Source organism: Verrucomicrobium spinosum DSM 4136 = JCM 18804, from assembly GCF_000172155.1.
GTDB classification, from domain to species: domain Bacteria; phylum Verrucomicrobiota; class Verrucomicrobiia; order Verrucomicrobiales; family Verrucomicrobiaceae; genus Verrucomicrobium; species Verrucomicrobium spinosum.
On the sequence record NZ_ABIZ01000001.1, the window covers coordinates 7200080 to 7315422 of the forward strand.

General features: G+C 60.3%; 103 protein-coding genes, 1 tRNA gene and 1 pseudogene (2 of these 105 running past the window's edge). 50 read left to right on the forward strand and 55 right to left on the reverse strand.

Annotation, left to right across the window (positions count from 1 at the left end):
• Both VSP_RS29150 and VSP_RS42750 read right to left on the reverse strand, forming a co-directional pair.
• On the reverse strand, positions 1–360 hold the beginning of the coding sequence (locus VSP_RS29150; protein WP_157211126.1) for a PAS domain-containing hybrid sensor histidine kinase/response regulator. 1641 nt of this gene lie to the left of the window's left edge; 360 of the gene's 2001 nt are visible here — the first part of the coding sequence; it begins with the start codon at positions 358–360; its stop codon lies beyond the left edge, outside the window.
• Positions 315–686 carry a hypothetical protein gene (locus tag VSP_RS42750; protein WP_156345512.1) on the reverse strand — a complete coding sequence of 124 codons (372 nt, stop codon included), beginning with the start codon at positions 684–686 and terminating at the stop codon, positions 315–317. The genes VSP_RS29150 and VSP_RS42750 overlap by 46 nt, the downstream gene beginning before the upstream one ends.
• A gap of 153 nt (positions 687–839) precedes the next feature.
• Between VSP_RS42750 and VSP_RS29155 the strand changes: the two genes are divergently transcribed.
• Genes VSP_RS29155 through tsaD form a run of 5 tightly spaced genes read left to right on the forward strand, consistent with a single transcriptional unit; the run spans position 840 to position 6232 of the window.
• On the forward strand, positions 840–1706 hold the full coding sequence (locus VSP_RS29155; protein ID WP_009965173.1) for a YicC/YloC family endoribonuclease: 867 nt from the start codon (positions 840–842) through the stop codon (positions 1704–1706).
• 18 nt (positions 1707–1724) lie between these two features.
• The gene (locus tag VSP_RS40210; protein ID WP_009965174.1) at positions 1725–2963 is read left to right on the forward strand and encodes a DUF6807 domain-containing protein; all 1239 of its coding nucleotides are present in this window, start codon (positions 1725–1727) and stop codon (positions 2961–2963) included.
• A gap of 14 nt (positions 2964–2977) precedes the next feature.
• Positions 2978–3595 carry a guanylate kinase gene (gene gmk / locus VSP_RS29165; protein ID WP_009965175.1) on the forward strand — a complete coding sequence of 206 codons (618 nt, stop codon included), beginning with the start codon at positions 2978–2980 and terminating at the stop codon, positions 3593–3595.
• 36 nt (positions 3596–3631) lie between these two features.
• Positions 3632–5164 (forward strand): S41 family peptidase, encoded by a 1533-nt coding sequence (locus VSP_RS37935; protein WP_081452785.1) that lies wholly within the window; start codon positions 3632–3634, stop codon positions 5162–5164.
• 21 nt (positions 5165–5185) lie between these two features.
• On the forward strand, positions 5186–6232 hold the full coding sequence (tsaD, locus tag VSP_RS29175; protein ID WP_009965177.1) for a tRNA (adenosine(37)-N6)-threonylcarbamoyltransferase complex transferase subunit TsaD: 1047 nt from the start codon (positions 5186–5188) through the stop codon (positions 6230–6232).
• 743 nt (positions 6233–6975) lie between these two features.
• Here tsaD and VSP_RS29180 read toward each other — a convergent pair.
• The 11 genes from VSP_RS29180 to VSP_RS29225 form a co-directional block, all read right to left on the reverse strand.
• Positions 6976–7434 carry a hypothetical protein gene (locus VSP_RS29180; protein ID WP_009965179.1) on the reverse strand — a complete coding sequence of 153 codons (459 nt, stop codon included), beginning with the start codon at positions 7432–7434 and terminating at the stop codon, positions 6976–6978.
• Positions 7435–7518: 84 nt separating this feature from the next.
• Positions 7519–8724, reverse strand: coding sequence for a HoxN/HupN/NixA family nickel/cobalt transporter (locus VSP_RS29185; RefSeq protein WP_009965181.1), 1206 nt, complete (start codon positions 8722–8724; stop codon positions 7519–7521).
• A gap of 31 nt (positions 8725–8755) precedes the next feature.
• Positions 8756–9031: a metal/formaldehyde-sensitive transcriptional repressor gene (locus tag VSP_RS29190; RefSeq protein WP_009965182.1), complete on the reverse strand. Its 276-nt coding sequence runs from the start codon at positions 9029–9031 to the stop codon at positions 8756–8758.
• Between the two features lie 694 nt (positions 9032–9725).
• Positions 9726–10073, reverse strand: a complete 348-nt coding sequence (locus VSP_RS29195) for a hypothetical protein (protein ID WP_198141255.1) — start codon at positions 10071–10073, stop codon at positions 9726–9728.
• Between the two features lie 173 nt (positions 10074–10246).
• Complete coding sequence (locus tag VSP_RS43880) at positions 10247–10729, reverse strand: ribonuclease E inhibitor RraB (RefSeq protein ID WP_343123272.1); 483 nt, start codon at positions 10727–10729, stop codon at positions 10247–10249.
• On the reverse strand, positions 10671–11057 hold the full coding sequence (locus VSP_RS29205; protein ID WP_009965185.1) for a hypothetical protein: 387 nt from the start codon (positions 11055–11057) through the stop codon (positions 10671–10673). The genes VSP_RS43880 and VSP_RS29205 overlap by 59 nt, the downstream gene beginning before the upstream one ends.
• Before the next feature lie 196 nt (positions 11058–11253).
• Positions 11254–11664 carry a VOC family protein gene (locus VSP_RS29210; protein WP_009965186.1) on the reverse strand — a complete coding sequence of 137 codons (411 nt, stop codon included), beginning with the start codon at positions 11662–11664 and terminating at the stop codon, positions 11254–11256.
• A gap of 114 nt (positions 11665–11778) precedes the next feature.
• A complete protein-coding gene (locus VSP_RS41585; protein ID WP_009965188.1) occupies positions 11779–12192 on the reverse strand; it encodes a thiol-disulfide oxidoreductase DCC family protein in 414 nt (137 codons plus the stop codon).
• 31 nt (positions 12193–12223) lie between these two features.
• A complete protein-coding gene (locus VSP_RS29215; protein ID WP_009965189.1) occupies positions 12224–12742 on the reverse strand; it encodes a hypothetical protein in 519 nt (172 codons plus the stop codon).
• A gap of 133 nt (positions 12743–12875) precedes the next feature.
• Positions 12876–13376 carry a hypothetical protein gene (locus tag VSP_RS29220; RefSeq protein WP_029190858.1) on the reverse strand — a complete coding sequence of 167 codons (501 nt, stop codon included), beginning with the start codon at positions 13374–13376 and terminating at the stop codon, positions 12876–12878.
• A 132-nt stretch (positions 13377–13508) separates the two neighbouring features.
• The gene (locus VSP_RS29225; protein WP_009965191.1) at positions 13509–14141 is read right to left on the reverse strand and encodes a hypothetical protein; all 633 of its coding nucleotides are present in this window, start codon (positions 14139–14141) and stop codon (positions 13509–13511) included.
• Between the two features lie 388 nt (positions 14142–14529).
• Between VSP_RS29225 and VSP_RS29230 the strand changes: the two genes are divergently transcribed.
• Genes VSP_RS29230 through VSP_RS42755 form a run of 4 tightly spaced genes read left to right on the forward strand, consistent with a single transcriptional unit; the run spans position 14530 to position 17658 of the window.
• Positions 14530–16074, forward strand: a complete 1545-nt coding sequence (locus VSP_RS29230; protein WP_009965192.1) for a cryptochrome/photolyase family protein — start codon at positions 14530–14532, stop codon at positions 16072–16074.
• On the forward strand, positions 16071–16541 hold the full coding sequence (locus tag VSP_RS29235) for a TspO/MBR family protein (RefSeq protein WP_029190859.1): 471 nt from the start codon (positions 16071–16073) through the stop codon (positions 16539–16541). Before VSP_RS29230 ends, VSP_RS29235 begins: the two co-directional genes overlap by 4 nt.
• Positions 16538–17362 carry an oxidoreductase gene (locus tag VSP_RS29240; protein ID WP_009965194.1) on the forward strand — a complete coding sequence of 275 codons (825 nt, stop codon included), beginning with the start codon at positions 16538–16540 and terminating at the stop codon, positions 17360–17362. Before VSP_RS29235 ends, VSP_RS29240 begins: the two co-directional genes overlap by 4 nt.
• A complete protein-coding gene (locus VSP_RS42755; protein WP_156345209.1) occupies positions 17359–17658 on the forward strand; it encodes a hypothetical protein in 300 nt (99 codons plus the stop codon). Before VSP_RS29240 ends, VSP_RS42755 begins: the two co-directional genes overlap by 4 nt.
• Before the next feature lie 572 nt (positions 17659–18230).
• Here VSP_RS42755 and VSP_RS29245 read toward each other — a convergent pair.
• Positions 18231–18623, reverse strand: coding sequence for a hypothetical protein (locus tag VSP_RS29245; RefSeq protein WP_156345208.1), 393 nt, complete (start codon positions 18621–18623; stop codon positions 18231–18233).
• 288 nt (positions 18624–18911) lie between these two features.
• Between VSP_RS29245 and VSP_RS42760 the strand changes: the two are divergent.
• Positions 18912–19077, forward strand: a pseudogene (locus tag VSP_RS42760) (ISL3-like element ISVsp15 family transposase); the annotation flags it as partial.
• A 253-nt stretch (positions 19078–19330) separates the two neighbouring features.
• On the opposite strand, the gene VSP_RS40215 reads toward VSP_RS42760, so the two are convergent.
• Positions 19331–19675 carry a hypothetical protein gene (locus tag VSP_RS40215; protein ID WP_009965197.1) on the reverse strand — a complete coding sequence of 115 codons (345 nt, stop codon included), beginning with the start codon at positions 19673–19675 and terminating at the stop codon, positions 19331–19333.
• 636 nt (positions 19676–20311) lie between these two features.
• Positions 20312–20794 (reverse strand): hypothetical protein, encoded by a 483-nt coding sequence (locus VSP_RS29255; protein ID WP_009965198.1) that lies wholly within the window; start codon positions 20792–20794, stop codon positions 20312–20314.
• 222 nt (positions 20795–21016) lie between these two features.
• Here VSP_RS29255 and VSP_RS29260 point away from each other — a divergent pair, with 222 nt between their 5' ends.
• Positions 21017–21964: an integron integrase gene (locus VSP_RS29260; protein WP_044133706.1), complete on the forward strand. Its 948-nt coding sequence runs from the start codon at positions 21017–21019 to the stop codon at positions 21962–21964.
• Positions 21965–22188: 224 nt separating this feature from the next.
• Here the strand turns inward: VSP_RS29260 and VSP_RS37945 are convergent, their stop codons facing one another.
• Together VSP_RS37945 and VSP_RS29270 are read right to left on the reverse strand one after the other, a co-directional pair.
• The gene (locus VSP_RS37945) at positions 22189–23628 is read right to left on the reverse strand and encodes an ATP-binding protein (RefSeq protein WP_009965201.1); all 1440 of its coding nucleotides are present in this window, start codon (positions 23626–23628) and stop codon (positions 22189–22191) included.
• A gap of 43 nt (positions 23629–23671) precedes the next feature.
• The gene (locus tag VSP_RS29270) at positions 23672–24247 is read right to left on the reverse strand and encodes an anthranilate synthase component II (protein WP_009965203.1); all 576 of its coding nucleotides are present in this window, start codon (positions 24245–24247) and stop codon (positions 23672–23674) included.
• Positions 24248–24442: 195 nt separating this feature from the next.
• Between VSP_RS29270 and VSP_RS29275 the strand changes: the two genes are divergently transcribed.
• The 4 genes from VSP_RS29275 (at position 24443) to VSP_RS29290 (ending at position 28998) form a co-directional block, all read left to right on the forward strand.
• Positions 24443–24850: a hypothetical protein gene (locus tag VSP_RS29275; RefSeq protein WP_009965204.1), complete on the forward strand. Its 408-nt coding sequence runs from the start codon at positions 24443–24445 to the stop codon at positions 24848–24850.
• Positions 24851–25065: 215 nt separating this feature from the next.
• Positions 25066–25761 (forward strand): MotA/TolQ/ExbB proton channel family protein, encoded by a 696-nt coding sequence (locus VSP_RS29280; RefSeq protein WP_009965205.1) that lies wholly within the window; start codon positions 25066–25068, stop codon positions 25759–25761.
• Positions 25762–25805: 44 nt separating this feature from the next.
• Positions 25806–26207, forward strand: a complete 402-nt coding sequence (locus VSP_RS29285) for an ExbD/TolR family protein (RefSeq protein ID WP_009965206.1) — start codon at positions 25806–25808, stop codon at positions 26205–26207.
• A gap of 58 nt (positions 26208–26265) precedes the next feature.
• Positions 26266–28998, forward strand: coding sequence for a DEAD/DEAH box helicase (locus VSP_RS29290; RefSeq protein ID WP_157211128.1), 2733 nt, complete (start codon positions 26266–26268; stop codon positions 28996–28998).
• A gap of 567 nt (positions 28999–29565) precedes the next feature.
• On the opposite strand, the gene carB is transcribed toward VSP_RS29290, so the two are convergent.
• On the reverse strand, positions 29566–32835 hold the full coding sequence (gene carB / locus VSP_RS29295; protein WP_009965208.1) for a carbamoyl-phosphate synthase large subunit: 3270 nt from the start codon (positions 32833–32835) through the stop codon (positions 29566–29568).
• 291 nt (positions 32836–33126) lie between these two features.
• Here carB and VSP_RS29300 point away from each other — a divergent pair, with 291 nt between their 5' ends.
• From VSP_RS29300 to mnmM, 10 genes are all read left to right on the forward strand, one after another.
• A complete protein-coding gene (locus VSP_RS29300) occupies positions 33127–33387 on the forward strand; it encodes a hypothetical protein (RefSeq protein WP_009965210.1) in 261 nt (86 codons plus the stop codon).
• A gap of 120 nt (positions 33388–33507) precedes the next feature.
• Complete coding sequence (locus VSP_RS29305) at positions 33508–34302, forward strand: MlaE family ABC transporter permease (RefSeq protein ID WP_009965211.1); 795 nt, start codon at positions 33508–33510, stop codon at positions 34300–34302.
• A 20-nt stretch (positions 34303–34322) separates the two neighbouring features.
• Positions 34323–35090 (forward strand): ABC transporter ATP-binding protein, encoded by a 768-nt coding sequence (locus VSP_RS29310; protein ID WP_009965212.1) that lies wholly within the window; start codon positions 34323–34325, stop codon positions 35088–35090.
• 71 nt (positions 35091–35161) lie between these two features.
• Positions 35162–36226, forward strand: a complete 1065-nt coding sequence (locus tag VSP_RS29315; protein WP_009965214.1) for an MlaD family protein — start codon at positions 35162–35164, stop codon at positions 36224–36226.
• A 187-nt stretch (positions 36227–36413) separates the two neighbouring features.
• Positions 36414–37457, forward strand: coding sequence for a PIN/TRAM domain-containing protein (locus VSP_RS37950; protein WP_009965216.1), 1044 nt, complete (start codon positions 36414–36416; stop codon positions 37455–37457).
• 18 nt (positions 37458–37475) lie between these two features.
• Positions 37476–38339, forward strand: a complete 864-nt coding sequence (locus tag VSP_RS37955) for a DKNYY domain-containing protein (protein ID WP_081452787.1) — start codon at positions 37476–37478, stop codon at positions 38337–38339.
• Between the two features lie 74 nt (positions 38340–38413).
• Positions 38414–38986, forward strand: coding sequence for a redoxin family protein (locus tag VSP_RS29330; protein ID WP_009965218.1), 573 nt, complete (start codon positions 38414–38416; stop codon positions 38984–38986).
• Between the two features lie 503 nt (positions 38987–39489).
• Positions 39490–40761, forward strand: a complete 1272-nt coding sequence (locus VSP_RS29335) for an NAD(P)/FAD-dependent oxidoreductase (RefSeq protein ID WP_009965220.1) — start codon at positions 39490–39492, stop codon at positions 40759–40761.
• Positions 40762–40766: 5 nt separating this feature from the next.
• A complete protein-coding gene (locus VSP_RS37960) occupies positions 40767–41816 on the forward strand; it encodes an NAD(P)/FAD-dependent oxidoreductase (protein ID WP_009965221.1) in 1050 nt (349 codons plus the stop codon).
• 44 nt (positions 41817–41860) lie between these two features.
• On the forward strand, positions 41861–42481 hold the full coding sequence (mnmM, locus tag VSP_RS29345; protein ID WP_009965223.1) for a tRNA 5-(aminomethyl)-2-thiouridylate-methyltransferase MnmM: 621 nt from the start codon (positions 41861–41863) through the stop codon (positions 42479–42481).
• A 72-nt stretch (positions 42482–42553) separates the two neighbouring features.
• Here the strand turns inward: mnmM and VSP_RS37965 are convergent, their stop codons facing one another.
• From VSP_RS37965 to VSP_RS37970, 3 genes are all read right to left on the reverse strand, one after another.
• Complete coding sequence (locus VSP_RS37965) at positions 42554–43156, reverse strand: NUDIX hydrolase (RefSeq protein ID WP_009965225.1); 603 nt, start codon at positions 43154–43156, stop codon at positions 42554–42556.
• Between the two features lie 163 nt (positions 43157–43319).
• Complete coding sequence (locus VSP_RS29355; RefSeq protein WP_009965226.1) at positions 43320–43757, reverse strand: hypothetical protein; 438 nt, start codon at positions 43755–43757, stop codon at positions 43320–43322.
• 145 nt (positions 43758–43902) lie between these two features.
• Positions 43903–44766 carry an AraC family transcriptional regulator gene (locus VSP_RS37970; RefSeq protein ID WP_044133707.1) on the reverse strand — a complete coding sequence of 288 codons (864 nt, stop codon included), beginning with the start codon at positions 44764–44766 and terminating at the stop codon, positions 43903–43905.
• Between the two features lie 125 nt (positions 44767–44891).
• Here VSP_RS37970 and VSP_RS29365 point away from each other — a divergent pair, with 125 nt between their 5' ends.
• Complete coding sequence (locus VSP_RS29365; RefSeq protein WP_009965229.1) at positions 44892–46337, forward strand: hypothetical protein; 1446 nt, start codon at positions 44892–44894, stop codon at positions 46335–46337.
• A 171-nt stretch (positions 46338–46508) separates the two neighbouring features.
• On the opposite strand, the gene VSP_RS29370 is transcribed toward VSP_RS29365, so the two are convergent.
• Together VSP_RS29370 and VSP_RS29375 are read right to left on the reverse strand one after the other, a co-directional pair.
• Complete coding sequence (locus VSP_RS29370; protein ID WP_157211129.1) at positions 46509–47354, reverse strand: hypothetical protein; 846 nt, start codon at positions 47352–47354, stop codon at positions 46509–46511.
• A gap of 126 nt (positions 47355–47480) precedes the next feature.
• A complete protein-coding gene (locus VSP_RS29375; RefSeq protein ID WP_009965231.1) occupies positions 47481–47930 on the reverse strand; it encodes a hypothetical protein in 450 nt (149 codons plus the stop codon).
• Between the two features lie 259 nt (positions 47931–48189).
• On the opposite strand from VSP_RS29375, the gene VSP_RS29380 reads away from it, so the two are divergent.
• Together VSP_RS29380 and VSP_RS29385 are read left to right on the forward strand one after the other, a co-directional pair.
• Positions 48190–48606 (forward strand): thermonuclease family protein, encoded by a 417-nt coding sequence (locus VSP_RS29380; RefSeq protein WP_157211130.1) that lies wholly within the window; start codon positions 48190–48192, stop codon positions 48604–48606.
• 34 nt (positions 48607–48640) lie between these two features.
• Complete coding sequence (locus tag VSP_RS29385) at positions 48641–50293, forward strand: right-handed parallel beta-helix repeat-containing protein (RefSeq protein ID WP_009965233.1); 1653 nt, start codon at positions 48641–48643, stop codon at positions 50291–50293.
• A 5-nt stretch (positions 50294–50298) separates the two neighbouring features.
• On the opposite strand, the gene VSP_RS29390 is transcribed toward VSP_RS29385, so the two are convergent.
• The 3 genes from VSP_RS29390 to VSP_RS29400 form a co-directional block, all read right to left on the reverse strand.
• The gene (locus VSP_RS29390) at positions 50299–51315 is read right to left on the reverse strand and encodes a hypothetical protein (RefSeq protein ID WP_009965235.1); all 1017 of its coding nucleotides are present in this window, start codon (positions 51313–51315) and stop codon (positions 50299–50301) included.
• A gap of 84 nt (positions 51316–51399) precedes the next feature.
• A complete protein-coding gene (locus tag VSP_RS29395; RefSeq protein ID WP_009965236.1) occupies positions 51400–51690 on the reverse strand; it encodes a hypothetical protein in 291 nt (96 codons plus the stop codon).
• 66 nt (positions 51691–51756) lie between these two features.
• Positions 51757–52158 (reverse strand): hypothetical protein, encoded by a 402-nt coding sequence (locus VSP_RS29400; RefSeq protein ID WP_009965238.1) that lies wholly within the window; start codon positions 52156–52158, stop codon positions 51757–51759.
• Positions 52159–52297: 139 nt separating this feature from the next.
• Between VSP_RS29400 and VSP_RS29405 the strand changes: the two genes are divergently transcribed.
• From VSP_RS29405 to VSP_RS29415, 3 genes are all read left to right on the forward strand, one after another.
• On the forward strand, positions 52298–53110 hold the full coding sequence (locus VSP_RS29405) for a DUF2334 domain-containing protein (RefSeq protein ID WP_009965239.1): 813 nt from the start codon (positions 52298–52300) through the stop codon (positions 53108–53110).
• Positions 53111–53244: 134 nt separating this feature from the next.
• Positions 53245–54303, forward strand: a complete 1059-nt coding sequence (rsmH, locus tag VSP_RS29410) for a 16S rRNA (cytosine(1402)-N(4))-methyltransferase RsmH (RefSeq protein WP_009965240.1) — start codon at positions 53245–53247, stop codon at positions 54301–54303.
• A 92-nt stretch (positions 54304–54395) separates the two neighbouring features.
• A tRNA-Arg gene (locus VSP_RS29415) sits at positions 54396–54468 on the forward strand.
• 178 nt (positions 54469–54646) lie between these two features.
• Here the strand turns inward: VSP_RS29415 and xrtZ are convergent.
• From xrtZ to VSP_RS29450, 7 genes are all read right to left on the reverse strand, one after another.
• Positions 54647–56101 carry an exosortase Z gene (gene xrtZ / locus VSP_RS29420; protein ID WP_009965241.1) on the reverse strand — a complete coding sequence of 485 codons (1455 nt, stop codon included), beginning with the start codon at positions 56099–56101 and terminating at the stop codon, positions 54647–54649.
• A gap of 84 nt (positions 56102–56185) precedes the next feature.
• Complete coding sequence (locus tag VSP_RS29425; protein WP_009965242.1) at positions 56186–57013, reverse strand: Npun_F0296 family exosortase-dependent surface protein; 828 nt, start codon at positions 57011–57013, stop codon at positions 56186–56188.
• Between the two features lie 124 nt (positions 57014–57137).
• Positions 57138–59435, reverse strand: coding sequence for a PAS domain-containing hybrid sensor histidine kinase/response regulator (locus tag VSP_RS40220; RefSeq protein ID WP_009965243.1), 2298 nt, complete (start codon positions 59433–59435; stop codon positions 57138–57140).
• Between the two features lie 18 nt (positions 59436–59453).
• Positions 59454–60581: an FIST signal transduction protein gene (locus tag VSP_RS29435; RefSeq protein WP_198141256.1), complete on the reverse strand. Its 1128-nt coding sequence runs from the start codon at positions 60579–60581 to the stop codon at positions 59454–59456.
• 154 nt (positions 60582–60735) lie between these two features.
• Positions 60736–62169, reverse strand: coding sequence for an archaeosortase/exosortase family protein (locus VSP_RS29440; protein ID WP_009965245.1), 1434 nt, complete (start codon positions 62167–62169; stop codon positions 60736–60738).
• A gap of 5 nt (positions 62170–62174) precedes the next feature.
• Positions 62175–63080, reverse strand: coding sequence for a hypothetical protein (locus VSP_RS40225; protein WP_009965246.1), 906 nt, complete (start codon positions 63078–63080; stop codon positions 62175–62177).
• Positions 63077–63976: a glycosyltransferase family 2 protein gene (locus VSP_RS29450; protein ID WP_044133709.1), complete on the reverse strand. Its 900-nt coding sequence runs from the start codon at positions 63974–63976 to the stop codon at positions 63077–63079. The genes VSP_RS40225 and VSP_RS29450 overlap by 4 nt, the downstream gene beginning before the upstream one ends.
• 59 nt (positions 63977–64035) lie before the next feature.
• Here VSP_RS29450 and VSP_RS29455 point away from each other — a divergent pair, with 59 nt between their 5' ends.
• Positions 64036–65424 (forward strand): O-antigen ligase family protein, encoded by a 1389-nt coding sequence (locus VSP_RS29455; protein WP_009965248.1) that lies wholly within the window; start codon positions 64036–64038, stop codon positions 65422–65424.
• A gap of 23 nt (positions 65425–65447) precedes the next feature.
• Here the strand turns inward: VSP_RS29455 and VSP_RS29460 are convergent, their stop codons facing one another.
• From VSP_RS29460 to VSP_RS42765, 10 genes are all read right to left on the reverse strand, one after another.
• Positions 65448–66788, reverse strand: coding sequence for a glycosyltransferase family 4 protein (locus VSP_RS29460; protein WP_009965250.1), 1341 nt, complete (start codon positions 66786–66788; stop codon positions 65448–65450).
• Positions 66785–67819, reverse strand: a complete 1035-nt coding sequence (locus tag VSP_RS29465) for a polysaccharide biosynthesis/export family protein (protein WP_009965252.1) — start codon at positions 67817–67819, stop codon at positions 66785–66787. The genes VSP_RS29460 and VSP_RS29465 overlap by 4 nt, the downstream gene beginning before the upstream one ends.
• Before the next feature lie 83 nt (positions 67820–67902).
• Positions 67903–68613, reverse strand: a complete 711-nt coding sequence (locus tag VSP_RS37985; protein WP_232289522.1) for a response regulator — start codon at positions 68611–68613, stop codon at positions 67903–67905.
• Positions 68614–68673: 60 nt separating this feature from the next.
• Complete coding sequence (locus VSP_RS29475) at positions 68674–71706, reverse strand: polysaccharide biosynthesis/export family protein (protein WP_009965254.1); 3033 nt, start codon at positions 71704–71706, stop codon at positions 68674–68676.
• 14 nt (positions 71707–71720) lie between these two features.
• The gene (locus VSP_RS29480) at positions 71721–72566 is read right to left on the reverse strand and encodes an ExeA family protein (RefSeq protein WP_009965255.1); all 846 of its coding nucleotides are present in this window, start codon (positions 72564–72566) and stop codon (positions 71721–71723) included.
• Between the two features lie 64 nt (positions 72567–72630).
• Positions 72631–73818: a glycosyltransferase family 4 protein gene (locus VSP_RS29485; protein ID WP_009965256.1), complete on the reverse strand. Its 1188-nt coding sequence runs from the start codon at positions 73816–73818 to the stop codon at positions 72631–72633.
• Positions 73815–75791 carry a WecB/TagA/CpsF family glycosyltransferase gene (locus VSP_RS41590; protein ID WP_009965258.1) on the reverse strand — a complete coding sequence of 659 codons (1977 nt, stop codon included), beginning with the start codon at positions 75789–75791 and terminating at the stop codon, positions 73815–73817. The genes VSP_RS29485 and VSP_RS41590 overlap by 4 nt, the downstream gene beginning before the upstream one ends.
• Entirely contained in the window at positions 75788–76315 is a 528-nt protein-coding gene (locus tag VSP_RS29495; RefSeq protein ID WP_009965260.1) for a serine O-acetyltransferase, read from the reverse strand. The genes VSP_RS41590 and VSP_RS29495 overlap by 4 nt, the downstream gene beginning before the upstream one ends.
• Positions 76316–76332: 17 nt before the next feature.
• Positions 76333–77469: a hypothetical protein gene (locus tag VSP_RS29500; RefSeq protein ID WP_009965261.1), complete on the reverse strand. Its 1137-nt coding sequence runs from the start codon at positions 77467–77469 to the stop codon at positions 76333–76335.
• A gap of 5 nt (positions 77470–77474) precedes the next feature.
• Positions 77475–78734, reverse strand: a complete 1260-nt coding sequence (locus VSP_RS42765) for a glycosyltransferase family 4 protein (RefSeq protein ID WP_009965262.1) — start codon at positions 78732–78734, stop codon at positions 77475–77477.
• Between the two features lie 160 nt (positions 78735–78894).
• Between VSP_RS42765 and VSP_RS40235 the strand changes: the two genes are divergently transcribed.
• Positions 78895–80760, forward strand: coding sequence for a sensor histidine kinase (locus VSP_RS40235; RefSeq protein WP_009965263.1), 1866 nt, complete (start codon positions 78895–78897; stop codon positions 80758–80760).
• A 14-nt stretch (positions 80761–80774) separates the two neighbouring features.
• Here the strand turns inward: VSP_RS40235 and VSP_RS29515 are convergent, their stop codons facing one another.
• Genes VSP_RS29515 through VSP_RS29525 form a run of 3 tightly spaced genes read right to left on the reverse strand, consistent with a single transcriptional unit; the run spans position 80775 to position 84512 of the window.
• On the reverse strand, positions 80775–81653 hold the full coding sequence (locus tag VSP_RS29515; protein ID WP_009965264.1) for a glycosyltransferase family 2 protein: 879 nt from the start codon (positions 81651–81653) through the stop codon (positions 80775–80777).
• Positions 81650–83212 carry a lipopolysaccharide biosynthesis protein gene (locus VSP_RS29520; RefSeq protein WP_009965266.1) on the reverse strand — a complete coding sequence of 521 codons (1563 nt, stop codon included), beginning with the start codon at positions 83210–83212 and terminating at the stop codon, positions 81650–81652. The genes VSP_RS29515 and VSP_RS29520 overlap by 4 nt, the downstream gene beginning before the upstream one ends.
• 25 nt (positions 83213–83237) lie before the next feature.
• A complete protein-coding gene (locus tag VSP_RS29525; protein WP_232289523.1) occupies positions 83238–84512 on the reverse strand; it encodes a glycosyltransferase family 4 protein in 1275 nt (424 codons plus the stop codon).
• A 221-nt stretch (positions 84513–84733) separates the two neighbouring features.
• Here VSP_RS29525 and VSP_RS29530 point away from each other — a divergent pair, with 221 nt between their 5' ends.
• The 7 genes from VSP_RS29530 (at position 84734) to VSP_RS29560 (ending at position 94303) form a co-directional block, all read left to right on the forward strand.
• Positions 84734–88351 (forward strand): PAS domain S-box protein, encoded by a 3618-nt coding sequence (locus VSP_RS29530; protein ID WP_009965270.1) that lies wholly within the window; start codon positions 84734–84736, stop codon positions 88349–88351.
• On the forward strand, positions 88348–89553 hold the full coding sequence (locus tag VSP_RS29535; protein WP_009965271.1) for a glycosyltransferase: 1206 nt from the start codon (positions 88348–88350) through the stop codon (positions 89551–89553). The genes VSP_RS29530 and VSP_RS29535 overlap by 4 nt, the downstream gene beginning before the upstream one ends.
• Positions 89554–89620: 67 nt before the next feature.
• Positions 89621–90373, forward strand: coding sequence for a sugar transferase (locus VSP_RS29540; RefSeq protein WP_009965272.1), 753 nt, complete (start codon positions 89621–89623; stop codon positions 90371–90373).
• 22 nt (positions 90374–90395) lie between these two features.
• Positions 90396–91592 (forward strand): nucleotidyltransferase, encoded by a 1197-nt coding sequence (locus VSP_RS29545; RefSeq protein ID WP_009965273.1) that lies wholly within the window; start codon positions 90396–90398, stop codon positions 91590–91592.
• Complete coding sequence (locus VSP_RS41605) at positions 91589–92305, forward strand: response regulator (RefSeq protein ID WP_009965274.1); 717 nt, start codon at positions 91589–91591, stop codon at positions 92303–92305. Before VSP_RS29545 ends, VSP_RS41605 begins: the two co-directional genes overlap by 4 nt.
• Before the next feature lies 1 nt (position 92306).
• On the forward strand, positions 92307–93509 hold the full coding sequence (locus tag VSP_RS29555) for an alkaline phosphatase family protein (protein WP_009965275.1): 1203 nt from the start codon (positions 92307–92309) through the stop codon (positions 93507–93509).
• Positions 93510–93514: 5 nt separating this feature from the next.
• Positions 93515–94303 (forward strand): FkbM family methyltransferase, encoded by a 789-nt coding sequence (locus VSP_RS29560; protein ID WP_198141257.1) that lies wholly within the window; start codon positions 93515–93517, stop codon positions 94301–94303.
• Positions 94304–94402: 99 nt separating this feature from the next.
• Here VSP_RS29560 and VSP_RS40245 read toward each other — a convergent pair whose 3' ends face one another.
• The 4 genes from VSP_RS40245 to VSP_RS29580 form a co-directional block, all read right to left on the reverse strand.
• Complete coding sequence (locus VSP_RS40245) at positions 94403–96433, reverse strand: FAD-dependent monooxygenase (protein WP_009965278.1); 2031 nt, start codon at positions 96431–96433, stop codon at positions 94403–94405.
• Positions 96426–97631 (reverse strand): type III polyketide synthase, encoded by a 1206-nt coding sequence (locus VSP_RS38005; RefSeq protein ID WP_009965279.1) that lies wholly within the window; start codon positions 97629–97631, stop codon positions 96426–96428. Before VSP_RS38005 ends, VSP_RS40245 begins: the two co-directional genes overlap by 8 nt.
• Positions 97603–98193, reverse strand: a complete 591-nt coding sequence (locus tag VSP_RS29575; protein WP_009965280.1) for a YceI family protein — start codon at positions 98191–98193, stop codon at positions 97603–97605. Before VSP_RS29575 ends, VSP_RS38005 begins: the two co-directional genes overlap by 29 nt.
• A 717-nt stretch (positions 98194–98910) precedes the next feature.
• The gene (locus VSP_RS29580; protein WP_009965281.1) at positions 98911–99267 is read right to left on the reverse strand and encodes an ArsR/SmtB family transcription factor; all 357 of its coding nucleotides are present in this window, start codon (positions 99265–99267) and stop codon (positions 98911–98913) included.
• 66 nt (positions 99268–99333) lie between these two features.
• On the opposite strand from VSP_RS29580, the gene VSP_RS29585 reads away from it, so the two are divergent.
• Genes VSP_RS29585 through VSP_RS29595 form a run of 3 tightly spaced genes read left to right on the forward strand, consistent with a single transcriptional unit; the run spans position 99334 to position 102228 of the window.
• Complete coding sequence (locus VSP_RS29585; protein WP_053332435.1) at positions 99334–99897, forward strand: rhodanese-like domain-containing protein; 564 nt, start codon at positions 99334–99336, stop codon at positions 99895–99897.
• Between the two features lie 59 nt (positions 99898–99956).
• Positions 99957–101381 carry an MBL fold metallo-hydrolase gene (locus tag VSP_RS29590; RefSeq protein WP_009965284.1) on the forward strand — a complete coding sequence of 475 codons (1425 nt, stop codon included), beginning with the start codon at positions 99957–99959 and terminating at the stop codon, positions 101379–101381.
• A 52-nt stretch (positions 101382–101433) separates the two neighbouring features.
• On the forward strand, positions 101434–102228 hold the full coding sequence (locus VSP_RS29595; protein WP_009965286.1) for a sulfite exporter TauE/SafE family protein: 795 nt from the start codon (positions 101434–101436) through the stop codon (positions 102226–102228).
• Positions 102229–102410: 182 nt separating this feature from the next.
• Here VSP_RS29595 and VSP_RS29600 read toward each other — a convergent pair whose 3' ends face one another.
• On the reverse strand, positions 102411–103766 hold the full coding sequence (locus VSP_RS29600; protein WP_009965287.1) for a sigma-54-dependent transcriptional regulator: 1356 nt from the start codon (positions 103764–103766) through the stop codon (positions 102411–102413).
• Between the two features lie 168 nt (positions 103767–103934).
• On the opposite strand from VSP_RS29600, the gene VSP_RS38010 reads away from it, so the two are divergent.
• Together VSP_RS38010 and VSP_RS29610 are read left to right on the forward strand one after the other, a co-directional pair.
• Positions 103935–104702, forward strand: a complete 768-nt coding sequence (locus VSP_RS38010) for a methyltransferase domain-containing protein (RefSeq protein WP_156345187.1) — start codon at positions 103935–103937, stop codon at positions 104700–104702.
• On the forward strand, positions 104702–105097 hold the full coding sequence (locus VSP_RS29610) for a hypothetical protein (RefSeq protein WP_009965289.1): 396 nt from the start codon (positions 104702–104704) through the stop codon (positions 105095–105097). The genes VSP_RS38010 and VSP_RS29610 overlap by 1 nt, the downstream gene beginning before the upstream one ends.
• Positions 105098–105355: 258 nt before the next feature.
• On the opposite strand, the gene VSP_RS29615 is transcribed toward VSP_RS29610, so the two are convergent.
• Positions 105356–105805 (reverse strand): c-type cytochrome domain-containing protein, encoded by a 450-nt coding sequence (locus VSP_RS29615; protein WP_029190871.1) that lies wholly within the window; start codon positions 105803–105805, stop codon positions 105356–105358.
• 322 nt (positions 105806–106127) lie between these two features.
• On the opposite strand from VSP_RS29615, the gene VSP_RS29620 reads away from it, so the two are divergent.
• Positions 106128–106601: an Hsp20/alpha crystallin family protein gene (locus tag VSP_RS29620; RefSeq protein ID WP_009965293.1), complete on the forward strand. Its 474-nt coding sequence runs from the start codon at positions 106128–106130 to the stop codon at positions 106599–106601.
• A 305-nt stretch (positions 106602–106906) separates the two neighbouring features.
• Here VSP_RS29620 and VSP_RS29625 read toward each other — a convergent pair whose 3' ends face one another.
• Positions 106907–108841, reverse strand: a complete 1935-nt coding sequence (locus VSP_RS29625) for a heavy metal translocating P-type ATPase (RefSeq protein WP_009965294.1) — start codon at positions 108839–108841, stop codon at positions 106907–106909.
• A 392-nt stretch (positions 108842–109233) separates the two neighbouring features.
• On the opposite strand from VSP_RS29625, the gene VSP_RS29630 reads away from it, so the two are divergent.
• From VSP_RS29630 to VSP_RS29640, 3 genes are read left to right on the forward strand one after another with little or no spacing between them, the layout of a single operon-like run.
• Positions 109234–109518: a hypothetical protein gene (locus VSP_RS29630; protein WP_009965296.1), complete on the forward strand. Its 285-nt coding sequence runs from the start codon at positions 109234–109236 to the stop codon at positions 109516–109518.
• Between the two features lie 22 nt (positions 109519–109540).
• Positions 109541–110002, forward strand: a complete 462-nt coding sequence (locus tag VSP_RS29635) for a c-type cytochrome domain-containing protein (protein WP_009965298.1) — start codon at positions 109541–109543, stop codon at positions 110000–110002.
• A gap of 24 nt (positions 110003–110026) precedes the next feature.
• On the forward strand, positions 110027–112777 hold the full coding sequence (locus tag VSP_RS29640) for a bifunctional acetate--CoA ligase family protein/GNAT family N-acetyltransferase (RefSeq protein ID WP_009965300.1): 2751 nt from the start codon (positions 110027–110029) through the stop codon (positions 112775–112777).
• Positions 112778–112908: 131 nt separating this feature from the next.
• Here VSP_RS29640 and VSP_RS29645 read toward each other — a convergent pair whose 3' ends face one another.
• Positions 112909–114648: an ABC transporter ATP-binding protein/permease gene (locus VSP_RS29645; RefSeq protein WP_044135131.1), complete on the reverse strand. Its 1740-nt coding sequence runs from the start codon at positions 114646–114648 to the stop codon at positions 112909–112911.
• 267 nt (positions 114649–114915) lie between these two features.
• Between VSP_RS29645 and VSP_RS29650 the strand changes: the two genes are divergently transcribed.
• A protein-coding gene (locus VSP_RS29650) for a cation-translocating P-type ATPase (RefSeq protein ID WP_009965304.1) crosses the window boundary here: on the forward strand, positions 114916–115343 show its 5' portion. It continues 2260 nt past the right edge of the window; the window shows 428 of its 2688 coding nt (coding positions 1–428); it begins with the start codon at positions 114916–114918; its stop codon lies off the right edge, out of view.

The following is a 115343-nucleotide window of genomic DNA, read 5'->3' on the forward strand; positions in this document are numbered from 1 at the left end:
CCCACTGGTGAATGCCTCTGCGATGCGGGCTCGCACCGTGGACACATCATCCGGCACGATAAACTGCTCTGGCACCATCCGCTCAATCTCCTCAGAACTGTAGCCAGTGACATTCTCAAACTCTGCGTTCCACCGGAGCATGCGCCCGTCCTGGCCAAAGAGGTACACCGCACAGGGCAGGTTGAACATCAGGGCAGCCAGGGTCTGCTCGCTCTCACGCAGGGCTTCTTCGGCCTGCTTTTTCTCGGTGATGTCTTGAAACGCGCCGTGCACCCGGATGATTTGACCGTCACCATTGCGCACTGCCTGCCCCATCACTCGTACCCACACCAGCCGGTCTTTGGCAGTGCGGATCTGCATTTCCTCATCCCAGGTGTGCCGTGCTCCACGCACTCGGAGAAGACCTTCTGGATCTTGTCACGCCAGCCAGGTGCATAGTAGGCGAGCCCCTCCTCCACCGTGGGATACGTGCCGACTGGGACCTCATGAATCTCACAGACCTCTGCCGACCAAAGGCACCTGGATGGCGGTACCTCCACCACCCAGCCCCCCAGTCGCGCCATCCGGCTTGCCATTTGTAGCAGCGCCTCACTCTCCTGAAGTTGCTCCTCCGCAGCCGCATGGGCAGACCCTGCGGTAGGAGTATGGATTCGCCGCGCAGGGGAAGCCTCAGGTAAGCCGCTCATACTCGCCATTAATAATAATCGCAAATTTCACGCAAACCCGCAAGCCGGTTCACGCAAGCACCATAATGCCCCCAATTATAATGAGGGGCAAGCACCCCGCCATTCGCGCAGTTGCCTTTCCCCCGGCTGGCATTACATCGCGCGATGCACAGTATGACAGGATTTGGACGTGGCGAGGCCGTTGGCAACGGGGTGGTCTGGCGCGTGGAGGCGGGCTCCGTGAACCGCAAGCAGCTCGAGCTGGTGGTCCAGTTGCCACGCGAGCTCAATGAACTCGAGCCAGGGCTGCGCAACCAGCTTGCGGAGAAACTCTCCCGCGGGCGTGTGCAGGTGAGCATCAGCGGGGACAAGGGGACCGGCAGCGCCTCCTCATTGACGGTGAATACCGATCTGGCCAGACAGTATGCGGCCGCCTTGTTGGACCTCTCGAGCAAGCTCGGCGTCCAGGCCACCATCAGCAGTGCTGACATGACCCGCTGGCAAGGCGTCTTCAGCCTGGCAGACAGCGGATGGAATGTGGAAGAAGCCAAGCCTCTCATCGAGAAAGCGCTGGCCCAGGCCCTGATCGCCATGCTGGCCATGCGCCGCACGGAAGGCGACCACCTCAAGGCCGACATCAATGCCCGGCTGGACGCCCTGACGGCGATGCTGCAAGAAGCCGCCGCCCTGACCCCGCAGGTGGTCACCCGGTACCGTGATGTCCTCCGCCAGCGCCTCACGGATGCCGGCCTGCCCCTGCCGCTCGACGATGAGCGTCTCGTCAAGGAAGTGGCCCTCTTTGCCGACCGCTGCGACATCAGCGAGGAAATAACACGCGCCACAAGCCACATCGCCCAGTTCCGCTCCTACATGGACAGCGGAGAGCCCGTGGGACGCCCGCTTGACTTTCTCTCCCAGGAGCTGTTCCGCGAGCTCAACACCATGGGCAGCAAGGCCAACCACGCCACGCTGGCCCAGCTCGTGGTGAAGGCCAAGACGGAGCTCGAAAAGATCCGCGAACAGGTGCAGAACATCGAGTAGCCGCCCGTTCTTCCCATCATGAAGGTTTCCGCTCCCCTCCCACGCTGGACTTTCCCGCTGCTGATTGAGGCCGCCCTGATGGGGGGCCTGCACGCCGCCGGCCTGACCGCGACTGTCGAGGGAGGTGAACAGGGGCGGGAAGCCGGGCTGGCCAGCTTTGCCGCGCCAGCGGGGACCAAGGGCGTCTCTCAACTCATGACGCCGGATGGCAAGTCACTGCCCGTGCAGCCCAGCGCTGACGGAAAAACCTGGACGCTCATCACACCGGCGATTGCGCCGGGAGCCAAGCTGATCGTGAAAGCCAGAGAAGGAAATGCCTCTCCCCCTTCCGACGCCATCCATGTCGCCAAATTGGGAGGAGCCCTGCAGTTTCTGGCGGGGAAGCAGCCCTTCTTCACCTACCAAATGGAGGCGAGCAAAGTGCCCCCCTGCACCTCTGACGACTTCCGCCATGGCGCCTACCTGCATCCCGTGTACTCCCCCAGCGGGAGGCGCGTCACCGGGGACTACCGGCCAGATCACCCCCACCAGAGGGGCATTTTCATGGCCTGGACCAAGACCGAGTTCGAGGGGCGGCACCCGGACTTCTGGAACATGGGCAAGGGCAAGGACGGCAAGCTGACGGGTGAGGTCCGCTTTGGCCAGCTCGACACCGAGTGGAGCGGTCCGGTGCATGGTGGCTTTACCAGCACCCATCGCTGGCTGGATCACACCAGCGGCGCGGAAAAAGAGGTGCTGCGGGAGAACTGGAGCGTGACCAGCTACTCCGTGAAGATCGGCGGCGTATCGACGTACCTTCTGGATCTCGTCACCACCCAGACCTGCGCGGGGCAGGAACCCTTGAAACTGCCCAAATACCACTACGGCGGCCTGGGCGTGCGCGGCCCGGAGCCGTGGGACCCGGTGGACAAGGTGACCATGCTCACCTCCACTGGCGCGGATCGCACCAAAGGCGATGGCACCAAGGCCTCCTGGGTGTGGCTGGGCGGTGAGGTGGACGGCACGCTGACGGGCATCGCTGTCCTCATGCATCCAGACAATTTCCGGTTCCCCCAACCCTTGCGGCTGAATCCCAAGAACCCGCAACTGTGCATCGCCCCCTCCGCGGAGGGTGACTGGTCCATCGAGCCCGGCAAGCCTCTCGTCCTGCGCTACCGGTTTGTGATCCGCGATGGCAGACCGGACGCGGCTTTGCTGGACAGGCTGTTGCACGACTACGCAAATCCGGCCAAAGTGACGGTTGCCCCAACTGACTGACTCTGTCCCATTTCATGCCCGATCCCGCCCCTTTCCCGAAATCCCGCCTGGGAGTGCTTCTCATCGTCTCCGGCCCTTCTGGCTCCGGAAAAACCACTCTCTGCCGCCAGATCGCGGACCTGGGAGAGGCGGTGCACTCCGTCTCTGCCACCACCCGCAAACCCCGCCCGGGTGAGATGCATGGGAAAGACTATTTCTTCTTTTCCGAGGAGGAGTTCGAGGAGAAAATCGCCCGCGGCGAGTTCTTCGAGCACGCCCGGGTGCATGGCAATCTCTACGGCACCCTCAAGACCTATGTGAAGGAGAACCTGGAGCGCGGGGTGGATGTGGTGATGGACATCGATGTGCAGGGTGCCACGCTGGTGCGCGCCTGCGATGACGAACTGGTGCAACAGTGCCTGGCCGATGTTTTCATCCTGCCCGCCTCTGTCGATGCCCTGAAGGAGCGGCTCGCCGGCCGTGGTACCGAGGACGATGAGAGCCTGGAACTGCGCCTGCGCAACGCGCTGACCGAAATCGCCCACTGGCACAAGTACCGCTACGCCCTGGTGAGTGGCTCCCGCGAAGCCGACCTTGAGAAATTCCGCTCGCTGCTCCTCGCAGAGCGCATGCGAGTGGCCCGGCTCACCTAGACAATCGCTGATCGATCCGACCGAACTGATCCCGCCATGCCTTCGCCTTCCTCCTCCATGCGCCCCTTTTCCAACGTCTGGTTCAAGCTGCTCACCGGCGCGGCCCTGGTCACGCAGGGCCCGCTGCATTCCCAAGAGCCGGCCAAACCCGCCGCCCCCGCGCAGGAGGCGGCATTCGCCCAGTTCGAGCTGTTGACACGGGCCATGGAAATCATCCGCCAGAACTATGTGGATGAGAAGAAGGTGTCCTACGAGCAGCTCATCGAGGGTGCCCTGGACGGCATGCTCAAGAAGCTGGACCCCCACTGCGAGTACATGGGGAAGTCGCTCTTCGAGGAGATGCAGCAGGAGCAGCGCGACACCAGCGAAGGGGTGGGCATCACCATCGCCCTGCGTGAAGGCATGCTCACCATCATCACGGTGGATGAGCAGGGGCCCGCCGCGAAGGCCGGCGTCCTGCCCAATGACCAGATCATCCGCATCGGCGAGGTGCTGGCCGACAACATGAGCACCATGGAAGCCGTCCAACATCTGAAGGGCAAGGCCGGAGACGCGGTGCGCCTGACCGTGCGCCGCCCGGGCACAAAGCAGTTTCTGGATTTCAACCTCGTCCGCCAGGCCCTGCAGGAGAGCTCAGTGCGCGATGCGATGATGCTCCACGCCCGCCTTTCTTCTCCGTGGAAGATTGGCTACGCCCGCATCACCGAGTTCACCCAGGGAACCGTGAAGGATCTCTCCAATGAACTCGACCGACTGGAGAAGGAGGGCATGCAGGCTTTTGTTCTGGACCTCCGCAACAACCCGGGCGGCCTGATCGACTCCGCTGTAGGCGTCTGCGGCGAGTTCCTGCCCTCTGGCACGGTCGTGGTGACCACAGAAGGTCGTGTTGCGACCCAGAACCCACCGCCCTACCGCACGCCGCCACGCAATGGCAAGGCGCAGCGGAAGTACCCCATGTGCGTCCTCGTCAACCACGGCAGCGCCAGTGGCTCTGAACTTGTGGCCGGAGCCCTCCAGGATTTGAAGCGGGCGATCGTGGTGGGCACCACCAGCTTCGGCAAAGGGTCCGTGCAGACCGTGCTGCCCATGAAAAACGGTGCCGCCATGCGCCTCACCACGGCCAAGTACTACACCCCCAGCCATCGCACCATTCACGAGAATGGCGTGGAGCCCAACATCGTCTCTGCGCTGACCAGCGAGGAAGAGATGAAGATCATGCAGTGGCGCACCGCCAACACCCAGGGGGAAGGGCGGTCGCTGGATCTCGCCAAGCTCAATGACCGCCAGCTGGAGCGCGCCACGGATGTGCTCAAGGGCGTGATGACGTATGAGGAGTTCAAGAAAGGCGATGCCAAGCCGGCTGCAAAACCGCCCGTCGAAGCTCCGGCGGCCCCCACCAAGCCTCAGGAATCGCCGACACCGGCACCAGCGTCAGCGTCAACGCCTCCTGCGGCTCCTGCGCCAGCCCCTGCTCCGGCGGCTACCCCCGCGCCGTCTGGCACGACTCCACCGGCACCCTCCCCTACCCCTGCGCCAACTCCCGCGCCAGCCACCCCGGCTGCCCGTTGATCGTTTCCTTGTACCGCTTTCATGTCCGGATCCCGCCCGCCCTGCCTTCTTGCCCTGGAAACCTCTTGTGACGAGACCGCCGCGTCTGTGGTCACCACGGCTGGCGAAGTGCTGAGCAGCGAGGTCGCGTCCCAGATTGAGATCCACCGCGCCTATGGCGGCGTGGTGCCGGAGGTGGCTTCACGCAATCACATCCAGGTCATGCGCCTCGTGTGTGAGCAGGCCATGCAGAGTGCTGGCGTGGCCCTGCCGGAGATCACCGCCTTTGCCGCCACCAGCGGACCGGGCCTTGTGAGCTCGCTCCTTATTGGCAGCACCATGGCCAAGGCCCTTGCGCTTGCAGGGAAGAAGCCGTTCCTCGCCATCAATCATCTGGAGGGACACCTGCTCTCCCCCTTCATGACGAAGCCGGGTGAAGCCACAGGAGACACAGCAGCACCCATCCCTCCCCACCTGGCGTTGATCGTGAGCGGTGGTCACACCATGCTCATGAACGTGCGCGGAGTGGGGCAGTATGATCTGGTGGGGCGCACGCGCGACGACGCCGCTGGCGAGGCCTTTGACAAGGTGGCCAAGATGATCGGCCTGCCCTACCCCGGCGGCCCGGAGATTGACCGCCGCGCCCGCCACGGGCGGAGGGATGCCTACGAATTCCCCCGCAGCATGCTGGAAGCAGGAAACTACGAGTTCAGCTTCAGCGGGCTGAAGACCGCCGTGCTCTATCTCCTGCCCAAGATTGACCTGACGGATGAAGGCACCATGAACGATGTCTGCGCCTCCTTCCAGGAAGCCGTCATCGAGGTGCTGGTGAAGAAGACCGTGAACGCCGCCCGTCAGCATGGCCAGCGCATCATCGGCGTAAGTGGCGGTGTGAGCTGCAATCACCGGCTCCGCGAACGCTTCACGGAACGCTGCGCCAAGGCCGGCATCGAGCTCCGCCTCACCCCACCCACCTACAGCACCGACAACGCCGCCATGATCGGCTTCGCCGCCGTGCACCGTCACCTGACAGGCTATCAGAGCCCGTTGGAGATCGATGTCGATCCGAACTTGAGTTTGGTGGGCTGACCCGCTGCGCGGGAGACAGAAGACTGGAAGACGCCAGACACAAGACCTGAGCTGACGCACGAGATAGAGCACTCCACACAGCACTCAGCAAAAGGAGCGAGGGACATTCTTGTTCTGGTTCGCACCAAGCGTCCCATGACGTCGTCAATCATGAGCCTGCAATCAAGTCACGTGGATTGACCCCGCCCCATGTGCCCTGCCGCGCCCTCATGCCATCACGGCCCAAGGAGCGGTGTTTGTGCTTGCACAATCGCCGATGTGAAGCGGATCGCTTGACCGCCAACGCCGCTTCTCGGCCTGAGCTCGGTCTCGCAGCCACCCCCGGCCCTCCTCGCAACAGCTCGTTTCCTTGTACCACCAAGAGGCCGCACCACGACTGAACCGGCGGGACGCCGGTATCACTCACAGGCTGGAAGCCCATGTCACTTACGACTCGAATGGCGACGCCTCCGAGAATCTTTGAAGGTGCCCTCCCCTCTCCGCATCAACTCCCGCATGCCGCTCAAGCCAGCTCCAATCACTGTCGCCCCCCTTCACAACACGTCCCGGAGGGACGTCGGACATTAGCCGGTGGTGAAGGCCTGTAATCAGGCCGGGAACCACCGGATCCCGCACCCCAAAACCCATTGCGTCCCGGAGGGACGCCGGACCGGCCCTCCGAGACCCACGATGACTGTAATGCACGCGCGTCCCCAACAACGGTTCAGGCACAAACTCGCCCCCGCGCGCCGCCAGCACTCTCATCAACCTCTTTTGCTCTCATATAGCTTTACCAGGCTGAACTCTTTCGGGTCGTGGGCATTGCGAAAAATCGTAAACACCTGAATCGGACCCTTGGTAATGCCAATCTCAAAAGTCGTAGCCCTTGGATTCTTCAATACGTACTTCTCCATGCCCGTACCACACCAGTTCCAAGTCGTCGCCTCCCATTTTCCACCGCGTTTCTTTCTGAAGAATAGCTGCGGACGGCACTTGCTGTAGCCAAAATAATCAATGTCGATCCCGGTCCGGTTCTCCACCTGTAGCACCACGGTCGCAGACTTGTCATTCTGCGCGATTTTCTGAACCGTTATCACTGGAGCGGCCCTCAATTCTCTGTCGCAATCCTTGTGGGAGATCAATTCCTCCCAGCCGGGGCCTTTCACTCCCTTGACGCAACTGACAAGCGTGAACAGGGCGGCGATGACGCAAAGCGTTTTCATGGGATCATGCGGACGACGTGTTAGGCCAAGTTACACGGGCCATCACCGACAAGCAATGGTTGATCTTGCACCTGGAACCATGTCTCAACGCACCACCGCAGCACTCCCCAGCCTCTGCAACCCCTCCCAGCCATGCCAGGCCATGAACCCAGCAATGACCACCATCACGGCACAAGAGACATAGGGAGCCCGACGCATGAGCTCTCCGAAGCCCTTGAATCGCTTCTCCGCATGTCTCAGACTCCAGGCCGCCAGCACACCGGTGGCCACCATCGTGAGGGCCAGCCCCGTGCTGAAGGCTGCCACCATGGCGAACCCAAGGGTGAATTTCTTCAACTGCAGGCAGATCAGGAGCACGCTGAAGGCAGCAGGGCACGGCATCAAGCCACCCGTGATGCCGAACAGGGCGATCTGCGGGGTGGTCACCGTGCGCCCCTCGAACCGGCGGCGGATCTCATCAGCGTGTTCGCGCTCATGAGCATCCTGGTACTCCTCGTCTGACGCTGGAGGCTCATCCTCGCCCCCTTCTCGAAAGGCCACGCGATACGTATGACTGTGATCGCCATGGGACAGGCTCATTTCCACCTCGAACTCGTGCGGTTCTCGGATGTGCTGCTCGGACTCCAGCCAGTCGCCTTGCTGACGCAACGCGAAAGACTCCCTGACCCCACCTTCGCGGATGGTCGCAAGCGCCACTTGCGACGCTGCCGGCAACCTGGCTCCAGAAGGCACCCGCATCCGGAACACAGGCGGCACGCCATCCTCATGGATCTCGATGCCATAGCGACCATGCCCCGTGTTGATCCACTTCACCTCCCCATGGCCATGATCGTGCACATGGGCATGGGCATGAGTTGAGTGATCCCCATGATGATGATGGTGGTGGTGGTGGTGGTGACCGTGATCATGCCCATGCCCATGCCCGTGCCCATGGTGATGGTGATGATGCGAGTGGGCGTACGCCTCACGCACCTCCCGCCGGGTCCGGAAGAACATCCACACCGCCATGGCCAACACCAGCACTGCCGAGGCGATCTGCAGGTAAGGCTCGATCGCCTCCGCACTCCACTGACTGCCGAAGTAGAGCGCCCCTGCTGCCAGAGCCCAGATGATCAGGCTGTGAGAGATGGCGGCGGACACGCCCAGCAGCACCGCCTGGGCGATGGTGCCACGGATGGCAATGATGAAGGCCGCCATCATCGTCTTGGAATGGCCAGGCTCCAGACCATGAAGCGCGCCCAGAAGAATGGCCGTGGGGATGTAGAGCCAGGAGATGTGTTCAGGGTTCATGGAACAATCAGAAAGGGGTTAATCAGCGAAATCAGCGCAGGTACTTGCGGAGCACATCGATGAGCTCCTCACCCGCCTCGATGGGCGAATGGCCGTCATGGGCGTCATCCATGACATGATGGCGGATGTGCCCCTCCAGGACCTCCAGCATCAGGCTGTTGATGGCACCCCGGAAGGCCGCCAGCGTGTGCAAGACGTCACTGCAATCCTTCTCCTCGTCGATGGAGCGGTAGAGCCCTTCGAGCTGCCCCTGAAGGCGTCGGATGCGGGCCAGGAGGTGCGGCTTGTTCTGCGTGGTGTGTCCCATCTTGGGGAAATAGATACCCTAGGGGGGTATGGTATACAAGATTTTTAGACAGTGACCTCGGAAGGCCCGGACACCGACGACGAAACACCGGGGCGAATCAGCTTCCAGCGAACTGGCCTACTCCACCGGTACCCAGACGACATTCTCCGACTTGGAAGCAATGAGCACGGGAATGCCCCCGTCCCGGAGAGACGATGGACCGTAGCCGACGGTGCCAACCGCCGGACTACGCCCCCACACGCAATTCGCGTCCCGGAGGGACGCCGGAACGGACAGGAGATCACCTTGTGCAGCCTAAAGGGACCCTCGATAAGCGGCAGATGTACGTGTGCTACCGCCGAGGTGGAGCAGAGGGATCGACCACCCAACACTCATCACCGTTTTCATGTACTGAAACTCTGACGCCAAGGGCGTCAAACAAAACAGCCCGGAGTAAGGCGAGGCACGAGCCGCCACCCCGGGTACGCGGACATTTGCACCAGAACTCCGAAGTGAGTTCTACAAACCGTGGCAGCACCCCTGAGGCGACAATCCCCGAACTCGCCACCGCAACACTCACGCTGGGCTGGTTACAGCACACGGTCCGGCCAATGGGGTGAGCAACTCAACGGTGTGACCATCCAAGTCTTTGACCACTGCACGTCGCCCCCATTCAGAGTCGGCAGGCGAGCTGACAATAAGTGCGAAACGACCTTCAATCGTTTTCTGTGGCATACGGCTCCACCGCAATCGTAGTCTTACGTAGGACATTGAAACCAAAAATTTCGATGACGGAAACTTTCCTTTGACCGCAACGGTATGCCATAAAAATACTTTCACCGGGCCCTGCAAATTCTTCAGCCCATTTTCTCGCGAGGACTTCCTCTCCCCCTTCTGATAGTTCCGTCTGGAGGACGGCCATTTTGTCCCCAGCCTCCCCTGAGTGACAGAGCGACGGCAAAAAGCACTCGTAGCCGGTCTCGCATACCGAATCTTTGACGATCGAAACGTATTCCTCGAAATTCATCAGCGCTTTGTCAGGTTGGGATTTCGTAGGAGGCACAGGGAAGAGTAGCTCCGGCTGCATTTCAGCGAAATGCGGCAACCCTGGGACATCTCTGCCGTGACGCGAAGTACCGCAAGTTGATTTGTGGTGGAATGAAATGGCTCACGTCTCCCCCAGTCATGCAAGAATTCTTCGACTGAGTTTTCTCCAACTCAACTTCGTCACCAGACCTAAATCCTGTCTTTGAGCCTGAGGCAACACCAGCCGTCTGGGCTTCCGCCTAGTGAGGACGCTCTATTCGACAGATCCAATTCAATTCGTGTAATGCAGTCATGGTCGGGAATCATATAGATCTTGACCTCGGCCTCCCACATATCGCGCTCTTCGTAGTAGGACAAACAGACCTCGTACTCTTTCTCTGGAACCGCTCGCGCAAACTCAAGCGATTGAGCTCGTTCAGGGAAAATGAACTGAAACTCGATGAACCGAGGCTTCGACAGGGAATCGCCGCCATCATAAAGCCGTCTCAGAATACGACCATTGTCATCGTCTGGTATGTCATGCACTATTTTACCTGTCGTCATAAGTATTGAACAAGCTATCAGCAGCACCATTTCGCAACAGGGATCGGCGTTTAAACGGGCGGAGTCATCTCTACTCGGGGAGGGCAGCCGGCGGTTCACCATCGCCCTGCTCCCCTTTGTGTTGATCATCGTATAACCGCCGAAGCTTCATGAAAAGGGCCAGGGCTTCCCGGTCCGACTTCGTGTTCGCCTCAATGAAAGTTGTCCATCCATATCCACCATGCGGAAAGCGATGACCGTAGTACTCTGTGACGAACTCGTGGAATCGCGGAGGGATGATTTGATCGAGTTGGCGTCGAGCCTCATCCCCCAGCAGATCGCTACGGGCTATTTGGTAGCCGGAGACGAAAGCGACAAAACTGTGAAAATGGTTGGCGCTGTCGCCCCAATACATCGCAGGGCGGCTGAAGATGTTCTCCAGCACGGTGGCGTCTCGGGGTTGCTCATCGTTGGTCATGGGTAGGTCTTTCTGAGGCAAGAGTTTTGCCCTCCGGGCCGCGAACGAAGGACGCCGAATTCAAACTGGGAGCCGCTGAACGGTTCGGAATGCCTCCCTATTTTGCCCGCCTTTTGTATCGGCAGCAATCCACAAAGTCCTGAATGCCTTCCCTCCCACACTGTGAAAGGAGGCCCAGCATGTCTTTCACCTTGACCTAGGCCTTCATTCTGAATCCGGCTTCGACGTTGTTGCCATCCGGATCGAGCACATAGGCGGCATAGTATCCATTGCCCTCATCCTCCGGCGTGCCGTTGTCAGTGCCGCCATGCAACAGACTTAATGCGTGAAATTCATCGCCCGCCTGCCGGCTCGGAGCAACAAACGCCAGGTGAAGGGGACGATGCACGGATGGTGTCAGCGACGTGCCGTAGTAGTCACCTTCGGCCGGCCACACCCAGAGGAAGGGGAACTCTGATGAGCCAGCGAAGATGGCGGCACCGAACTCCGGTTGACGTTGCACGACGGTGATGCCCAGCGGCGCGAGACAACGCTCGTAGAAGACGATGCTTCGCTGAGCATCAGAAACAGTCTGCAGTTCGTCTGAGATGGAATCGAATTCACTCATGGGATTGGGACGTAGCGAGACCACATGGCAGGATTGAGTTGCCGACCGTACAATTGCCTGTCTAGCGGCGACCTGCAAATGCTCCGGCCGCGCAGAGCAGAACCACGAGTGTGCTCATGCGCGATCACGCCTCCTGTCTGAAACACCGCATGAGCCGGAAACGCACGAACGTCCGAACAGCCGCCCCAGCCGCACCCGGTAACGAGCAAACAAAGAATACAGGCCATCGAACACCCACCGCAACACCGGCCAACCAGTCGGTGCGATGAGCCATCCCAAGCCAACAGTGCGATACGCCTGTCGGAACACCTCGACCTTGCGCGCGAGGCGGCCATCTGGGAAGACGCCGTGGATGACTCCCAATAGTTCCTCGCGTGTCACGCCAAAGGGCGATGGGTCGAAGCTAGGTGAGGAAACATCCTCGAAAGCGAGATAGCCGAGGCGATCCCGACGCTGCAACCATCGCACCTCTCGCAGACAGAACGGGCACTCGCCGTCATACAGAATTTTGAAGTGCCAATTGCTCATAGCGCGTGCGATTGCCGCCTAACGTCTCGGATCAGACGACGGCGAGCTCAAGACGTTGTTGACACGACAGATAACCTTCGAGCCGTAGTTCCGCAATAGCCTGTCTTGTCGCACTGCCAGCACGCCGATCACCGGACATGGTGAAGAACTCCCAATCACCGCAAGCCGGGTTGAAGCCCGCCTCACGCTTGAGCATGCCGGTGTAGAAATCCGCCTCCTTGGCGTTGACCGTTGGAAAATTCTGTTTGATGACAACCGTGCCGACCGGAAAGCGGCTCGCCGGATCTTTGAATGCCGCGGCGGAAGTCGAAGTGATGAAGACGTGGATAGCAACATCCGGTCTGCCAGTGACGCGCGCATGGTCTGGAATATCCACGGGAGCGCATAGATCGGAATAGATGGCCCGAAGTTCAATGCGCTGTTCGGTGACTCGTGTGAGAGTGTCGAGCTTGGCGACTAGCCTGACCAGCGCCTCGTTTGAGTTGAGGTCTTGCGCTCGTGCTGTCAGGACGAGCACGCTCAAAATAAGAAATTGAATCAGTCGCTTCATAGGATAGGACGCGCGTAGCAACGGCTAACGAGTTGGATCAGGGACGGCGGACGGGATGCGTCGATGACGCGACAGATTCCATACGAGCCTTTGCCTGCATCCGTTTTGTTAGACCTTGGCGGTAGAAGGTGAGTCACGCGATTGAACGCTCGGTGTTTGGGTCACGGGTAAACCATGCATCAACGAGAAGCTTCGTTCGTGGTTTGGAGTCGTCATAGAAGTTTACGTCGATTGTCTCACCGGTGATGCGAAAGCGAATACGTTCATCGTTCACCTCCAAGACCTCGACCACGTTATTGTCCGTGTCTTCGTGTGCAGAGTAATAGAAATTGGAATTGCGTCCGCCTCTGGATTCGTCATGGCAAACGGGAACGCTAAATCTCGCGCCTGGGACCAATGATGCCATCGTCAAATCAGGCCGTAACACATCGACCTCCCACCACGGTTCAGCGTGAAGCGATGCGGTATCCTCATGAAGCATCAATCCATGCGCAGCCCTCAAGCGAAGGCACAAATTCACTCCTAGCGCGTCGTCGTGATAGAGATTCCAGGTGGCCTCTGTGATCGGGTGACTTTCACGACCACAAAAGCGATCCAGGAAAAGTTCTGGGGATGCTTCGGTGCTTGCGTTCATAAGGGTCTGCCTTGGTCTAACGTTCAACCCAGCCACCAGCTATGGCCGTGTTGACGCTAATGATTTAAGGTAAATTCCCGGCCATAGCTGGTTGGCTGCGATGATCTTGTTCGGCTACGTTGCACTGGGGCATTATTGATGGGGCGGCGCAAATAGAATTCCTGTGGCAGTGAGGATTGGGCTGAGCATTTGATCTGCCCACAATCCAAAGCGCGCCCGAAGCTCTGCATGGCAGGGAAATTTCGCAATGAAACCGGCATTCTGAAACTCAGGCGCACGATTAGCCGTCCAATAACCCCCGCCATATTCGGCCTGCAAAACCAGGCCAGTAAAAATATCGACGCGATTGGATAACCACCCATCCAGATCCGGAGTTTCAGGAACCACCGCCAGATACAAGGCCCTCCGGAGTTTGCTGATTTCATGAATTTCCTCATTTGTCAGTCTAGTGCCGGAAATCTTCGCCATCAGGGCCAGCATGTAAGTCAAATTTAGATTGAACCCAGTCAGGCATGCCGACTTCTCCAGGTCTGATCCCAAGGTCAATGCGTAGTGTGAGGCAGCCACGAAATGTGCTGCCTCAACGATGCATTTGTCTGTTAGCTTAGGGGATAAGCTCGATGACGGGCCGGCAGCTAAGCAAGCGGCGCGAGTGCAAATCAAGGAAAATTCCTCATTCCCTTTAAAAGCGGGGAAGATGTTGCGCTCTGGGGATTCCTTCTCTGCCCATTGTGCCAATTTTTTGAGTCTTCTGCGTGCAAACATGGTTTTGGAGCCGAACGTCTAGCTCATCCACGGCGGGGAGGGAAGCCCGAATTCAAAAAGAGACGTTGCCCGCCGTTGGATGGAGAGGCTTGTTCTGCCTCTGTTAGGTGGTCAACGCTCTTCTTCCGCAATAGCCTGTCCTGTCGCACTCCACCAGCCAGATGGGGTGCACTAACAACGAATTTCTCGCGTTCTACCAAGCCCTTCTTGAAGCGCAAAGAGCAGGAGGGGGAAGAGTCTGAACGGTGCCGTCATGGAAGCGTAGATCATGCGGCAAAGGCCAGGATCGGACTTCGGGCTGCTTCTACGGGCTGCTGGGCCGTTGAACGCGGAAATCCGAATTTATCCGCTGCATCCCTTCCCGCCTTACTGGACGTAACTGGGGCAAGTGCTCAACACCTCCCGCCTCATTCTTGTCCTCGGTGACCAGCTCGATGCTGGATCGGCGGCATTTGATGGCTTCGATGCGAAGCGCGACTTGGTGTGGATGGCGGAGGTGAAGCACGAGTCGTCGAAGGTGTGGAGCACGAAGGCACGCATCACGGTCTTCCTCGCGGCGATGCGGCACTTTCGAGATGCGCTGAAAGATCGTGGATGGCGGGTGGACTATCGCCAGCTAGGCGGCGCAGGTGGTGAAACATTTGCGAAGCAGCTTCGTGAGGCGATCCGCCGTCTAAGGCCGAAAAAGCTCGTCATGGTGGAGGCGGGCGAATGGAGCGTGGCATGCGAGATCGAGTCGGTGGCGGCCAAGACGGGCGTGGAGCTTGAGGTGAGGACGGATCGGCATTTCATCTGCACGCGAGAGATGTTTCAAAAGCATGCGGAAGGCCGCAAACAGCTCCGCATGGAGTTTTTCTATCGTGAGGTGCGGCAGCACACCGGCGTGCTGATGGAGAAAGGCAAGCCAGTCGGTGGCCAGTGGAACTTCGATCATGACAATCGCGAGTCATTTGGTAAGAGCGGCCCAGGTCTGCGCATGCCGCCGATGCGCTTTGTGCCAGATGACCTCACGAAAGGTGTGATCGCCGATGTAGAGAAGCACTTCGCGAAGCATCCGGGAGCGCTGGCGGAGTTTGACTGGCCGGTGACGACGGTGCAGGCCCGCAAGGCCTTGGACGACTTCATCAAGCACCGGCTGGCTGAGTTTGGCAGCTTCCAGGATGCGATGTGGACGAATGAGCCGTGGCTGTATCACTCACGTCTCAGCGCGGCGATGAATCTGAAGCTGCTCGATCCGCGCGAGGTGATCGCGGCAGCGGAGAAGGCGTATCACGAGGGCAGGGCGCCCCTTGCGGCGGTGGAGGGCTTTATTCGGCAGATTCTCGGCTGGCGGGAGTATGTGCGCGGCATCTACTGCCATTTCATGCCTGATTACATCGAGCGAAACGCCATGCACGCCGAGCACGAGCTGCCGGACTTTTACTGGACCGGCGATACGGAGATGAATTGCCTTCGCGATGCCATCGGCCAGACGCTGCGCCTGGGCTATGCGCATCACATTCAGCGGCTGATGGTCACCGGACTCTTCGCACTGCTTTACGGCGTGCAGCCCCGCCGCGTCCACGAGTGGTATCTTGCCGTGTATGTGGATGCGGTGGAGTGGGTGGAGCTACCCAACACGCTCGGCATGTCGCAGTATGGCGATGGTGGCGTGATGGCCAGCAAGCCCTATGTTGCCAGCGGCAAATACATCCAGCGCATGAGCAACTACTGCGCCGGCTGCCGCTACGATCCCGCGCAGAGCACCGGCCTGCGAGCCTGTCCCTTCACCACGCTCTATTGGGACTACCTGCTCCGGCACGAGCCGGTGCTGCGCCAGAACCAGCGCATGAGCCTGCAGGTGCGGAATCTCGCCCGCCTCTCCACGGAGGATCGCGTGAAGCTTCAGAAGCAGGCGCAGATCGTGCGCACCGCCTGCGGCTCAAAGTCATGAAACCACGTTCACCTCTACAACAAGGCCTCGTGCTCCTCGGCTTCATCACGCTGACCTTTCTCGCGCCAGCCGTGGGAGCTTTCGCGCCTCCGGGGGCGTGGTATCAGACGCTAAACAAGCCGTCGTGGAATCCTCCGCCGTGGATTTTTGGTCCGGTGTGGACGCTCTTGTATCTCGGCATGGCCGTCGCGGCGTGGCTGGTTTGGAAACGCGCGGTCCAAGGACATGCATTGAGGCTCTACTTCGTTCAACTGGCCCTCAATGCCGCGTGGACACCGGTGTTTTTTGGGGCGCATCAACCCGGCGCGGCCTTGATCGTGATTGGTTTCCTGTGGATGGCCATTTTTCTCACACTACGGGCCTTTCAGGCGGTTTCGCGACCTGCGGGGCTTTTGCTCGTGCCCTACCTCGTGTGGGTCACTTTTGCTTCGGTGCTCAATTTTACTCTCTGGAGGCTCAATTCATGACGGAGGCAAAAACATGGTTCATCACCGGCTGCTCATCTGGATTCGGCCGATCCATTGCGGAGGCGGCACTCGCGGCAGGGCATCGGGTCATCGCCACCGCGCGTGATTTGCGCAGCATCGCCGGCATCGAATGTGAGACTTGCCGGGTGCTTACTCTCGATGTCACTGACCCGGCAAACATCCGCGAGGCCATCGCAGAGGCTGGGAGCTTTGACGTGCTCGTGAACAACGCGGGCTATGGCCTCCTCGGCGCGGTGGAGGAGTGCGATGACGATCAAATCCGCCGGAGTGTGGAAATGAACTTCCTCGGCCCTCTGAACGTCATCCGTGCCGCGCTACCGATGCTTCGTTCGCAGAAAAGCGGCCACATAATCAACATCAGCGCCGCTGCGGCGATCTCGAACTACCCCGGTTTTGGCATCTACGGCGGTGCAAAGGCCGCGCTGGAGTTCATGAGCGAGAGTCTGCGTCTTGAATTGGCCCCTCTCGGCATCCACGTGACGTTGGTGGAGCCCGGCCCCTTTCGCACGAACTTCGTCACGCGCAGCCTGGAGAAGGCCTCGCAGCCTCTCGCCGACTACGACGGCACCTCGGGCAAGTTTGGCCGCCTCATCGCGTCGATGAACGGTAAGCAGCCCGGCGACCCCGCGCGTGCCGCGAAGGCCATTCTTGCCATCACCGCCGTGGAATCACCGCCACTGAGGCTCGTGCTGGGGAAGTATGCGAATGACAAAGCCCGCCGCCGCGCCGCCGACCTCGAAAAGGAACGCAGCGCCTGGGAAACCATCGGACTTCCCACCGAATTCACCGCCGCATCATGAAATCACGCCTTCCCCTCGCCCTCTTGATCTCGCTGCTCGCCTCCCGTGCCCGTCCGCCGCTCAAAACGGTGCCGAAGGTCGTTCTTCCGCGCTTTATGGGTGATTGGCATGTCTTCGCGCATATCCCCTACTCGCTGGCGCAGTTCCGCAATAGCCTGTCTTGTCGCACTTCTGTCTTGTCGCACTTCTTGCGAGCGCGAGACGTTGCTGACACGACAGATTGCCTTCGAGCCGTTGCCTGCATCCGTTTTGTTCGCCCTTGGTTGGTCTGGCAGCTGGAAAGCAGAATGAGGTGATCCAGTAATGGCGTGCCAGATGGAGTTGAGTGGAACTCTCGGAAAGCAGTCGCGTAGGCGTCGAGAGCAGTCAGCGCAGCCTCGGAATCTCCGAAATGGCGAATGATTCGATCAAGCCTGTCTCTTGGTGAAATGGCATACGAGCTTAAAGGGGCTACTCGCACTTTATCAAGCTTAGCTGACAACTCAGACATTTCGCGTGCAGCAACAATCTCTTTGTGAACTCCGAGTAAGAGGCCAAAACAGAGAAATAACAATGAGCACTAGCCTCGGCTATTGATATATGTGCGACCAGACTGATGAGTTCGCGTGTCACCACCAATAGCAAGTATGCCTACCATTACGGTGCATACAACGAGAAGTATGTTTGCCAATAGAGTGCTCATTAATTGTGAGAACGTCTAAGCTGCGCCGCCCGCCCGGGGAGGGATGAGCGTGGAGACGGGATTGCGGGTGAAAGTTACGGAACGCATATCCGACGGAGCAGCCCTGGCGGTTGGCACCAGCGCTTTGTTCGAAGAAGGTGCAGCCCAACAGCGTCCACCAACGTCATGAACAGGAAGTAAGGAAGCTCAAAACTTGGTCAATCTTGCAGATGTTTTATTCACATTAACGGAAGACACCCGATCCTGCCCATTAAAGTTAATTGTGAGGCTCACACTTTGATACCCTCCGCTTTGGTCCATGGCGCGCATGGAAGCGACCATACCCACTACCGGGATAAGCACTCTTGGGTTAATCAGGCCTGATTCATTACTACGAGTGTATATCCACATTTCGGTGCCATTGAACTCCTGCATCACCAAGGGCTTACCAATTTTACGGATCACTTCGGACTTGGAGTCACCCTTGCGAACGCCATGATTCGCCAGGTCGTTAACCTTTTGATTCTCTTGCTGTATCGATGTGCAACTCACTATTCCAAAGGCGCAAATTGCAGTCAAAACTAATGTTTTTGTGTTCATTGAGTTCCTAACTAGGCGGGGGTGGCGTGTTGGATTTGCGGAAAGCATGAGCGACTGATCAGGCCCGGCGCTTGGCACCAGCGCCCTGGCCGCCTTCATTCGACGTGGATTCCCGCAACCAGTGCCAAATATTCATATATTAGCAACGCCGTGCAAGTAAAATCACGCCGCCACACCTTGCAGTTGTGCGATGCATTCCCTGTCGGAGCCGTCCTGCCAGCTCTGGCATAGCCTGTCTCGTCGCACTGCGACGTGGAAAACATTCAAGCACAGAGTGCCAAAGCCACCAGCCACCCTATCACCAACGCAACTGACAGAAGAGCTCCACAGCCTCATTCAACCGCTCAAGGCGTCGCCACGCGGCTTTAGCAATTTCGACAACTGCCCCATACACATTCTGCTCTTCCTCGGCGGGCTCGACATGCTTCCAGCCTTGTCAAAATCCCACGAAAACTTGCGGAGAGTCTCGTATCGTGAGTGCGCATTCCGTTGTCTATTGCCACGTGTCTCAGAGGCTAGCTCTGATGCATTGATCTACTATGTCCACAATCACAGAACTGCCAATCATTCGAAGTGGTGTGATAGCTGCTGCAGGAACATCCAGGATGTCTGCATGAACCAAACTTCGCGTGCACAACAAGGTGTTTAAGGAATTTAAATACTGCTCTCATGGCATTATCCCCCGATTTGGTTGGTTTTGGGTGTTGTCAGAATATGACATCGGTTTCGGAAATCTCGCAAAATGTGATGCATTCAGGGGTGCAGCCATCCATCCTGAACATTGCAGGCACCATCATCACCTCACTTGCGGCGAAAACGGGACGTATGGTGATTGTCCTGGTGGCAGGGTCTGCCGTCTCAAGCAGCACCTCATCCTCCTGCAAGTCGAAATGCTGATGCAAAAGTGTCAGACCAAAGGTTGAGAGCTTCCCGTGCTTACGAAGAACCGCTCGAACAGCATCCAGGCAGTCTCTATCGGCGTCAGAAAACTCTGGCACCTCGTCAATGTCAGGGAGATCCGCAAGGCTCTGTCTGTGGTGTGCTGGACTCATAACTCTTATTTTTTGCCTGCGTGGCGGAGAGTATGATACATGCGACCGTTCTGCTCATACTTCTCGCACCACTGCGTCCTGCAAACATGAGAGACGGTCGGAACGTCCAACCTCCAATTCGTCGGAGTATGGCGATCAAAGTCAACCGCAGTAGCAGGTCGTATGGTTAGAGTCCGTGCTTCATGATCGCAGGTCTCCATCAGAACCTCTCCATCCGCAAGCGGGAAGTGCTCTCGCAGCCTAGTTACGCCAAAACGATGTCGCATACCAAGTCGCCCCAGCACTTGGGTAACTTCTGAAAGGCAAGCTTTATCCGACTCATTAAGCTGATGAAGAGAACGGGCGTGCGGCAGTGGTGCTATTTCAGTCATTGGATGTTTCCTGTTTCCGTTGTGGGTGATGGGCAATATTGATTGTCCGGACAGCAGAATGGTTGCTCAACGTGGGCGGCAATTAGAACAATACATGGTGCCATAATCGATTTTCTTGCCGCAAGTTCTGCACGTTCCGCTGCCACTTGCCATGCGGCGTATCATTGCTTTCAGGTTTTTGATCATTGTAGTCATGGGATGTAAAGAGCTTGGCTACTGTTCAGGTTGGAGGGATGCCTGGTTCGTTTCGACGGGCAAACTTTTCTTACTGCAGAGCCGTGTTGAGGTTGGTCGAACGTCTTAGGTGAAGCACGGGGAGCAGCGGAGTTGCCTCCAGCGCTAGCTCCCTTTTATCTCTTGGATAGGCAGTGAATGCTATCGAAGCGCCCAAATCTACAAGCTTGGGAAGTATTGCGTGGCGAAGAACTGAACTCCATCGGTGATCCATGCCCGGAGCCTCATTGCCAAGATCGAAGCATTGGTGGCCTGCCGCATTCCATTCTGTGGCTGCCCACTCGTCCAGTGATTCGATGACTTCGCAAGCCTTTTTGATGGCACTGTCGGGCTCACAATTGCCTCTACTATTGGCGCATTCCAGACTCGTGAAAAGGCCCAGTCCAGAAGGACCGCAATGAAGGCGGTGGATATCGGCAGCGCTTTGCTCAATACAAAGGCAATCGAGCGAGTCCTTGGACTCGATATCAAGATCAACGTTGATGAGTTGTAGAGCCATTTCTTGAACAAACATACAGATAGTCTGCAAAAACACAGGTAAAATCAACAGCGCTATAGGCTAAAAATTTATCGGCTAACCCCAAGATGAGAGAGCTGCGGGATGCAGGAAAAGACGCAAAATGGGTTTATTATCCTGCACAAGTGAAGGAATATTGCTTAACTGAGAGCAATATCCTGCAAAGATAGAGCTCGGAAATAGTTTGCGCTGACGGGTTCACCCCTTCAAGTTTGCTCCATGCAACTGGAGGATCAATTGAGAGGAGAGATCCGAAAACTTCACTATTCCATCCGCACTGAGGAGGCTTACGTCCTCTGGTACAGGCAGTTTGTCCGTTTCCACGGGCTCATACACCCAGAGACCATGGGCGCTGCGGAAGTCGAGGCGTTCCTCACACATCTAGTGAAACGCGGCGTGAGCGCTTCCACCCAGAATCAGGCCCTCAACGCCCTTGTGTTCCTCTACCGCCAAGTGCTCAAGCGCGAATTGGAAAATATTCAGGCACAAAGGGCCAAGACCTCGCGACACCTGCCCGTGGTGCTCGCGGTGGAGGAGATCAAGGTTCTACTGGCCGTCATGGACGGAGTGGAGGCCCTGCAGGCCGGGCTGCTTTATGGCTGTGGCCTGCGGGTGATGGAACTGTTGCGCCTGCGGATCAAGGATGTGGACCTGGCGGGTGGAAAGATCGAGGTGCGCGATGGCAAGGGCGGAAAGGACCGGGTGGTATGTTTGCCTGGTTCAGCCATGGCAGCCCTCCAACGGCAAATGGAGCGGGCGAAACGCGTCTATGAGCAGGATGAAATGGCCAACCTGTCACCAGTCTGGCTGCCCGATGCCTACGCGACAAAAAACCCATCCGCAGGAAAATCCTGGCCCTGGTTTTGGTTGTTCCCGGCGGACAAACTGGCTACGGACCCGCGTTCCGGAACACTCCGCCGCCACCACTCCCATGAGCAGCGCTTGGGACGAGCCCTGTCTTTGGCCGCGAAGCGGGCGGGATTGGCCAAGAAGGTGACCGCACACACCATGCGTCACAGTTTTGCCACCCATCTGCTGCTGCGCGGGGTGGATATCCGCAGCGTGCAGGAGTTGTTGGGACACGCGGATGTGCGCACGACAGAGATTTACACTCAACTCGCGCGAGCCATGCGGGGCGACATCCGCAGCCCGTTGGATGATCTGTAAACCTTGGCTTGAGGCGGAGTAGCGCAACATCCTCACCACTTCCCAACTCGATTCCCGCCTGCCAAATTCAGCCCCACAATGGCTAGCGGAACACTGGAATAAGCTGTCTTAATGTGCTCAGCCTTCCTACCAAACACACAGCTTTCACAACAGGTGGCCACACCGCGACTGAACCGGCGGGACGCCGGTACCACACACCGGCTGGAAGCCGGTGTCACTTGGGATCACCCCTGCTGCTTCGCTGCCGAGGTCGCCTGCATGAACTTGCGCACCTCATGATAGAGGGCGTCCTGCTGGGCGGCTGGGGTCTGCTGCTTCACGCCGTCCAGCCACGCCTGGGTGGTGGGGGTGTGGGCTTGGGAGACCTGCTGGAGCAGTTCCATGGTGATGGGGACCGTTTTCCCCGCATGGAGGGCATCAGCCAGGGCCAGCTCTGCGGCGCGATCAAAAACCCAGCGAAGGTCCGCCCCGGAGAATCCGGCGGTGGTGGCCACGAGCTGTTCATGATCGAGCTTGGCAATGGGCTTGTCCTTGGCGAGCAGGCGGATGATCTGGTGCCGGGCGGCATCGTCCGGCGGGGGCACGAAGATGGCTTGGTCAAAGCGACCGGGACGACGCAGGGCGGGGTCCAGCTGCCAGGGTGAATTGGTAGCACCAATCACCAAGATCCGTTGGTTGTCGCTGCGCAGGCCGTCGAGCTCGCTCAGGAACTGGTTCACCACGTTGCGCATCTGCGTATCGCGCACATGACGACGATCCGGCGCCAGGCTGTCCAGTTCGTCGAACACGAGCACGCAAGGCGTGTTCGCCCGGGCGGTTTCGAAGATCTGGTGCAGGTTGCGCTCGATGCTGCCGTAGTACGGGTCGAAGACCTCGTGCAGGCCGATGGCGAAGTAGTTGCAGGAGACCTCCCCTGCCGTGGCCCGGAGGATGGTGGTCTTGCCGCAGCCAGGAGGGCCGTAGAGCAGGATGCCACCGCCGGACTTGCGTCCGTAGGCCTTGTAAAGGTCCGGGTGCTGGAGCGGGTAGATGATTTTGAGACGGATCTCCTCCTTGAGGGCTTCCATCCCGCCGACATCGGCAAAGGTCACGCGAAAGCGCTCGCCGTCGCCGGGGGCGAAGAAGGTCTCGGGCCGCCATTCATAACCGGCAGGCTCATCAAAGGGATCGTCAAAGAACTCCTGGGGCAGCTCGCTGCCAATCTCATCGTCGTCTGGCAATTCCAGCGGGCTGGAGTTGCGCTCCCGCCCCAGTTGGGGCGTCGGCTTGGACACGCGACCCAGATCCGCCTCCAGCGCGGCATCCGCGGCTGAGGAGTCGATTTCCTGGGCACGTTTGTAATGCTCCAGCGCCTTGGAGCGCTGGTTCTCCGTGAGATGGATGCGGGACAGCAGCAGGTGGGCACCAGCGTTCTGTGGATGCTTTTGCAGCACGCGCTCCGCCCGGACGGCGGCACCGCTGGTGTCGCCCTGGAGGACAAGCACCCGGGCCAGGCTCAGCTGAGCCTCGGCATGGTCTGGCTCCAAAGCCAGCAACCGGCCCAGGATTTCCTGAGCCTCTTCCAGATGGAGCTCATCCAGGCAAGCATGACCGTACAACAGCAGGAGAGCCGTGTTGTCCGGCGCTTGCGTGAGTGCTTCGCGAAGGGTTTGGAGTCGAGACATGGCAGGAAGCCCGTGTGCGGCTGGACTAGCAACTAAAGTGCCGCTACGAGCGCATTTCCAGAAAATTCTTCAAGAGTCGTTTCCCATCCTGGGTGAGGATGCTTTCAGGATGGAATTGCACCCCGTGAATGGGCAGTTCCTTGTGGCGCACCCCCATGATTTCCGTGTCGTCATCAGACGCCACCGCCGTCACTTCCAGACAATCCGGAAGGCTCTGACGCTCAATGATCAAGGAATGGTAGCGGGTGGCTTCAAAGTCCTCCGGCATCCCTAAAAATACGGACTGGTTGGTGTGGTGGATGCGGGAGGTCTTCCCATGCATCAAACGGGGGGCGCGAATCACGTTCCCACCGAAAACGTCACCGATGCACTGGTGGCCCAAGCATACCCCCAAAAGGGGGGTCCGGCTGCCAAAGCGGCGGATCACCTCATTGCTGATCCCGGCCTCCTTGGGCGTGCAGGGCCCGGGCGAAATGCAGATGTGATCGGGGTTCAGCCCCTCGATCTCCTCCAGCGTGACCTTGTCATTGCGACGGATCTCCATGGTCGCCCCCATCTCGCCAAAGTACTGGACCAAGTTGTAGGTGAAGGAGTCGTAGTTGTCGATAATCAGCAGCATGGATGGAGCCTCTAGAGAAGCAATGTAATGCACGTAACGCCGCTGGCAAACGGCTTGGACGCTTCCCTGCACCTCTGGAGCCTTTCCTGAAAAATACAAACCCAGTTCGAGCTTGCGCCAAATCCTAAAGCAATCCATATTATCAACAACTTCAGGAGAGCCCTCATGCCCCCTGCTCGATCTTCCCCAAGCCCGATGGTCTTGCCCCAGACTTCACGTCTGATTGCGGTGACCGGTCGGCTCCGGAATGATCATTTTCATCTGACCACTGATCACCTCTTGCTGGAGGTGGACCGGGCCACTCTCAACCTGCAACGGGCCTTTGCGGAAGGGAATGTGGAGGTGCATCTCCACCATGCGCCCTTGGGCTTGGAATACGTCTTTTTCTCCCGCCGTGCCACCTACCATCCCAACGACAGCCAACTGCACCTGAGCGAGTGGCATGGCACCCGGCAAAATGGTCGCTACGCACCCTTCCCCGAGCCCCGGCGAGAACTGGTGCTCCCGGTGGACGGCACCTTCTTCATGGAGGAGGAACTCCCTCAGGACCTGAGGGAAACAGGCCCTGACGCCCTCTGTGACGAGGTGCTGGCAACTTTTTAGTTTCTATCGTCCAATGTCGCATGGAAAAATAGCCCCAGATTGCGAATTCATGAATTGCCACGGCATGAAAAACGCTTTACGATTGGCCTCCGTGGCCGGGTTGCCTCCAACCCGATACTGAACATCACGGGATCCTGTGATTTGTTCGTCCTTTGGCGGGCATCGCAACGCAAACGAACCTCCTTCCAACTTTTCTACCACCTTCCCCGCCGCACATGCCCGACTTACTTTCCAAAGGAGGCCCGCTCGTCTGGTTGCTGCTTTGCTGCTTCGGACTCGCCCTGGCCATCTTTGCTGAGCGTCTTGCATACTTTCACCGGGCATCGCTGAATGTAGGGGAGTTTCTCGCGGGTCTGGCCAGCCTCATCCGTCGCAAGAATTTCTCTGAAGCCCTCCAGGAGTGCGTGGCCACGCGGGTGCCCGTGGGTCGCGTGCTTCACGCGGCCCTGCTACGCCACCATGTCCCCCGCGAGCAGCTCAAGGAGATCGTCCAGGAAGCCGGTCAGCTGGAAGTGCCCCGTCTGGAACGCTACCTGAGCGTCCTTCACGGCATCGCCCACGCCGCTCCTTTGATCGGTCTGCTCGGCACCATCGCCGGCCTCATGGATACCTTCACGCAGCTCAACAACGTGAACGGCTACGCCACCCCGGCCGACGTGGCTCGCGGGGTTTACCAGAGCCTCATCACCTCCGCCCTCGGCCTGGTGGTGGCCATCCCCAGCTTCCTCTTCTATTCCTTCCTCGCCGCCAAGGCCCGTCACCTGATGCACGACCTCGAGCGCGCCGGCATCGAGGTGGTGAACATCCTCGATGACCACCGTGAATCTGCCCAGAGTGTAGATTCGGGTGCCCAGATCGTGGAGTTCCGCCAGAGCGACTCCGGCATGCGCAAGATTGGCAAGAACGCCTGAGGCTCCTCCGGTCGTCCACCGCAAGCCAGTCCGCCTGTCCTGCCATGAAGCTTGAGAGCCATCTGCCCAAACAGACCTTTTGGCTCTACTTGGGGCCAGTGCTGAATGTGCTGCTCATCCTGCTCATCTTCTTCCTGCTGGGCTCCTCGTTTGTGATTCAGAGCGGCGTGAGTGTGAAGCTCCCCGAGAGCGGCTTCCCTCTGCGCGACTTTCACCATCCGCTCGTCGCCACCGTCACGGCCAACTCGGACCAGTTCCTCTACCTGGAAGGCCGCCCTGTCACTCTCCTGGAGATGCGCAAAGGTCTGGAAGAAAAGAAGAAGGAGACCCGCCAGCTCATCATCCATGCCGACGAGATGGCCCCCTTCGGCAGGGTACAGGAAGTGGCCAACTCCGCACTGAGTCTCGGCTATGAAGTCGCCTATGCGACGCAGCCAGCCCGGTAATAGCATCGCTCCTTCACGCTGACTTTACAAAACGAGTGATCTCGTGATGGTCGGGCTCATGCCTGTCAAACCGTCATCACAGATCAGCCTCCGGGATACCCTCTCCCATTTGGACCACATCGCCGCAGCCAAGCTGCTGGGTGCCGGCGGGCGGGAACTGCTGATCAAGGGCGGCTCCGCCACCATCGATGTCGCCGAGCAGGTGCATTTCACCGAGGACCACTTCCAGGTGGTGTTTCCTCATCCCGAAAAGGAACCCTTGGTGGTGACGCTCAGCCTCCATCCCGGGGCCAAGCGTCGGCTGCAAATCGCCTGCAGCCACGAAGGCGAAGAAGCCGACTTTTACAAGGCCGCCATCTTTGCCCTCATCCTGGAGGAAAAGACACTGCTGGGCCTTGCCGCCGCACCGCCAGACCTGGACATCCCCTGGGAGCTACTGCCCGCCCACCAGCTGGAGGCCAGAGCCCTGGCCGAAAGGACGAAGCGAGCGGCCGAGGAAAAGATGCGGATCAAAACGGCCGACAAAACTCAACCCTGGACGGACTACACGGTCACCAATCCGGTCTCTGGCAAATCCTACCGGGTGGGCCTGCGCGGCCTGGGTCGTGGGCAGAGCTACTGCGCCTGCCCTGACTTCCGGAGGAACCGGCTCGGCACCTGCAAGCATGTCATCGCCGTCCACACCTGGGTGGGCAAGAAGTTCGACAGCCGCACTCTCAAGCGAGCCTGGAAGCCCAAAAGCATCAATATCCATGCGCTCTACGATGGAGATCTGCGCCTGGCCGTGGAGCACCCCTCGAACCTGGCCCCTCCGGTCGCCGAGCTCCTTGCACCCTGGGAAAACTGGCATGCTAAAAGCCCCCAGGACATGCTCGCCCTCTTTGAGCTGATCCGGCAGCTCATTCAACTGGATCAGAATCCGGTCATCTACCCCGATGCGGAAGAGATCCTCTCCCGAGCTCTGCATGAACACCGGATGGACGGCCTCGTGAAAGAGATCCGCAAAGCCCCCGCGAAACACCCGCTGCGCACGTCCCTGCTCAAGACGGAGCTTCTGCCCTACCAGCTGGATGGCATCGCCTTCGCTGCAGGAAAAGGGCGCGCCGTGCTCGCTGATGAGATGGGTCTTGGCAAGACCATTCAGGGTGTCGGGGTTGCAGAGTTCCTGGCGCGGCATGCAGATGTCCGCCGTGTGCTGGTGGTGTGCCCCGCCTCGCTCAAGTCCCAGTGGAAGCTGGAGATTGAAAGGTTCTGCGGCCGGAGCGTGCAGATCGTCTCGGGCAAGACCTCGGAGCGCAATGCCCTCTACTCTGGCGACGCGTTTTTCACCCTCTGCAATTATGAGCAGGTGCTCCGGGACTACCTTGATATAGAGCGGACCTCGTGGGACCTCATCATCCTGGATGAGGCCCAGCGCATCAAGAACTGGGAGGCGAAGACGAGCCGCATCATCAAGGGCCTGCGCTCCCCCTTCGCCCTGGTCCTGACCGGCACCCCGCTGGAAAACCGGCTCGATGACCTTTTCTCCGTGGTGGAGTTTGTTGATGACCGGAGGCTCGGACCCGCCTATCGCTTCTTCCACAGTCACCGGGTGGCCACAGAGACCGGCCGAGTCTCCGGCTACAAGAACCTGGATGCGCTGCGTCAACAACTGGAACCCGTGCTGCTCCGCCGCACCCGGGCCAGCATCGCCCTGGACCTGCCTCCGCGGACGACCGAAATCGTCCGCATCCCCGCCACGGAGGAACAGCAGCAGCTGCACAATAGCCACATGGTGACGGTGAATGCCATCACTTCGAAGAAGTTCCTCAGTGAGATGGATCTGCTGAGGCTTCAAAAGGCGCTGCTGATGGCGAGAATGAGCGCCAACAGCACCTACCTCGTGGACAAGCAGTCGCCCGGCTTCTCCAGCAAGCTCGACCGCCTGGCCGAGCTGCTGGAGGCCCTGAGCGCCGAACCCGAGCGGAAGATCATCCTCTTCACGGAATGGACCACGATGCTTAATCTCATCGAACCCATTCTGGAGAGGCTCAAGATGGACTTTGTGAGGCTGGACGGCCAGGTGGCCCAGAAGAAGCGGCAGGCGCTGGTGTCGGAGTTCCAGGGGAATCCCAAGTGCCGGGTGTTCCTCACCACCAACGCCGGCTCCACCGGACTCAACCTCCAGGCCGCCGATACGGTGATCAACGTGGATCTGCCGTGGAATCCGGCCTTGCTGGAGCAACGCATCGCCCGGGCCCATCGCATGGGCCAGAAGCGCAAGGTCCAGGTGCACCTGCTGGTGACGGAAGGCACCATTGAGGAGAACCTTCTGGCCACACTGGGGGCCAAGCACGAACTGGCGTCCGCCGTTTTGGATCCTGACTCCACCCTTCAAGAAGTGGCTCTAACCTCCGGCATTGAGGAACTCAAAAGACGTCTGGAGGTGTTGCTGGGTGCCAAGGTCGAGGCGGATCTGGATGTGTCTTCCCAGAATCAGGCCGAAGTCGCGGCAGGAATCAGCGCAGGAGCTCCGCCTCCCGATGCCGAACGCAAGGCCCGCGTCGCGGAGGCAACGGGCACCCTGGTGGCCAGCGCCTTCAGCCTCCTGGGTGAACTTCTGCCCTCCGGGAACGTGGCTCCCCCTGCAGAATCGGTGAATGCCCTTCAGGCAGCCCTGCTGGAGAATGTGGTGCTGGGTGAGGATGGCCAACCCACGCTGACGCTGAAACTGCCCAACCAGGAAAGCGTCAACGCCATGGCCTCGGCATTGGCGAAGTTGATGAGCCTTGGGAGCGGTGTGGGGTCGTGATGGAGGGTAACGATGGGCTTCGCTTTGACTGCATGGTGACTCGCGCTTGGTCACGGTCAGAAAACGGTGTCGAGCCACCGTACTCCAAGACGCTTCGCGTTGTTGGAGTAGTGGGAGTGAGAGCTTGATGCGGATGGTTGGATGCCTCAATGAGAACAACTTGGGCTGACATCCTCGAAGCTCGCGACAGCGTCTTGGAGATCGTCTGAGTTGGTCTGCAAGCAGTTTTGCATGACTTTTTCATATGCAAGAGCAAGTCATGTCACGGCGGCTTTGGCACCCAGTTGGTAGCGTCGCCTTTCACCCACGCACACTGCCTCGTCGTACACGGTTTGATCGTGCCAGCTCCACACAGGACTCCCCCAAGCGGCGGTTCCCGCGCGCACTCCAAAGATGCTTCGCATCCAGGTGTTGGAAGCACCGGGACAAGATTACTACATCGAACCCGCCTCCGAACCCGGAGGGTTCGCCATCGCGTCGCCCCCCCCCCCGATGCCCCCACCCCACCCACAAAAAAGCCGCCCAGGTTTCCCGGGGCGGCAGTTGCAACTCGATCGACTCACCAGATCAAGCCTTGTGATAATCCTGAAGGGCGCGCACCTCAATGTCAGCGGCCTGGAGGGACTTGATCGCTCTCAGGCTTGCATCCGCAGCACGCAGGGTGGTCATGATGGGGATGCGGTTGGCCACGGCGGCGGTGCGGATCTTGATTTCATCGGCACGCGGGCTCTTGCCAGAGGGCGTGTTGATGATGAACTGGATCTGCTTGTTCTTGATGAGGTCCAGCACATTCGGGCGCTGGCCGCTGGCCAGTTTCGGAAGCACCTTCACGGGAATGCCCTCGGCCTCCAGAAGCTGGGCGGTGCCAGGGGTCGCGTAGAGGACGAACCCGAGATCCGAGTAGCCCTTGGAAACGGCAGCCACGCTGGCCTTGTCAGCCTCCTTCACGCTCACGAAGATGTTGCCCCCCTTTGGCAGGGCACCACCGGCGGCCATCTGGCTCTTGGCGAAGGCCATGCCGAGGTCGGGGTCGATGCCCATCACCTCGCCGGTGGATTTCATCTCAGGCCCTAGCGTGATGTCCACGCCGGGGAACTTGCTGAAGGGGAAAACCGCTTCTTTGACGCTGTAGTGGGGAGGAGTCACCTCGGTGGTGAAGCCTAGATCCTTGAGCTTCTCACCCATCATGATCTTGGCCGCGTACTTGGCGAGCGGCACGCCGATCGCCTTGCTGACAAATGGCACCGTGCGGCTGGCACGAGGATTGACTTCGATGACATACAGATCATCGCCTTTCACGGCGAGCTGCATGTTCATCAGACCACGCACGTCCAGAGCGCGGGCCAGCTTCTTGGCGGCATCCGTGATGCGGACCTGCATCTCCTTGGTCAGGCTGAAGGGTGGGATCACACAGGCGCTGTCGCCGCTGTGAATACCCGCTTCCTCAATGTGCTCCATGATGGCACCCACTACCGTAGTCTCGCCATCGCTGATGCAGTCCACGTCCACTTCGGTGGCGTCTTCCAGGAAGCGGTCCACGAGCACCGGGCGCTCCGGGCTGGCCTCCACGGCGTTTTGCATGTAGTGAATGAGTTCCGCGTCGCTGTACACGATCTGCATGGCGCGACCACCCAGCACGAAGGAGGGGCGGACAAGGCTCGGATAACCAATGCGGGCGGTGATGGCGAGGGCCTCCTCGGTGGAGACCGCCGTGCCACTGGGGGCCTGGTTCAAGCCCAGCTCATCCAGCAAGGCAGCGAAGAGTTTGCGGTCCTCAGCGAGCTCGATGCTCTTGGGGCTGGTGCCAATGATCGGCACACCCGCAGCGGCAAGCCCGGCAGCGAGATTCAGCGGCGTCTGACCACCAAACTGCACAATCACCCCCCAAGGCTTCTCCTGCTCGCAGATGTTCAGCACATCTTCCAGAGTCAGCGGCTCAAAGTAGAGCTTGTCACTGGTGTCATAGTCCGTGGATACCGTCTCAGGGTTGGAGTTGACCATGATGGCCTCAAAACCCAGTTCACGGGCAGCAAAGGCGGCATGCACACAACAGTAGTCGAACTCAATGCCCTGGCCGATGCGGTTGGGACCACCCCCTAGAATGAGGACCTTCTTCTTGTCAGAGTCGCGACGTTCATTCTCCACCCCATAGGTGGAGTAGTAGTAGGGCGTGTAGGCCTCGAACTCGGCGGCGCAGGTATCCACCAGACGGTAGGTGGGGATCACGCCGTACTTGATGCGGCCGGCACGGATCTGCTGCTCAGTGATGCCATACTGGGTGGCGAGCTGCTTGTCTGAGAAGCCCTGCTTTTTAAGCTTGAGCATCGAGGCACGCAGAACCGAGGCTTTGCGCTCCTCAGTGAGCTCCGCTGCGGGAATCTGGCTGAAGAGATGCTCGGACGTGTTCACCGAGATCTGCTGGGTCGCGTGCACAATCTCCTGAATCTGCCGGAGGAACCAGCGGTCGATCTGGGTGAGTGAGAACACTTTCTCTACATCCCAGCCCCGATCGAAGGCCTGGGCGAGGAAGAAGATGCGCTCCGCATTCGGCACGGTGAGCTTCGTGGTGAGCGTCTCGTCATCCACTTCCCTGTCTGCGCCGTCACCGAGCAGACCGAAGCGCTTGATCTCCAGAGAACGCAGCGCCTTCTGGAGGCTTTCCTTGAAGGTGCGGCCGATGGCCATCGCCTCACCCACGGACTTCATCTGGGTGGTCAGCGTGGTGTCCGCCCCGGGGAATTTCTCAAAAGTGAACCGGGGCACCTTGGTCACCACGTAGTCGATGGTGGGCTCGAAGCTGGCGGGAGTCTCGCGGGTGATATCGTTCTTCAGCTCATCCAGCGTGTAGCCGACAGCGAGCTTCGCGGCGATCTTGGCGATCGGGAACCCTGTGGCCTTGGAGGCCAGCGCGGAGCTGCGGCTCACGCGGGGGTTCATCTCGATCACGATCATGCGGCCCGAGGTGGGATGCACGGCAAACTGGATGTTGGACCCACCCGTCTCCACCCCGATCTCGCGAATACAGGCGAAGCTGGCATCCCGCATGATCTGGTACTCGCGGTCTGTGAGCGTCTGGATGGGAGCCACGGTGATCGAGTCACCCGTGTGCACACCCATGGGGTCCAGGTTCTCAATGGAGCAGATGACCACGCAGTTGTCCGCGCGGTCCCGCATCACTTCCATTTCAAATTCCTTCCAACCCAGGAGCGATTCCTCGATCAGCACCTCGTTCACCGGAGACATGTCGATGCCGCGGGCCACAATGGTCTCGAACTCTTCGCGGTTGTACGCGATGCCGCCGCCGCTGCCGCCCAGCGTGAAGGCAGGGCGGATGATGAGAGGGTAGGTGCCAATCTCTTCGGCAATGATAGTGGCCTCCTCCATCTTGTGGGCCACGCCCGACTGGGGCAGGTCCAGTCCGATCTTGAGCATGGCATTCTTGAAGAGCAGCCGGTCTTCGCCCTTCTCAATGGCATCCGCCTTCGCCCCGATCATGCGCACGTTGTACTTCTCCAGCACACCGCTTTTGAAAAGGGACATGGCCGTGTTCAGAGCCGTCTGCCCACCCAGGGTGGGCAGCAGCGCGTCCGGACGTTCTTTGGCGATGATCTTCTCCACCACCTCTGGGGTGATCGGCTCTACGTAGGTACGGGCCGCGAACTCCGGGTCGGTCATGATCGTGGCCGGGTTGGAGTTCACGAGCACCACCTCGTAGCCCTCCTCCCTCAGGGCCTTGCAGGCCTGGACGCCGGAATAGTCAAACTCACAACCCTGACCAATGACGATAGGGCCGGAGCCGATCAGGAGAATCTTGTGGATACTAGTGTCTTTGGGCATGGGAGGGAGGACGGGACGCGGGCAAAAATGGTGATTTACATGGCACGCCCGAGGGGTGGTGTAAAGGGGAGAGACGAGGCAAGAGTCCACAAGCTCTCCCACCCTGACTCCAAAGGCCGCACCAGAACGGGCGGAAGAGGCTCAGTCACCCGGGCGGTGACGATAAAATCACATGAGCCGACAGTGATGCAGCAGTGACCGGGACCGCACCTCGCTTTTTCACAGATTCCCGCCAGCGGGCTGGACAAAATCCCCCGCCCTCCCCTAGACTCAAAATTAACTGCTGCCCCTATGACTGAACTTCTTGTGTATGCCCCAGGTCTCCGTGATGAGGAAAAAGTCCTCCAACTGGGCCACCAGATGGACATGCTGCCTGCCCGCTACAAGCTCGATGCGCCGCATGATATGGTGTACTTCGAGATTGATGATCCCAATCGGGTCACGCTGAAGCAGTTTAGCGACCTTTTCGAGAATATCGGTCTCCAGGCCCGCTTCGTCGGCCAGATTCCCACGAATCTGCGCCGGGGCGATGTGACAGACCGGCTGGTTTGAGTGAGCCAGACCTCACCAAAAGGTTAGGGATGTTTCATCCTGTGGCTTTAAACCGTCACAGACTGACAGAGAACGTTCATTGCGCTGTGCCTATGACGGTGCATGGTGCGATTCTGTCTCATGGACCTCCTTTGCCTACCCGGACGTCTCTTCCTCAACTTCCTGATCTACATGGGTCAGCTTGCCGCGCTTTTGCGGGAGCTGGGCATTGCCATCAAGTCCGGGGTCTGGCGCATGCGCCTGGTTGCGCAGCAGATTGTCTCGATCGGCTACGGTTCCCAGGTGGTGGTCATCGTGACCGGAGCTTTCACTGGTGCGGTGTTCACGGCTCAGACCTATTTTAAGTTCAAAGACTTCGGGGTGGAAACTGGAGTGGGCGCGATCGTCTCGGTGGCCATGTGCCGTGAACTCGGCCCCGTGCTGGCAGGGCTGATGGTGACGGGGCGCGTGGGCGCGGCGATGGCGGCGGAGATTGGTACCATGAAGGTGACCGAGCAGATCGACGCCCTGCGAGCTCTCGGGGTGCATCCGGTGGATTACCTGATGTTGCCGCGGTTCTTCGCCATGCTCATCAGCATGCCGCTCCTCATCGCAGAGAGCATCACCTTCGGCCTCGCGGCCTCTTACTGTGTGGTTGTGTTTGGCTTCGGCGTGCCCAGCGCCTGGTTCTGGCAACATGTGGTGGAGCACACCAATGAGGAGGACATCATCTATGGCATGATCAAGGGTCTGATCTTCGGCATTCTGATCACGGTGATCTCCTGCCACCAGGGCCTCACGGCAAGCGATGGTGCAGTAGGGGTGGGCATCGGCACGACCCGTGCGGTCGTTTACTCCTCATTGGCACTGCTCATCTGCAATTTCTTCCTCTCCCTCCTTCTGAACTACTTCTTCCCGCTCGGCACTGGGATGTAAGCAGCCCCCAAGCCGCCTCTATGGCCCAAGCCCCCCCCAATTCCACACCCTTCATCTCCGTTCGCGGCCTGACTCGCAAGATCGGCTGGCAGGAGATCCTGCGTGGGCTGGACCTGGATGTTCATCGAGGCGAGACCCTTATGCTCATCGGCCCCAGTGGCGAGGGGAAGAGCGTGCTGCTGAAGCACCTGATCGGTCTGATGAAGCCCGACAGCGGGACCATCGTCGTGAATGGAACGAGCATGACCGGCCTGCGGGAGCGTCAAATGGCCCCCGTGCGCAAGCAGATTGGCATCCTTTTCCAAAACGCAGCCCTCTTTGACAGCATGACGGTGGAGCAAAATGTAGGCTTCCCTCTGATGGAAGGTGGCATCCGGGATCGCAAGGAGATCGAGCAGCGCGTGCATGAGGCGCTGGAAGTCGTGGAACTGTCCCAGCACAAGGACAAGATGCCAGTGAACCTTTCCGGCGGCATGCGCAAGCGGGTGGGCATCGCCCGGGCCATCGTTCCCCGTCCTCAGTGCGTGTTGTATGATGAGCCCACGGCTGGTCTGGATCCGATCGTCTCAGACGTGATCGACCAGATGATCCTCCGCCTCCAGAGGCGTTATGGCGTGACCTCCATCGTGGTGACGCACGATATGAAGAGCGTCTTCAAGATCGCCGACCGTGTCGCCATGTTAAAGCGTGGGGTGATTCACTTCCTTGGAACGCCCGAGGAATTGCGCAACTCCCCGGATCCCGAAGTTCAAGACTTTATAGAGGGCCGCTCTGGTGTGACGGGCTGATCCTTCACCCCGTTTCCACACTGCCAGCCTCCTCTTTCATCCATTCCCCGCCCCCCTGACCTTGCCCCACCATGGAAGAACGCGATAGAAAATCTGAATTGCTCGTCGGGCTGTTCCTGTTCGTAGGCATGCTGTTGCTCGCCTATTTGATCCTGCAGTTTGGCAGTGTGCGGGAGCTCTTCAGGCCGACGTACCCCCTGACGGTGGAGTTGGCCGATGGCACGGGCATCCGCGAAGCCACGCCGGTGATGCTGGGAGGCTCCCGCGTGGGCAAGGTGACGGAGAAGCCCACCCTCAATGCCGCCCAAAACGGGGTCATCATCTCCCTGCAGTTGTACCAGGACACAAAGATTGGCTCGGACGCCAAGTTCGGCATTGGCACCTCCGGCCTGCTGGGTGACTCGTTCATCGAGATCAAGCCGAGCGGGAAGACGCCCGCGACCTTCATCGAACCCGGAGCTCACATCAAAGGGGAGGTTTCCGCCGGGCTCGCCGGACTCCAGAACTCCGCCGAGCAGATCGCAAACAAGGTGGATGTGGCCCTCGAGGACATCCGGCTGGCCGTGGCGGACCTGCGAGTCTCGCTGAAGCGCGTCAATGAAGGCGCTTTTTCGGAGAAGGGCATGTCTGATGTGAAGGACTCGTTCGCGAAGTTCAACAACATCGTGACCCGCCTGGATGAGAAGACTCTGAACGAAGAGACCAGCCAGAACGTGAAAGATGCTGTGCACAGTTTTAAAGAAGCCGCCAAAGCCCTGGAGGAAGCCGTGAAGAAGCTCCAGCCCGCCTTTGCAAAGCTGGACGGCGTGGTGACCAAGATCGATGGTGTCGTCACGAAGGCTGATACCGTCATGGGCAGTGCCGATGGAGCCATGAAGTCCATTGACGAAAGCGCCGACGCAATCGGCAAAGTCGCCACGGACCTTCGCCGCGGCGAAGGCTTGCTGCCCGCATTAATCAACGATTCAGCGCTCAAGACTGACTTCAAGAACCTGATCTCCAACATGCGCCAACGGGGCATCTTGTTCTACAAGGACAAGTCCGACCCCGGTGCCAGCCCACCTCTGGCTCCCACTCAAAAGTCCCGCTCAGGCTCATCACGCCCCAATCCGCCTCTGGGCGGTCGGGGTCGCTGAGATCAAAATGGGCTGGGAGGACCGGTCATCAGGCGGGCGTTGTTTGTTACCTGTGGTAATGCGGTTGGCGAAATTGCATTTGCATTTCGAATAACAAATAACGAATAACCGCTCTCGCCCACCCATTCTCTTGCGCCAGCGGCAGGGTGGACGAAGATTGCTCCACCTCTTTCCCTTTTCTCCCTGGATGCCTGTCCCTTGGTCCATCCGGCTTGTCCGGACCCTTTTTCTTACGGTAGCAGTTCTCATCGGTGCCACCATCGCGCTGGGCTTTCAGCAGCCCGCCTGGCTGGGGATTGTGTGCGGACTCATCGCGGGCGGATTCTTTGTGCTCGTGGACTCCTTGCTGGCTCAGTTCAGCTTTCGGGAATTCTCGTTCAGCGTTTTCGGTCTGCTTGTGGGCATGTTCTGCGCCTTCCTGATCACCAAGATCGGTCTGTTCGACCTGCCGTGGTTTCGCAATCTCGATGTTTCCACGGACTCCATTCGGAGCATCGTGGAAATCTGTCTCTACAGCATCTTCGGATTTCTGGGCATGAGTCTGGCCCTCCGCAGCGATCGCGATCAGTTTTCCTTCATCATTCCCTACGTACGCTTCCGCCGTGACGCCTCTGAAGGCGAGCCGATGCTGCTGGACAGCAATGTCATCATCGATGGCCGCATTCCCAAAGTTTTCGCCACTGGCTTTCTCAGCGGACGCTTTGTGATCCCCCGATTCGTGCTGGATGAGCTACAGCGTCTGGCCGACTCCCGGGAGCCGCTGAAAAGCGCACGTGGGAAACGTGGGCTGGACTGCGTGCAGGCCATGCGGGAGGCCCATGGCATCGAACTCACGATTCATGAAGATCCTCTACACGAGAACCAGCCTGTGGATACCCGGCTGGTCACCCTGGCCCGCGAGCTGAATGCCCGGCTCCTTACCAATGACGTAAATCTGGGCAAGGTGGCCTCTGTCCGGAGCGTGACCGTGCTGAACTTCAACGATCTTGCACGGGCCCTACAGCCGGAGGTCGCCACGGGGGATGAGTTTGACCTCAGCCTCGTCAAACCAGGCAAGGACAAGCATCAGGCAGTGGGCTATCTGCCCGATGGGGCCATGATCGTGGTCAATCACGCCTCTCAATTCCTGGGGGAAACCGTGCCCATCGTGGTAAGCGGCACCCTCCAAACGTCCGCAGGCAGATTGATCTTTGCGGAGCTTCGATCCGCTGACACCTCAGTGGAACGTTGATCGATCCCTGATCCGCCCATGCACTCCGCTCGACGCTGCTGGTTCCGAGGGCTGACGTTGGCGGCATTGCTCTCCGCCACCCAGTGCAACAAGGAAAAACCGCCCGGGGCGCTGGATCGCTCCGGCTATCATGTGCGCGGCAGCAAGGTTTACTTCCTGCCCAACTGGACCAGCCGCGCCTGGGAAATCCCCGAGGTGGAACTGGCCACCTTTGAATTTCCCCTGCCGAAAGGCACCGAAACGGACTACGCGAGAGACAGGCAATCCGTGTACTGGCGGGGAAACAAGATCTCGGGCGTGGACCCGAAGACCTTTGAGATCCTGGACTCAGGGTATGCGCACGACGCCTCAAACGTCTATCGCAACGGGACCCTGATCTGCGATGATGCCGCCCACTTCGAGATGGTGAGCGGCAACTTCGTCAAGAACAGCCACACCGTCTACGCCCTCTACCCGGCGACAACGCCGGTTTCCCATGACCCTGCCAACTTTCGCGAGATCTCCGCTCAGGATGGCTACAGCTTCTGCGCTGATCTCGCACAAGTGTTTGTGAACGGGAATACGATCCCCGGAGCCCATCCCGCGACCTTCCGGGTCCTGCAAGGCGGTTACACCCAGGATGCTGGGCAGAGCTTCTACTTTGACAAGCCCATGCCGGAAGGGACCGAGATCGAGTCCCTGGAGATCCTGGCGGGAGCCTACGCAAAGGACGCGGCGCGCGTCTATCACCTGGGTCAGGTGGTGGCAGGAGCAGATCCCGCCACCTTCATCGTCACTGATGACAAGTTTCAGCGTGCCAGAGATGCCCACCAGGAATACGAGCAGGGCCAACGCAAACCCAGGCCTGCCCCACCAGAACCACCTCCGCAAAGGGGTCAGTAAGCCCCTTGTTTTATAGCACAGCGCAGAAGGGCACACCGTATGAATAGCCGTCACCCCATCTCAGCAGATCCATCATGAAAGTCCTCCTGAATGTCCTGCTCTGCCTTCTCGTCCCGGTCAGCCTCACCCTTGGCCAGGACAAGCCCCTTGAACTTGCCGATGTGGAGGGCAATCCCCACCAGCCGCTGAAGGTGGGGGATGGGAAGAAGGCGGTGGTGCTGCTCTTTGTCTCACCCTACTGCCCCACTGCGGGAAAGTTTCTCCCCGAGTTCAACCGCATCGCTGCCGAGCAGTCTCAGTCGTTTTCCTTTTACCTCGTGCATTCCGATCCTGAGACCAAGGCGACCGATGCCTACAAGCAGGCCGTCCTGAACGAGGTGAAGTCCACCGTGCTGCTCGACAAGGACCAGGCTCTGGCGAAGAAGCTGAATGCCCGCATCACGCCGGAGTGCGTGGTGCTGAACCCCGCGGCCGAGGTGGTTTATCAGGGGCGCATGAACGACCTCTACCTGGCCCCTACCAAACGCCAGCGTCAGGCCACGACCAAGGAACTCAGCGATGCGCTGGAGGCGATCGCCGCTGGCAAACCGGTGGCCACGCCGCGTACAGAAGCGGTGGGCTGCAAGATTGGGGGGCTGGCTCCCTGAGGAGAACGGACCAACCGCTCGCGTTCTGGGGTGGATGCCAAGGAACCAGCCTTGAGGCGGCCGCCCCAGATCGAAGCTGATCCCCAGCGGGGATCTCTAACACAGCCCAACATTGGACGAGCCCTAAGCGAGTCAACGTTGGGTATCTCCCAGGACGATGATCAGGTGGGAAAGCCGACTGCATCTGCTTTCTCCCCACCGCCATCAACACCCCCACGTCAGTTGGACCTGATGTCTTGTGTTGCCTGACGTTCGCGGCAAGATGCCGCAAACAGCACACAGGATGCGTGCGCTCCCCGAGCTTCACAACCCCAGGTTCCTTGGCAGGTCACAAGCTCGCTCCTCCAGCCCCCCCTGATGCCCCTCCGCCTCAAAATTCCGGTCACGTCGGACCAGGTGTTCGACAACCAATGGAGACTCTGTGCGCCCTGACAGCACGGAGAGAGCGCATGCGCCATTGCGCCCACCCTGTTCCTGAGTCAGAATTGCGACCCTGATTGTCCATGAACCCACCTGAATCTTCCGAGCACCCCTGGGATGTTGTCATCATTGGCGGAGGTCCCGCAGGATCTTCTGCCGCCACCACCCTGGCCCAGGCCGGACGCAAGGTGCTGGTGCTCGAGAAAGAGAAGTTTCCTCGCTTCCACATCGGCGAATCCCTCCTGCCCTACAACCGGCAGGTGTACGAAGAGCTCGGCGTGTGGGAAAAGATCTCCCAGGCAGGCTTCATGCGCAAAAAGGGTGCCCAGTTCCTGCTCGGCGATGGCACGCGCAAGGTGCGGCTGGATTTCTCCAAAGGCTCCTTCACCGAGTTCCCCGAAGCCGTGCAGGTGGAGCGGGCCAAGTTTGACAACATCCTCCTCACCCACTCCCAGGAGTGCGGCGCGGAGGTGCGGCAGGAATCACTGGTGCAGGATCTTCAGGTCGATGCCGATGGCGTCGCAGTGAAGTACCGGGACAAAGAAGGAGCATCCCACCAGGTGAAGGCCAAGTTCCTGATCGACGCCAGCGGCCTGTCCAACTTCACGGCCAACCGCGAAAATCGCCGCACCTACTACGCAGAGCACAAGAAGATCGCGATCTTCAACCACTTCGCCGGGGTGGACATGCCACAGGGTGAGGAATACGGGGACATCCTCGTGATCCGCCGGAACAACTCGTGGTTCTGGATGATCCCGCTGGAAGACGACAAGGTGAGCGTGGGGCTGGTGATGGATCGCGGCGACTTCCAGGCGCTTGGGCAGGAGCCCAGACAGGTGTTCGAGGAGGCCGTACGCACCACCCCCGCCGTGCAGGAGCGTTTCACCAAGGTGGCACCGCCCGCCTCCGTGCATGTGGCCACCGACTTCTCCTACCGGAACAACTCACTGGTCTCTGATCGCGTAATCCGCGCCGGGGATGCTTCCGGTTTCATCGATCCCGTCTTCTCCAGCGGCGTGCTGCTTGCCACCACCAGTGGCCGCCAGGCCGGACTGGTGGCGGATGAAGCCATCAAGCTGGGCGAATCCATGACTCCTGCCATGCAGGCGTATGAGACCGACACCCGCAACCGCATCGGCCAGTACTGGCAGTTCATCGAGCGCTTCTACACGCAGCCGTTCGCCCAGCTCTTCTTCCAGCCCTCCAACCGCTTTAAGATGATGTGCTCCATCAATGCGGTTCTGGCGGGATGCACCCGGTTGCCTTTCCATGTCCGGATGCGCCTGCGCCTGTTCTTCGGCCTGGTATGGCTGCACAAGAAGTTCGGCATCGCGGAACAAATCCCGATCAAATAGCGGCAGTGAGTGATCTGCGCCCCGTCCTCATCGCCGGCCAGGGGCTGGCGGGCACGGCTGTGGCCTGGCGGCTCTGGGAGCGGCAGGTGCCGTTCCTCATCGTGGATCCCCAGGCGGAGCAGACCAGTTCGAAGGTCGCTGCCGGGCTGGTAACCCCCATCACCGGCATGCGGCTGAACTTGAGCTGGCGCATGCCCACCCTGGCCCCGGAGGCAGTCAGGTTCTATGAAAGCATCGAAGGCCGCCTCGGACGAAAGTTCTACCATGCCACCCCGCACGTCCGGCTTTTCAAGAACGACCGGGAACTGAAAATCTGGGAGACACGCGCCACCGCGCCCGAACTCCAGCCGTGGCTGGACGCAGCCCCGCCCTCCCCGCTGGTGGACGAGGCCAGCTTTCACGGTGAGCTGGGCGGCTTCCAGCAGAGAGACTCGGGCTGGCTGGACACGGCCTCCTATTTGGAAGCCAGCCGCACTTTCTTTGCTGCAGAACAACGGGTGCAAGCGGGCGAGGTGAATGACCAGGATCTGGCCGTGACGGCGGAAGAGCTGACGTGGCAGGGCGTGGGCTTCTCCCATGTGGTCTTCTGCCGGGGCTGGCAGGAATCAGGCCCCTCACGGTTCTTCCCCTGGCTGGAGTTCGATGCCGCCCGTGGGGTAATCGTGACCCTGCGCACGGATGTTGTGGAGCACCGCATCCTCAATCGCGGTGCCTGGATGCTGCGACGCCCGGATGGCGCCTGGCGGGCGGGGTCCACGTACGAGTTTGATTTCAACCGTCCCATCGAGGACTCGGTGGCTGACGTGCGGCGCAAGCTGGAAGGCCTGCTAAAAGCTCCCTATGAAATAACCGCCGCCCAGGCCGGGGTGCGCCCCATCATCAAGCGAATGCCCGCCGTGGTGGGACGCCACCCTTCCCACGAACGCGTCTGCGTGCTCAATGGCCTCGGATCGAAAGGCGTGCTGCGCTCCCCCACCATGGCCCGGCTGCTGGTGGAGCATCTGCTGGATGGCAGCCAGCTGGACGCGGAGGTGGATGTGCGCAGTCATCCCTGACGGGGTTGACAGCGCCCGCCACCGTGAGTCCCGTGACGAGGTCCATGGCCAACGCTCAACGCCCCCACTCCACACCCCTGCCCACCGCCGTGCGCTGGGTGCACGCCATCCTGGAACCCCGCCTGCTGCCTGGCGATCTGGTGGTGGACGCGACGGCGGGCAATGGCCATGATACACTCTTTCTCGCACAACGGGTGTTGCCAGAGGGACAGGTCTTCGCCTTCGACATTCAGGCTGACGCGATCCAGCAGACAGAGATCCGGCTGCGTGAAGCGGGCGTGGACATGAGCCGTATCACCCTGCATGTGGCCGGTCATGAGACCCTATCGGCCGCCCTCCCGACCGGAGTCCATCAACGATTGCGGCTCTGCATGTTCAACCTCGGCTACCTGCCCGGTGGCGACAAAGCGCGCATCACCCAGGTGGAGACCACACTCTCTGCCATTCAGCAGGCAATGGATCTGCTGGAGGAAGATGGCCTGCTCACGGTGGTTGTCTATCCCGGCCATGATGGGGGCATGCAGGAAGCAGGGCGTGTCACGGCGATGCTGGAAGCCGCATCACCAGACACCTGGGAGGTTCAGCGCATCGGCTATCTGAACTTCCGCCCCACCACGCCCTTCTGCCTGGTGGCACGCCGCCGCACTGCGGCCAGGCCGACGTGACCCTCTCAGGCGTTAAGACCTGGAGCCAACGGGGGATTCAGGAAACAAGCTGACCACGCCAGTTCCCTCTCCCTAGTTGAAATAGGCAGGTCCTCCGCCCTGGCGGTTGAAGGCATGGGCCCGCTCGATGTCCTGACGAGCCGCGCGATGGGGATCCAACTCAGGAAGCGAGGCCATGTCGAAGAACTCAATCTGGCTGCTCTCCAGGTTCGGGGTCGGCTGCCCGCCAATGATCTCGCAGAGGAAAAACATCTTGTAGATCGTATTGGCATGCCTGGGATATCCGGCGCGATCGCGGTCAATGATGGAGACCAGGGCGGTGGCCTTCACCTCATACCCGGTCTCTTCCAGACACTCACGTGCCACACCCTCACCCGGGCTCTCATTCACATCGGCCCACCCTCCGGGCAAGGTCCACAAGTTGGACGCGGTCTCCTTGATCAGGAGCACCTGATCCCCCTGGAAGATGGCTGCCCGCACGTCGAGCTTGGGAGTTGGATAGCCGATCTCGGCCGGCCACGTGAACTCCGGTTGCCGGAGAGGAGACCGGAGGAGTTCACCCGCTATCTGTCGGAGCCGCAGAAAGCGCTCTCTATCGAAAGCATCCTTGGTATAAGTCAGGCCTGCCTGGGCAATGGCAGCCAGTTCGCGGGAGATTTCCAAAAGATCCGTCATGACCAAGGATTAAGCACCGCCCGGTGAAGAATAGGTGAACGCACCACGAATTCTTCGCGAATCGTGGCCCTGAATAAGCTGGCAAAAGGCACGATAGCACCATTGGAAACCCTTCACAGGTCCGACGGAGGCTCGTGTTCCGCCTTGGTGCGACCTGAATCTTCTATTTCCCTTTATCTTCTTCTTCCATTTCCCGAAAGGCCTCTTCGAGAGCCTCATTCAGTTCCTCGATTGTCGCCTTGGCCAACCCAGGGTCCACCTCAGGCTCCGGCACGGGAGTGGCCTGGCTGGCAAAATCTCCTTTGTTGAAGGCCACGATGTTGCTCATGGCAGATTGGGGAGCGGCTTCCATGAGATGCTGCAAATCCACTGGTCCTCCCTCAGATGAGTCCTGGTTCACCTTGGTTTCCATGTTCACGGTGGGGTCAAAGGATTGCAGCGCTTGCAGCCAGCCGCGCACGGAGGACAACTCCCGGTCAAAGGTGGATACGACCCTCAACCGTGCATCCACCAACGTGGCCTCGATCCGGGCCAGCTTTTCCTGAAGCAGGCTGTTCACCGGATGCGTGGGTTGGGAGGCAAGGGCCAACGATGAGGACATGATGGAAATTATATACAATTTCCATAATTACACAATTAAAAATGACATTCCACACCTACCGGATTGCCGTGATTGAGAGCTTCGCAGTCAACATCGCATGGCACACTCAACTTAATTCAATCATCGTCAGCTAGTTGCGCATGCATTAACTGCGGTGATGCCGTGAGCGATATTGGCTGGGAGCCATCCCTTTGGCATCCGCAAAAACGCGATTGAAGTTGGAGAGGGACTGGAAACCGGTCAAAAACGCGATTTCACTCACGGACTGCGTCGTCTCCACCAATGTCTTGCAAGCTCTCGCCACCCGTAGCTCATTGATCAGGGAAGTCAGAGTTCGACCCGTCACCTTCTTGCAGTATCGGCTGAAGGCTGCATCACTCATCCTGGCCACTTGAGCGATCTCTGGAAGACTCAACGGCTCCGCCAGATGGGCGTAGAGATAATCGTACACCCTGCGCATGCGGTCGGCAGCCCGGGAGTCATTGTCAGGAGAGTATCCCACGCCGGTCAGACTTACAGCCGAGTCAGCCCCCTCCGCGAGGATCTGGAGAATCTCCAGCAAACCAAGCAAACGGTTAGTTCCCTCGGAAGACTCCAGCGATTCCATCAGGGGCTGCACCTGGGCGGAAATCACAGGATCGAAGCAGAGCCCCCGTGGAGCCACGTCCAAGAGCTGCTTCCATTCCCGGCATTCTGGCAGCTCCCAGAACCCTTGCCCCAGAGAGGTGGGACGCATATGGAGTACCAATGCCCGAGCACGCTGGTTTTTCCCGCCCGTACCAACGCTCCGCCAGTAGTGCGGGAGATTGGGCCCCAGCAATACCAGATCTCCCACCGTGAAGGCCCCCAGATGATCGCCCACGCAGCGGTCCCCCTCCCCTTCTACAATACAGGCGAGCTCAATTTCCGGGTGAAAATGCCACGGCACGTCAAAGCGGGGGAGGTTGTAGCTCCGCACGAGGAAAGACTCGTCCGGCCCCCATTGCACATCTTCCAGGCGGGCTCGCATCGCGCTCCACATTGCCAGCTATTTACCTGGTGAGTCAAACCTGCTACCTCAATCCAGTCAAAATTCTGGGAGCACTGGGCAAGCCGCGGGTGGCGGCATCCAAGCCATTTCGCTAGGATGGTCCCATGAAGCCGGCTGCCGATTTCGCCTCCTCCTACCGTCCCTATCGCAATTTGCCACCGCTCGCCGGCGTCACCACCTTTGCAGAGGCAGTGGAGCCGGGTCTCGCGGTAGAAGCTGGAGTGGATCGCTTGAAGCGCCATCACTACACGCTCAAGCGACTCATGCAGATCCTGCAGTCCCGATTGACGGCTGAGCCGGTGTACGAGCTGAAGATGACCTACAGTCTGCACTCCCACTACTGTGCGGAGCATTGCACCGCCATGCGGGAAAGGGTGGCCGAGATGCGCACCCCGCCGCTAGGTCTGGAGAAGGTGCCTAACGAGTCCCTGAAGACCTTCTTCGACGAGATCCAAAACGCGCCCACAACGGCAGAGATGCTCACCGGCATCTACGACCACGCGTTGCCCGCCCTTCAAAAAGCCATGCAGCGGCACCGGGAGGAAACGCATCCCATGGCGGACCACCCCACCGTGCGCATCCTCAGATTCGCCCTCATGGAGATCGAGGAAATGACCTATTGGGGCCGGGAGGCGCTGCCCTGCCTGGTGTCTGCTGATGACAAGGCAAAGATGATCGACTGGGAGCGCCTGCTGGAGGGGCTGCTGGCCGCGGCCGGAGGCTTGGATGGGGCGGCGACACCGGAGCCGTGCACCCTCCCCCCCCTCTACAGTGACCTGCCGCTGACCTACGACAAGACCCCGCGGCGGGACGAACGCTTCCCGGACCCCTACAACATGGGCGTGCATGCGGAAGAGTTCCTCTATGATCCCCAGTACTCCGCGCGGGACAAGACGCTCATGATGTACTACAAGCGGCTGCGGGAGATCGATGTGCCGGAGATGATGGCCAGCATCCTCACCGAGACGCCGGACAAGCCCTGGGGCTACTATCGTGACATGACACGTCAGCTCTGGGACGAGGCACGCCACGCCATGCTGGGCGAGATCGGCTTTGTCGCCAGGGGCATCGACTGGCCCCACCGCGTGATGGTGAACTTCACCTGGTCGCTGGGTCTGAACACGCAACTCAAGCCGTGGGAGCGGCATGCAGTGCTTTATTTCATCGAACAGGGCCTTATGACCAAGACGGGCAAACGATTCGAGTGGGAAGTGGGGGCGGAGTCTGGTGATCCGCTGGCGGAGACCTTCCAGGACTTTGACTGGGCAGATGAGGTGCTGCATGCCCAGATTGGCAAGCAGTGGTATGTGAGCGCCTTTGGCGACCAGAAGCAGGCCATTGAATACGGCAGCAACTGCTGGAGCAAAGTGCTCATCGGCTGGCGTGAGTGGCAGCAGCAGGGCCTCACCCAGCACCGGAACTGGTGGCCAGAGCTGTATCAGGAATACTGCGCAGTCCAGGGCGTCGAACCGGATCCCGCGGCTTTGGCCTACCACACCACGTATGAAACGTCCCGTGCAGATCTGGAGAAGCTGGCGGCGTCAGCGTGAGTGTGTGGGGCGTGTGCCACACACAGACATACCAGCAGCCAGGTCCCGGAGGGACGTCGGACAGCAGCCGGTGGTGACGGGAGCGTAGCGACCACAACCACCGGATGACACGCGTAAAAACATCGTGTCCCGAAGGCGACGCCGGACCGGGCCACACGTCCACAAAATTTCCTACCGCCCCGCCGGCTGCGGCAAACGATTGCCCTTCCTGGCCATCACCCCAGCCATCCACGAAATCCAAAACGGCAGGTTCACCAGGAAGATGAAGCACATCACCTGGTTCACCCGGAAGTCCAGCTTCATGATCAGCTCCACCCCGAAGTGAAAGGCGATGAAACTGGTGCCGATGAACAGCGCCCAGGCGCGGTTCCACAGCGCCACAAAGGCGAACAGTTCAAGGAAGAAACCCGCCCCAAAGACCAGCCGGGTGATGATGTGATGCTCCGCGAGCCACTGGGCAATACCGATGACCGGCTCAAACACGCCCTTGCTGGGGTTGTCATAGTAGAGCTGGCGGTGGGTCTTCACCACGGCCTTGGCCAGGTAGTGGCTCTTGAACAGCCAGAGCCCATCGGTCTTGCTCAGCTTCGTGATCGCGGAGGTGACATAGACCGCCGCCACGGCGCACTGGGAGAAATAGAGCTGGTACGAGGCCGCACCGAGCCCCGCCGCAAAAGCGAAAGGACGCCCCTTCACCAGCCGCCAGCCGAGCCAGAACAGCTCTGCCACAGACTGGGTGATGAGGATGAGCCCGATCATGTTATTTCCATGAAACGTGAAACCCTGGGAATTGTGCAGGGTGTTGTACCCCAGGTGGGCCAGGGTCAGGACGACCACCCCCAGCGGATTCAGAAAGCCGGTCACGTACAGCACGGCCGCCACGATCACAAGGGGGCGGAACCAGGTCATGGCTTCTGGGCCGCCCAAGAATGAGAGGTCCACAAAATGGGCGATGCCATTGGGCATCTCCTGCCGGGCAAAAGGGAGCGCCTCCCAGAGGCCCCAGACAACGGCCATGGCAAAAAAGAGGCGGAGGAGGAACCACTCCCTCGCACACACTGGGACTGGACTGAATGCTTTGGACTCCATAGGACGGATCGGATCAGGTCAAAGACGCATCTTGGCGGACGAAGAAACGAGGGATCAGCCCTCACCCAGCACCTGGGGCTCCTCCCGGAAGGTGGTTTCCTCCTGGTAGATAAGCATGTCTGTGATGCGCACCATTTCCGGCAGCGGGCGCTTCCGCTTGGTGGCCGCCTCACGGAGCTGCCGCATCGTTTCTGCAAAGGCTTCCTTGCGGATCTCCGGCGTGGCCTCCTCCGGCTCCAGCCCGTTCTTTTTGCAGGTGCGGTTGAGGCGCTCGGTGTAGATCTTCTTCACTTTGGCAGAGCTCAGGCCGGTGTGCTTCTTGATGTCCAGCGCATTCCCCGCCCCATCCGCCACCACCAGGTAGTTTGACGGGTATTCACTGGGGTCCGCATACATGGGGAAGCTGTTGAAGGGGTAGGCATTCTTCACCCCACGACACAGCAAGGTGAGCACCACCATCACCATGATGGGATGCTTGAGAACTCGACGGATGCGCGGCCACATGCCCCTGTCGTAAGCGAGCCCTGCGGCCGCTGCAACGGGAAAGGATCGAGTCGCAGGATCCGCCCTGAAAATGCCATCTCACACACATGAGGATCTGCTTTAGCCATCAGGAAGTTGACGATTACGTCAAACAAGGGCACGGGCGGGAGTGCGAGTCTTCCCCACCCTCGGCTGTTTCGCGGTTGCCCTCTCTGTAGCTCTGGCGTGGGGGCTCCCACTGACTCCGCTCTGTTCCCAGGCACGCCATGCTGAGGCAGGCGTGAGGGGAACCGTTGTGCGCGTGCATGACGGTGATACGGTGACGATCCTGACGCCTGACAAAACGGAGATAAAGATCCGGCTGTTGGGCATCGATGCGCCGGAAGCTGGTCAGCCCTATGGATCAGCCGCCAAGAAGTCGCTCTCCTCGCTGATTTTTGGACGCGAAGTGCACCTGCACGCCACCGGCACAGACAAATATGGCCGCACTCTGGGCCAGCTCCACATGGGAGATGTCTGGGTGAATCATGAGCAAATCCACCGAGGCATGGCCTGGCACTACCTTCAATACAGCCAGGATGCCCAGCTCGCTTTGGCAGAGGCGGATGCCCGGCGGGCGCGGCGCGGCCTCTGGCAGGATGCCAGGCCCGTAGCCCCATGGCTGTGGCGGAGGCAGCCGCACAAGAAGAATGGGTGATGGGCCTGGGGTAGGCATGGCGTATTGCTCCCCCATGCATACGCCCAAGCGCCGCCTGCTCAGCCCTTCTTCCGCCATCCCTATGGGCTTATGCCTGGCTCTGGCCAGCTTGACCTTGCAGGCTGCGGAGATCTTCGTGAGTCCGGACCCCGCAGGCCAGAACCAACCGATCAAGACGGCACTGGCCTCCGCGGCTGAAGGAGAGGTGCTGGTGCTCAAGCCCGGGATCTATCGGGAGACTCTGGTGATCGGAAAGCGCGTCACTCTCAAGGGAGAACCTGGGGCAGCGCTGGACGGCACCATACCCCTTCCGGCCGACTGGCAGCCAGCTGGAGCAGAGCTGCCGGGAGTGCTCACGGCTCCCCTCCCCTCCCAGCCTGCCGGACTGCTCCTGGATGGCAGGTTCATCGCCGAGCTGCGCTTTGACCGCGCCCAAAAGTCCGGGGACTGGCACTGGAAAATGCTGCTGCAGAAAGGCCCGCCATTGAGCGGGTTCAATGAAATCAAGGCGCTCTGGATCTGGCATCCCGGGGAGAGACGCGCCTACTTGCGACTGCCCGCTGGCATCTCACCCTCCACGGCCAGGCTGACCATGGTCGCTCAAGATAGACCCCTCATTGCGGTGAAGGGGGCCTCCGGGGTGGTCATCGAGAACCTGGAACTCATCGGGGGCTCAACCGCCGTCAGCATTGGCGAAGGTGCAGACCGCACGGTGGTGAGAGGCTGCCACATCCGCTCGTATGAGGACACCGGCATTGGCCTTTCAGGCGGGGCCAGCCAATGCATCGTGGAGAACTGTGAAATCACCCGCGGAGCGCTGGAGGAATGGGCACCGAGCATGGAACACAGTCGCTCCAACTACGAGATCTGGCGCATCCACAAGGATGTGGGCAAGTATGACCGTGTGGGCATCAATCTGTTCCGAGCCGGCGTCGGCAACCAAATCCTCCACAACCGCCTGGACCGGGTCTTCGACGGCATCTGCTTGGGCGATTACAAAGCGGAGTCCCTGGATGACCCGCTGCCAGATGCCGCTCATGGGCGGGGCACCCTGATCGCGGGGAATGTGATCGAAAACACGCGTGACTCCGGCATCGAACTCGGGGTGGGCTGCGTGGAGGTGGAAGTGAAGGACAACACGCTGCGCCGCACTCATGGCGGATTCCGTTTCAAGGTGCCCCGCATCGGTCCGGTGTTCATCCACCACAACCGCCTCATCGATGGTGCCCCCTTTAACTTCTGGTTCAGCATGGATTCCTCACCCGCCGAGGGCTACATCTACCACAACACAGTGGTGGGCAGGAAGCCAGCTCTGGCGCTGCATGTGGAGAAGGGAAAGCGGGACTTCAGCGTGCCCAGGTGGCATTTCCTCAACAATCTCTTCGCCGTCAAAGAGGGCTATCTGGACAAGCCTGACAAAGGAAACACGGTGGACTTTACCAGCGCCCATAATGTCTGTCTGCGCCAGGATGCCAGCCCCTGGCCGGGTGATGCCACCAAAGACAAAGGCAGCCGCTATGGACTGCCCCTCACGCTGAACGACCAGGGGGCTCCGGCTCCAGACAGTGCGGCCGTGGATGCAGGCATGGACTTGAGCACCTATTGGAAAGGCAAACCCCTGCCCGGAGCAGAGAAAGGCACTTACAAAGGAGCCGCGCCCGATGTCGGCGCGGCGGAGGTGCAGTAGCCAACCTACTCCACTTTTTCCCCGGTCTCCATGAAGAGAAACTCCACATCATCCGGACGGGGGGCGGTGCCTTTGAACAGGAACTGGCCCTTCGCCGCATCCCACTCATAGTAGAGGGCTCGCACCAATCCGGTGAGCGGCTTGAACAGTGCCGGGGTGGCGCTGCCGCCCAGGGAGGCCCACTCCAGCACCATGTCGGTGCCACCAGCATTGATCCAATACGGCTGAATGAGAACGCCATCACCCTTGGGCGCACGATGCAGGGACCACTGGGGGGCGTGGTCTTCCTGAGCAAGCCGTTTGCGCAACGCCTCGAATGTTGACTCCTCATCCCAGCCCTGCCCGCCCTCCGCGAGCGCATGTTTTCTTGCGGCGTCCACCGCCACGACGAGGGCCTTCGTTGATTCCCCTTTGGGCAGGCAAAGAGGGGCCTCCGGAACCTGGTCCATGAACGGACCCAGCCCTTTGACGGCCGATAACACCACCCTGCGCCCAATGCGGCCGTATTGGTAGAGCTGGAAGCTGCGGGCCTCCACATCGCCCTCCGCGTCAGAAGTGCTCACCGCCACCAGAGCCAAAGGATGGGTGGGCACTTCCCCGCCGGCAGAGGGGGGATACATCCACTTCTGCTGACGGTCGGCAAAGGGATGAATGGACAAATGCACGTCGATCCCGCGGTCTTCATTCGCAGGAGCCACCGTGCGCAGAGTGAGCGTGCGGCTCTTCTCGTCAAGCTCCAGCAGGTGACCCTCTTTGTTGCCAGCAACCTTCAGCACCACGGCAGCGTCCCTGCCAAGGCCTTTGAAGGCTTCTGCCTGCGCCTCCCGGGGATGGTCAAACTGCATCTCCATGCCCGCCACCCGGTCTGCCCAGAGGAGCAGTTCAGAGAACACGATCTTCACATCCGGCACGACCGCATCCGCGGCCTCCGCCTGAGTCAGAAAGCCGCCGCCCGCAAGGGCGAACAAGGCCGCTGCGCACCACTGGCGGCGTGAAGAGAAGGTCAAATCGAGGTGAGACATGGCAACCAAAGCTGACGGTGGGCTGGCAGAAAAACGGGCGGCAATCTTTGCAGACGGCCGCCCGTGAGAGGGAGGGCGCTCCGCTTACTTGCGGTCGGTGCGGATTACGATGGCACTGATGTCATCCAGGATGACCACCGCATCGTAGTATTCCTGGCCGGTGATGGTGGAAAGATGAAGGGCTGCACCGCCCACGGACTCGACCTTGCCGGAGATCTTGTCGCCTGACTTGAGGCGGATTTCCACTTTCTGTCCGATCTGACGCTCCAGCACGGTGCCGGCGACGTCGTCTTTTTTAAAGCCCACTTTGTCGTCAGCGGACACAACAGCAGTGGCAAGGGTGGTCATAAGGGCAATAAGAGCAATGGCTTTCATGGTTCTGATTTCGACGGTGTGAATGGATTTACTGAAGTGTTGCGTGTTTCTGGGGGAAAATGGGTCTTACTGGATCTCAAACTGGATGGTCGCGGTGGCTTCACCCGCAGAGATGCTGAGCAGGTATTTGCCTGCTGGCAACTTCTGTTTGTCCATGGTCTGGTCAAGTGAACCCTTGTTCGTTCCCTGGAGCAGAATGACCGCCGGCTGCGCCGTTTCATCCGTCGTGCCGTCTGCCTTCAGCTTGTGCACGTTGATGATCGCCATGTCTGCCTTGACGGCGATGCTGAGCGGGGCATTGGCTGCCACAGGTTTCTCCAGTTTGGCAAAGGCCTCACCCGCCTTGTAGGTCGCCGCTTGGCCGCCCACGTTCACGGCGAAGGGAAGTGAGCCCTCCGCGTGAAGGGAAGAGAGGCCGGTGAAGGCGGTCAGGAGGCTGGCGAGCACTGCGAATTTGATCTTTTTCATATCTACAGAGTGCATGTGAGGCGGGCGGAGTTTGTGACAGCCATTCCCCACTCTCTTCATCCATGGACGCTCCCCCGGGAAGAGTCGGCGGGGCTTTTTGACCTTGAAAGATCACGAGGAATTTCGTCGCATAGAGGTCATGCTTCCCCGCTCCCTCTCCACCGCCATCCTGCTGCTTGCCTCGCTCGGCACAGGCCAGTCCGCCACCGCCGCCGAACCCGCCACCCGCCAGCGCCTCGCCATCATCAAAGCGGATGATGTAAAGGGCGTGAACGGCAAATGGGACCGCTTCATCGCGCTCTCCCAGCAGCGGGACATCGTCGTCTCCCTGGGCATCATCACCGAGTCTCTGGCCACCCAGGATCCCAAGTACGTGGCCTGGATCAAAAAATGGGCGGACACCGGCGAGGTGGAGTTCTGGAACCACGGCTGGGATCACAAGAGCTGGACCGACACAGCGGGCAAAAAGCTCTCAGAGTTTGGCGGCTCCGGTCTGGAGCACCAGAAAGATCACTTGCTGAAGGCGCAGTCCTCCTTCAAGACCGCCACCGGCAGCCCCTACACGATCTTTGGCAGCCCGTTCAACGCCATGGATGGTGACACCGCCCGCGCGCTCAACGAGATTCCAGAGCTCAAGCTCATCTATTGCTACCCCGGCTCCGTGGTGAACGCCCAGCTCAAGGGCAAGGTGCTGCTCCCCATGACTCTCCGTGGCGAACACGATGGGACAAGCAAGCCCAACTTCCCCAAGTTCAAGGAAGAGTATCAAAAAAAGGACGGTCCCGCCCTCAACCTCGCCGCCATCCAGTTTCATCCTCTTGGCTTCAGCGAAGAAGGATTCAAACACTATACCGACATCCTTGATTTCTTGAAAACTGAAGGCTGGACCTTCATCCTGCCCACGAAATACCTCGAACTCCAAACTCAGGCTGCTGCTGCGGCCAGGCCTTAGAGCGGCCGATGGCTTCCCTCTGGAGAACATCCGCAAGCAATCTGCGCTTTGATTTTTGGCCATCCCCTCCGCTCAGCACACAAACGTGCGAATAAGGAGGCAGAGAGCCCGATCTGCGTCGATGTAGCACCATCATGCCCAACAGTCCGTCCGATGAAGTCCCGCCTTCTGCACCGGTGCACAAGCGCCGCCAGAGGTATAGCGGCAAGAACCCACGCCGATTCGAGGACAAGTACAAGGAACTCCAGCCGGAGCGTTATGCTGACACCGTCGCCAAGGTCCGGGCCTCAGGGAAAACACCCGCGGGCCAGCATATCCCCATCATGCTGCCCGAGATCTTGGAGGTCCTCGCTCCCCAGCCCGGCGAACGCGCCCTCGACTGCACTCTTGGCTACGGTGGTCATGCGGAGGCCCTTCTCCGCGCCGTCCAACCAGATGGCTGTCTCATGGGCCTCGATCAGGACGCCATCGAAATCGAGAAGACCGGTGCCAGGTTGAAGGCCCTCGGCTTCCCAGAAGCCACCCTGCGCGTGGTCCGCATGAACTTCGCGGGCCTGCGCAAGGCCCTTGATGAAGCGGCCTGGAGCGACGGCGCGGACGTCATCCTGGCCGATCTCGGTGTCTCCTCCATGCAGATTGACAACCCCGCCCGGGGCTTCAGCTTCAAGTCAGACGGCCCGCTCGATATGCGCATGAACCCACTGCGCGGCGTGCCTGCCCGCGAGCTCTTGCGCAAGATTTCTGTGCCAAAACTCACCGCCCTCCTGGAGGAGAACGCAGATGAGACAAACTCCATCCTGCTCGCCGCGGCGCTCGCAGGCCAGGACTTCGCCAAGACGCCCACCCTGGCCGCGGCCGTGAAACGCGCCCTGCCACGACACCTCGACGAGGAGGAAGTCACTGCCACCACCCGCCGCGTCTTCCAGGCCCTCCGCATCGCCGTGAATGACGAGTTCGGTGCCCTCGACTCCTTCCTGCGGGTTCTCCCCACCGCCCTCCGCCCCGGCGGGCGGGTGGCCGTGCTGACCTTTCACTCCGGCGAAGACCGCCGGGTGAAAAAAGCCTTCCTCGCCGGCTCCCGCGACGGCACCTTCAGCGCCATCAGCGATGAAGTGCAGCGCCCCTCCCCGGAGGAAATCCGCCTCAACACCCGCGCCGCCTCTGCCAAACTCCGGTGGGCCGTGCGTGCCTAGAATCATCACGCGACGCCAGCAGGCAATTGGGGGCAATCGAATCCCATTTGCTCCCCGGCCGATTCCGTTTATGGTAGTCGGCCCAGCCCACTGCACCCGTAGCTCAGTGGATAGAGCAGCGGATTTCTAATCCGTAGGTCGAAGGTTCGATCCCTTCCGGGTGCGCGGTTTTCAAGAATGCGTTCGGAAGTCCGGTCCCCACCCTGTGCCTCCCCGTATTTTAGGAGGTTCCGTGCTTCTGGAGCTCAAAAGCAAGACTGCGGGCGAGAACAGGTCTCGCAAAGTTCGCCGGATTGTCCAGCAGGCTTTACCTGTTTTCAGACGATGACTTTGCTCGCCAGCTTCATCTGGGGCGCGCTCCATCTGTCGCGGTCTGTTTCTGGCAGATTTGTGCAAATTGATTGGCCAGGCGGTCGGCAAGTTTGACCATCTCATCTACAGACAGTTTCTCTTGGGGGGCCACAACAATGAAGTGCACTCCTGGGGAGGCCCCTGGATAGAACGTATGGCGCACGTATTCTGCATAGCTGTCCAGCAGCGCCCCTCCAGTGAGGAAGTATTCTTTGTAAACGCGAGTGCCATCTGTGGAAAGATTACCCGGCGCATCAAGCTCTGTGAGCGTGACGCCACGGTATTTAAAGCACACTTGCATGGTATGGTGCCTCTCCCTGCCTGAAGGGGCAAAGCAGACCACTGCGACATCGTCCGGCTGGTCTGGAAGCTTTAACTCATACCCCTGATTCCCAAGCGCACGCGACGGGATGACCGCCGGTGGCAGCCAGGTGTCCTGCCCCAATGCCAGGACGGTGGATGCCGTAAAGGGCAAAACAAATGCCGCCAAAGTCAATCCATTGAGCGCTGATGCCGCCCAGCTAAAGGGGGTGTTTCCTGGCACTGAAGCACTGAGGGATGTTCCCTGGCCGTGACCTTGAGATTTGAACTCGCGTGACACGGCGAACAGCAAGCCCGCCCCGCCAACCCAGAGAGACCACGACTGCATGGCAAACACGGCATTGGTGGAGAGTAACACTGCCAATCCGGGCCAGCTAAAAATCCAGGTTGCAGGTGCCAACGCCGGACACGCCAGGAGCCAGGGAAGCCATAGCGAATCCAAATTCGTCAGGGCAATGCCAGCTCCAGCCATGCCCCAGGCTCCCAAGAGCAAGCCATCCCGCCATCCCCCGAAAGTTTGCTTGCGGCACTTTGCGAGGGCCACGACTGCAGCCAGGCAGACAAGTCCGCCCATGGGCACACCTGCCAATGGAGCGAGTAACGCGACCACGGCGGCCGCGTGCAAGGTCTCTGCAACGACATGAGACTTGGGCCGGTCATCCTCTGGCGTGACCAGCGTCACAAAGGGAACGAGCCAGAGCAGCCCCATAAAATAGTGAGTCTGCGGAGACTCCACGGAAGGATAAAAGGCCGATCGATAAGCCACCAGAGTCAGCACCCGGGCAGTGTTGGCAATCAATGCCGCTGGCACCATGGCCGCGACTCGAATCCAGAATCTCCGTGGGGAAGATTCACGCCGATTTACCCAGACGGCCAGTGCAAGCAGGATCCATAAAAGATTGATGCCAGCACAGTCACGGGTCCAGGGCACCTGTAGTGCCCCCACCTTAATGGACTCACCGCAGTCCTGCACCACAATTCCCAACATCCACAAAATTCCCATGACCACCGGCTTGGTAACATCCCGCAACTCGTCATGGGCGTGCGTGAGCTGTATGGCCATGAGGATCGCGCCCGCAGCCAACACTGTCCGCCAGGCATGGTCAGGAACCCGGGGTAAATTCATCGCGCTTCAAAAAAAGGGGGGCTTGCTCCAGGCTGCCATTCATCCAGCGGGCAGCCGTTCATCCTGTCATAGGGTGACTTTGATCTATTCCTTCCTGGCTCTTCTGGCACGCAGGACGGTGACGCAGGCAAAGGCGAGAAGAAGCGTCCATGGTGGTACCGGAGCCCCGGGCACAGAAGCTGCGCTGTTTGCGCCCAACGCCCAGCGAGTGCCTGCCAGCGACTCGTTGGTCATCTGCTTGGTGGTGGTTCCGCTCACCTCGGCCACAACCACCCCAGGCAGGGCGCCATCAGCGAGTGGGTCCCATGCCGCCACGCGGGAAGTGTAGTTGTCGGATTCAAATCCAGAACCGGCCGTGTTGCTCAGAACCACCCGATCCCATGAAGTGGATGCATCCCCGAAGAAGTTGATAAATGCATAAGGCTCTCCTGCATTAAGTGTCTTGTTGCGTGGATTGCCATCGTATTCTCCCGGCAGCATAGACAGCAAACTGCCCGTCGTGAATTTGCTCACGATAGAATCCCCCAGATAGAAGGTGAGGACATTCTGCGCATCCCCCGCCGACCACCACATGCCAAAGTAGGCCGAAGCGGTGTCAAACGTGAGCGTGCTCTGATTGACAACCACGCCAGCCCCCTGGAGAGAATACTTCGTCCCTCCGGGATTTAACGCGTCGGCAGCTCCGCCGTAAACATCTGCGGATTTGATGTACAACCTGTCGAATGTGCCCACCCCCGCCCAGACCACGTTCTTGTTCACGCCATTGGCAAGATTGTTGAAGTCAAATATCTGCGTTCCCGTCAGGGTAGAGTTAAAATCCTTGGGTGCCTCCGCGTAAGTGATGACTACGCTGGCCGGGGCCGCCGCTGTAAGGAGGATCGTGAACAATGCGCTGAACAGCTGGTATTTCATGAGGATGTTGGTTTGATGTGCGAGCTCTTGGGCTTGGTGACATTTTCCCCCATGTGCTCCATTCCCGCCATCCCCCTAAATGTGGGATTCGGCTTGCCGCAGGAAAGTGTGAACCGCCGCTTCTTTACAGGCTCTCACATGCCACACGGCTGGTTCCTTTGTGGGGCAAATAGGCAGCCAGTTTGTTATGGAGGGCTTCTTTCCGGAGCGGCTTGGAAAGAAAGTCGTCCATGCCACAGTCCAGACAGGCTGCAATGTCATCCGGTTGAACGTTGGCTGAGAGAGCGATGATTGGCATCCGGCCCTGCCCCGTCTCCCCCTCGTGCAGGCGGATGACTCTTGTTGCCTCGAACCCGTTCATCACCGGCATCTGGCAGTCCATCAATATCATGTCATAGGCAGAGACAGCGCTGCGGACCCTCTCCACGGCCTCAGCGCCATTTGCGGCGATCTCCACCTCCAGGCCGAATTGCTGCAGCATCAAGCTGGCGACGGTTTGCCCGGTCTCATTGTCTTCCACCACCAAAACACGCCCCCGAAAAGCCGGAGGCAAACCCCCAGCCGGAGCCTGAGCCTTGAGGCTGGCCCCGAGGGGTGGGGGCACCACAGGCAGCGGCAAACCTATCTGAAACTGCGAACCTTGCTTTAACACACTGTGAGCCGAGATGCTCCCTCCCATAAGTTCCGCAAGTGACTTCGAGATGGCGAGGCCTAATCCTGTACCCCCCTGACGCAAGCCACCGGCTTCCTCATTCCGGCTGAAAGGTTGAAAAATGCGGGAGAAAAATTCCTCCCCGAATCCTACACCGGTATCTCGTACAGAAACGTTGAGTTGTACCACTTTACCCCCTGGCTCACTTGATGGACGCAGGCTGCATTCCACCTCGACATCCACCCTCCCGCGTTCCGTGAATTTCACGGCATTGCCAATGATGTTGATGAGGATCTGCCGGATGCAACCTGCGTCCCCTGCAACCCACTCTGGAAGGTCCGCAGGCACGGCGAATACCATCTGGATGTCTTTGGCATCCGCACGTACCTGCATGAGGCTCTGAATCTCGGAGAACAATGACGCAAGCTGGAAAGGCTTGATCGTGAGTTCCATTTTCCCGGACTCGACCTTGGAAAGGTCCAGGATGTCTCCTATTACCTCCAGCAGGGCGTCGGTCGATCTCTCGGCACTATGCACAAGTTTTGCCTGGGCTTCTGAGAGCGGAGTATCACGGAGCAATTGAAGCATGCCAAGCACCCCATTCATCGGTGTGCGAATCTCGTGGCTCATGCTTGCAACAAAGATGCTCTTGGAGCGGCTTGCCGCCTCCGCTTGCTCACAGGCCATCCGCTGCATGGCCTGCACTTCCCGAAGCTGCTGCTCCAGCTCCTTCTGCCGGGTCATGTCCACATACGTACCCACGAACCGGCAGACCCTGTCCCTCCCATCCCGCAGCGCCCTGCCCCTCGCCATCATCCACACATAGGTCCCATCCTTGCGGCGATAGCGGGCGATATTCTCGAACACCTCTGTCTCCCCTTGCAAATGACCCCTGATCAAGTCGTTGTTCCGGAAGCGATCGGCAGGATGCAGCAACTCCTCCCACGACGTCGGCCCCGAACCGACGTCCTCTTTCTCGTACCCCAACATCGTCTTCCACAGGTCCGAGAAGGAGATGGTATTGGTGGCGAGATCCCAGTCCCACAGCCCCACTTTGCTTCCATCGATCGCCAGCTTCAGTTGCTCCTCGGATTTTCTGATCCTTTCCACCTGCGCGGCGATGACCTTGTGATTGCGGCGGTTCACCTCCAGCTCCGCGACCTTCTGGACAAAGACCTCAAACGGCTCGCAGCGCCCTGCTTCCATCGGAGTGTGAAACGGACTTCTCCCTTTGGAAGTCCCGGTCAGCAGCAAGCAGACAGGCTTGCCGCCATGGTCCAGACAGGTCCCCAAGACAAGCTGACCAAATGCCATGCCCTTTGGTTGGGAGGCCAGAGCTTCCGGGGAGAATACTGTGGTCTCCACCCCCACCTCTTCGAATCGATCTGCCAGCCAGGGGCGCAGCATGGTAAGTGAAGCGCGATCATACACTCCACCTTCCACTGCCAAAGGGCCCGGAGCCAAACGGCCTGCATCATCGACCGGCCAGTGGATCCCGTATTCTTGTTCGAACACGTCAACCAAGGCTTCTGCAACCACCCCGGCAAAGGCGACATCACTCCGCGCCTGCAGGGCCGCGGTGCTAAAGGCCGCAATACGCCGGAACCTTCCCAGCTCCTCATCCAGCTGATGCTGTGCTTCTACCAAACGCTGCTCAACCACAGAGAACCGCGTCACGCGCAGTTGCAAGGCCTCATACTTCGAGCGCAGCTCTTCCATAGACAGTGAGCCTGCCTCGCTCGTCACCGGGATGGAGGTCTCTGAATTCATGCGTCCTGCATGAGGGCATCAGTCTCGATACAGCGCATAGATCGCTGTGGTGTAGTTGTGATATGAGTTATTGCCTCCCAGCCGGGCAAATTCCCCGAACCCGTACATCCCCAGCCAGGGGGGCACCTCCCCCCCGGCAGAAAGCGGATATTGCATGCGCCCGACCAGTTCCTCTTTCATGACCCTGTTGAAGAGGTACCTGCCGCGCGCCAGACAGTCAGCGTGAAATACCGCCACCGGTTTCTTCCCTCCCGCTCGTTCATTCATCTGAGTCATCATCCTGTCCATGTCGGCAAAGATGCGGTCCTCATCTCTCACTGTCAGCCACAGGCGGGTTCCTTCCGTGATGCCGGTGGAATAATGCATGGTGCCGTCCTCATCGCGCCGCGTCACCACCCTTAAAATGTGGGGATTTCCATATTCCGCCGCCAGGGATTCGGGCAGTGCTTCTGCGAGGGCGCCAATCGGGATGGAATCGCCGCAGTTGGCCAAGCCGGGCTCCAAACCCAGTCGGGTTGTGTACTCCGTCCAGGCTGGTTTGCCATCCAGCTCATAGACGCGAGTCCCCTCCGCACGCGTCACGATCATAGGCTCCCCGACTGCAACAAACCCATGCGTCGCCTGGGTGCTGACTGAGAGCGAAGGGTCGCAGAACCCCACCGCCCACGCTCCATGCTCGTACACCTGGTTGTCCACCATTTGAAAGCTCACCGCCCCTCGCATATTGTCGGAGGAAGTCGCTCCAAAGAGGGTCACTTCAGGGCCCAAGACGGCCTCAAAGCCAGCTATAGCAGCCTGATTGTCGATATCGATTCCAGAAGACAGATAGTTCACCATATTGATCCCAGGACGCTGAGACTTAAGGGATTGAGCCATCTCCACTGCACGTTCATAGGCGTTTCTGCCGTTGATGTCAGGCGTGTGCGCGACCGCAAAATCATCTCCCCGGACAGCCATCAACGCGACATCCTTCATGGACTCACTAACGCCCTCCCGCCCCACCGTCCCACAACATGACGCCCCCACCACACGGGCTCCTGGTGCCAACTTGCGCACTTGATCCACCAGCTGCTGGTAGTTGTGCCCGATCGAAGCGCAGACAAACACCAGATCGCAGGCTGGATCTTCGCCCAAAGCTGATTCCATACATTCTGAAATGGCTCCTTTGGAGCTGACCATTCGAGTCGAAGCGGAGAAAAAGTTCAGCATGGCAATGCAACCAATACATTCTGTACTGCCATTTAGTCATCCCCACAATCGGGGGGGGGGCGAAACTATTTATGAGAGCCCGCAGCGATCATTATCGGGCTTCATCGGCGGACATTGAGTGCTCGCGAATTCTCGCCGCCAATCCGTCGGTGATCTGGGCGAATTGTCCCGGGGAGTAGGAGGAGGCTCGCGCCGAGAAAATCAAATGAATCCCGGGGGATGATCCAGGCCAGAAGGTGCGCTTGAGATAAACGCCGTAGCCGGACACCACTTCCGACCCCATCAAAAAGTACTCCCGGTACAGCACCTCTCCGGTGGAGACAACTTCTGGCTCGGAGGGGGTTGGCTTCAACTGCAGTCCTCGGTAGGCGGCACATACCATCAGCGTATGGTGCCGCCCCCCGCCCTGCGGGCCGAGCCAGTCAATGCGGATGTCCCGGGGCGAATTGGAAAGTCGTATCTGATACTCCGCTGGTGAAATGGCGATGGGATGGAGGGACTTGGGTGGTCCCCCGCCGACTGCATCAGACGTCCACCACTGGGAGACGAACGGAAGGACGAAGAACACGGTGGCGAGGCATGCCTGACGGATCTTTACCGGAGCGTCAACACCGGCTAAAGCTCCCATCCCCGGCCCTCCAGACTTTCGGAGGCCTCCTCGCATTTCCCAAGCTGCTGCACATGCTGCAACCACGAATAGCGCGATGGACCACGGCTGGCCTGCTACAACCGGAATACAAAGAAACGCAAGAACAGGCACCACCAGGCTTCGCCAGAAGCAAAATCCTCCCCAGGGGGAAAGCATCAACCAGGGAAGCCAGAGCGACTCCATACTGGACCACGCGATCCAAAGCCCACCGACCGACCAAATGATCACCGTCAGGCGCTGCTCAAGGGTGGTTCTAAAATCACGGCCAGCCATCCTTGCTGCCAGGGCGCTCAAGGCAGCCAAGGTCACCCACAAGCCACCGGGCTCCGGCAGCCTGACTGTGATGAGGCTGAACACCGCCGCAAGGAAGACGGCCGCCATCCACCGCGACTGACGCCCTGCCGGACGTTGCACTGAGAGAAAGGCCATCATGGGAGGAAGCACCAGCAGGAACCCGAGCAGGTAATGCAGCTGGGGAGTTTCCACTCGCGGCCACACCATCCACCGATACCCCAATATTGCGGCGACCCTCAAAACGTTAAGGACAAATGCCAGGGGGAGTGAAACTGCCATCTGAATGGCAAGCGTCCTTACATTCCGCGTGAGCACCCAGTTCGCGGCCGCGGCCGCCATCAGCACATACAGGGTCGCGAATCCCGCGCAATCCACCGACCATGGCACCCTCAGGTGACCCACACAGATATTGCCTGCCTCCCAAATGATTGGCACGCCAGCGACATTCAGCATTTTAACCATCGCCATGGCCACGATGCCGGACACTCGATCCTCGCCAAAGTACCCCACGCCGCCTGTAGCGACAGCAAGGCTGGCGGCAGCGCCCCAGAGCCAAGGAGAGAGAACTTTCCCTTCAGACATTGAGGTCAGTTCATTGTATTTCCGGCCAGCTGGGACCGGGCTCGGGACCAAACCGTCAGCGCTATGAGACCCAATGCCGCAATCAGGACCATCGCAGGCGGCGCGGGTGCCGCTGGTGCCGGGAGCATGGGGGCACCGCCAGGTGCCGCCGCGGTGGAATCAGAGGTCGGTGGCAGCGGAGAAGCACTGGAGCCGACCGCAGCAGCCTCGGTGGCATTTACCACCGACTCGGAAATGACGGGTGCGGAAGAGGTGGACGCAACGGAAGACGGCAGAGCTGACCACCCAATATTGGCATTCTCAAGAGCCAGGGCGTCACGGGCGCTCAATAGTGCGAAGTCTTCAAACCCTCCTGAGAAGTCAAAAAAAGCGTCGTTCGCAGACTTGGAATTACCCGTGTCCAAAAACTGGACCTCTATCCTGGCGGCAAGGACTTGCCCCTCAAATGCGATTCGGTTGAATGACAGCACGTCGTCGAAATGACTCAGGTCGAAACCTTGTGTGGCACCGGTGATCTGACTGCTCCCCCCTTGGCCGATCAAAGTTTGATAACTTTGAAGGGTGCTGCCACCAGCGGGTATCAAAACTGCCGACGTGTTGGTCGAGTAGTTGGTAAATACATACGTCCCCTTGCTGGTGACCACTACCAACTGGGCAGACTTCAGCGCTACTCCTACAGAGGCGTTGCTTTCGTTGCCAGCGGCATCTTCATTGACATCCACACCAAGCAACAAGGAGCCACTGGAGGTAACTTGTTTGGCCAGTTGATCACCAGTGATGTCCTTGAGGAGATTGATGGTGCCCGACCCTCGATGGATCTTGTCCGTCAAGTTGGTGGAAACCTGGGCACTGACTGCGAGCACAGTGGAAGCGAAAAAGAGGAGGGCGATAACGTTGTGGTGGATTCTCATGGCGTGATGGTTGGCGAGAGGCACGTTGACTGGCGGAAAACCGGGGGGCTAACCGCCGAAGATAATTGAAAAGCGATCCAGGCCTGCAGCCGCTCCCGCATCACCAGCTTCAGCGCACTCGCCCCCGGCCTCCCCGGGTGCAAACACGCCCCGGCGAGACATTTGAAGGTGGACCATCCGCCCGGCCAGGCTGGCTTCAGGTGGTGCATTGCCGCGAGTTGAAAGGTCACCTGCGCAAAGAGCCGCTCCCGGCGGGGGCCATTCCGAACATAGGAGAAGGGGAATTCCAGCCGGCGGCAGATGAAGCCCGCTGCAAGCTGTTGCAAGGCCCAAGCATAGTCCTCAGCGGTAGGCAGAGATTCGTCAAAAGGGCATTTCTCCCAGAGGTTCCGCCGGATCATCCCCATGCTGTTGCTATAGATGGAGCCAAATTTGAGCCCCTTTTCCCGAACCTCGCCCAGATCAATGCTGTCACTGTAAAAAGTGTCTTCATCCCATTTCCCGCTGACACAGGCAACCGTGGGATCCTCCATGGCAGCGGTCATGCGCTCCAAGACGCAGGGGTCATCCAAGACGGTATGTGAACTCAAGACCAGGACATAATCCGTATGCAAATGCTGCAATCCAAAGTTGAGCACACGGGAATGCTCATACTCGTGCATCCAGCGCAGAACCACTCCACCCGACTGGCGGATCAGCTCACCACAAGCGGCGCAACCAGCGCTGTCCACCCCCAGGATCTGGTCTGGTTTTCGAGTTTGTCGATCCAGTGAAGCCAGCACGCCCGGTAGCGTCTCCGCCGACTGGGCATAGCGGATGAGCACGCCCACTGTTGGCTTTGGAGATATGGCGTTCGCGATCACAAGGTCAGCATATCTGCGCTCGTACGGTCTCATAGTCCCACATTTGAGGGGAAGGCGGATCGTCAAAACAAGCACAAGCTAGCTCTCCAAACATGAAGGACGTCGTCAAACTGCTGCTGGCCCTGCTGCTCTACGGAGGAGCCGCCCCCCTGCTGGGCCTGTGGCTGGCGAAGCACCGGATGGGCCAGCGGTTGCTGTTTGCGGGCATGCTGTTCATGACCGGCCTCAGGCCGGGAAACTTCATGATGATGATCGGGAGTGTGGAAACCTATAGAGGACACACCAAAGGCTATGAGATCTCCCTCATCGAGGTTTTGGCCCTGGCTCTCATTGTCGCGGTGCGCCGCAGTGCCCCGCAGCTGGGGCGGAAGGGGGTTCCAGGGCTCTGGCTGTACCTGCTTTGGTGCACGGTAAGCCTCGCTTCGGCAATCGACTGTGCCATGCCATCATACGCTTGGATGGCTGCCACACGCTTTTTCAAAGGAGCGCTCATTTTTGCAGCGGCCGCCCTGTGCCTGCGAGATGAGGACGACGCCCGCTATGCGGTGGGTGGCCTGGCCCTGGCCCTGTTTCATCACGGCCTGCTGTGTCTGAAGATGCGCCTTCTGGACGGTTCGTGGCAGGTGAAGGGGTGGTTCGAGCACCAGAACCCCATGGCCATGTGGTGCTACCTCGGAGCACTCCCCGTGCTTGCCGTCGCTCTCTCCAGGCAGGCAAAGGGATGGCTGCCGTGGATCTGCCTGGCGGGATACGGCGGAGCCGGGCTTTGCATTCTGCTTTCGGTATCTCGGGCCGCGCTGGGAGCATATGCCGCGGGTTCGCTCATGGTGTTGGGCATGGCCTGGCTGTATGGAGAGAGAAGACGCGCATTGTGGTTCACCCTCGCCGGTGCCCTCGCAGGAGTTCTGGTCTTCGCCTTCGCGCTGGACTCGTTCAAAGCCCGGCTCAATGAGGTGGCCGCCACCAGCCAGGATGTGGAGGAGGACCTCCGTGACATCTTGAACCGCCAGAGTGGTGCCATGCTCCATGACCATCCTGTCAAAGGGGTGGGCTGGAACAACTTTGGCATCATGAACAGCCGTCCGGGTGGTGATGCCTACAGTGAGATACTTGAGGAGTGGGATCGTGAGCGGGGCTTTACCATCTACGATGAGAACTACTACCAGAACCCCCTTACAGAGAGCCTGTACTGGCTGTGGCTCGCGGAAACGGGCTACACAGGCTTTATCTCATTCGTTCTCTTTTGCGCCTTCTCGCTATGGTGCGCATGGAGAGGGGCGTGGCCGGTCCGGGGCACCCTGCTCGGCATGGTCGGCCTCGCGCTCGCAGTGGCGCTGACCCTCTGCTACCTCCACGGCATGGTTGAACGGATCCTCACCCAGACAAAGAATCTCTCCCAGTGGCTCATGCTTGCAGGAATGGCCTCCGGCCTGGAGCTCAATCGCCGCAGCGCCGCGCACAGGGAATCGCGTTCAAAGTAGTTGAACACCAAAGGGAAGATTCCTCATGCCGCCACCGGGTTGGCGAAGCCAAGCGGCGTACCCCAGTCAGGCTTGTCGCTTCGCCGGCCCAGCACCCACTCATACACCTGCCGGATTTGTTCTGCTTTGGCATCCCAGGTCAAGAACTGCCTCACATGAGCTTGCGCATTTTTACCAAATGACGCCAGCGGCGCGGGATCATTTGCCAGCTGGCTCAGAAGCTCTCTGAGATCACGGACAATCTGGTCACGAGATTGCAATGGGAGCACCCACCCACAGCCGGGCGGCACCAACTCGGGTGGTCCACCATGGTCGAGCACGACCGGGGGCAATCCCAGCGCCATGGCCTCAAGAACGGCACCTCCCCCGAACTCTCTGATACTGGGAAAGGCCAGAACATCGGCGCTGCACAGACGCGCCTGCAAAGACTCGTGGGGCACCCACCCATCCAGTTGCACCGCCCCTGCCAGGCCCAGACGCTCGCTTTGTGCCCTCAGGGAGGGCATCTCTGGTCCGTCACCGATGATGTCCAGCTCCACCTGGCCCGCCTTGATCAAGGATGCTGCCGCCTCCAGCAGCATCTCCACCCCTTTCAGAGCCACCAGTCTTCCCACAAAGGCAGCTCGCAAGGGCCCTGGCGTTCGAGGCGGTCTGGCGACTAAAGGGAACTGGGCCGTATCAACCGCATTTTCCGGAATGAGGATGCAGCGTGACCTCAGATGTTCAGGCATCTCCCGGAGGGTGGTGCGTGAGCCAGCCAGGATGGCGGCGCTCAGCTCCCGCGTGCGTCGAATGCCGGGCTGCAGCCGGTACAGAGCTCTGAGCATGCCGGCCCGATCCCTCTCCTGCCTCCGCACCGACTCGAACCCTGCTGGCCAGGGCACGCCTCCATTGAGCGGTCCCAACACAAAAGGGATGCCAAGAGCTGCCAGCTTGCCGGACAACCAGCTGGGGGTGGTAGGAGATAACGGAAGAATCCGGTGTACCAGATCGAAACGCCCCCCTCTCAAGTCCCCTTCAAACTGCCTCCAGAGAGCCCGCTCGAAGAACGGATACGCAAGGTTGGATAATGCTGCGTACAAACTCCAGCCAAAGCTCTGGCTGCCGCTAAGCAGCTTGGAGAGTTGCCACGCCGCCCCCTGGGCCTTGCGTGAATTCACGGCCGTGAACTGCTCTGCCCCCATCCCCGCGCGCAGGAAGGCATCCCGGTTGCGCAGCTCTGTGACGATGTGCGCATCTGTCACCCTGCCCACGGCCCGGGCACACCCCCATCCCACCAGAGAGGCACTGGTGAGCTCAGGATTGGCCCCCTCCGCAATGATCAACGGACGGATCGAACGAGAGGTGCTGGGTTCCGGGATCATGGTTTTGCAGAAGCGCCAATGTCCACATTCACTCCCACGTTGGGGCTCTCAGAGCTGACGGCATTCCCCCCTTCATTGGCCGCCACAATCCGTACAAAGGTGTTCAATGCCTCCCTGGCAAAGTAACTGGGGGATAACTGCCCCTCACCTGGAACGAATACAATGTCTCCGGGCTCCAGGCGGATGTTGGTGGCAGCCCCCTTCATGATTTCCCTGGCATTCACGACCGCCACCTGCGGATTGGTCAGTGAGCCTCTCACAATGCTCACGCGCGTCAGATCGGCATCCGGCCGCAGCCCCAGCCCGCGGCCCAGGGCCGCCATCAAATTCATCTCATTCATAAAGCCGACCGGTCGCGGTTCCATGACCGCTCCCAACACGTAAACTTCGTTGGAAAGTGATGAGGGCAGAAAGATGTAATCATCAGGCTGCAAGTAGATGTTCTGGCTCAAGTCACCGTCGCGGAGCAAGGCTTGAAAGTTCACCGGGATGATGCGCCCCTTGCGAATAAAAAAGCTGTGCTCGAGATCAGCGAGTTCTTCAGTCGTTCCCGTGAATCGTGACGTGAACAACCCTCCGGCCAACGAGATGGCATCCAGCACCTGCATGGGCCGCGTCAGCGGATAAATCCCCGGTTGATTAACTCTTCCCAGCACCCACACCCGCTGGCTGCGAGCATCAACAAGTGAGACACTCACTTGAGGCACCCGGTAGTACCGCTTGAGGGCCGCCTCCAACCGATTTTGAGCCTCCACCAATGTAAGCCCTCCGACGGAGATTCCCGGCAACAAGTTGAAATAGATCTTGCTGTCAGGGGTGACAAACGTCTCGGCGCGACTTCCCGTCTCACCCAGGATCTCGATGTCCAACTTATCCCCCGGTCCCAGACGATAAGGAGCTTGAGGGGCGTTCAGAAGTGCGGGGTCCACCCTGCTCTGCAGGCCGGCGGCGGTGAATTTGGCACTCTCCGCCCGGGGATCAAATTTGCTGCGGCTGCTCGTCTTGCACGCAGGCAGCAGCGCCAGAAACATCGCAAGCCCAACCCAGCACCAGCCTGGTTTCCGGCAATGGCTTGCCGGGTCTTTCACAACGCCATCGCGACACGTGCCAGAACTCATTCCGCGTTATGATGCAGATACTTGATGACCGCCTCAGTCCGTGATCTGACGTGAAGCTTTTGGTACACGCCCTTCAGATAGTCCCTGACAGTTTCATAGCTGAGCGAGAGGTCATATGCAACTTCCTTGGGAGCCATGCCCTGTGCCAGCCGTTCCAGAATTTGCGCCTCCCGGGGGGTCAGACCTGGAATGGTTCTTTTTTCCACCTTGGGCGGTTCCTGAAACGACTGAATGAGCAGCCGGGAAATCTCCTGGCTCAGCGGGGCACCGCCCTCACTGGCAGCTCGAATGCCAGCAAGAATCTCCCCGGGCTTGGACCCCTTGAGCAAATAGCCATGCGCCCCAGCCCGCAAAGCAGCAAACACTTTGGCGGAGTCATCGTGCACCGTCAGGACCACAAACGCCGCACAAATGAGTTTTCCCGCCAAGCGGGAGATGAGCTCTGCTCCGTTCATCGCGGGCAACTCCAAGTCCACCACCACCACGTCCGGAGTCAATGGCGGGAGGTCGTGGAGGGCCGTTTCGGCCTCCTCCCAGCCGCCCAGATACTCAAAACCATGCCGCGGATTGCCTAACAAGCGCTCCAGGAAGAGTCTCATCACGGGATCATCCTCCACCACAGCGACCTTCAAGGTGCGGGGATGTTTGGAATGCGTTCCAACAGCGTCATCACTCTCCTCGACCATGAACGGAACAAAACACGACACGGAGAAAACATCAACAAAAGAACATGCTTCACGAGACCAGAGCAGTCGCAAGGGGTGGAATCATTTGATGAAGGGACCCACATTCGTACCCGCCCAAGTGGCCACCGCACTTTGCAAAAAGGCATTGATGGCAAAACCCGCGAGTTCCTCTGCGCGGGCCCATGGCTTGTCAGCGACATAAAGAATATCCTTGGGCTCCAGCCGGAAACCTTTTTCCCTGCCCTCCAGCATGGCTTCCAAATTGGCCACATGCAGCTCCGGCTTGTGAAGCGAGCCACGCACCACCAACACCCTCTTCGTGTACGCCTTGGGGGTGAATCCTCCCGCCTGGGTGACGGCACTGACCACCGTGGTGTAGGACAGGAGACCCTGGGTGCCCTGCATCTTCACGTTCCCGAGCACATAGATCTCATTGGAGTTCGCCGAGGGGAAATACAAGTAGTCCCCCGCCTGCACACGAACATTCTGGCTCATGTCCCCCTTCAAGAAAAGCGCCTCCATATCGACCCCCACCCGCGCATTCCCCCGCATGAGAAAACTGCGCCCCAGGTCCGCCAGTTCCACGGTGTTCTGCTGGAACAGCCCGGTTTCCAGGCCGCCCGCTTCCGCCACAATTTCGACGAGGCTCATGGGCCGGTCCAGGTTGATCGCGCCCTTCTTCACCACCTTGCCCAACACATAAACTTTGCGGCTTTGGAAGGAACCCGGAGTCACCACCACGACGGCGTTCTTGTAATACTTTGCCACGCTCTTGTTAAGGGCGGAGCGCAACTCATCCAGCGTCAGCCCCGCCGCCTTCATCCCCTGCACCTGTAGGTACGTGAGAGTCCCATCTGGCGCGAGCGAGACAGCGGAGCGGCTCAGCTCTGGCCTGCCCATCACCGCGATGTTCACACTATCACCGGCACCCAGCGTCAGCGGTGGCTCCTGGGCGACAGCCGCCCCTCCCACCGCCATCCACAAGCCCGCTGAGAAAATGCCTAGAGCCAACCGGTTCAGAAGGGGGATTCGGAACGGCTTGGGGCGATCCAACACGGCTCCAATCAAGCGGCATCTGCTGGAGAGGAACGGTTCGATCAAGCGTTGCATCTCACCCCCCCGGATTTCCCCGGAAGGGACGAGCAAAAGGAGGTTGGGCATGGTCTCTGCCGCAAGCAATGTCCGAGGAGCCCCAAGGTCCGTCAGTTGCACGAGCACCACTGCGGGAGGCACGGGGCGGGACTGCTCGACGAACTGGCCCCACCGGCGACGGCCGTCGCTGTCCCAGGTCCATTTCTCTCCCTGGGGGATCAGAGTCACCGCCTCAGGGGAGAGCTCCGCAATCTCCAATCCTGCTCCCCCCATCACTTGATCCAAAGAAGCCGCTCCTGTGTCAGCACCCTGTTGCTGCGGCATCCAAACGACCCGGTGGCCTCGCAAGGCCGCAGCACTGGCGAGGATCATGGGGAGCTCGCCCGATGCCTGCTTGGTATCTGCATCAAGGATCCCGCACACGAGCATGCCACTGGGGCTGGGGCGAAGCAGGGGGTGGATCTGCGTCCATGTGTGGAATGCCCATGCAGAGGTTTCCGGGTCCCCCGCTCCCCTTGTACGGGGACTCGCCGCCACGTAGCCAAGACCGGTCACCCGTTTTAACATGAACCGGGAGGAAATGGTTGTTCCAAGTCCCGTCAGGAGGATGCTCGTCATCGCCACCGCACCCATGCCGCCAGCAAACCCCGCGGCTCCGGCCATGGCCAGCTTCTTGACAGGTTTTTCCACGGTGACCTCGGCAGGTCTGGGCATTGACAGCAACCGGAAGGGATTGGTTGCCCTCTCCTCCTGGAGCGCCGCTTCCCGTTGCCGGGCTTCCAGGAGAGATCGCGATGTCTCCAGCACCTTCTTCTCTGAAAGTATCCGGGCGTACTCAAGTGCCTTGCGCGGCAATTGCTCGAGTTTGGCCGCCAGCTCAGCGCGCACGCCTTGCAGCTTCTCCAGTTGCTTGCCGATGACTTCTTTTTCCGCGCGGAGTTTGACGATGTCCAAGTAGAGGCTTTCCGCCAGGGGGTTCTCTCCGGGTTTGGGGAGAACGTTGGAGTTTTCAGGAGCCATCTTGAACTCTGACTCAGCCACCAGAAGCCGCTCCCTCGCCTCGATCACGGCGGGATGTTCATTCGTGTAACGCAGGAGCAGCCTGGCCAGTTCATCTTGTGCATCCCGCAGTTTTGCTGATGAACTGGCAGCCTTGCCCAGTTCCTTCTCCAAACTCGCGATTCTCAGGTCGATCGTTTCGTAATCCAGCCGGGCGGTCTCGTACTTGAGACCAAAGTTCCCCAACTCAGCCAGGTAGGCATCCATCTGCTTGTCTGCATCCAGCAGATTTTCGCGTCTGGAGTACTCCAGCAAATGCCGGGCATTCTCCTCCAGATCCAGGTCCACCCTGGCAAGCTGACCACGCAGGAATCGATTCATCTCAGCCGCTTCCTCACTCTGGAGATTCCGGGTGAAGGCGAGCAATTCCTCTACGAATGCCTGCAACACCTTCAACACAGACGAAGCGTCCACATCGGAGGTGTAGGAAACTTTGACCACATCCGTGTTTCGTTCCGGCTGGATGATGAGCCCCCCTCTGATCATGCCTTCGGAATATTCTCCATTCAGCCGCAAGGCAGTTTTCTCGATGACCGTGAAACTCCGTGCGATGACGCCGAGGTTCGGGATCGTCAGATCATGCGGCTGGTAAGGATCACCGCCTTCCGACTGGCGCAGGGAATTGGCCGGAGCCTGCTTGATGATCTGCGCGACAGCGATGTAATGAGTGCTGAACCGGCGCTCCCCATAGGCTACGAAAAGCGCCGCGACAACCACGCCAGCCAGCAGCATGAGGATCCAATGCGCAAAGGCAGCATCCACCACCCTCCACGGGTCAACAGGCAGGGGAAACCCGGGAGTGGCTCTGGGTGCCTCACCCTCTGCGCCCGCCCCTGGTGCCGCCTCCCCAGAACCAGGCGGATCGTCGTAGGAGCCTCCCACCTGGAGGTCTTTGGCCGGTGTCTCGTGGGCACGCTTCTTCTGGATTGCGCTAAACGCCAGCTTGGGTGGATCCGGAGACATCTGCTAAGAGGGAACTAGTTCGATGAAGCGACAAGAGGATGCCGGTGGTGCAACAAATCTCCCATGACAAGATTCACATGTCGGGAATCCACCAGGGCAGAGCCTACACACCAGGCGTGTTCCAGGGCCAGCTTCGCCAGCCGGTTCATCTCCCGAGGCACCCCATGCGCGAGAGTGTGCACCAGCGCCATGGCATCTTCCGCAAAGGCCCCGTGACCGGAATGGCCCGCCACCTTGAGCCGGTGCTCCAGATAGCGCACGCCGTCTTCAAGTGGCAAGGGCCCCATGTGAAAACGCACCCCGATGCGCTGGTCGATGGACGGTATCTGGCGCACCATCTCCGCCAGCCGCGGCTGCCCCACCAGAACCACGGTGATGAGCGAACGTCCGCCGCCGTTGAAGTTGGTGAGCCAGCGCAATTGCTCGATCGAGGCGGGCTGGAGATCCTGCGCCTCATCAAGGATAAGGGTATGGTGGCCGCGGCGTTGGACTGCGCCGGCCAGACACTGTCCGAATCTTTCCAGCAAAGCAGGCAACCCAGGCAGAACATCGCCCGCCCTCCCCTCGAGCTTTTGAATAAGAATGGGGAGCAGGTCCGCCAGCTCAAACCCGCCGTTTTCAAGACTCAGGAAGGGCATCTGCGCGCCCCTCAGGTGCCGCTCCAGCATGGAGCGGGTGAGGGTTTTGCCACTTCCCACTTCGCCGGTGAGCATGGCAAAGTTCAATGTTTCCTCCTGCACGGCGTAGAGCAACCGTTGCAGGGCCTCTGTGTGCGTTTCCGAAGGATAGAAGTAGCGGGTATCCCAGGCCGCCTCGAACGGTTTTTCCTTGAGGTGCCAGTGGCTGAGCAGATCCGACATGATGGCTGGGGAGGATCGAGGTACAGGTTCAGTATAATCGATGGAGACCTGTACCTCCGCAAGCTTATACTCCCACGCCTTCCGGCAGTGCCCCAGAGGCCAGCCCGGCCAGGGGACGGGCCGCCAGTTCCCGGTAGAGCTGCACGAGACGCTGTGCATTGCTGCGCCAGCAGTATTGCTGGGCGTGAAGGAGCCCCCGACTGGCGAGTTCCGATCGCAGGGCTTCCTGGGTGGCCACTTCCGCCAGAGCATGCGCCATGTGGGGAATGCTCTCCGGATCCACGGCATACGCAGCCGGGCCCGCGACTTCCTCCAACGACCCCCGCGTGGAACTGATCACAGGAGTGCCAGAAGCCATGGCCTCAACCGGGGGCATGCCAAATCCCTCGAAGAGTGAGGGATACACGAAGGCCGACGCGGCCCGGTAGAAATCCGGCAACTCGGCATCACTCACAAAACCGGGCGTCTGGATGTCCTCAGCGCAAGGTGAATGGCGGACGGCGGCGTGGATGTGCTCTGCACCATGCCAGTCACTTCCAGCCAGAACGAGCTTCCATGGAGAAGCGGTTGATTGCTTGAACTGTTCAAAGGCCCGGATGAGCCTCACATGGTTTTTGGCAGGGTGCTCCAGTCTCGAGACGTACAGGAAAAAAGGCGTCTCATGCCCGAGGCGGCGCGAGGTGCGTTGCAAAGAAGCGGCTCTTCCCCCCGGGTGAAAGCGCTTGTGATCCAGCCCGTTCAGGATGACCGTCTGGCGGGACACCGGGATATGAAAGAACTTCTCAATATCCCGGGCCGTGTTCTGGCTCACGGCCACCACCGCTTCCTGGCGGCCCGCCAGCCAGCGCGCACCCACCCGCCCGTAGAGCATGCGCAGGGGGTCATACTTCGCTTTTACGTGAAACGGAGCCAGGTCGTGAATGGTTGCCACCTTGGGACACGGGGCACGCCAAAGCATGCGCCGGTAGCTGGGAACATGCACCACATCCACCCGCTCCTGCTTCAACCACACGGGCAGCGCCATTTGATGCCACAAGATATTCCGGGCAGGTGAGCGGTATCGCTCTGGCACCGTCACCAGCCGGGCCCGTCCTCTCGCAAACTCAAACAAGGGCAGATCTTCCTCCAGGACCAGCAAATTGAGCTCGTCTCCGGTCTCCAGTTCCAACATCGCCTGGACAAGCGCAAACACATATTGCGCCACCCCCGTTTTGCCTCTTTGAATGACGCTGGTGGACAATGCAATCTTCATGGCCGGCTGCAGGAATGATGGTTGGATGAGACCAGTTCACGCAGGATGGCCCAAGCGAAAACCACCAGGCCAACTGCATAGCGCCGGGCCAGCCGCCGTGGCTCCTGGAACAGGCGAAACACCCACTCCAGCCCCAGGCCATGCATCCACCGCGGTGCGCGCCGTTTCGCTCCGGCCAGGAAATCGATCGTGGCACCCACACCGATGCTTACCGGGACCCCTGTAGCATGCGCATTCATGTCGATCCACTTCTCCTGCTTGGGACAGCCAAAGGAGACCAGCAGCAGATCCGGGCGGGCGGCACGGATGCGCTGGCAGATCCCCTCGTTATCCATCTGGGCCAGGGGCGCGTAGGCGGGTGACTCAGCCCCTGCGATGCACAGCCGTGGATGCCGGGCACGCACGTTCTTCATGGCTGCCTCCAGCACTTCAGGAGCCCCACCGAGGAAATAAACCCGCCAGCCCCTGCCCTCCGCCTCATGCAAAAGGCGCGGCACCAGGTCTGAGCCCGCCACTCGCTCCGGAAGCGGACGGCCCAAAAGCCGGGACAACCAGATGAGAGGCGTGCCGTCACAAACCACCAACTGAGCCCGCTTCAGGATATCCGCGAGTTGTGCATCCTTTCTGGCCTGTACGACAAAGTCCACATTGGCTGTCGCCACACAGGAAGGGATACGCTCCTTCACCATGTCAGCAATCCCGGCCACTGCTTCCTCCATGGTTACAGGGTCAAAGGACACGCCGAGGAGCTCCTGACGAGACGGAGGAGCAAACCGCTTCTCGTATTCACCCGCAAGGAGGTGACCTATGCCCTTCCACGAGAAACGTTCCCGGGCCACCGCGCAGCCTGCCACAGCGACCCGCTCACGCAGCGCCGGATCGGTGAGGAGGCGGTACATCTGTTGGACAAAAACTTCCGCTGTGTCAGCGAGCAAGATTTCCTCGTCAGACTTCAGGTCCAGACCCTGCGCGCCTATCGACGTTGAAACCACCGGGGTGCCCATGGCGAGGCTTTCGACGATTTTCAGACGCGTGCCCCCTCCAATTCGCAAGGGGACCATTTGCAACCAGGCACCGCGATAGTAAGGGCGCACATCAGGCACACTCCCACAGACTTGCACCTCCTCCCGCTTCGCATAAGCCTGCACTTCTGGAAGAGGATTCTTCCCCACAATCTGCACGCGCAGATGGGGAACGAACATGCGAAGACGCTCATGAATCTCCCCGAAGTACCATCTAAGGGCATCCACGTTAGGGGTATAATCCATCGCACCGCAGAACAACACGGTGGGCCTCACCGCCTGCACGTCTGGCTCGGCGGCTGCGTCAGGCTTGAAGTATTCCAGATCCACCCCGTTGGCCACCACGGAGACCGGCACCGACCGACTCACGTACCTGCGGACAAAGGTCTTGTCGTCTGGCCCGCATAGCACCTCAAGACTGACCCGCCGTGCAGCCCGCTTCTCATACAGCCACATTTTTGTGATGTTCTCCCAGGACAGCAACCTGTCCTTCCACGAACGCGCCATGATGGAGGTGCTCTGCACCTGGTATTGCAAATCGACGCGGCTGCGATCCATGGACAGGGGGATCTCGCGATGCCGTGTCATGAAGTACTGGGCCATGACGATGTCGCAGACGTGGACCATGTCGTATTTCCTTTCCCTAAGCGCCTTCTCGAGGGTCAGCTCAAGTTGAGGCGATTCCCAATGGCGGATGGTGACGGGCACCAGATCCAACAACCTGCGCAACCCCAGCTTGGGCCAGGCAGGATGAGTGAATGGGACCACCTTCACCTCACGGCAGAACTCCTCAAACACAGGCCGATGCTCTGCACCCTCACCATTCTCGCACAAGGCAATCAGATCAACGGTGTGTTCTGACGCCAGAGCCTTCAGAAGGTGAAAGGTCCTCTGGAAGGTGCCCCGATCCAGGGGATACGGCAGATACGGATAGACGACCAGAATGTTCATGACAGCTCGGCTTGTTGATTCTTACCCAAAATTCGGGCGGGGATCCCCGCCGCAGTAACTCCTTCTGGAAGGTCCCGGGTGACCACCGCTGAGACCCCGACCACAGTCCCCTTGCCAATCCGGACCGGGCCCACGGCCTTCGCCCCATCTCCCATGAATACCCCGTCACCCAAGCTGGGGCCCTGCCTCACGCCGTGCGCCAGGACCAGCCGCACATCTGCGTAGAGATCACAATTGGCACCCACATGGGACCAGGGCCCGATGATGATCCCCATGGGATGGGGAAGGCGCAGACCGGGTCCGATGTAGGCATGCCTGCTGACTTCGATCTTGAACATCCAAAACAAAATCTTCGCCACCGGCAGAGTGGGCAGCCCATGACGGGCCATCCAGAACTGAAGCCGGATCAATGTCACCGCCTGGGTGCTGTTGAGAGTAAGGGTAAGCAACCACCCCTTCCATCGCGACTTGGGCTGATAGTCCGCCAGGTTTCTGGTGATGTCTTGGGCAAGAGTCTCGAACATGGGAACCAGCTTTCCGTTTAGTTGAACCGCTGCCAGAGCCGGAGGTAAGTGTCTGAACGTACTTTTGCTCCATCCTCCGCCAGCAACGATGTGAGCAGTTTGTCCGATAGTTTCTGGTCTGTCTGTACCCACAAAAGGAGGGAAAGAGCTCTCAAGAGCCGCTCCCGTGGATATCTCAGTGGCCCGGGCCAGCCCAGAGCGCCACCTCCCAGATGCTGGAAGCTCAATACCATGTTTTTCACCCAGGAGTGTTGGGGACACAGGTCGTGATCAAGGGTCGCGTAGGCCAGCGCATCGGGCAGCTCCACCCCCAGCCGTTTTTCCTCCACCAGCCGCCAGGTCCGCCACATCAGTTCCGTCGTCTCCGCCAGCCGGGTTTCCAAGTCCTCCCGCTCCAGCAATGTCTTCGCCGGGCGCAGCTTGAACCTCACTCCCTCTCTGTGCCTGGACAGGAGGTCGGGCACCAGGCCCTGAGGCTGTTCTCCCGCCAATATTTGCAGCCTCTCATGCCGTTCGCGGCAGCTCCAGTGGTAGTGGCCTGCCGCCGCCAGCACCGCATCTCCCATGGCCAGCCACGCCTTCGCCAGATTCCGTGCACAGAAGTCTGCATCCTCGGGCCCGAATTCCTTCGCCATCAGGCGCAATGAGGCGAAGTGCAGACCGGATGCCCTGTTAAAGAGCAGACGGGTCACTTCATGAAGGGGAATGGCATGAGCCTCTGCATGGTGTTCACAGCCAGCGAAGACCCCCTCAGTTCCCAGCACCGTCTTGTGCCCGGTGTAGAGGTCATAGTAAAACATGGAAACGGGGCTGCTCCTGAATGCCAGGGACGACGTGATCTTGAACTCCACCTCGATACCGCACATGGCCGACAGATCATGCCCCAAGGTCTGGAGGGCCTTCCCGTATCTCCTTTCGTTCACCCGCGGAGATCCATTCAGAAAGAGGAAATACTCGATGTCATTGTAAGGTTGATCGCCCTGGTCGGAATGCAGCACGCCGCCCTCTCCCCGCCCATACCCGCCTCCCAACACCAGGGCCTCCAGGCGTTCCTTGGGCACCATGGCGGACACCCTCTCGGAAGCTGCTTGAGAAACGGAATGGAGGAGACGCTCCAGGCGGTCGTCTCCATCGAGGGTGTGGCGCGCATTCATAGGTCTCAGAAAGGCGGTAACGTCGCCGGCCTCCAGCAGGACAGCGTTTCCTCCAGGTAGCGCTCGATCCGGGTTACGATATGGGCGAGAGGATACTGCTCACGCACCTCCTTGCGCCCGCAGGATGCCATTTGAAAGCGCCATTCGGGATGGGAGACCAGTTGCAAAATACGCTGGGACAGCTCCCAGGAGTCTCCAGAACGGTAGGTGAGGGCATTTTGACCGTGGCGGAAGAGTTCGGCACTTCCTCCAGTGGTGGTGCCCACCACCGGCAGCCCGCTGGACATGGCCTCCAACGGCGTCAACGCAAAAGGCTCTTCCCATTCAGAGGTGAAGAGCAGAGCATCGTGCTCTTTGTAAACCTTCGGCATCTCTTCGGGGCCAGCGGCGTGAAAGGTCACCCGCAACTCGTTGGTGCGGGCATATTCCTTGAGCCGTGCTTCGTAGGCGGCCTCTCCGCGACCATAAATGCTCAATTCGCCATCGAACTTCCCCTTGAGGAGCTTCATCGCCTTGAGGGCCGTAAAGACGCCTTTGTCTTCGGCAAGACGTCCCGCATACAACAGCTTCTTCACAGGTCTCTCCGCGGGTTTCGGCATTCCGTCATAGAGCATCGTGTCCACTGGACAATGGATCACCCCGCCATGCCCCACGCTGTACCCCTTCTCGACCGTGAGGTCTTTGAGCCTCTGGCTGCAAAAATAGATGCGCTGAAACTGCACGTGCGAGCGGGGGTTGGTGGGGGCGACCGTCTGCCATCGGCGACGCCAACCCAACGCCGTCACCAAGCCTCTGGCCAGTCGTGACCACACCGGCAGATTGGCATTGTTCCACCATGCAAGCCAGACATCCGCTGCCAGGCTGCGGGCAATCCAGTGATCAGAGACATCATACACGGTGGGCACTTGCATGCCCTGCAAGGTGAGGGCCAGAGACTTCGAAAGTCCTCCCATGTTCCAGACATGCACAATATCGGGAGCGACCTCAGTCAGCAGAGCCCGGAGCTGTTCATTGTTGTGCCGCTCCACATGCCGCAACTTCCAGATGCCGCGCCACGGTTTCCCGCAGTATCCATTGAGTCTGAGGACCCGGTGCACGGGGTAGCGGGATGGTGCCTCCTGGACACCCGGAAGGTGATGGTCCGACGTAAGCACCACGACCTCGTGTCCCTTGCCCACCAGGGCCTCCACCACATCCCTGCAGCGGAGCTCGTAACCGCCCACGTAGTGCGGAGGATAAAGATTGCTCAATACTAGCACTTTCATTGGCACCAGTTTGCCCGATGGGAAGTCCGGCGTCAGCCCCCACAAGCGGGGGAAAATTTTCTCCGCCGCCTGCCAATTCCACCCGCAAATGAGGGGGGTGCCAATCTGTGCACGTATAGGACCATTGGCATACCCCAAAGCCCCGGCAGACCTCCCAGCAATGTCACCAAAAAAACTCCACCCCACCACGCCCCCCAACGTCGCCCCCCTCCTCCTGCTGTGGGCACACTGGCCCGCATGGCTGGTGGGGATGATGGCCATGCTTGCTTTTGCCCTGCCCATGTCAGTCATCATCCGGAGCATGCATGAGAATGCGCGTGAAGTAATGGAGAACTCTTTGCGGCAGGGTCTGCTCTCCTATGCACGAGCCCTGGCTGGAGTCGTCGATCCAGATCAACATTCCCAATTCACGAGAAGGGAGCAGGAGACCTCGCCCGAGTACCTTCAACAACTTGTCGCCCTGGACACGCTCAAACGGGCGCTGGATGTGAAGGGCATGGTGAAATATGTGTACACGTGCGTCCTCCATGATGGGGAGGTCAGGCTCGTTCTGGACACCACACCGGAAGGCGATGCGGATGGGGACGGTCAGGACGACAAGGCTCATATCCTGGACCCCTACCCTGAGGCATCCCACACTCTCCGCAGGACCCTTGAGAAGGGTGTCCCAGCGGTTGACTCGATCCCTTACACGGACCGCTGGGGCACGTTCCTCAGTGCGTACGCCCCTGTCTTCAACTCTGCCCGGGAGGTGGTGGCTTGTCTCGGCGTGGATGTGGAACTCACCGACTTCAATGCCCAGCTGGCATCTCTCCATACCGCTGAGTTGCTTCATTTTGTCGGAGCGTTTTCCCTCTCGTTGCTCGCGGGAATATTCATGTACATCTACCACCTCCGCCTGCGGGTGGCCGTGGGGGACCTCACCACCGCAGAGATGGCAGCGCAAGCCTCCTCCCGGGCCAAGAGTGATTTCCTCGCCACCATGAGCCACGAGTTGCGCACCCCCATGAATGCCGTATTGGGGATGATCCAGCTCCTCCAGAAGGCGAATTTGAAGCCCGTAGAGCATGAGTACCTGAAGACCGCCTATGAGGTGGGGGACCGCCTCATGACGATGATCAACGACATTCTGGACTTCTCCCAGATCGATGTCGGAACGATTGCGCTCGTGCGCGACCGCGTTGACCTGCCCGCGCTGTTGGAAGATGTGACCGCATCCGTCCGTGATGAAGCCAGATTGAGAAAGCTCGATCTCACCGCGCACATTGCCCCCGGCTGCCCCACCCTGTTCTGGGGCGACAATACGCGATTGCGACAGCTGCTACGACATGTGGTGGGAAATGCAGTAAAGTTCACCGACTCTGGCTACGTGAGAATCACAGCAAAAGTGGTGCTGCCGGGTGAGATCCAATTTAAGATTGAGGACACGGGAGTTGGCATTGGAAAGGAGAATCAGGAGGCCCTGTTTGATGCGTTCTACCAGTCCGATAGCAGCATCCGCAGACGCCATGGCGGCACTGGCCTGGGGCTGGCCATCTCCAAACGCCTGTGCGACGCCATGAAGGGGCGCATCTGGTTCGAATCCGAGGTGGGACGCGGCACGACATTCCACATTGCTCTGCCCGGTGAACCGGTGATGGAGCCCCCGCAAGGCGAAGCGAAAGCCCCTGAAGGTGCAGGCTCCCGCAGCGTCCTGCTTGCCACGGACGACGATCTTGTTCAACTTCTTGTCGCCGGTGTGGCTCGGAAGATGGAGTTGCCCATCCACTCGGTGACAACCGCCTCCGATCTGCCCGCCTCCGTTGAGGCCGAGGATGCCAGGTACGTGATGGTGGACGCATCCATTCTGGATGCGCCCACAGTCGAGTGGGTGCGCGAGCAGAGGAAGAAGATCCGGAAGAATTCCGTGCAATATTGCCTGCTCAACGCCACCGCCGGGGACACCCGCAATGAAGCGTTTCATCATGTTCTCACCTCTCCCCTGAAACCGTCCACGATCCGGGAGACATTGACGCACCCCGTCTGAGGACGGGGAAGGGGTCAGTTGGGATGGGCGACCGCCCCCGCCCGCCCATCTCTGATGCCGGCCAGCCGCCCCCTCCGCTGCTGCCAGCGGATCTGCAAACACGATCTTAGTTCAGGCAACCGATGGTGCTGGCGACAATAGTGAAAGTCGCGAACGACATCTTTCACCCACCCCAGCGCCATCGTCCGGTACCAACTGTCATCCCCTTCTCGCGTGTTTCCAGCCAGGCCCATGGCACGGGCATCTCCGTAGGCGCGACGGTAACACTGCTCTGGGGTGTAGTTGTGACTGTGCATCACCACGGACGTGGGCACATACACCACCTCGTACCCTTCTGAGAGGCACCAGCGCGTGTACTCATCATCCTCGGCATACTGGAGGTCTTCCCGGAACCCACGCTTCTCCCAAACATCTTTCCGCAGACCGCTGCTGACCATGCTGAAGAAATGGTCCCAGGTGGCCGACTCCCTGGGTTCGCCGAAACAGCGGTCATAGTCGCATGCAAAGGGAGCCCTGCAATCCGGGCGGGGGATCTGGCGACCAAAGCAAGCTGCAACTGACTCACGTTGCAACGGGGCTGCCAGTTCTGAAAGCCAGTTGCTTCCCTGCGGGGTCGCATCGGCATTCAAGAACAAAAGGGTCTCTGCCGCAGCCAGCCGGGCGCCCAGGTTCAGCACCCTGCTCGGGTTGTACTCTTCCGGCCGGATCTGAACGAAGTGCCGGGGCCGGGCTGCCCTGATCAACTCCTGTGATCCGTCCGAGCTGCCGCTGTCGATGACGATCAACTCCCAGTTTTGCTCGAGCTGGGCTGCAAGCGCCGGGAGGGTTTCCTTGAGCGCCCACGCCTCATTGAAGCTGCGCATGATGATGCTGAACTGCGGGCTGGAGCTCATACAGGAAGAGTGGGGACGGCGGTGGGACGACGTTGGAGACGGCAGATGAGGATGTTACGTTCCGCGCGGGTGATCGCTGAAAACCAGGTGCCCGCGATCGCGCTGAGTGCGACGAGGGTCCCCTCCACTCCCAACCGGACCAGCACATGACTGTGGTCAAACCAGCCCTGCCAGCGGAAAACAAACACCAGCAACAGAGCACCGGTGCAGCCAACAAGAGAAGGAACGAGGGTGCGCCCCAGCAGTGCGAGATACCCCACCCCCGCTTCCCTGGCCATCCACGGCCACAGGAAGCCCCACCCAAAAAGCAGGGTGGGAATCAAGGATCCAATGGCAACAGCCACCACACTGCGGAACTTCCAGACCAGGGTGCAGCTCACTGCCAGGTTCAACACCGCCTCTCCCACCCCCAACCACATCAGCTTCTTCTCATGCCCGGTCATCATGAAGATGCGCTTGGAAACGCTGTGAGTGATGATGGTGGTGTAGTACCAGAAGAGCAACACCTGCCCGGTCAACCAGGTCTCGAAAGCCAGGTGGGTGTCACCTGTGAGCAACTTGAGGAGGTCCTCCAAGTAGGAGGCACACAGCAGATACAGGGGGGTGGCCAGGATGATGCTCCACCTCGTGCCTCCCACGAGCAGTTCCTGAAGATCCTCCCCACGCCCGGACGCGTGCAAATGCGCCGCCGCAGGGGAGAGCGCGTCTTGCACCTGACGGGTAAAGTCCCGGAAGACCTCTGCCACCTTCGCCCCCGCCTGATAGAGCACCACCGCGCCCACCCCCAGTCCAGAAGTGATGACCAGCTGGTCGGTTTTTGAAAGGATCAAGTTCGTGGTGGTGCCAAGGTAGGCGTAAACGGAAAAGGCAGCCGTCTCCCGCATGGACTGCCACGAACAGTGCCGCCAGGAGATTCTCACCTGAGGCATGCTTCGCAGCGCAAAGAATGCCGCAAAGAAGTCCGGGAGAAGGGACATCCCCAGTGCGATCGACATGATGACGACAAAACTCCACTGGTAGTGGAGCGCCAGAAGCGTCAGCCCCAGGCGAATGATCAAGGCACCCGTAATGAGCCAGTTCACCAGCTGCAGCCGCTGCTGACCCCGCAAAATCTCAGGATACACCCCCATGGGAAAGGCCATCCCTATCCCGCAGAAAAACAAGATCATCACCGTGCGAAACTCTGCGGCCCGTTGCTGAGGCACCCCAAAGGCATCCACCAACCAGGGGGCACTGATCAGGACGCTGAGGGTGAGGAGCGCTGCGACCCCCAGATACAGAAAAATAATGGTGCTCAACACCTTGCTCAAGGTCTCCCAGTTCCCCTGCACCGAGAGTTCAGCGACGCGTTTCTGCGCGGCAAAGCCAAACCCGAAATCCAACAACACCCCGTAGCCAAAGACACTCCAGAGCAAAGACCAGAAGCCGAACTCCTCCTTGTCAAAATGCTGGTAGAGAAGACGGAAGGTGACCAGCCCAACCACCATGGCGACGACAGTTCGCACATAGTTGGAGAGCGTGTTCTTCACCAGACGACGGTGCAATTCTTCACGGTTCATATGGAGGGATCAGCAAATGGTCGTTTCAGCAAGGAAAGCTCTGGACCTGGGAGGCTGGAGAACCAAGCCGGGCCTGATGATGATGCTCTGCCTGCTGGTAAATTTGTTCCAACTGAGAGTGAACGGCGGACCAGTCATATCTCTCCTGGGCCTCCCTCCGCCCTGCGGAGGCGATCTTCTCCCGAAGGGCCTGGTCGGTGATCAAACGCTCCATTTGAGCGGCAAGTTGCTCCACCGAACCTTGCGTGCCGGGATCGAAGCACAGACCATTGCACTCATCCTTGACCAAGCCCACCAGGCCTCCCACCCGACTGGCAATGACGGGGCGACTGGCGCTCCAAGCCTCCAGTACCACGATGCCGAACGGTTCATGCCTGCTGGGCAGGACGAAGGCATCGCACGCTGCATACGCGTCAGGAAGCGCCCTGTCATCGTTGCGCAGGCCGGGCAGCAAGATAACTCGATCAGCCAGTCCCGCCTGAGCCACCTCCCGGCGAATCTTCTCTGCGTACTCGGGCTGAGTTTCAGGGCCCATCAGCAGCAGGCGGGCTTCTGGCCGCCGAGCTGCCACCCGGGAGAAGGCAGCCACGAGTTCTGCCTGGTTTTTCTGAGCGTCAATCCGGCTGATATTCGCGAACAAAAACGCATCCTGAGGAATTCCGAAGCGTTTCCGGAACCGCCCCCCCTCTCCTTGGGAAAACCTCTCCACATCCACGCCATTGGGCAGGTGAGCCACCCTCCCATGGGGCAAAGCTTGAGCAGCCGCCTCAGCCTCGCTGCGACCCACGCAAATCACCATGTCCGCCCGCTCCAACACCTGCCTGGAACCGAAGATGGCACCAAACAGACGGCCCCATTCCATCTTGCCCCGGATGGGGCGGACCAGATCCTCCCGCTCTGCCTGGGGAACATCGAAAACCCCGCCGTGCAGTGTGACCACGAAGGGGATCCTGCGCCATCGCGCCGCGGTGGCCACTTCGCCCCCCAGACGCTTCAAGCAGTGAGCATGATACAGTCTGACGCCAGGCTCGCGCAACAGCCCGGCAAACAAGCCGAGGGAGAGGAGGTTGCCCCCCTTTTTGTCCAGAAGCTGGATTTCGTCCTTCGAGAGGCCAAAGAATGGATAATGATGAGGATACCGCTCGACAGGGATGTTCTGGATGGTTTCACGCCTGCAGTCTGCGAGCGCCATGGACGTCACGATTTTTGGCGCATAGCCCGCCTTCTGCTGCTGCCTCGCCACCTCCGCGACCACGGTTTCCGTGCCCCCCCATTCATGGGCGACAAACCGTCTTGGCACGTGTATGATGGAAGTTGAATTGTTCATAAGTCCGACTGGATTCACCATTCTTCATTCCACGGAACAATTTGTACATACCCACACCTGAGGGGCTCCCCACAAATGTGGGTGGTTCCATCGCTCAATATGCGTTGCCATGACCACAGTTTGAGAGAGGTTAGAAGGCGGGCTGCTGAGGCCACGCCGCCGACACCCCAACCCACTGAGCCAAGACTTACGCCATGAACTCCACGTTCCTCGGGCTCCGACCGCCGCCTGGTGTGACGGCGCAACTCTTTCCGCAGTACCTTGCCTGGGACCGTAGCGGCGGGATCGCTGCCGCCTCAGAGGAGTTGCAGACTCTTTTGGCAGAGGAAGGCGCAGGAAAAGTCGTCTCGGATCTGTTCATCGCTGAGGATGAGATGTTTCCCAAGGCCTGCGCTCCCTTGCGTCTCGTTCATCGGGAGTCTGGAAGAAGGCTGGATGGGTATTGTGTTCCTGAGCCGGACGCATCTCTGGTCTGGTTCCTTGTCGCGGCCAGGGTTGGTCGATCCACGGTGTACCCGCAGGCCAGCACGAATCTGTTTGATGTGGTGGCTGACCGCACCATAAACGGTGTCGTCATGACCGACCGGGCGGGGCGCATCCTGTGGATCAACCATAGATTCGAAAAAATCACCGGGTGGACGCTGGACGAGGTGCGGGGACTCTCCCCCGGGAGTTTTCTCCAGGGTCCCGAAACAGATCCCGCCACGGTGGACCTGATGCGGGAAAAGATCCGCACTGGACAGCCCTTTACCACCCAAGTGCTCAACTACAGGAGGAATGGAGAACGCTACTGGCTCCATCTGGACGTCCAGCCACTGCGCGACCCATCGGGTGAAGTGACCAGCTTCCTTGCCATTGAAAACGACATCTCTCAATCCCGCCGGCATGAGCAGAGGATAGCCGTTCAATTGGAAGTCTCCAAAATCCTCGCAGAGGCCATCAGCATTGAGCAGGCCATTCCGTTGCTCCTCGAGACCGTAGGGAAGAGTCTGGAATGGCATGCAGGTGCCGTGTGGATGAAAGACACGAAAGCCGACGAACTCATGCTCCGCGCCTTTTGGAAGAACGCTGCGGTTGAAATGCGGCCATTCGAGCAAGTCTGCCGCAGTCTGAAGGTGGTGAAGGGGCAGGGCATGCTGGGCAGGGTCTGGGAGACTGGTGTGTGTGTCTGGGAGGAGGATCTGGCCGGCAACGAGCAATGCCCGCGCAGCCAGGCACTGCAAGCCTCCGGGCTGCATGGCGCCCTTTGCTTTCCGGTGGTAAAGGACACGGAGTTTCTGGGAGCCTTTGAGTTCATCAGCACGTCTGTGGAATTCTCCGACACCGAGATGCTCGGCATCCTCAAAAGCATTGGCAGCCAAGTCGGCCAGTTCGTCGTGCGCAAACGGGCGGAGGCGGCGCTACTGGTGGCCAACCGGCTCAACCAGGCCATTCTAGACGGCACCAGGTACTCCATCATCTCCACCGATCTCGATGGAGTGATCCAGACCTTCAATTCCGGGGCCGAATCCCTGCTGGGGTACCGAGCAGCAGAAATGGTGGGAATAAAGACGCCAGAAGTCATTCACGATGCCCGGGAGGTGGTCATGCGGGCAGCCGCGCTGACGGCGGAACTGGGTGTGCCCGTCCCGGCGGGATTCGAAACGTTCGTGGCGAAGGCCCGCATCAGAGTGCCTGACGAGGGTGAGTGGACTTACATTCGCAAAGACGGCACCCGGCTGCCGGTGCTGCTCTCAGTGACTGGCCTCACCAATGCTGAGGGAGCTCTCACTGGATTCCTCGGAATCGCCGCAGACATCACAGAGAGGAGACGGTTCGAGAACGAACTGCGCATGGCCAAGGAGCAGGCTGAATCTGCCAACCGGGCCAAGGGGGAATTCCTGGCAACGATGAGTCACGAGATCCGCACGCCCATGAACGGCATCATCGGGATGTCAGGCCTGCTCCTTGAGACCAAGCTGGAGTCATCGCAGCGGGACATGGTGGATGCCATTCGCACCAGTGGCGAGGCGCTCATGGACATCATTGAGGATATTCTGGACTTTTCCAAGATCGAGGCGCGGCGCCTGGATCTGGTGGAGGAAACATTTTCTCTCGATGCGGTGATCGACGGCGTGGTGGACCTCCTCAACCACAAGATCCAGTCCAAGGGGCTTACCATGGGCGTGATTCTGGATCCGGATGTTCCTCTGTCCATGAGAGGTGACGCAGGGAGGCTGCGACAAATCCTCTTCAACCTGATGGGCAACGCCTCAAAGTTCACCGACGAGGGAGAGGTCAATCTTTTCATCAGCGTGGCTCGGGGACCGGGTGGAAACAACATGCTGGAGTTCACAGTAGCGGACACGGGGATTGGCATGACGCCACAACAGATCGAGCGACTGTTTCAGCCGTTCAGCCAGGTGGACAGCTCCAGCACGCGCCGTTTCGGTGGCACGGGGCTGGGCCTGGTGATCAGCAAGCGGCTGGTGGAAATGATGGGCGGCGCCATCCATGTGGAAAGCACCCCGGGGAAAGGCTCACGATTCTTCTTCCGCCTTCCCGCCAGACACTCCGCTCCGGAGGAGCCCGGGCTCAGCTGGCCGGAGGAGGTGCGGGACATTCGCGTCCTGGTCGCAGAACCGCATCCCATTGCCATGCTCGCCGTGCGGAATGCCCTGGAGGGCCTCACTCATCGTCCAGACTCTGTATATGACGAAGAGTCCCTCACACTCGCACTTGCCGATGCGGACAAGCAATGGGACGTGCTCATTGTGGACCGCCGGCTCGCTGGAGACCACTTTACCTCTCTCATGGCCAAACAAAAAGCCGAAGGCAACGCAGCCAAGCTGATCGTCTCTGGACAGATCACGGACAGTCTGACCGACGACCGACTGGGCGACCTCATGAACGGCCAGCTCACCCGCCCCCTGCGGCGGCTCCAGCTCCGCTCCGCGCTGATCCGCCTCATGAAACCCGCGGAGACGGAGTCCGAGAAAAACGCTGCCCCTGCCGATACCCCCAATGGGCGGGCGTCCGATCATATCCCTCACATGCTGGTGGTGGAGGACAATGAAGTGAACGCGCGACTGGCGATTCTCCTCCTGGAAAAGCTGGGTTACACGTATGAACTGGCCCGGGATGGTGCAGAAGGGCTGGATCGCTTCACCTGCGGAAAGTTTGACGCCGTACTGATGGATTGTCATATGCCAGTGATGGATGGGTATGAGGCCACCCGCCGCATCCGGGCGCTGGAGGAATCAACGGACTGGCAGAGACCTCATTCGAGAATCATTGCCATGACTGCCAATGCCATGACCGGCGAGCGTGAACGCTGTCTGCTGGCCGGCATGGACGATTACCTCGCCAAGCCCCTGAAGGCCACGCTTCTGATGGAGACCCTGTCCCGAGTACCGGTGATCACCCAGCGCGAGGCGAATCCCTCTGCGGCGAGTGTGAGCGCCCATGATGAGGCCGACTGCCGTCAGGCATTGAGGCAGCTTGTAGAGGAGATCAGCCTGGAGGCCGCCGTGGAGCTTGTCGGGCGCTGGCTCCATGACGCGCCCAGCCGCATCGATGAGATGATCCGGCTGGCTGGCGGTTCCGAACAGGCGGTGCTGAAGAGGGTCGCGCACTCCCTCAAAGGCAGCAGTTCACTCTTTGGTCTGACCAGGCTGATCAATCTATGCCACGATATGGAAAAACTGGCCGAGGCCAACATCAAGACGGGTCAAGCCCCTCTGGCTGCAGAGATGGTGGCCACGTTTGATGAAGTGGAGACATTCCTCAAAACTGAACTGGAAAAATTCACCTCCCAGACGGGCAACCTATGAAGCTGCTGTACGTTCACGAGCGATTCGGTGCCCTGGCCGGTGCGGAAGCGAACGCCTTCATCACGGGCCAGGAATTGGGAGGCCGGGGCCATGTCCTGGGCTTGCTCCACGGCCCCTCCACCGGCAAAAATGAGGCTGCCTGGCACGCCGCCTTTCCCCACACGTTTGCCCTGCCGCCCCCGGAAGAGGGCACCTATGCCGCGACCCGCCGGGCTCTGGAGCAATTCCAGCCTGACGCGGTGTATGTGCACAAGATGGCGGATTTAAAGGTGATAGCCGCCCTCGTGGATTCACAAGTCCCACTCGTCCGCATGGTGCACGACCATGACATCTACTGCATGCGGAGTTACAAGTACAATTACTTCACCCGCGAGATCTGCACCCGGCCGGCTTCCGCAGCGTGCGTGTTCCCCTGTCTGGCCTCTCTGGTGAAGAACTCCGGGGGTGGGTTCCCTTTAAAGTGGGTGAGCTACTCTGAGAAAAAGCGGGAGATCCGCATGAACCAGCAATTCAACCGGATGATCGTGGTGACGCGATACATGCGGGACGAGCTGCTCCGCAACGGGTTTGATCCGGAGCGCATCAAGATCCTGGCCCCGGTCCCCCGCATGGGGGAGGCCGGGCTCCGCAGCTCTTTCAGTGACCGGAACCTGATCATCTATGCCGGTCAGATCATCCGCGGGAAAGGGGTGGATGTGCTGCTGGAATCCCTGGCACGAGTGAAGTCCCCCTTTGAATGCATCATTCTGGGCGACGGCAACCACCGTGAATACTGTGAGCAGCTCAGCCGGAATCTGGGCCTGGACAAGCGGGTGACCTTCAAGGGCTTCATTCCGCAGGAGGAACTGAAGTCCTACTACCGGGAATGCAGCGTCGTCGCGCTAAGCAGCGTGTGGCCCGAGCCCATTGCCACCATTGGCCTGGAAGTCATGCGATATGCCCTGCCAGTGGTGGCATTTGATGCCGGGGGCATTTCCGACTGGCTGGAAGATGGGCACAACGGCCGCCTCATCCCGTGGATGGACCGGGACCGTTTTGCCCATGCGCTGGACGAACTGCTGCGCAACAAGGCACTCGCCCGCCAAATGGGCGAGAACGGTTTCCACATCGTGTCCGAACGGTATGATTTCCCGTCGTACATTTCCAGTCTTGAAGAAGTATTTTCCAGCCTGATCCGCCCGGCTCTTTCGGAGCATCCGTGACCTAATCTCGATAGATTCCCCCACTTGAGGGTGATTACAACCCGCTCTCCTGCGGTAGGTTTTCGTCATGGCACATCCCATCCACGAGACTGATCGCAAACTGGTCGCCCGCTACCTGAAGGCAGGCAGCCCGTGTGGGCGGGCAAAAATGCGTCTGCAACTGGCGGCCACCCGGCTGGGCTGGTGCCTGTTCACCACGGCCTCCGCTGCGATCAAGCGAATGCTGGATGTGGTCATCGCCATCTTTGCGCTCCTGCTGCTTTCCCCCCTTTTCCTCCTGATCGCCGTGCTCGTAAAGCGGGATGGCGGCCCCGTCTTCTTCAAGCAAACCCGCACGGGCCTCCGCGGCAAGACCTTTGGCATGCTCAAGTTCCGGTCCATGTGTGTGGACGCAGAGGCCCGGCTCAAAGCCTTGCTGGCGCAGAATGAGAAGGCAGGCGGGGTGACGTTCAAGATGACCAACGACCCCCGGGTGACGCCGGTGGGGCGGTGGATCCGCCGGGCATCCGTTGATGAACTGCCCCAGTTCTGGAATGTGCTGAAAGGGGAGATGTCCATCGTGGGGCCGCGCCCTCCCCTGCCGCGGGAAGTGGCGCTGTACACTCAGGCAGACCGCCTGCGCCTCTGCGTGAAGCCGGGCATCACATGCCTCTGGCAGGTGGGTGAGCGCAAGGGCGAGCTGTTCGAAGTGGGAGACCGCAATGCCATCACCTTTGATGAGCAGGTCAAGCTGGATGTCCGCTACATCGAGCACCAGTCCACTGCCAAGGATCTGTGGCTGATGATCAAGACCCTGCCCGCCATGCTCCTTGGGAAATAACCACCCGGCAACCGCACCTCTCATGAACGCCATCCTCGTCTGCCCTGATTCCCGGCCTGCGGAGACTCCTTTCCGGGGCACGAAACCCTTGGGGCTCATGCCCATCCTCGGGGAACCCCTTCTGTTCAGATGGCTTTCTGAACTCGCAGGGAAGGGCCACACTCACGTGTTGATTCTCGCCGCCGACCGGCCTGACCACGTCAGGGACGCTGTGGCTGGTGGTCGCTACTGGGGACTCCATGTTGAGGTGGTGGCAGTCCCCAGGGAACTCACGCCGGAAGAGGCGGAGCTCCGCTATGGCCACCGTCTTCCCCTCACGGGCCGCCCCCTGGTCATTGTCACGGATCACCTGCCTGGAACAGGGCGCGCCGCCCGCCGCCTCTGGAGCACGCGCCGACAGACCCACGAGTATCTCAGCCAGACGTTGCAGATGCCGGAAGTGTGCGGCGGCCTGACCATGCGCCAATGTCAGCCGGGCATCTGGATCAGCACCAAAGCCGTGGTCCACCCTTCCGCCCGCCTGGAGGCCCCCCTGTGGATCGGCCCCCACGTCACCGTGAAATCCGGTGCCCGGATGGGTCCCAACACCGTCCTGGAAACAGGATGCACCGTGGACCGGGACGCCACGGTCATCGAGAGCTGGCTCGGCCCCGATACCTACTTGGGAGCCGGTGCCGAATTGCGCGAATCCCATGCATGGGGTGAGCATCTGGTGGACTGGAAGGATCACACCAGCCTGGAGGTGCGGGATGCGTTTGTCATGCACAACCTCAACCGGCCAGTCAGCACCCGCGCTCATGTGCCTGGTCTGCCGGAGCGGATGCTGGCAATGCTCATCATGATCGCCCTGGCCCCCCTGGTGCTTGGGAAAAAGTTCCTGGCGCGGCGCCACCGCTCCGCCATGCCGCCGATTGTGCAGCGCTGGCCGGAACTCTGGCAGGTCTGGCGGGGGGGGATTTCTCTCGTAGGACTCAGACCCGTTGTTTCATGTTCCCTGGCAGGCATTGAAAACGAAGTGCGTGAAATCTGGTGCAGCCAGCCTCAGGGGGTCTTCACTCTGGCAGACAGCCTTGGCCAGGACCCTTTGCAATTTCCTGAAGCCCTCGCTTATGCCGCCTGCTTCGCCTCAGACAACCGGCGCGCGACGCGCCTGAAGATCTTGTTCGGTGCCATTCAAAAGATGCTCTTCAAAGATAATTTTCAACCCTCCGTGCCATGAACTTTGCCCACGAAAAGCGGATCTTGTCTCTCAAGTCCCCTCCCGTGTTCGATCGCGAACACGCTCCCGCCTGGAGGACTCAGGCCCTCGAAGCGCTCTCCGCAGGACAGGTTTACTGTGAGATAGACATGGAATCGACCCAGCAGATGGACAGCGTGGGCCTCGCCAGCCTCCTCTCCATTCGCGAGATGGTCGAAAAACGGACCGGACACGTGCGCCTCGTCAACCCTTCATCCGCCATCACCCAATTGCTCGAAGTCACGCGGATGCACCGCTACTTCGAAATCGCCACCTTTCGTTTTGAGAGCCCCCTCGTGGACCAGCGCCCCATCCTCGTGATCGAGGACGAGCCTCACATTCGCACCGTCACCGAGCTGGTGGTCAAGCCCCTGGGGAGGCCGGTGATCAGCGCGGGAGACGGGGAGGAAGGCATCAAAGCCGCCATCCGCCATCATCCAGCCGCCATCCTTCTGGACTACCTCATGCCGGTGATGGACGGGAAGGAGACGCTCAAACGGCTCCGGTCCCATGCAGAGACGCGGGACATCCCCGTCATCATCATCAGTGCGAACGAGAAGCTCTCGACCCCCCTGCTCAAGAGCATGTGCGCAGCAGATGCCTTCGTCAGCAAACCCTTCTCGCCGGCAGAACTTCGCAGTGAGGTCCACCGCCTGATCCAGGAACGCATTCACCAACCCTCCCCTGCTCACTGACATGAAACGCGTGTTGCCCTTGTTTGTCATGGTGGATGCGTGCGGCTGGGAGATCGTGCGCCATGATCCTTTTTGCCAAGGCCTGGCCCCGCACCGCAGCCGGTTGGATAGTGTGTTCGGCTACAGCAGCAGCTGTGTCCCGAGCATCCTGAGCGGCCGGTGGCCGGATGAGCACCATAACTGGTGTTACTTCGTTCATGATCCGGAACGCTCCCCCTTCAAGTCGCTCCGCTGGCTCCAGTGGCTGCCAAAGTCCATCACAAGCCGCCGGATTTTCCGCCGCCTTATCACCCGGCTGGCCAAGAAAAGGCTAGGCTTCAAAGGCTACTTTGACCTGTATAACATCCCGTTCCAACACATCCACCGCTTCGACTTCACAGAAAAGCGCAGCCCGCTGCAGCCCGGGGGCATGAACCGTGGTGCAAACATCTTCGACGAACTGGTGCAGAGGAAGCTCCCCTATTTCGTGAGCGACCCGGGGGCCAGCGAGGAGGCAAACCGTGACCAACTCGCCCGCGAACTTGCTGAGGGCACCATCGAGTTTGCCTTCATGTACTGGGCCGGACTGGACGGACTCCTGCACCGGGTTGGCAACACGTCGCCGGAGGTGCCTGCCAAACTTCGCGAGTACGAATGCTGGATCCAGAGCCTGATGGATGCGGCGGCCCAGCACTATGATGAAGTGCATCTGTACGTTTTCAGCGACCACGGCATGGCGAACTGTACGGAGCACGTGGACCTGATGAGCCAGATCCAGCCACTGAATCTTGAATTCGGGGAGGACTACGCAGCGGTGTACGACAGCACGATGGCGAGGTTCTGGTTCTTCAACGAACCGGCGCGGGAGAAAATCACCGCGCTGCTGGAGCGTCGTGTGCCTCAGGGGCGGATTCTTCCAGAGGCTGAACTCAAGTCGATGCGGACCCCGATCGCGGACGGCTATTTCGGCGAACTGATCTTCCTCCTTCATGAAGGGGTGCTGCTCGTCCCCAGTCACATGGGGGAGAGGCCCATCACCGCCATGCACGGGTATCACCCGGATGCGCCCCAGAGCTACGCCGCCCTGTTCACGAACCAGGCCCGGCTTCCAGAGGAGGTCACTGCCATCCCCCACATCCATCGTCTGATGATGCATGAGGTGAATCAAAAGCAAGCGGCACGCACCGCCGACAAACCCCGAATCCCAGCCCTTCAGTCAGCATGAAGATCATGACCCTTTCCTCCCCCCCGGAATCCGTTGGCAAACCAGCCCCTCCCTCCCGCATCTGGCACAGCTTCATGACGAGGCTTCTGTTCAAGTTCATCCTGCCCCGGCTTCGAACCGTGAAGATCGAAGGTGTCCGGCTGGATGTCTCAGGCATGAGCCCTGTAATGAAGAACAACCTGCGTCTTGGCCGTTACGAGGTGCAGGAACGTCTTCTGGCGGCACGCGCCGTGAAGAAGGAGGATGTCGTCCTGGAACTCGGGGCTGCGATTGGCTTCATCGGTCTTTATTGCCGCAAAGTTCTAGGGGTGCGTGATTGCATCAGCGTGGAGGCCAATCCCGACACCCTGCAAAGGCTCAGGCACAACTATGCACTCAATGCCCTGACGCCCCATGTCATTCATGCGGCCGCCGCCAGCCAAGACGGAGAGCTGACACTGCATGCCGACGGTGAGTTCTGGGAGAATTCCCTCATTGATCAGGGCAAAGGCGCCACCTCGTTCACCGTCCCGGCATTAAGCCTGGCGTCATTGGTTCGCGGTATGAACAATGCCCCCACAGTCCTCATTGCGGACATCGAAGGAGCCGAGCAGTATCTGGACCTCTCCGGACTCCCCGACAGTGTGCGAACCATCATCATGGAGGTGCACCCCACGGTGATCGGCCAGGAGGCGGTTGACCACATCTTGAACACGCTCAAATCCATGCGCTTCACCCTAAGAGGCTGGGAAGAGAACACCTTCTGGGCAGAGAGAAAGGTTCACCCAGACAGGTCATCCTCGCAAGGTCATTAGTTGGCGGGCGGAGCAGTCGTTGGAGGGCTGTATCAAGCCCTTCCCGCACCAGATTGAGATCCAGTGGACACACATCACAGACTGCGCCGCCAGGCACGTTCACGTGCGGGGCGGCACGGGAAGCTTGTCCTCGGGTATGTGGCTCAAGGTTCTCGCAGGGATGCTGGTCATGGAGAACCATGAGGCCAGGGTGCGCGCCATGCCCGGGTTGAACAACACCTCCCGCATAAAGAGGTCGCGGGCCAGCGCCGCGAGTTTGCCACGCATCGTGCCCAGCTTCATTCCCCATGCGGCACGACGGGTCGCGATGCGGGACGCTTTTGAACGGATGCGGTCATACGCTGATGACCATGCCCGGGCCGTCGATGGCTGGGGATCGTCCTGCATCGAGAGCAGTGTCAGGGCGAGGAGTTCAGCATCCGCAAAGCCGGTGTTCATGCCCTGACCGCCAATGGGGCTCATGACATGGGCGGCATCTCCGCAGAGAAAAACGCGTCCATCACCATAGGTCTCGCTCTGCATCCAGCGCGGACTGAAGCTGCTGGTCGCCGTCACCCCCGATGGGGAAACACAAATGCCCGTGCGCTGCTGCACGATCTCCATCAACGCAGTTGCATCCGCATCCGTCACCGCTGCCTCGGTCTGGACGACCCAGCGCCTCATGTTTCCAGGGAGAGGAAACGACTCCACCGCGCCATCTGCGGTGAAAAACAAGTGCGCCTCCCTGTCCAGGCACGAGTGGTCGGGAATGTCCGCCATGATGAAATGACAACCGTAGCTGCCTCCATGACTGCGGATGTGGAGCATCTCACGAATCCTGCCCCGGGACCCGTCACAGGCCACCATATGCCTGCAGGTCACCACGTCATCCTGCGCACCAGAAACCGTCACCGTCACCTGCGAGGCATCTTGTGTGAGTGCTTTGACCTCCGTGCCGTAGGAGATGGAAGCACCGGGATACTTGAGCAGGTTCTGGTGCAGCACCTTCATCACCACGTGCTGGGGGATGCTCAACACAAACCGATAGGCACCCTCCAGCTTGGAGAAGTCGCAGACTCCCAGCAGACCTGTCTGCCCATGAACCATGACGCGATCTATGAACACCCCCTGCTGGATCAGCTCAACATCAAGTCCGAGCGTTCTAAGGATTTCCAGCGAGGGGGGCGTGATCCCGATTGCCAGGGAGGGCCGGACATGGCCCTCGCTCTTCTCAAAGATCCGCACACTTCTCCCCTGTCGGGCAAGCAGATTGGCCAGCAGCAATCCCACCGGCCCAGCGCCTGCGATGACCACATCATATTCCGCCGGCGGCACCGGTGTCACTCCCTGGGGCCGACACCGGAACTTCGGCACCCAGTAAGGCACGCTGTTTTGATACCTCGCAAAGGCCTCGCCGTAGTAGCGCAAATAGCGCTTTTCTTTCAGCAGCGGGGCCGCCAGGCAGTAACTCGTCCATAGGACCGCGGCGTAAAGGTGATCCGGCGTCCAGACCGGTGCCGTCCACAGGATGAGTGCGAACGAAAGATAGATGGGCTGGCGGACATGGCGGAATGTGCCAGAGCGGCTGAAAGGCTTGTAAGAAGGTGACTCATTCCGCCAGACGCTACGCCATCCCACGCTGCCCACCTGCACATCCATCCCCGCGTCATGCATGGACTTGGCCAGCAGCAGCCACGATGCTGCATAAAGAGCGTCCAACGCATAAAGGCACCATCCTGTCGGCGTCGCCCAGAGCACTCTGGATGGCGACCAAAGGAGGAAGACGAGCAGAAGTTGCAGGGCGGAGATGCCAGCGAAAATCGTGGTCGAAAGCGCACGCCCGAGCCCGAACGGTGCCAGCCCTCCCATCCACCTCCGGCCCCGGTCTGCCAGCAGCAAGCTGTGCACCGCGGCAAACTGGGCGAGAAGCAGGAAATTGGCAACCAGCCGCCACCAGCCGGAAAACCGGCCCAAACCCCATGACAACCCCGAGTGCAGGCTGAAGAACATGGTCACGACCGAAGCTCCAAACAGCGCGTGACTCGCGCCGCCATAGGCCACGGCGACCCAACGCTGTGTGCTCGTGTAGGAGGGACTTGCGTGAGGTGACGCAGCCTTCACCTTCTGGGAACGAGTGCCCGGATCAGACATGGATCATCACCTCCTGAAGAGACTGCAAGGTGGCTTGCCTGCTGCCACGGTGCGGTGTGGCACTCCCCACCCGTTGCAACAGGGCCGACTCCACCGTCAGGCCCGGACCGAACGCCATGGCGATCGTGGAGGCCTGCCGCGTTCGCGCGGACTGCAGCAGATCCTTCAGCACAAACAGGATCGTGGCGCTGCTCATGTTCCCATAGTCATGCAGAATGCGCCGTGAACTCAGCAACGATTCATTGGAAAGGCCGAGCCCAAGCTCCACCTTGTCCAGAATGCCCCTTCCCCCCGGATGCACGGCCCACTCCTCGATCTCCTGACAGGATTTCTTCCACGGCAGCAGCAGACGTTGCATCAGTGGCTGTAGTTCGGCCCCGAGAATCTCCGGCACATAGCTGGTGAGTTTGATGTCGAACCCATGGTCGCCCACATCCCAAGCCATCTCTGCCTCCCCCTTAGGGACCAGCGCCGAGGCGAACCCCTCGACCCGGTACGCAGGCCGGTCCCGAGAGGGTTCCCGGGCACTTACAATGGCCGCTGCGGCCCCATCGGCGAAGAGTGAGTTTGCCAGCATCGCGTCCGGTCGGTCGTCCAGCTGCATGTGCAGGGTGCATAGCTCCAAACAGACTACCAGCACCACCGCTTCCTTGCGCGCTTCGCAGAACTGGGCGGCCATGCGCAGCGCTGGAAACGCAGCATAACACCCCATGAAGCCGATGGTGTATCTCTCGACGCTGGACTTCAGGTTCAAATCCCGCACCAGATAAAAATCCGGGCCCGGGTTCACGAAGCCGGTGCATGATGCATAGACCACATGAGTAATGTCCTCCCTGGCGAAGCCGCTGGCTGCCAGTGCGCGGCGCGCCACTGATACGGACAATTCTCTTGAAGCCCTGGAGAAGACCGCATTCCGCTCCGCCGTGGTGGGATTGGAGGGGGTGCCTTGTTCGTCGATCTTGAAAAGACTGCCCCCTCGGGGATGGTTGAAGTCATCAACCACGCTGTGCCGAGTCTTGATTCCCGAGCGCTGGTACAAGGCATGCAGCAGTCGAATGGACTTCGGGTTTTGGGTCCATGACTTCATCTTGTCGCGAATGAACTCCTGCTGGTAGGGATGTTCCGCCGCCTGGGTTTCGATGTGGTGAATATAAGTGGGCATCTCGATCTCAGGCTTGGGTTCGGGCAAGGGTGACATTCACATGGACATTTACCGTGTCTCCGACCCGGATCACGAACATCACCGACGGCACCTGAATCCCGCAGGCTTTCAGGGAAAGAGGGAAATCGATCTCAAAGGAGGCCTTGCCATCCTTCTGCGTCCAGTTGCTGACCTTGGCCTCCACAGCCTGTTGTTTCCCAAGGATCGAGAGCTGGAATGGCAGCTTCTCAGGCACCTTGCCGCCCTCCGGGAGCAGTGATGCGAAAGCGCAGTCAAAATCACCCTTTATCAGGGGAAAATCCACCACCCGCATTGCCTTGCGCATGTTCTCGTCGCGCTTCGCCTCTTTGGTATCCATGTTTGAAGCCTTCACCTCCACATGGGCCTTGAGCGCAGTGGGTTGATTCGATTCATTCATGGCCACCGTCGTGAGAAAGGGCTGCGCATTCACGGTGCCGGACCAGTCGTGCAGGGTGGAGGTGCCGTTGAATTGGATTGCGGCAGTTCCTTTCCAGAGGGTGGGAGTGTCAGCAAAGCAGGGCTGCAATAGAGTCAGAAGGGCGCTCGCAGTGGCAAGCAGAGCAGGATGAAGTTTCACAGTTGTGTGCAATAAAGTTTTTGAGAATGGAAGAATCACGGCGTGTTGTGTGCGCCGCGCACGCATGGCCCCGTATTGAGTGACCAGGGGCTCCCGCGTGACGCCCGGATCGGAGTGATCACCGGGCGTGTTGGAGTGGGCATGTAGCAGGCACCTGCTCGCACCTCAAAGCAGATGCACGCAGCGCGCGATCCTCATATCCTCTGAAGAGGGGAGCCCATTGCCTAAAATTCTGCCCCATGAAGCATGCCCGCTGATCCGTGCCAGACGGAGTCTTCTGCGATCTTCATTGTTCCGGGTGTCCCATGGTGATGCACATTCACCTGGCGTCAGGCTCCGGACGCTGCCGATGGATTCGTCTGTGGTCCGGTCAGGCCGTTCATCACAGTGGCAAGGGAGGGAGGCATCCCCTCCGCGGCGCGGCAGCAGAAACAGCCCACCAGCCTCCGCCCCTGCCAGATGGAGAGAAGCTGCCCCACGATAATGGTGGTGATCCGGCACCTCTATCCCCAACGGCTCCAGCAACTGACACAGGCAACCTGGCAGCACCAGCTGCAGGCAAGACCAGACAATGAAGATGGACTTTAAAAGAATCAAAACGTGACGGTCATCCGAAGATGCGGGGGTGTGACCGCATCTCTCGTGCGATGTTGAATATTTTCATGTGATGCTAAAGGGTCTCAATTGCTGTGATCACTGCCAGCCCGCCTTTTACAGTTAGATGAAATAGTCTTCCGTGATGGCGGACTGGGCGTTGTCGTTGAGCCGCCGGCAGGCGAACTTGCACACTTCAAACACGGACTCCTCCGCCACCTTGTAGAAGACCTGAAGGCCCTCGCGCTCCCTCTTCAGCAGTCCGGCCTGGTGCAGCAGTTTCAGGTGCTTGGACACATTCGCCTGCGAGGTCCCCAGGCAGGCCACCAGCTCCCCCACACTCTGCCGCCCGTGGCGCAACTCCTGTAGGATGGCCAGCCGTGTGGCGTCCGCAAACGCGGAGAAGATCTCTGCCACCTTCTCCAGGGAGGCGCGGGGCATCTTCGGGCGGTCTGGTGCCAGACCGGGATCAGGGGACATTTTCTTAGTTGACTTCATAACCACATTAGAATATAGGAATATAACTGAACAATGCAACTGAATACCATGGCCGCTCCCATCTCACAATTGTCTCCTCACGATCTCGCGACCCGCCTTAAGAACTCCGCTGGCCCGGCACCTTTGCTTCTAGACGTGCGAACCCCGCTTGAGCACCAGGAGGTCCACCTGCCCGGCACCCGCCTGATCCCTCTGGATCAGCTGGATCCCGCCGCCGTGTGCACCGCCTTTGGCCAGGACCAGGAGGTCGTCGTCATCTGCCGAAGCGGTGCCCGCGCAGCAAAGGCCGCCCAAAAGCTCGCCGAGGGCGGAATGAAAAAGATCGCCGTTCTGGAGGGCGGCACCCTCGCGTGGACCGCCGCCGGCCTCCCGGTCAACCGCGGGCGTAAAGGGGTGTCACTGGAGCGGCAGGTCCGCATTTCTGCGGGCACGCTCGTCCTGCTGGGCACCGTGCTCGGCACCTGGGTCCACCCAGGTTTCTACGGCCTGAGCGCCTTCGTCGGCGCGGGTCTCGTCTTCGCTGGCATCACCGACTGGTGCGGCATGGGCCTCCTCCTGGCCCGGGCCCCTTGGAATCAGGTGCCCAGCGAACCCGCCGTCTGCTCCCGTTAACCCCTTCAGCGAGCCATCCGCCCGTTTGATTCGTCAATGCATCCTTAGCCCCTACCGCCATGTTCCTGCGCCAAGTCTTCGATTCCCATCTCGCCCAATACGCCTATGTCATCGGCTGTCAGAAGTCCGGCGAAGCCATCGTCATCGACCCTCTGCGCGATGTTTCCCAGTACCAGGAGATCGCCGCTGCCGCGGGCCTGAAGATCACCGCCGTTGCCGAGACGCACATCCACGCGGACTTCGTCAGCGGTGCGCGTGAGCTCAGTGCAGATGGGAAAACCAGCGTGTACGTGTCCGCAGAGGGTGGCCCCGACTGGCAGTCTGAGTGGGCCCGGGATCTCCCGCAAACCCGGCTCCTGCATGACGGTGACACGTTCCACATCGGCCGCATCCAGCTCCAGGCCTGGCACACTCCTGGGCACACGCCGGAGCACCTCAGCTACCTCATCACCGACCAGGGCGGCGGGGCGGACGAGCCCCTGGGCATCATCTCCGGAGACTTCCTTTTTGTGGGGGATGTGGGGCGCCCGGACCTGCTTGAGCAGGCAGCGGGCCAGGCCGGGACCCAAGAGGCCGGCGCACGCCAGCTGTACCACAGCTTGAAGAAGCTCTCCGCCCTGCCAGACCACCTCCAGGTGCTGCCCGCCCATGGAGCCGGCAGCGCCTGCGGCAAATCGCTCGGTGCCGTGCCCACCTCCACCCTCGGGTATGAGAAGCGGTTCAACCATGCGCTCCGGCTCGCCCTGAATGACGCGGAGCAGGCCTTTGTGGATTTCATTCTGGAAGGCCAGCCCGAGCCGCCGCTCTACTTCGCCAACATGAAAAAGGTGAACAAGACGGGCCCCGCGATTCTGGGCCCCATTGTCCCCCCGCGCGCCTGGGACCTGGCCGGAGTGGAGCCCCGCCTCAGCTCCCCAGACTTCGTCGTGGTGGACTCCCGGAATGACCGGCAGGCTTTTGCAGGCAGACATCTGCGCGGCAGCCTCTTCGCCCCCTCGCGCGGAGACTTCTCCGGATTCGCAGGTTCTTTCCTTGATCCCGCGCAGGAAGTGGTGCTGGTGGTGGAGTCGGCGGACCAGGTGGACGGCCTCGCCCGTCAGTTGCTGCGCATCGGCTTTGACCATGTGGTGGGCTGGCTTCCCGCCGCCGTGCTGGTGGAGGCACCTGAGGGTATGCTCAGCAGCTTCCCCACCACCACCTTTGCCGGGCTGGCGGCCCTCCTCCAGTCCACAGCAGGTGCCGTCATTCTCGACGTCCGCCGCTCTACCGAGCACGCTGCGGGGCACGCCCGGGGTGCGCTGAACATAGCCCATACGCGGCTCCGCGCCCGGGAGGAGGAGCTGCCCACCGGTGTCCCCCTGGTGGTGCACTGCCAGAGCGGCATGCGCGCGGCCACCGCCAGCGCCTGGCTGGCCCGTCGCGGGCGGCGCGTCATCCATGTGAATGACGCCTTCCCCAACCTGCCCGCTGCCCTGCTCGCCTGAGCCTCGCTGTTTCCACGAACCCCAACGCCCCCTGGCAGACAGGGAACCATCCATGGACACCGCCACCCTCCTCATTGTCGCCTGCGGGCTCCTCGTAGGAGCCTCACTCGGGCTCACCGGCGGGGGCGGCTCCATTTTCGCGGTGCCGCTGCTGCTCTACGGCCTCTCCGTACCAGTGGGCACCGCCATGGGCCTCAGCCTGGCCACAGTGGGACTCACCGCAGGATTTGGGGCCCTGCTACGTCTGCGCCATGGCGAGGTGGAATGGCCCGCTGGTCTGATCTTTGCCGTGGCGGGCATGCTCACCGCCCCTCTCGGCACCACCCTTGGGCGTCACCTCCCCGCCGCTCTCCTGCTCAGCACCTTCGCCCTCCTCATGGCCTACATCGGTGCCCGCATGTGGCGTGGGCGCGGAGCGGAGGATGACGCCCCGCCCAGCCGCTGTGTCGCACGCGGTCCCGGAGCCTTCGGCCCGGAGTGTTATCTCCGCCTGGGCTCCGGCGGCGCGGCCGCTGGTCTGCTCTCCGGTCTCTTCGGCGTGGGCGGCGGCTTCATCATCGTCCCCGTGCTCCTCTTCGTCACCGGCATGAGCATCCACCGCGCCGTGGCCACCTCCCTGCTCGTCATCTTCCTCATCTCCGTCTCAGGCGTCATCGCCCACATGCTCCACGGCCAGCTCTTCCCCATGCCGCTGAGCCTCCTCTTCATCGGCGGCGGGTTCGCCGGCATGCTTCTGGGCAGCACCCTGCGCTCCCGGGTTCATGGAAACACCCTCCAGCGGCTTTTCGCCGCCGCCATGTGGCTCGTCGCCCTCTGGATGCTGGTGCGCAATCTCCTCCTGCCCTGACCGGCACATCCTCAGGCCCGCCCGACAGGAAGCCCACATCCCCACAAGACCATCCCCACAAGACAGGCTATTACGAATACTTCCCCACAAGACAGGCTATTACGAATACTGTAATACTTCCCCACAAGACAGGCTATTACGAATACTGTTGCCAAGACTCGACGCCCACCGAGCTTCAGCGGCTACAGGCCGTAGCTCTTGATCTTGTACTGCAACGCCCTTCGGCTGATCCCCAGAATGCCGGCCGCCGCCTCCCGGTTGGACGTGCACTTCAGCAGCGTCTGCCGGATCAACTCCGACTCCACCTGGGCGATGCTCATGCCTGGCTGGATCGTGAACCCCATTCGCTTCCGGCCCGGGTTGACCAGATCTTCTGGAATCTGCTCCCGGCCGATCACGCCTTGCGAGACCGTCACCGCCAGCCGCTCCACCAGATTGCGCAACTGCCGCACATTCCCGGGCCAGGGCAGCGCCTGAAAAAGGGCCAGCACCTCGGGGGTGAACCTCTTTGGCCGCCGCTGGTGCTTCGCGCAGAAATGCTGCGCAAAGGACGACACCAAGTCTGGAATGTCCTGCACCCTTTCCCGCAACGGCGGCGGACAGATGGTGACAATGTTCAGCCGGTAGTAAAGATCATCCCGGAAGCAGCCCTTCTCACACTCCTCCTCCAGGCGTTTGTTCGTGGCCGCCACGATCCTCACATCGGCCCGCTCCAGCTTCGTACTCCCGATCGGGCGGTACATACCATCCTCCAGCACCCGGAGCAGGTCGCCCTGCCCCTTGGGGGAAAGATCGCCGATCTCGTCCAGAAACAACGTGCCGCCATGCGCCTGCCTAAACCGCCCCTGACGGTCGCCCACCGCCCCAGTGAAGGCCCCTCGCACGTGACCAAAGAGCTCCGCCTCAATCAGGCTGTCAGGCAGCGCCGCACAGTTGACGGCTATGAACGGGCGCGCGCGGCGGCGGCTCTTCTCGTGAATGGCCCGGGCGATGATCTCCTTTCCCGTGCCGCTCTCCCCTTCGATCAACACCGTCACGTCCGTCGATGACACTTTCGCAATCAGCCGGCTCACCGCCTGCATCACCTCACTGCCACCGGCGAAGATGTCGGGATCTGAGCGGCGACGCAGCCGGATTTTGAGCTGCTGGTCCTCCGCCGTAAGGGACTGGTGCTCCAGCGCCTTCGCGATCGACGCCAGCAGCCTGCCCTCCTCCAGCGGTGTGGTGAGATAGTCGAAGGCCCCGCACTTGATCGCGCTCACTGCTGCCTCCACCGTGCTGCCCTCGGCCACCAGGATGAACTGCGTGTCCGGTGCCTGGCTCCTCAGCTTCTGCATCAATGACTCCGGCGCAACTTGTCGCGCATCGAACGACTTGACCACGACATTGAAGAGTTCCCCCGAGGCGAGGTGCAGCGCCGCCACCTCATCCGTGGCGACCGCCACGCGGTAGCCGGCCTCCGTCAACATGTGATGGATGGCCCTGGCGGCGCCAAGCTTCCGATCAAGCAACAGAATGTGGATCTGCGAGGGGTCCATAAAGGCGCAGCTACCTTGCACAAGACGTCACGGTCAAGTGCAATATTTGCACACAACCCCTTCTTCACCTCGGTTTCCAGAATTTACACCGATTCGTAATCACCTCTTGCTCAACATATTACATCTTTTCACACAGCATTGGCACCCAACCTGCCTCCCAGCTTCAACATGCCCCAATTTTCCAGCAACAGTGTGCACTCTGAGCCGGCGAACCCGGCCCCACAGCCCCGCCCCTTCCAGACCGACGCAGAGTTCGACCTTCTCCTGCCAAAGCCGTTTCAGGACCTCTCCCAGCGGCACTGGACGCCCGTCGCGGTGGCCCATGAGGCCGCCCGATTCCTCGCGGACCGCCCGGGAGACAGGGTCCTGGATGTGGGCTGCGGCCCTGGCAAGTTCTGTGCGGTGGGCGCCTCCGCCACCCAGGGCCACTTCATCGGCGTGGAGCAGAGGGGGAATCTCGTCCGTATTGCGCAGTCGTTGCTGCAACATTTCCAGATTCCCCGGGCCACCATCGTTCAAGGAAATATCGTCGATTTCGACTTCGGCCAGTTTGACGCCTTCTACCTCTTCAACCCCTTCCAGGAAAACTCGCTGCCCTCCTATGGCATCGACTCAAGCGTGACGCTCGATCCCCGGCTCTACGACCTCTACACGGCGCACGTTTACCGGCAGTTGTCCGCTGTCCCGTTGGGCACCCGGGTGGCGACTTACTGGGGAGACCAGGAGGAGATCCCGGACTCCTATGACTGTGTTGGGTCGCAGTTCGATGACCGGCTGCGCTTCTGGATCAAACGGCGGCATCACTCCCTCATGGCACCATGCGGGGCGGCTGCGCTCAGCAATGCCGACGACCTTCGCCCCGCATCCAGCAGGAGCGGCATCTACCGGCAGGGGGCGATGGCGCACGCGCTTCTATCGTCCGGGATCCTGTCCTGATGCATTCCACACGCCCGGCCATCACCACCATGGAAAATCTTTACAATGACTTGAGCAGCTCCAGACGAGGCAACGAATTTAAGTGTTCATTTCTCGTGGAGCAGGAAATGATCGCGGCAGTCAAAGCCTGGCTGGACATGTGCGGAGACCCTCGCCTTTCGGAGGATTTTGTCCTCGCACTCGGGGCAGAGGAAACAAAACTGGGCCGCAGGGGGCAGGCTCACCTGGCCCTGCACGTGACGCCACGGCTGCTGCTCCAACTGGTGCTGGCCGCCCGCCGGGACCTCGCCACTCCCTGGCAGTCAAAGGAGCAGGAGATCAACCTCGGCCAGATCCGCGCCCGCATTGAAACCTGGGCGCTCGCCTGGATGCTGTTGAGGGACTTGCGTCGCTAAGAACCTGTTTGGATAAAAAACACTGGGGGTGTTGCGAGGCGTTGGGAGTCTGGACAAGGCGCGAAGAGGGCGCGAATCGAGAGATTCACAATGGATGAGCAACGCAGTCCAGGCTCGGCCAAGCTGCTCTTACTCATTCCCTTGATTGAACCTGCCACACCCGGAATTTTTTTATCCAAACAGGTTCTAAGTGCCCGCCCCACGTCAGACCTCTTTGCCAGCTTCCCCCACTGCGTCTCTCCCCAACAGCGCAGCGCATCAGCGTTGCGGATGCAGCTCCGCCAGGGAGGGCCGGAGCGCACCGGTCACCCCTTCGGGCCATGGCGCCCCCTGTTGAATCCATCGCCACAGGATTTTCTCTTCGGACGGGGTCAGCCTCGCACCCACCAGCGGCATCGCCACCACCCCCTGATGCGCAGCCGTCACCTGAAGCAGGCGGCTGGAACCCGGCCTGCCTGGTACAATACGGGGACCGTAGGCACCAGGCTGCATCGCCATATCCCGGGACTCCAGCCGATAAGCTCCCGCTGCCGCTTGGTCAGAATGGCAGCTCAGGCACTTGCTCTCCAGAATGGGCTTCACCTGATGTTCAAAACTAACCGCTCCCCTCGTGCGGCGGAGGACCTCTGGCACCAGAACAGACAACCCCTCCGGCGCGGTCTCCCCGCCACGCTCACTCTCCACACCCGGACCTGCGCATGCGCTCATGAGCAGACCCGAAAAAACACAAACCATCGCTTGGTGAAGAGAGGGGTATTTCATACGGCTTCCTTGATCTCATCATACGCCCTACAGGCAGCCTCTACCAAGCCTTCCTTGCTAAACACAAGTCCCATAACGCTGCAACCACGGGCATCCAACCACAAGCAGCCCACAATATGACTTTCTTTCAACAAGATACGACGGGCAAATTCGCGATCCGCAGAGTCTAATATGGATGACGCGTACATTCACACACGCCCCTGCTTGGGTCGAATAAAGCGGACGACCCTTGCGGGTTTTACCCAATTCCGCAATCGAGGTCAGTACCATGAATACACTCACTCGTTGGACCCCGTTCCGAACCGGCACCTGGGACCCGCTCAAAGAGATCAGTGAAATGGAGAACCGCCTGTCCCGGCTTTTCCCCACAGCCGCCAGCAATGGCGGTGCCAAAGAGGCCCTTACGGTCGCAGAATGGGCCCCTCCCGTGGACATCACCGAGGACGACAAGGAGTACGTCATCAAAGCCGAGCTGCCGGAAATCAAAAAGGAGGATGTCAAGGTGACCGTGACCAACGGCGAACTCACCCTCGCCGGCCAGCGCAAGTTCGAGAAGGAAGAAGAGGGCAAGAAGTACCACCGTGTAGAACGATCCTACGGGAGCTTCCTGCGAAGCTTCACCCTGCCGGATGCCGTCGATGCCACGAAGGTCGAGGCTCAGTTCAAAGACGGCATTCTGACCGTCCACCTGCCCAAGGATGAACGGGCCAAACCCAAAAGCGTGGAGGTCAAGCTGAACTAACCATGAGGTCGGCAGGCTCCGGTACCTCCGGCGGTTGTGCTGGGATCACAACCGCCGCGCATTGGTCATCGGCCGCTGAAGGTGGGCTCGCGGTCCGTGGTTGCTCATGAACTCACTGTTGTCCGTCATGCGCTTCGTATTCTAATGCGTCCCATTGAGAAGATAAGAAGATCTCCGCCACTGGCAGACACCTTCCGCCAGCTTCCTGCTGGATGTCAGCCTGAGGGCGAACTCACAGCCCTTCAGCACCCCTGAGACTTCCCGGCGTGGAGCACGAGCCCCGCCCCGATCAGGGCCTTGGATGCTCATGAGATGTCAGACATCACCTTGGGCGGGAAGGCAGCCCGCAGGGCATTGAGGACGGCAAGAACGTCAATAACCTCCTGGGAGATGGCTCCTGCGACTGGATCCAGATACCCCGCAGCTGCCAACACCATGCCCACCAAACTCAAGGCCATGCCACCCACAGCGCTCTGGAGGGCGATCAGGCGCATGCGACGGCTGATATGGATGAACTCGTCCACCTTGGTAAGGGAATTGTCCATCACCACCACACTGGCAGCTTCCGCTGTCACGTCACTGTTCCGGCCAATCGCGATCCCGACGGTGGCTGCCATCATAGCCGGCGCGTCGTTGATGCCATCACCCACATAGAGGGATTTGATTTGCGCCGTTTCACGACGCACAATCGCGAGCTTCTGTTCGGGACTTTGCTCCGCATACACCTCAGTGATGCCAACTTGTTCAGCCAGGTAGCGAACCTCCGACTCGCGATCACCTGAGATGATCATGGTCCGTTTGAACTGGTGCTTCGTGCCGAGATGATGAATGAACGACTGACCCTCAGCCCGGGGAGCGTCCCGCAATCTGAATGTAGCAGCATATCTGTCGTCAACGACAATGATGCACTCCAGCCCCCCGGCGACAGGAGGGACGAGATCCCTGCCCGCGACTTCTCTTTCAGCGAGCTTTTGCCGGCCGGTGATCTGCACCGAATGACCAGCTACGATACCGCGGAGCCCCTGGCCGGGTGCCTCACTGACTTGTGAGGTTTCCAGCGGAGGCAGCCCCTCCGCCTTGGCCTGGGCAACGATGGCCAATCCGAGAGGATGCCTCGAATAAAGTTCCAGACTGGCAGCGAGAGCAAGGACGTCCCTCTGCACAAACCCCGGAGCCACGATTTGGTCAGTCAATTTTGGCTCCCCGTAGGTCAGCGTCCCCGTTTTGTCGAAGATCCCGATGCGACAGCTCGAAATTTGCTCAAGAGCGAGCGGGTTCTTGACGATGATGGCGCGCCGGGCACACAGAGATATCGAGCCGATGATCGCAATGGGGATGCCAATGAGAAGCGGGCAGGGCGTGGCAATCACCAGAACGGAGAGAAAGCGCAGAGCTTCCCCACTCAAAGCCCAGGCGAAGAGTGCCAGGACGATTGCCACGGGGGTGTACACCGCGCCCAATTTATCGCCCAGACGCCGCAGGTGCGGCCGGGTCTGTTCAGACTCTCGCATGACTTCCATGATCTTTGCGTAACGCGAGTCTGCAGCGAGTTGCGTGGTGCGAATGGTCAGGGAAGAGTCGTTGTTGATCGCCCCGGAGATCACCGGTGAACCGGTGGTCTTGGTGATCTCAAAGGGCTCACCCGTAAGATAGGACTCGTCCATAGAGCCGTGTCCCTCAATGACCACACCGTCCACCGGACAGATGTCATGGGGATAGATCACCAAGGTGTCCCCCACCGCCACTTCATGCAATGGCACATCTACGATGCCTGCCGCAGTCTTGCGATGCGCTCCGGACGGGATGCGTTTAGCCAGGGCCGCCAGTACCGATGAGGCGCTACGCAGGGCGTAGCTCTCGAGAGCTTCCCCTCCCGAAAGCATCAACACGATGATGGAACCCGCCAGATACTCCCCCATGACAAAGGAAGTGACAATGGACACTCCTCCGAGCAGGTCGGAACCAAACTCCCGCCTCCACATTTTTTTCAAAAGCCCCCACACGAGCGGGAGGCCACACACCACAATCGTCGCCAAAAGCGGATAGTTGCAAGTTGCGACGTCAGCCCGGACCACAAAACGCAGCACAAGATGGGTGAAGATCGCGATCAGGGAGGTCGCCGCGACAATCAATCCTTTTTGCCGCTTCACCCATGAAATGAGCCCGCGGTCTGGCAGGGCGTGCCCCGGGTGATTTGACCTGCCGGTGGATTCCACGCTGGGATCGGTCGCCTGAATCATGATTGCTTGGGATGAGGGGTGAACAGCTGGGTGTTCAACGTTGTGGAGTGGCTATCCCAGCAAGATCTTGCTATCCTGAACTGCAATCGCTTGTCGCATGGGTGCCGGGTGTCCGATCCTTTCCACGGCCCGGCCAGCTTCCCACCATGGTTGGCAAGCGCACCAAACCGTTGCCGATCTGCCCGCTGGTGCTCTTCAGCCATTGGGGTTTATCATCCACATTTTGTGAATCAAGCAGATTAATGCGACAGGCGAGCGTTCTTGGCACCACTTGAGACGCGAACTGCTCACGGGACAAGATTCGGTGCATGGATGCCAATACATGGATGGCAAAACCTGAATAAATCAACTACGATGGCAGGTGGATCTCCAAACAAAACCCACCAACCGCCATGATCAAGAAATTTGAAATCGACTACACCGTCTTCCCGCAGCATAACCAGCATGTGGACACGCACCGGACCGACGATCCGGTGGAAGCAGAGGAATACCTCATGCACCTGCTCGTCAGCGGAGCCCGGATCCTTGCCATCAAGCATGAGGGAGTAAATCTGGACACCGTCCAGTCTGACCGGCTCCTGCTCGTTGCTGTGCAGCGTCTTGCCACGCGTCTGCTGGCCAATTCGCTGCACATCGATTCCGTGACCGTGAACCACCGCTTCGGCCTCCCTGCATGAGGCGGCTCACTGAAATAACTTCATGAACCTGCCCTCCCGCCTCTGCGGCATTGCTTCCGGTGCCGCGTCGCTTGCCCTGCTGGCGGCCGGCGGGTGTGCCACGGTGCCCTCTCACAGCAAGGAATCGGAGGCGGCATTCGCCACCCGGTTGAAGCCCGTCCTGGAGTACTACTGCACGGAGTGCCACAATCCCCGCCTCGCCCCGGTTTTCGGGGGGCTGGACCTTACCACCGGTCGTGCTGCCATGACCACCGGCAGTCATGCGCCTGTCATCCTGCCCGGCCACCCGGATCAGAGCCTGCTGGTCACCGTGCTGCGTCTCGGTCATGAGGAGGCCTTCGGCATGCCGCCCGCGCCGGACAAAATCAGCGACGACGAGCTCAACGGTGTCCGGGCCTGGATCCAGCAAGGAGCACACTGGCCCACCGGGGAAAAGGGCCGGCTCAAAGTGCCTGTTGACGGAACCGCTGCGGAGAGCCATTGATCGATGTCCGTCATCGCAAGGTCTATGAGCTCCCCTCCTTCGACCTCTGCTGCGGATCAGGCGCACGACATTCTCCGCCGCCCGCAGAGGCACGCCTTGGCCCCGCTCTTCACGCCGCGCAGCATTGCCGTTATCGGGGCATCAGACAAGCCCGGTTCCGTGGGTGCGGCCCTGCTGCAAAATCTCACGACATGGGGGAAGCCCGTGTACCCGGTCCATCCGGTCCACACCTCACTCCAGGGGCAGCAGGCCTGGCGGGAGGTGGCGGCCATCCCCCACTCCGTGGACCTGGCGGTGGTCGCCACTCCGGCAGAGACGGTGCCAGGCATCATCCGGCAATGCGCGAACTGCGGCATCCCGGCGGCGGTGATCCTTTCAGCAGGGTTCAAGGAAACAGGATCGAAAGGCGCCCGCCTGGAGCAGGAGGTGATGGCGGAGGCGCGCCGCGGCAGGATGCGGATCCTCGGGCCCAACTGCCTCGGTCTCATGATGCCCCACGCCGGGCTTAACGCCAGCTTCAGCGCGACCTCCGCCCGGCCTGGCAGCGTCGCCTTTCTCAGCCAGAGCGGCGCGCTCTGCACTGCGGTGCTGGACTGGAGCCTCAGGGAAAAGGTGGGGTTCAGTGGCTTCGTCTCCCTCGGCTCCCTGCTCGACGTGGGCTGGGGGGATGTGATTTCGTACTTCGGCGACGAGCCCCACACCCGGAGCATCGTGTGTTACATGGAGTCCGCAGGAGATGCGCGACGTTTCCTCTCAGCAGCACGGGAAGTGGCCCTGACCAAGACGATCATCGTATTGAAGGTGGGTCGGACGGAGGCGGCAGCACGGGCAGCGGCCTCGCACACCGGAGCGCTGACCGGCCGTGATGCCGTGCTGGATGCCGCATTTCACCGGGCTGGCGTCCTGCGGGTGAACACGCTGGAGGAGATGTTCAACATGGCGGAGGTGCTGGCAAAGCAGCCGCCTCCACGCGGCCCGCATCTGGCCATCGTGACGAATGCCGGAGGCCCTGGGGCCCTGGCGGCAGACAGGCTCGTGGCCAGCGGCGGCAAGATGGCAGAGCTCTCCTCAGAATGCCTCTCGAAGCTCAGCGCAGTGCTGCCACCGCACTGGAGCCATGGCAATCCCCTCGATATACTGGGTGATGCCGATGTGGGCCGCTACGCCGCTGCGGTGGAAGCCGCCTGCCAGGAACCAGGGGTGGACGGCGTGTGCGTCATCCTCACGCCGCAGTCCATGACCGCTCCCGGTGCCATCGCGGAACGGGTGATCCAGGCCACCCAGTCTTCGGGCAAGCCGGTCCTCGCCAGCTGGATGGGAGGGGCGGCTGTAGAGCAGGGACGAGAGATCCTCAACACCGCAGGAATTCCCACCTATGACTTCCCCGACATGGCGGCACGGGCCTTCGCTCTCATGTGGCGCTACGGAGAGAACTTACGCTCCCTGTATGAAACACCCGTGCGAATGCGTCACACTGGCATCGCCGCAGATGGCAATGCAGCGGCCTGCGCCACGGCGCTCATCCGCGAGGTGCAGCAAGACAGCCGTAGCCTGCTGACAGAGACGGAGTCCAAGGAAATACTGGCTGCCTACGGCATTCCCGTCGTGGAGACCCGCGTGGCCACCACTGTGAACCATGCGGTGCACCTCGCCGACGCGATCGGCTACCCCGTGGCCATCAAGCTTCACTCAAAGACCGTGACCCACAAGTCCGGCATGGGAGGCGTCCGTCTGGACATCTGCCACGCTGAGGGGGTGAGGCTCGCCTGGCTGGAGATCGAACAGGCGGTTCAAAAAGCGGCCGGCCCAGGCCACTTCCAGGGCGTGAGCATCCAGCCGATGGTGCGCCGGTCCGGCTGCGAGCTCATTCTCGGCAGCAGCGTGGATCCGCAGTTCGGCCCTGTGCTGCTCTTTGGCGCTGGCGGCATTTTTGTGGAGGAGCTCCAGGATCAGGCTCTGGGCCTGCCCCCGCTCACTGCCACCCTCGCCCGCCGCCTCATGGAGCAGACCCGCGTTTACCACGCACTTCAGGGAGGCAGGGGGCACCCTCCCGTGGACCTGGCTCTCCTCGAGCAGATCCTGGTCCGCTTCAGCCAGTTGATCGTCAGCCACCCGCGGATCGCGGAAATAGACGTCAACCCGCTCGTGGCCTCCCCGGAGGGCATGCTCGCCCTGGATGCCCGGATCGTGCTCCATCCCCGTGAGGTACCCGATGACAAGCTCCCGGCCCCCGCCATCCGTCCCTATCCGGCCCGGTACATTCAGACCTTCCCGTTGCAGGATGGCACCACGGCGACCATCCGCCCCATCACCCCGGAGGACGAGCCCGCCATGGCCAGGTTTCATCGAACCCTCTCAGAGCGCACCGTGTACCAGCGCTACCTCATGCAGATGCGACTGGACCAACGCGTCGCCCATGAGCGGCTCAGCCGTCTCTGCTTCATCGACTATGACTGCGAAATGGCCCTGGTCGTGGAACGCCGCCCCCCGGGGGAGGACCAGGCGGAAATCCTGGGAGTGGGGCGGCTCAGCAAGCTGCATGGCCTCAACGAGGGCGAGTTCGCCCTCCTCATCAGCGATCCCTGGCAGGGCCATGGACTCGGCACCCGCCTGCTCAACCTGCTCGTGCGGGTTGGGCGAGATGAGGGACTGGCCCGCATCACCGCCACCATGCTCCCGCAGAACTCGGGCATGCAGCAACTGGCACGGCGCGCCGGGTTCACGGTGCACTGCAACATCGATACCGCCGAGTGCAGCGCGGAATTGATCCTATGAGCTCCCGCTGCAGGGCTCACGCTGGGGATTGAAAGACGCGAAATGGGGTCTCCGGGCCGGGCCCCTCGGTCGTGATGACTTCTGAGAGCTCAATCTACCCTGGGGGTGGCTCCTGCGTGGGCAGGCACGTATCACGCCTCTTTTGATGCGCCAGCCCCCGGCCTGTCCCTATCTTCCGGCCTGCGGGGCCCGTCCCACTCCCAGGTGCCATCCTCGGCAATATACAGCCCGTGGTCGAACCACTGCGCCTCCTCACCCAGGCGCCCCAGCGCCACATAGCTGATGCCCCGCGACGTGAACGCCTCCAGGACCCGCAGGAGCTCGACCTTGTCCAGCGAGGAGCTGATGCGGTCCAGGAACACGATCTCCGGTGCCGCCAGCAACGCGCGGGCGGCGGCGAGCAGCGCCTGCTCCTCAAACGACAGAATGCCGCTCCAAGCCTGCTCCACATCCAGACCGCCAAACACGCCGGGCAGCGCCGCCAGCCCCACCGCCCCGAGCGCCGCCTCGACCTGGGCACCTGTGACGGTGCCCTCATCACCCGGCTTCACCATGAGATCCCGCAGCGTGCCCGTCGGTAGGTAGGGCCGCTCCGGCAGGAACATGATGCGCTCATCATCCGGCCGTGTGATCAGGCCGGAGCCATCCCGCCACAGTCCCGCCGTGGCGCGGAAGAGGGCCAGCTTGGCACGATTGTTCACCGCACGGATCAGCACCCGGCGCCCGCGGGGAATGACCACTGAGAGATCCCTCACCAGCGGCCGGCCGCTTGAGGAAAGCAGCGTCACCTGCTCGTAAGCCAGCGTGCCGTTCTCCTCCTTCACCTGCAGACCGCCCTCCGGCGCACCCGAGGCGCTGCGCATCGCATCCGTCAGCCCGCGGATTCTGGAAATTACCGCCGCATACGACGACATGGACTGGAACTGCGTGACGATGAGCGAGAACGCCCCCATGAGCTGCGCAAAGGCCATGGCCGACTGCGTCACCACCCCGAACTCGACCTCCTGCTTCATGAACAGGTGCGCCACCACAAACACGGGGATCACCGGGATGAGGTAGTTGTACCCCGTGGTGAAAAAGGAAACGTTCCGGTTCACGGAGACAACTCGACACGCATTTGTGATCACATCGGCAAACGCCCGCGTCAGACGGTCGCGGTCACGGTCTTCACGGCGCAGCATGGCCATGCCCTCCCCATTGTCCCGCACATGGATCAGCTCCGCGCGGAAGGTCGCCTCCCGGTCGGACTGCGCATAGTTCAGCCCCACGAGCCGCCGCCCCAGCAGGATCGTCACCACAGACCCCAGCAGGGCATAGCCCACCGCTCCGGCGAACAGGAGGGGGCTGATGGACCACATCACGCCCGAGAAGGCGATGACCGTGAACGCCGCATTCACAGACATGAGGAAGAACGACAGCGAGGTCGCGGCAAATGCGCGCACATCCTCGGCGATGCGCTGGTCGGGATTGTCCACCCCTCCTGCAGCCGCGAGCCGCAGGTAGGTGCGCTTGTCGAGGTACCGCCCCAGAAACTCCCGCGTCTGCCAGTCCCGCCACAAGATCCCAAGCCGCTCCTCAAAGAAGCGGTAAAACACCGCCACCAACGTGCACGCCGCAAACACCAGCACATACAATAGTGACACCGACATGAAGCGCGGCATGTTGCGGCTCTCCACGGAGGTGATGAAGTCCCGGCCCACATAGCTGTTCACCACATTGAGCGCATTGAGCACCAGCATGGACACGATGAGCAGCGCAAAGAGCCTCTTCGCACGCCCCCCCTCTTCAGAGGAGGCGAATCGGCTGATGGCCTGCCGTACCCTGCCGAAACCGAATCCAGGGGTTCTGGGCTTTGCTTCAGGAGGATTCATGGGCGCGGCATGCACAAAGGCGCTCTGGCGTGACAAGAGGCCCCTGTCAATGCCGGGTGCGCCGTGCGCCACGGCATGCAGGCAGCCCAGCAAGCCGGAACTTGGCATGTCAGCACGGGCTCGCCCAGCGTGGTTTGGCATCTATCACGCCGCTTTTGACCCGGGCCCGGACTGGGCCCAACCAGCCGGACGACCTCAATATCACCCCCGCATTGGACAAGGCATGCACAGCCCCAGCCCAGTCTGCCCCGACACCCCCGTCACTCTATGAGCTACCCAGACACACCGTGGCACGAGCTAGGGCCCGAGGAGGCCTGCTCCACCCTGAATACCAGCGCTGCCACTGGCCTGACTGCGGAAGAACTCCAGCGCCGGCGGGCGGAGTGGGGGGCCAACACCCTGCCGGAGGTAAAGCACCGGCCATTCTGGCGATTGTTTCTGCGGCAGTTCGCGAGCCCGCTCATTTATATCCTCTTTGTTGCCGCGGCCATCTCTGCCTCCATCGGTCACGGCACCGATGCGGGAGTGATCCTCTTCGTGGTCATGGCCAACGCTCTGATCGGGACCTTCCAGGAAGGGCGGGCTGAGCACTCCATGTCCTCCCTTCAGCAGCTCTCCGCGCTCACAAGCCGGGTCATTCGGGAGGGCAAGGAGTGCGTCATCGAAGCGCGCGACCTTGTTCCAGGAGACATCCT

Excerpts from the sequence above, each read along its gene's own strand:
- VSP_RS42750 (WP_156345512.1), bottom strand. The coding sequence starts at position 686 with ATGAGCGGCTTACCTGAGGCTTCCCCTGCGCGGCGAATCCATACTCCT.
- VSP_RS29155 (WP_009965173.1), top strand. The coding sequence starts at position 840 with ATGACAGGATTTGGACGTGGCGAGGCCGTTGGCAACGGGGTGGTCTGG.
- VSP_RS40210 (WP_009965174.1), top strand. The coding sequence starts at position 1,725 with ATGAAGGTTTCCGCTCCCCTCCCACGCTGGACTTTCCCGCTGCTGATT.
- gmk (WP_009965175.1), top strand. The coding sequence starts at position 2,978 with ATGCCCGATCCCGCCCCTTTCCCGAAATCCCGCCTGGGAGTGCTTCTC.
- VSP_RS37935 (WP_081452785.1), top strand. The coding sequence starts at position 3,632 with ATGCCTTCGCCTTCCTCCTCCATGCGCCCCTTTTCCAACGTCTGGTTC.
- tsaD (WP_009965177.1), top strand. The coding sequence starts at position 5,186 with ATGTCCGGATCCCGCCCGCCCTGCCTTCTTGCCCTGGAAACCTCTTGT.
- VSP_RS29180 (WP_009965179.1), bottom strand. The coding sequence starts at position 7,434 with ATGAAAACGCTTTGCGTCATCGCCGCCCTGTTCACGCTTGTCAGTTGC.
- VSP_RS29185 (WP_009965181.1), bottom strand. The coding sequence starts at position 8,724 with ATGAACCCTGAACACATCTCCTGGCTCTACATCCCCACGGCCATTCTT.
- VSP_RS29190 (WP_009965182.1), bottom strand. The coding sequence starts at position 9,031 with ATGGGACACACCACGCAGAACAAGCCGCACCTCCTGGCCCGCATCCGA.
- VSP_RS43880 (WP_343123272.1), bottom strand. The coding sequence starts at position 10,729 with ATGATCAACACAAAGGGGAGCAGGGCGATGGTGAACCGCCGGCTGCCC.
- VSP_RS29205 (WP_009965185.1), bottom strand. The coding sequence starts at position 11,057 with ATGACCAACGATGAGCAACCCCGAGACGCCACCGTGCTGGAGAACATC.
- VSP_RS29210 (WP_009965186.1), bottom strand. The coding sequence starts at position 11,664 with ATGAGTGAATTCGATTCCATCTCAGACGAACTGCAGACTGTTTCTGAT.
- VSP_RS41585 (WP_009965188.1), bottom strand. The coding sequence starts at position 12,192 with ATGAGCAATTGGCACTTCAAAATTCTGTATGACGGCGAGTGCCCGTTC.
- VSP_RS29215 (WP_009965189.1), bottom strand. The coding sequence starts at position 12,742 with ATGAAGCGACTGATTCAATTTCTTATTTTGAGCGTGCTCGTCCTGACA.
- VSP_RS29220 (WP_029190858.1), bottom strand. The coding sequence starts at position 13,376 with ATGAACGCAAGCACCGAAGCATCCCCAGAACTTTTCCTGGATCGCTTT.
- VSP_RS29225 (WP_009965191.1), bottom strand. The coding sequence starts at position 14,141 with ATGTTTGCACGCAGAAGACTCAAAAAATTGGCACAATGGGCAGAGAAG.
- VSP_RS29235 (WP_029190859.1), top strand. The coding sequence starts at position 16,071 with ATGAAACCACGTTCACCTCTACAACAAGGCCTCGTGCTCCTCGGCTTC.
- VSP_RS29240 (WP_009965194.1), top strand. The coding sequence starts at position 16,538 with ATGACGGAGGCAAAAACATGGTTCATCACCGGCTGCTCATCTGGATTC.
- VSP_RS42755 (WP_156345209.1), top strand. The coding sequence starts at position 17,359 with ATGAAATCACGCCTTCCCCTCGCCCTCTTGATCTCGCTGCTCGCCTCC.
- VSP_RS29245 (WP_156345208.1), bottom strand. The coding sequence starts at position 18,623 with ATGAACACAAAAACATTAGTTTTGACTGCAATTTGCGCCTTTGGAATA.
- VSP_RS40215 (WP_009965197.1), bottom strand. The coding sequence starts at position 19,675 with ATGAGTCCAGCACACCACAGACAGAGCCTTGCGGATCTCCCTGACATT.
- VSP_RS29255 (WP_009965198.1), bottom strand. The coding sequence starts at position 20,794 with ATGTTTGTTCAAGAAATGGCTCTACAACTCATCAACGTTGATCTTGAT.
- VSP_RS29260 (WP_044133706.1), top strand. The coding sequence starts at position 21,017 with ATGCAACTGGAGGATCAATTGAGAGGAGAGATCCGAAAACTTCACTAT.
- VSP_RS37945 (WP_009965201.1), bottom strand. The coding sequence starts at position 23,628 with ATGTCTCGACTCCAAACCCTTCGCGAAGCACTCACGCAAGCGCCGGAC.
- VSP_RS29270 (WP_009965203.1), bottom strand. The coding sequence starts at position 24,247 with ATGCTGCTGATTATCGACAACTACGACTCCTTCACCTACAACTTGGTC.
- VSP_RS29275 (WP_009965204.1), top strand. The coding sequence starts at position 24,443 with ATGGTCTTGCCCCAGACTTCACGTCTGATTGCGGTGACCGGTCGGCTC.
- VSP_RS29280 (WP_009965205.1), top strand. The coding sequence starts at position 25,066 with ATGCCCGACTTACTTTCCAAAGGAGGCCCGCTCGTCTGGTTGCTGCTT.
- VSP_RS29285 (WP_009965206.1), top strand. The coding sequence starts at position 25,806 with ATGAAGCTTGAGAGCCATCTGCCCAAACAGACCTTTTGGCTCTACTTG.
- VSP_RS29290 (WP_157211128.1), top strand. The coding sequence starts at position 26,266 with ATGCCTGTCAAACCGTCATCACAGATCAGCCTCCGGGATACCCTCTCC.
- carB (WP_009965208.1), bottom strand. The coding sequence starts at position 32,835 with ATGCCCAAAGACACTAGTATCCACAAGATTCTCCTGATCGGCTCCGGC.
- VSP_RS29300 (WP_009965210.1), top strand. The coding sequence starts at position 33,127 with ATGACTGAACTTCTTGTGTATGCCCCAGGTCTCCGTGATGAGGAAAAA.
- VSP_RS29305 (WP_009965211.1), top strand. The coding sequence starts at position 33,508 with ATGGACCTCCTTTGCCTACCCGGACGTCTCTTCCTCAACTTCCTGATC.
- VSP_RS29310 (WP_009965212.1), top strand. The coding sequence starts at position 34,323 with ATGGCCCAAGCCCCCCCCAATTCCACACCCTTCATCTCCGTTCGCGGC.
- VSP_RS29315 (WP_009965214.1), top strand. The coding sequence starts at position 35,162 with ATGGAAGAACGCGATAGAAAATCTGAATTGCTCGTCGGGCTGTTCCTG.
- VSP_RS37950 (WP_009965216.1), top strand. The coding sequence starts at position 36,414 with ATGCCTGTCCCTTGGTCCATCCGGCTTGTCCGGACCCTTTTTCTTACG.
- VSP_RS37955 (WP_081452787.1), top strand. The coding sequence starts at position 37,476 with ATGCACTCCGCTCGACGCTGCTGGTTCCGAGGGCTGACGTTGGCGGCA.
- VSP_RS29330 (WP_009965218.1), top strand. The coding sequence starts at position 38,414 with ATGAAAGTCCTCCTGAATGTCCTGCTCTGCCTTCTCGTCCCGGTCAGC.
- VSP_RS29335 (WP_009965220.1), top strand. The coding sequence starts at position 39,490 with ATGAACCCACCTGAATCTTCCGAGCACCCCTGGGATGTTGTCATCATT.
- mnmM (WP_009965223.1), top strand. The coding sequence starts at position 41,861 with ATGGCCAACGCTCAACGCCCCCACTCCACACCCCTGCCCACCGCCGTG.
- VSP_RS37965 (WP_009965225.1), bottom strand. The coding sequence starts at position 43,156 with ATGACGGATCTTTTGGAAATCTCCCGCGAACTGGCTGCCATTGCCCAG.
- VSP_RS29355 (WP_009965226.1), bottom strand. The coding sequence starts at position 43,757 with ATGTCCTCATCGTTGGCCCTTGCCTCCCAACCCACGCATCCGGTGAAC.
- VSP_RS37970 (WP_044133707.1), bottom strand. The coding sequence starts at position 44,766 with ATGCGAGCCCGCCTGGAAGATGTGCAATGGGGGCCGGACGAGTCTTTC.
- VSP_RS29365 (WP_009965229.1), top strand. The coding sequence starts at position 44,892 with ATGAAGCCGGCTGCCGATTTCGCCTCCTCCTACCGTCCCTATCGCAAT.
- VSP_RS29370 (WP_157211129.1), bottom strand. The coding sequence starts at position 47,354 with ATGGCCGTTGTCTGGGGCCTCTGGGAGGCGCTCCCTTTTGCCCGGCAG.
- VSP_RS29375 (WP_009965231.1), bottom strand. The coding sequence starts at position 47,930 with ATGTGGCCGCGCATCCGTCGAGTTCTCAAGCATCCCATCATGGTGATG.
- VSP_RS29385 (WP_009965233.1), top strand. The coding sequence starts at position 48,641 with ATGCATACGCCCAAGCGCCGCCTGCTCAGCCCTTCTTCCGCCATCCCT.
- VSP_RS29390 (WP_009965235.1), bottom strand. The coding sequence starts at position 51,315 with ATGTCTCACCTCGATTTGACCTTCTCTTCACGCCGCCAGTGGTGCGCA.
- VSP_RS29395 (WP_009965236.1), bottom strand. The coding sequence starts at position 51,690 with ATGAAAGCCATTGCTCTTATTGCCCTTATGACCACCCTTGCCACTGCT.
- VSP_RS29400 (WP_009965238.1), bottom strand. The coding sequence starts at position 52,158 with ATGAAAAAGATCAAATTCGCAGTGCTCGCCAGCCTCCTGACCGCCTTC.
- VSP_RS29405 (WP_009965239.1), top strand. The coding sequence starts at position 52,298 with ATGCTTCCCCGCTCCCTCTCCACCGCCATCCTGCTGCTTGCCTCGCTC.
- rsmH (WP_009965240.1), top strand. The coding sequence starts at position 53,245 with ATGCCCAACAGTCCGTCCGATGAAGTCCCGCCTTCTGCACCGGTGCAC.
- xrtZ (WP_009965241.1), bottom strand. The coding sequence starts at position 56,101 with ATGAATTTACCCCGGGTTCCTGACCATGCCTGGCGGACAGTGTTGGCT.
- VSP_RS29425 (WP_009965242.1), bottom strand. The coding sequence starts at position 57,013 with ATGAAATACCAGCTGTTCAGCGCATTGTTCACGATCCTCCTTACAGCG.
- VSP_RS40220 (WP_009965243.1), bottom strand. The coding sequence starts at position 59,435 with ATGAATTCAGAGACCTCCATCCCGGTGACGAGCGAGGCAGGCTCACTG.
- VSP_RS29435 (WP_198141256.1), bottom strand. The coding sequence starts at position 60,581 with ATGGAATCAGCTTTGGGCGAAGATCCAGCCTGCGATCTGGTGTTTGTC.
- VSP_RS29440 (WP_009965245.1), bottom strand. The coding sequence starts at position 62,169 with ATGTCTGAAGGGAAAGTTCTCTCTCCTTGGCTCTGGGGCGCTGCCGCC.
- VSP_RS40225 (WP_009965246.1), bottom strand. The coding sequence starts at position 63,080 with ATGAGAATCCACCACAACGTTATCGCCCTCCTCTTTTTCGCTTCCACT.
- VSP_RS29450 (WP_044133709.1), bottom strand. The coding sequence starts at position 63,976 with ATGAGACCGTACGAGCGCAGATATGCTGACCTTGTGATCGCGAACGCC.
- VSP_RS29455 (WP_009965248.1), top strand. The coding sequence starts at position 64,036 with ATGAAGGACGTCGTCAAACTGCTGCTGGCCCTGCTGCTCTACGGAGGA.
- VSP_RS29460 (WP_009965250.1), bottom strand. The coding sequence starts at position 66,788 with ATGATCCCGGAACCCAGCACCTCTCGTTCGATCCGTCCGTTGATCATT.
- VSP_RS29465 (WP_009965252.1), bottom strand. The coding sequence starts at position 67,819 with ATGTTTCTGGCGCTGCTGCCTGCGTGCAAGACGAGCAGCCGCAGCAAA.
- VSP_RS29475 (WP_009965254.1), bottom strand. The coding sequence starts at position 71,706 with ATGTCTCCGGATCCACCCAAGCTGGCGTTTAGCGCAATCCAGAAGAAG.
- VSP_RS29480 (WP_009965255.1), bottom strand. The coding sequence starts at position 72,566 with ATGTCGGATCTGCTCAGCCACTGGCACCTCAAGGAAAAACCGTTCGAG.
- VSP_RS29485 (WP_009965256.1), bottom strand. The coding sequence starts at position 73,818 with ATGAAGATTGCATTGTCCACCAGCGTCATTCAAAGAGGCAAAACGGGG.
- VSP_RS41590 (WP_009965258.1), bottom strand. The coding sequence starts at position 75,791 with ATGAACATTCTGGTCGTCTATCCGTATCTGCCGTATCCCCTGGATCGG.
- VSP_RS29495 (WP_009965260.1), bottom strand. The coding sequence starts at position 76,315 with ATGTTCGAGACTCTTGCCCAAGACATCACCAGAAACCTGGCGGACTAT.
- VSP_RS29500 (WP_009965261.1), bottom strand. The coding sequence starts at position 77,469 with ATGAATGCGCGCCACACCCTCGATGGAGACGACCGCCTGGAGCGTCTC.
- VSP_RS42765 (WP_009965262.1), bottom strand. The coding sequence starts at position 78,734 with ATGAAAGTGCTAGTATTGAGCAATCTTTATCCTCCGCACTACGTGGGC.
- VSP_RS40235 (WP_009965263.1), top strand. The coding sequence starts at position 78,895 with ATGTCACCAAAAAAACTCCACCCCACCACGCCCCCCAACGTCGCCCCC.
- VSP_RS29515 (WP_009965264.1), bottom strand. The coding sequence starts at position 81,653 with ATGAGCTCCAGCCCGCAGTTCAGCATCATCATGCGCAGCTTCAATGAG.
- VSP_RS29520 (WP_009965266.1), bottom strand. The coding sequence starts at position 83,212 with ATGAACCGTGAAGAATTGCACCGTCGTCTGGTGAAGAACACGCTCTCC.
- VSP_RS29530 (WP_009965270.1), top strand. The coding sequence starts at position 84,734 with ATGAACTCCACGTTCCTCGGGCTCCGACCGCCGCCTGGTGTGACGGCG.
- VSP_RS29535 (WP_009965271.1), top strand. The coding sequence starts at position 88,348 with ATGAAGCTGCTGTACGTTCACGAGCGATTCGGTGCCCTGGCCGGTGCG.
- VSP_RS29540 (WP_009965272.1), top strand. The coding sequence starts at position 89,621 with ATGGCACATCCCATCCACGAGACTGATCGCAAACTGGTCGCCCGCTAC.
- VSP_RS29545 (WP_009965273.1), top strand. The coding sequence starts at position 90,396 with ATGAACGCCATCCTCGTCTGCCCTGATTCCCGGCCTGCGGAGACTCCT.
- VSP_RS41605 (WP_009965274.1), top strand. The coding sequence starts at position 91,589 with ATGAACTTTGCCCACGAAAAGCGGATCTTGTCTCTCAAGTCCCCTCCC.
- VSP_RS29555 (WP_009965275.1), top strand. The coding sequence starts at position 92,307 with ATGAAACGCGTGTTGCCCTTGTTTGTCATGGTGGATGCGTGCGGCTGG.
- VSP_RS29560 (WP_198141257.1), top strand. The coding sequence starts at position 93,515 with ATGACCCTTTCCTCCCCCCCGGAATCCGTTGGCAAACCAGCCCCTCCC.
- VSP_RS40245 (WP_009965278.1), bottom strand. The coding sequence starts at position 96,433 with ATGTCTGATCCGGGCACTCGTTCCCAGAAGGTGAAGGCTGCGTCACCT.
- VSP_RS38005 (WP_009965279.1), bottom strand. The coding sequence starts at position 97,631 with ATGTCACCCTTGCCCGAACCCAAGCCTGAGATCGAGATGCCCACTTAT.
- VSP_RS29580 (WP_009965281.1), bottom strand. The coding sequence starts at position 99,267 with ATGTCCCCTGATCCCGGTCTGGCACCAGACCGCCCGAAGATGCCCCGC.
- VSP_RS29585 (WP_053332435.1), top strand. The coding sequence starts at position 99,334 with ATGGCCGCTCCCATCTCACAATTGTCTCCTCACGATCTCGCGACCCGC.
- VSP_RS29590 (WP_009965284.1), top strand. The coding sequence starts at position 99,957 with ATGTTCCTGCGCCAAGTCTTCGATTCCCATCTCGCCCAATACGCCTAT.
- VSP_RS29595 (WP_009965286.1), top strand. The coding sequence starts at position 101,434 with ATGGACACCGCCACCCTCCTCATTGTCGCCTGCGGGCTCCTCGTAGGA.
- VSP_RS29600 (WP_009965287.1), bottom strand. The coding sequence starts at position 103,766 with ATGGACCCCTCGCAGATCCACATTCTGTTGCTTGATCGGAAGCTTGGC.
- VSP_RS38010 (WP_156345187.1), top strand. The coding sequence starts at position 103,935 with ATGCCCCAATTTTCCAGCAACAGTGTGCACTCTGAGCCGGCGAACCCG.
- VSP_RS29610 (WP_009965289.1), top strand. The coding sequence starts at position 104,702 with ATGCATTCCACACGCCCGGCCATCACCACCATGGAAAATCTTTACAAT.
- VSP_RS29615 (WP_029190871.1), bottom strand. The coding sequence starts at position 105,805 with ATGAGCGCATGCGCAGGTCCGGGTGTGGAGAGTGAGCGTGGCGGGGAG.
- VSP_RS29620 (WP_009965293.1), top strand. The coding sequence starts at position 106,128 with ATGAATACACTCACTCGTTGGACCCCGTTCCGAACCGGCACCTGGGAC.
- VSP_RS29625 (WP_009965294.1), bottom strand. The coding sequence starts at position 108,841 with ATGATTCAGGCGACCGATCCCAGCGTGGAATCCACCGGCAGGTCAAAT.
- VSP_RS29630 (WP_009965296.1), top strand. The coding sequence starts at position 109,234 with ATGATCAAGAAATTTGAAATCGACTACACCGTCTTCCCGCAGCATAAC.
- VSP_RS29635 (WP_009965298.1), top strand. The coding sequence starts at position 109,541 with ATGAACCTGCCCTCCCGCCTCTGCGGCATTGCTTCCGGTGCCGCGTCG.
- VSP_RS29640 (WP_009965300.1), top strand. The coding sequence starts at position 110,027 with ATGAGCTCCCCTCCTTCGACCTCTGCTGCGGATCAGGCGCACGACATT.
- VSP_RS29645 (WP_044135131.1), bottom strand. The coding sequence starts at position 114,648 with ATGAATCCTCCTGAAGCAAAGCCCAGAACCCCTGGATTCGGTTTCGGC.